General features: G+C 69.4%; 109 protein-coding genes, 3 tRNA genes and 1 other RNA gene (2 of these 113 running past the window's edge). 48 read left to right on the plus strand and 65 right to left on the minus strand.

Going from position 1 to position 112,922, the window contains the following annotated elements:
- The 5 genes from ftsH to dacB all read right to left on the minus strand — a co-directional run.
- Positions 1 to 1,755, minus strand: the 5' portion of a protein-coding gene (gene ftsH / locus H5398_RS04215) for an ATP-dependent zinc metalloprotease FtsH (RefSeq protein WP_182799274.1). It extends 276 nt beyond the left edge of the window; only the first 1,755 of its 2,031 coding nucleotides appear in the window; it begins with the start codon at positions 1,753 to 1,755; its stop codon lies beyond the left edge, outside the window.
- A gap of 122 nt (positions 1,756 to 1,877) precedes the next feature.
- On the minus strand, positions 1,878 to 2,429 hold the full coding sequence (gene hpt, locus H5398_RS04220) for a hypoxanthine phosphoribosyltransferase (protein ID WP_182782145.1): 552 nt from the start codon (positions 2,427 to 2,429) through the stop codon (positions 1,878 to 1,880).
- An 11-nt stretch (positions 2,430 to 2,440) separates the two neighbouring features.
- Positions 2,441 to 3,406: a tRNA lysidine(34) synthetase TilS gene (gene tilS, locus H5398_RS04225; protein WP_182799122.1), complete on the minus strand. Its 966-nt coding sequence runs from the start codon at positions 3,404 to 3,406 to the stop codon at positions 2,441 to 2,443.
- On the minus strand, positions 3,399 to 4,352 hold the full coding sequence (locus H5398_RS04230; RefSeq protein WP_182799123.1) for a zinc-dependent metalloprotease: 954 nt from the start codon (positions 4,350 to 4,352) through the stop codon (positions 3,399 to 3,401). The genes tilS and H5398_RS04230 overlap by 8 nt, the downstream gene beginning before the upstream one ends.
- A gap of 17 nt (positions 4,353 to 4,369) precedes the next feature.
- Entirely contained in the window at positions 4,370 to 5,800 is a 1,431-nt protein-coding gene (gene dacB, locus H5398_RS04235; protein ID WP_182799124.1) for a D-alanyl-D-alanine carboxypeptidase/D-alanyl-D-alanine-endopeptidase, read from the minus strand.
- A 108-nt stretch (positions 5,801 to 5,908) separates the two neighbouring features.
- Between dacB and H5398_RS04240 the strand changes: the two genes are divergently transcribed.
- The 5 genes from H5398_RS04240 to H5398_RS04260 all read left to right on the plus strand — a co-directional run bounded on the left by H5398_RS04240 (position 5,909) and on the right by H5398_RS04260 (position 9,845).
- Positions 5,909 to 6,445, plus strand: a complete 537-nt coding sequence (locus H5398_RS04240) for an inorganic diphosphatase (RefSeq protein WP_370585717.1) — start codon at positions 5,909 to 5,911, stop codon at positions 6,443 to 6,445.
- An 82-nt stretch (positions 6,446 to 6,527) separates the two neighbouring features.
- Positions 6,528 to 7,532, plus strand: a complete 1,005-nt coding sequence (locus H5398_RS04245) for a TRM11 family methyltransferase (protein ID WP_182799125.1) — start codon at positions 6,528 to 6,530, stop codon at positions 7,530 to 7,532.
- Positions 7,533 to 7,576: 44 nt separating this feature from the next.
- The gene (locus H5398_RS04250; protein WP_182799126.1) at positions 7,577 to 8,068 is read left to right on the plus strand and encodes a histidine phosphatase family protein; all 492 of its coding nucleotides are present in this window, start codon (positions 7,577 to 7,579) and stop codon (positions 8,066 to 8,068) included.
- Between the two features lie 110 nt (positions 8,069 to 8,178).
- Positions 8,179 to 9,510 (plus strand): ammonium transporter, encoded by a 1,332-nt coding sequence (locus H5398_RS04255; protein ID WP_182782139.1) that lies wholly within the window; start codon positions 8,179 to 8,181, stop codon positions 9,508 to 9,510.
- Positions 9,507 to 9,845 (plus strand): P-II family nitrogen regulator, encoded by a 339-nt coding sequence (locus H5398_RS04260; protein ID WP_182799127.1) that lies wholly within the window; start codon positions 9,507 to 9,509, stop codon positions 9,843 to 9,845. Before H5398_RS04255 ends, H5398_RS04260 begins: the two co-directional genes overlap by 4 nt.
- A gap of 64 nt (positions 9,846 to 9,909) precedes the next feature.
- Here the strand turns inward: H5398_RS04260 and H5398_RS04265 are convergent, their stop codons facing one another.
- From H5398_RS04265 to H5398_RS04325, 13 genes are all read right to left on the minus strand, one after another.
- Positions 9,910 to 11,007, minus strand: a complete 1,098-nt coding sequence (locus H5398_RS04265; RefSeq protein WP_220489121.1) for a winged helix DNA-binding domain-containing protein — start codon at positions 11,005 to 11,007, stop codon at positions 9,910 to 9,912.
- Positions 10,985 to 12,334, minus strand: a complete 1,350-nt coding sequence (locus tag H5398_RS04270; RefSeq protein ID WP_182799128.1) for an FAD-dependent oxidoreductase — start codon at positions 12,332 to 12,334, stop codon at positions 10,985 to 10,987. Before H5398_RS04270 ends, H5398_RS04265 begins: the two co-directional genes overlap by 23 nt.
- An 83-nt stretch (positions 12,335 to 12,417) precedes the next feature.
- On the minus strand, positions 12,418 to 14,655 hold the full coding sequence (locus tag H5398_RS17170; protein WP_255443532.1) for an AGE family epimerase/isomerase: 2,238 nt from the start codon (positions 14,653 to 14,655) through the stop codon (positions 12,418 to 12,420).
- Positions 14,656 to 14,756: 101 nt separating this feature from the next.
- Positions 14,757 to 14,832, minus strand: a tRNA-Thr gene (locus H5398_RS04280).
- Positions 14,833 to 14,891: 59 nt separating this feature from the next.
- On the minus strand, positions 14,892 to 16,547 hold the full coding sequence (locus H5398_RS04285; RefSeq protein WP_182799129.1) for an alpha/beta fold hydrolase: 1,656 nt from the start codon (positions 16,545 to 16,547) through the stop codon (positions 14,892 to 14,894).
- Positions 16,540 to 17,397 carry a regulatory iron-sulfur-containing complex subunit RicT gene (locus H5398_RS04290; RefSeq protein ID WP_182799130.1) on the minus strand — a complete coding sequence of 286 codons (858 nt, stop codon included), beginning with the start codon at positions 17,395 to 17,397 and terminating at the stop codon, positions 16,540 to 16,542. The genes H5398_RS04285 and H5398_RS04290 overlap by 8 nt, the downstream gene beginning before the upstream one ends.
- 62 nt (positions 17,398 to 17,459) lie before the next feature.
- Positions 17,460 to 18,881 (minus strand): DoxX family protein, encoded by a 1,422-nt coding sequence (locus H5398_RS04295; protein ID WP_182799131.1) that lies wholly within the window; start codon positions 18,879 to 18,881, stop codon positions 17,460 to 17,462.
- An 81-nt stretch (positions 18,882 to 18,962) separates the two neighbouring features.
- On the minus strand, positions 18,963 to 20,111 hold the full coding sequence (locus H5398_RS04300) for a DNA polymerase III subunit delta' (protein ID WP_182799132.1): 1,149 nt from the start codon (positions 20,109 to 20,111) through the stop codon (positions 18,963 to 18,965).
- A gap of 34 nt (positions 20,112 to 20,145) precedes the next feature.
- A complete protein-coding gene (gene tmk / locus H5398_RS04305; protein ID WP_370586048.1) occupies positions 20,146 to 20,763 on the minus strand; it encodes a dTMP kinase in 618 nt (205 codons plus the stop codon).
- Complete coding sequence (locus tag H5398_RS04310) at positions 20,760 to 22,145, minus strand: hypothetical protein (protein ID WP_182799133.1); 1,386 nt, start codon at positions 22,143 to 22,145, stop codon at positions 20,760 to 20,762. Before H5398_RS04310 ends, tmk begins: the two co-directional genes overlap by 4 nt.
- Positions 22,146 to 22,172: 27 nt before the next feature.
- Entirely contained in the window at positions 22,173 to 24,854 is a 2,682-nt protein-coding gene (gene topA, locus H5398_RS04315) for a type I DNA topoisomerase (protein WP_182799134.1), read from the minus strand.
- Between the two features lie 91 nt (positions 24,855 to 24,945).
- On the minus strand, positions 24,946 to 26,433 hold the full coding sequence (locus H5398_RS04320; RefSeq protein WP_182799135.1) for a methyltransferase: 1,488 nt from the start codon (positions 26,431 to 26,433) through the stop codon (positions 24,946 to 24,948).
- Positions 26,434 to 26,454: 21 nt separating this feature from the next.
- Positions 26,455 to 27,510 (minus strand): glycosyltransferase family 2 protein, encoded by a 1,056-nt coding sequence (locus H5398_RS04325; RefSeq protein ID WP_255443533.1) that lies wholly within the window; start codon positions 27,508 to 27,510, stop codon positions 26,455 to 26,457.
- Positions 27,511 to 27,871: 361 nt separating this feature from the next.
- On the opposite strand from H5398_RS04325, the gene H5398_RS04330 reads away from it, so the two are divergent.
- Positions 27,872 to 28,321: a hypothetical protein gene (locus H5398_RS04330; RefSeq protein WP_182799137.1), complete on the plus strand. Its 450-nt coding sequence runs from the start codon at positions 27,872 to 27,874 to the stop codon at positions 28,319 to 28,321.
- Positions 28,322 to 28,760: 439 nt separating this feature from the next.
- On the opposite strand, the gene mgrA is transcribed toward H5398_RS04330, so the two are convergent.
- From mgrA to H5398_RS04360, 6 genes are all read right to left on the minus strand, one after another.
- Positions 28,761 to 29,810, minus strand: coding sequence for an L-glyceraldehyde 3-phosphate reductase (gene mgrA / locus H5398_RS04335; RefSeq protein ID WP_182799138.1), 1,050 nt, complete (start codon positions 29,808 to 29,810; stop codon positions 28,761 to 28,763).
- 87 nt (positions 29,811 to 29,897) lie between these two features.
- Positions 29,898 to 30,257, minus strand: coding sequence for an Rv3654c family TadE-like protein (locus H5398_RS04340; protein ID WP_182782127.1), 360 nt, complete (start codon positions 30,255 to 30,257; stop codon positions 29,898 to 29,900).
- Positions 30,257 to 30,616 (minus strand): hypothetical protein, encoded by a 360-nt coding sequence (locus H5398_RS04345; RefSeq protein ID WP_182799139.1) that lies wholly within the window; start codon positions 30,614 to 30,616, stop codon positions 30,257 to 30,259. The genes H5398_RS04340 and H5398_RS04345 overlap by 1 nt, the downstream gene beginning before the upstream one ends.
- An 11-nt stretch (positions 30,617 to 30,627) precedes the next feature.
- A complete protein-coding gene (locus H5398_RS04350) occupies positions 30,628 to 30,828 on the minus strand; it encodes a DUF4244 domain-containing protein (protein WP_182782125.1) in 201 nt (66 codons plus the stop codon).
- A 147-nt stretch (positions 30,829 to 30,975) separates the two neighbouring features.
- On the minus strand, positions 30,976 to 33,225 hold the full coding sequence (locus H5398_RS04355) for a DEAD/DEAH box helicase (protein ID WP_182799140.1): 2,250 nt from the start codon (positions 33,223 to 33,225) through the stop codon (positions 30,976 to 30,978).
- Positions 33,226 to 33,258: 33 nt separating this feature from the next.
- On the minus strand, positions 33,259 to 33,762 hold the full coding sequence (locus tag H5398_RS04360) for a hypothetical protein (RefSeq protein ID WP_182799141.1): 504 nt from the start codon (positions 33,760 to 33,762) through the stop codon (positions 33,259 to 33,261).
- Here H5398_RS04360 and H5398_RS04365 point away from each other — a divergent pair.
- Positions 33,755 to 34,384: a polysaccharide deacetylase family protein gene (locus tag H5398_RS04365; protein ID WP_182799142.1), complete on the plus strand. Its 630-nt coding sequence runs from the start codon at positions 33,755 to 33,757 to the stop codon at positions 34,382 to 34,384. The two genes, H5398_RS04360 and H5398_RS04365, sit on opposite strands and share 8 nt — an antisense overlap.
- 2 nt (positions 34,385 to 34,386) lie before the next feature.
- Here the strand turns inward: H5398_RS04365 and H5398_RS17695 are convergent, their stop codons facing one another.
- Genes H5398_RS17695 through ssd form a run of 4 tightly spaced genes read right to left on the minus strand, consistent with a single transcriptional unit; the run spans position 34,387 to position 38,060 of the window.
- The gene (locus tag H5398_RS17695; protein ID WP_182799143.1) at positions 34,387 to 35,115 is read right to left on the minus strand and encodes a type II secretion system F family protein; all 729 of its coding nucleotides are present in this window, start codon (positions 35,113 to 35,115) and stop codon (positions 34,387 to 34,389) included.
- Complete coding sequence (locus tag H5398_RS04375) at positions 35,112 to 35,918, minus strand: type II secretion system F family protein (protein WP_182799144.1); 807 nt, start codon at positions 35,916 to 35,918, stop codon at positions 35,112 to 35,114. The genes H5398_RS17695 and H5398_RS04375 overlap by 4 nt, the downstream gene beginning before the upstream one ends.
- Complete coding sequence (locus H5398_RS04380) at positions 35,912 to 37,057, minus strand: TadA family conjugal transfer-associated ATPase (protein WP_182782117.1); 1,146 nt, start codon at positions 37,055 to 37,057, stop codon at positions 35,912 to 35,914. Before H5398_RS04380 ends, H5398_RS04375 begins: the two co-directional genes overlap by 7 nt.
- Positions 37,050 to 38,060 (minus strand): septum site-determining protein Ssd, encoded by a 1,011-nt coding sequence (ssd, locus tag H5398_RS04385; RefSeq protein ID WP_182799145.1) that lies wholly within the window; start codon positions 38,058 to 38,060, stop codon positions 37,050 to 37,052. Before ssd ends, H5398_RS04380 begins: the two co-directional genes overlap by 8 nt.
- A 125-nt stretch (positions 38,061 to 38,185) precedes the next feature.
- On the opposite strand from ssd, the gene H5398_RS04390 reads away from it, so the two are divergent.
- The 7 genes from H5398_RS04390 (at position 38,186) to H5398_RS04420 (ending at position 42,151) form a co-directional block, all read left to right on the plus strand.
- Complete coding sequence (locus H5398_RS04390) at positions 38,186 to 38,929, plus strand: class I SAM-dependent methyltransferase (protein ID WP_182799146.1); 744 nt, start codon at positions 38,186 to 38,188, stop codon at positions 38,927 to 38,929.
- An 83-nt stretch (positions 38,930 to 39,012) separates the two neighbouring features.
- Entirely contained in the window at positions 39,013 to 39,507 is a 495-nt protein-coding gene (locus H5398_RS04395; protein ID WP_182799147.1) for a phage holin family protein, read from the plus strand.
- A 126-nt stretch (positions 39,508 to 39,633) separates the two neighbouring features.
- Positions 39,634 to 39,789, plus strand: coding sequence for a hypothetical protein (locus tag H5398_RS04400; protein WP_182782113.1), 156 nt, complete (start codon positions 39,634 to 39,636; stop codon positions 39,787 to 39,789).
- A complete protein-coding gene (locus H5398_RS04405; protein ID WP_182782112.1) occupies positions 39,786 to 40,250 on the plus strand; it encodes a RidA family protein in 465 nt (154 codons plus the stop codon). Before H5398_RS04400 ends, H5398_RS04405 begins: the two co-directional genes overlap by 4 nt.
- On the plus strand, positions 40,250 to 40,921 hold the full coding sequence (gene nth / locus H5398_RS04410) for an endonuclease III (protein WP_182799148.1): 672 nt from the start codon (positions 40,250 to 40,252) through the stop codon (positions 40,919 to 40,921). Before H5398_RS04405 ends, nth begins: the two co-directional genes overlap by 1 nt.
- A 10-nt stretch (positions 40,922 to 40,931) precedes the next feature.
- The gene (locus tag H5398_RS04415; protein ID WP_182799149.1) at positions 40,932 to 41,519 is read left to right on the plus strand and encodes a TlpA disulfide reductase family protein; all 588 of its coding nucleotides are present in this window, start codon (positions 40,932 to 40,934) and stop codon (positions 41,517 to 41,519) included.
- Entirely contained in the window at positions 41,516 to 42,151 is a 636-nt protein-coding gene (locus H5398_RS04420; RefSeq protein WP_182782109.1) for a CoA pyrophosphatase, read from the plus strand. The genes H5398_RS04415 and H5398_RS04420 overlap by 4 nt, the downstream gene beginning before the upstream one ends.
- Positions 42,152 to 42,197: 46 nt before the next feature.
- Here the strand turns inward: H5398_RS04420 and H5398_RS04425 are convergent, their stop codons facing one another.
- Positions 42,198 to 42,509, minus strand: a complete 312-nt coding sequence (locus H5398_RS04425; RefSeq protein WP_182782108.1) for a WhiB family transcriptional regulator — start codon at positions 42,507 to 42,509, stop codon at positions 42,198 to 42,200.
- A gap of 146 nt (positions 42,510 to 42,655) precedes the next feature.
- Here H5398_RS04425 and H5398_RS04430 point away from each other — a divergent pair, with 146 nt between their 5' ends.
- The 7 genes from H5398_RS04430 (at position 42,656) to H5398_RS04460 (ending at position 52,407) form a co-directional block, all read left to right on the plus strand.
- A complete protein-coding gene (locus H5398_RS04430) occupies positions 42,656 to 45,052 on the plus strand; it encodes a transglycosylase domain-containing protein (RefSeq protein ID WP_255422082.1) in 2,397 nt (798 codons plus the stop codon).
- Positions 45,049 to 45,957 (plus strand): metallophosphoesterase, encoded by a 909-nt coding sequence (locus H5398_RS04435; protein ID WP_182782107.1) that lies wholly within the window; start codon positions 45,049 to 45,051, stop codon positions 45,955 to 45,957. Before H5398_RS04430 ends, H5398_RS04435 begins: the two co-directional genes overlap by 4 nt.
- A gap of 42 nt (positions 45,958 to 45,999) precedes the next feature.
- A tRNA-Pro gene (locus H5398_RS04440) sits at positions 46,000 to 46,073 on the plus strand.
- A 546-nt stretch (positions 46,074 to 46,619) separates the two neighbouring features.
- Positions 46,620 to 47,810 carry an AI-2E family transporter gene (locus H5398_RS04445; protein WP_182782106.1) on the plus strand — a complete coding sequence of 397 codons (1,191 nt, stop codon included), beginning with the start codon at positions 46,620 to 46,622 and terminating at the stop codon, positions 47,808 to 47,810.
- Positions 47,811 to 47,909: 99 nt separating this feature from the next.
- Positions 47,910 to 48,908, plus strand: coding sequence for a serine protease (locus H5398_RS04450; RefSeq protein WP_182799150.1), 999 nt, complete (start codon positions 47,910 to 47,912; stop codon positions 48,906 to 48,908).
- 86 nt (positions 48,909 to 48,994) lie between these two features.
- Positions 48,995 to 50,431 (plus strand): NAD-dependent succinate-semialdehyde dehydrogenase, encoded by a 1,437-nt coding sequence (locus H5398_RS04455; RefSeq protein WP_182799151.1) that lies wholly within the window; start codon positions 48,995 to 48,997, stop codon positions 50,429 to 50,431.
- Between the two features lie 89 nt (positions 50,432 to 50,520).
- Positions 50,521 to 52,407: a phosphoenolpyruvate carboxykinase (GTP) gene (locus H5398_RS04460; protein ID WP_182799152.1), complete on the plus strand. Its 1,887-nt coding sequence runs from the start codon at positions 50,521 to 50,523 to the stop codon at positions 52,405 to 52,407.
- 75 nt (positions 52,408 to 52,482) lie between these two features.
- Here H5398_RS04460 and H5398_RS04465 read toward each other — a convergent pair whose 3' ends face one another.
- Positions 52,483 to 53,760 (minus strand): thymidine phosphorylase, encoded by a 1,278-nt coding sequence (locus H5398_RS04465; protein WP_220489122.1) that lies wholly within the window; start codon positions 53,758 to 53,760, stop codon positions 52,483 to 52,485.
- Between the two features lie 188 nt (positions 53,761 to 53,948).
- Here H5398_RS04465 and H5398_RS04470 point away from each other — a divergent pair, with 188 nt between their 5' ends.
- From H5398_RS04470 to H5398_RS04485, 4 genes are read left to right on the plus strand one after another with little or no spacing between them, the layout of a single operon-like run.
- The gene (locus tag H5398_RS04470; protein WP_182782102.1) at positions 53,949 to 55,139 is read left to right on the plus strand and encodes an MFS transporter; all 1,191 of its coding nucleotides are present in this window, start codon (positions 53,949 to 53,951) and stop codon (positions 55,137 to 55,139) included.
- 19 nt (positions 55,140 to 55,158) lie between these two features.
- Positions 55,159 to 56,202, plus strand: a complete 1,044-nt coding sequence (locus H5398_RS04475; RefSeq protein ID WP_182799153.1) for a Gfo/Idh/MocA family protein — start codon at positions 55,159 to 55,161, stop codon at positions 56,200 to 56,202.
- Positions 56,203 to 56,236: 34 nt separating this feature from the next.
- Complete coding sequence (locus H5398_RS04480; protein WP_182782100.1) at positions 56,237 to 56,470, plus strand: DUF2191 domain-containing protein; 234 nt, start codon at positions 56,237 to 56,239, stop codon at positions 56,468 to 56,470.
- Positions 56,467 to 56,796, plus strand: a complete 330-nt coding sequence (locus H5398_RS04485; protein WP_182799154.1) for a type II toxin-antitoxin system PemK/MazF family toxin — start codon at positions 56,467 to 56,469, stop codon at positions 56,794 to 56,796. Before H5398_RS04480 ends, H5398_RS04485 begins: the two co-directional genes overlap by 4 nt.
- A gap of 28 nt (positions 56,797 to 56,824) precedes the next feature.
- Here H5398_RS04485 and ptsP read toward each other — a convergent pair whose 3' ends face one another.
- The 9 genes from ptsP to H5398_RS04530 all read right to left on the minus strand — a co-directional run bounded on the left by ptsP (position 56,825) and on the right by H5398_RS04530 (position 65,676).
- Complete coding sequence (gene ptsP / locus H5398_RS04490) at positions 56,825 to 58,495, minus strand: phosphoenolpyruvate--protein phosphotransferase (RefSeq protein ID WP_182782099.1); 1,671 nt, start codon at positions 58,493 to 58,495, stop codon at positions 56,825 to 56,827.
- Complete coding sequence (locus H5398_RS04495; protein WP_182782098.1) at positions 58,492 to 58,764, minus strand: HPr family phosphocarrier protein; 273 nt, start codon at positions 58,762 to 58,764, stop codon at positions 58,492 to 58,494. Before H5398_RS04495 ends, ptsP begins: the two co-directional genes overlap by 4 nt.
- Positions 58,751 to 60,106 (minus strand): sn-glycerol-1-phosphate dehydrogenase, encoded by a 1,356-nt coding sequence (locus tag H5398_RS04500; RefSeq protein WP_182799155.1) that lies wholly within the window; start codon positions 60,104 to 60,106, stop codon positions 58,751 to 58,753. The genes H5398_RS04495 and H5398_RS04500 overlap by 14 nt, the downstream gene beginning before the upstream one ends.
- On the minus strand, positions 60,103 to 60,459 hold the full coding sequence (locus H5398_RS04505; RefSeq protein WP_182799156.1) for a PTS glucitol/sorbitol transporter subunit IIA: 357 nt from the start codon (positions 60,457 to 60,459) through the stop codon (positions 60,103 to 60,105). Before H5398_RS04505 ends, H5398_RS04500 begins: the two co-directional genes overlap by 4 nt.
- Before the next feature lie 18 nt (positions 60,460 to 60,477).
- Entirely contained in the window at positions 60,478 to 61,530 is a 1,053-nt protein-coding gene (locus tag H5398_RS04510) for a PTS glucitol/sorbitol transporter subunit IIB (protein WP_182799157.1), read from the minus strand.
- A complete protein-coding gene (locus tag H5398_RS04515; RefSeq protein WP_182799158.1) occupies positions 61,523 to 62,086 on the minus strand; it encodes a PTS glucitol/sorbitol transporter subunit IIC in 564 nt (187 codons plus the stop codon). Before H5398_RS04515 ends, H5398_RS04510 begins: the two co-directional genes overlap by 8 nt.
- 112 nt (positions 62,087 to 62,198) lie before the next feature.
- Positions 62,199 to 62,663 (minus strand): transcriptional regulator GutM, encoded by a 465-nt coding sequence (locus tag H5398_RS04520; RefSeq protein ID WP_182799159.1) that lies wholly within the window; start codon positions 62,661 to 62,663, stop codon positions 62,199 to 62,201.
- Positions 62,663 to 64,558: an HTH domain-containing protein gene (locus tag H5398_RS04525; RefSeq protein ID WP_182799160.1), complete on the minus strand. Its 1,896-nt coding sequence runs from the start codon at positions 64,556 to 64,558 to the stop codon at positions 62,663 to 62,665. Before H5398_RS04525 ends, H5398_RS04520 begins: the two co-directional genes overlap by 1 nt.
- A gap of 44 nt (positions 64,559 to 64,602) precedes the next feature.
- On the minus strand, positions 64,603 to 65,676 hold the full coding sequence (locus H5398_RS04530; protein ID WP_182799161.1) for a 2-dehydropantoate 2-reductase N-terminal domain-containing protein: 1,074 nt from the start codon (positions 65,674 to 65,676) through the stop codon (positions 64,603 to 64,605).
- Positions 65,677 to 65,897: 221 nt separating this feature from the next.
- On the opposite strand from H5398_RS04530, the gene H5398_RS04535 reads away from it, so the two are divergent.
- On the plus strand, positions 65,898 to 66,704 hold the full coding sequence (locus H5398_RS04535; protein WP_182799162.1) for an HAD-IIA family hydrolase: 807 nt from the start codon (positions 65,898 to 65,900) through the stop codon (positions 66,702 to 66,704).
- A 1,085-nt stretch (positions 66,705 to 67,789) separates the two neighbouring features.
- Here H5398_RS04535 and H5398_RS04540 read toward each other — a convergent pair.
- The 8 genes from H5398_RS04540 to pdxS form a co-directional block, all read right to left on the minus strand.
- Positions 67,790 to 69,505, minus strand: coding sequence for an NAD-dependent malic enzyme (locus tag H5398_RS04540; protein ID WP_182799163.1), 1,716 nt, complete (start codon positions 69,503 to 69,505; stop codon positions 67,790 to 67,792).
- Positions 69,506 to 69,552: 47 nt separating this feature from the next.
- Positions 69,553 to 71,292, minus strand: a complete 1,740-nt coding sequence (locus H5398_RS04545) for a SulP family inorganic anion transporter (protein WP_220489124.1) — start codon at positions 71,290 to 71,292, stop codon at positions 69,553 to 69,555.
- A gap of 76 nt (positions 71,293 to 71,368) precedes the next feature.
- Entirely contained in the window at positions 71,369 to 72,190 is an 822-nt protein-coding gene (locus tag H5398_RS04550) for an ABC transporter permease (protein WP_182799164.1), read from the minus strand.
- Positions 72,187 to 73,029, minus strand: coding sequence for an ABC transporter permease (locus H5398_RS04555; protein WP_182799165.1), 843 nt, complete (start codon positions 73,027 to 73,029; stop codon positions 72,187 to 72,189). The genes H5398_RS04550 and H5398_RS04555 overlap by 4 nt, the downstream gene beginning before the upstream one ends.
- Entirely contained in the window at positions 73,026 to 73,961 is a 936-nt protein-coding gene (locus H5398_RS04560; RefSeq protein WP_370586049.1) for an ABC transporter ATP-binding protein, read from the minus strand. Before H5398_RS04560 ends, H5398_RS04555 begins: the two co-directional genes overlap by 4 nt.
- 379 nt (positions 73,962 to 74,340) lie before the next feature.
- The gene (locus H5398_RS04565; protein WP_182799167.1) at positions 74,341 to 76,383 is read right to left on the minus strand and encodes a PhoX family phosphatase; all 2,043 of its coding nucleotides are present in this window, start codon (positions 76,381 to 76,383) and stop codon (positions 74,341 to 74,343) included.
- Between the two features lie 200 nt (positions 76,384 to 76,583).
- Positions 76,584 to 77,237, minus strand: a complete 654-nt coding sequence (gene pdxT, locus H5398_RS04570) for a pyridoxal 5'-phosphate synthase glutaminase subunit PdxT (protein WP_370586050.1) — start codon at positions 77,235 to 77,237, stop codon at positions 76,584 to 76,586.
- Positions 77,234 to 78,133: a pyridoxal 5'-phosphate synthase lyase subunit PdxS gene (gene pdxS / locus H5398_RS04575; RefSeq protein ID WP_182799168.1), complete on the minus strand. Its 900-nt coding sequence runs from the start codon at positions 78,131 to 78,133 to the stop codon at positions 77,234 to 77,236. Before pdxS ends, pdxT begins: the two co-directional genes overlap by 4 nt.
- Positions 78,134 to 78,215: 82 nt before the next feature.
- Here pdxS and H5398_RS04580 point away from each other — a divergent pair, with 82 nt between their 5' ends.
- Positions 78,216 to 79,613, plus strand: coding sequence for a PLP-dependent aminotransferase family protein (locus H5398_RS04580; RefSeq protein ID WP_182799169.1), 1,398 nt, complete (start codon positions 78,216 to 78,218; stop codon positions 79,611 to 79,613).
- A 62-nt stretch (positions 79,614 to 79,675) separates the two neighbouring features.
- On the opposite strand, the gene recR is transcribed toward H5398_RS04580, so the two are convergent.
- The 4 genes from recR to ffs form a co-directional block, all read right to left on the minus strand.
- Positions 79,676 to 80,332, minus strand: coding sequence for a recombination mediator RecR (gene recR / locus H5398_RS04585; RefSeq protein WP_182782081.1), 657 nt, complete (start codon positions 80,330 to 80,332; stop codon positions 79,676 to 79,678).
- A 7-nt stretch (positions 80,333 to 80,339) separates the two neighbouring features.
- Entirely contained in the window at positions 80,340 to 80,663 is a 324-nt protein-coding gene (locus H5398_RS04590; protein WP_182799170.1) for a YbaB/EbfC family nucleoid-associated protein, read from the minus strand.
- 44 nt (positions 80,664 to 80,707) lie between these two features.
- Positions 80,708 to 82,864, minus strand: coding sequence for a DNA polymerase III subunit gamma and tau (locus H5398_RS04595; protein WP_370586051.1), 2,157 nt, complete (start codon positions 82,862 to 82,864; stop codon positions 80,708 to 80,710).
- A gap of 34 nt (positions 82,865 to 82,898) precedes the next feature.
- Positions 82,899 to 82,995, minus strand: an RNA gene (gene ffs, locus H5398_RS04600) — signal recognition particle sRNA small type.
- 84 nt (positions 82,996 to 83,079) lie between these two features.
- Between ffs and H5398_RS04605 the strand changes: the two genes are divergently transcribed.
- From H5398_RS04605 to H5398_RS04625, 5 genes are all read left to right on the plus strand, one after another.
- Entirely contained in the window at positions 83,080 to 84,060 is a 981-nt protein-coding gene (locus H5398_RS04605; RefSeq protein WP_182799171.1) for an asparaginase, read from the plus strand.
- Between the two features lie 75 nt (positions 84,061 to 84,135).
- Positions 84,136 to 85,485 carry a Na+/H+ antiporter family protein gene (locus tag H5398_RS04610; protein WP_182799172.1) on the plus strand — a complete coding sequence of 450 codons (1,350 nt, stop codon included), beginning with the start codon at positions 84,136 to 84,138 and terminating at the stop codon, positions 85,483 to 85,485.
- A 55-nt stretch (positions 85,486 to 85,540) separates the two neighbouring features.
- Positions 85,541 to 85,628 (plus strand) — tRNA-Ser (locus H5398_RS04615).
- Between the two features lie 513 nt (positions 85,629 to 86,141).
- Complete coding sequence (locus H5398_RS04620; RefSeq protein WP_182799173.1) at positions 86,142 to 86,381, plus strand: helix-turn-helix domain-containing protein; 240 nt, start codon at positions 86,142 to 86,144, stop codon at positions 86,379 to 86,381.
- Positions 86,382 to 86,465: 84 nt separating this feature from the next.
- Positions 86,466 to 86,621: a hypothetical protein gene (locus tag H5398_RS04625; RefSeq protein WP_182782077.1), complete on the plus strand. Its 156-nt coding sequence runs from the start codon at positions 86,466 to 86,468 to the stop codon at positions 86,619 to 86,621.
- 405 nt (positions 86,622 to 87,026) lie between these two features.
- Here the strand turns inward: H5398_RS04625 and H5398_RS04630 are convergent, their stop codons facing one another.
- The 7 genes from H5398_RS04630 to H5398_RS04660 form a co-directional block, all read right to left on the minus strand.
- The gene (locus tag H5398_RS04630) at positions 87,027 to 87,368 is read right to left on the minus strand and encodes a helix-turn-helix transcriptional regulator (RefSeq protein WP_182782076.1); all 342 of its coding nucleotides are present in this window, start codon (positions 87,366 to 87,368) and stop codon (positions 87,027 to 87,029) included.
- The gene (locus tag H5398_RS04635) at positions 87,365 to 87,838 is read right to left on the minus strand and encodes a hypothetical protein (RefSeq protein WP_220489125.1); all 474 of its coding nucleotides are present in this window, start codon (positions 87,836 to 87,838) and stop codon (positions 87,365 to 87,367) included. Before H5398_RS04635 ends, H5398_RS04630 begins: the two co-directional genes overlap by 4 nt.
- Before the next feature lie 355 nt (positions 87,839 to 88,193).
- Positions 88,194 to 88,565, minus strand: a complete 372-nt coding sequence (locus H5398_RS04640; RefSeq protein ID WP_182799174.1) for a YlbF family regulator — start codon at positions 88,563 to 88,565, stop codon at positions 88,194 to 88,196.
- Positions 88,566 to 88,580: 15 nt separating this feature from the next.
- Entirely contained in the window at positions 88,581 to 88,982 is a 402-nt protein-coding gene (locus H5398_RS04645; protein WP_182782073.1) for a YlbF family regulator, read from the minus strand.
- Between the two features lie 67 nt (positions 88,983 to 89,049).
- Positions 89,050 to 90,801, minus strand: a complete 1,752-nt coding sequence (gene arsA, locus H5398_RS04650) for an arsenical pump-driving ATPase (protein ID WP_182799175.1) — start codon at positions 90,799 to 90,801, stop codon at positions 89,050 to 89,052.
- Positions 90,802 to 90,811: 10 nt separating this feature from the next.
- Positions 90,812 to 91,210, minus strand: coding sequence for an arsenite efflux transporter metallochaperone ArsD (arsD, locus tag H5398_RS04655; protein ID WP_370586052.1), 399 nt, complete (start codon positions 91,208 to 91,210; stop codon positions 90,812 to 90,814).
- Positions 91,131 to 92,216, minus strand: a complete 1,086-nt coding sequence (locus tag H5398_RS04660) for a hypothetical protein (RefSeq protein WP_182799176.1) — start codon at positions 92,214 to 92,216, stop codon at positions 91,131 to 91,133. Before H5398_RS04660 ends, arsD begins: the two co-directional genes overlap by 80 nt.
- A 774-nt stretch (positions 92,217 to 92,990) precedes the next feature.
- On the opposite strand from H5398_RS04660, the gene H5398_RS04665 reads away from it, so the two are divergent.
- The 7 genes from H5398_RS04665 to H5398_RS04695 all read left to right on the plus strand — a co-directional run bounded on the left by H5398_RS04665 (position 92,991) and on the right by H5398_RS04695 (position 99,427).
- Positions 92,991 to 94,169 carry a beta-propeller fold lactonase family protein gene (locus H5398_RS04665; RefSeq protein ID WP_220489126.1) on the plus strand — a complete coding sequence of 393 codons (1,179 nt, stop codon included), beginning with the start codon at positions 92,991 to 92,993 and terminating at the stop codon, positions 94,167 to 94,169.
- Positions 94,170 to 94,525: 356 nt separating this feature from the next.
- Positions 94,526 to 95,797: an IS256 family transposase gene (locus H5398_RS04670; RefSeq protein WP_370586057.1), complete on the plus strand. Its 1,272-nt coding sequence runs from the start codon at positions 94,526 to 94,528 to the stop codon at positions 95,795 to 95,797.
- Positions 95,798 to 95,942: 145 nt separating this feature from the next.
- Positions 95,943 to 96,203, plus strand: a complete 261-nt coding sequence (locus tag H5398_RS04675) for an SHOCT domain-containing protein (protein WP_068752802.1) — start codon at positions 95,943 to 95,945, stop codon at positions 96,201 to 96,203.
- A 164-nt stretch (positions 96,204 to 96,367) separates the two neighbouring features.
- Positions 96,368 to 96,934: a hypothetical protein gene (locus H5398_RS04680; RefSeq protein ID WP_218058969.1), complete on the plus strand. Its 567-nt coding sequence runs from the start codon at positions 96,368 to 96,370 to the stop codon at positions 96,932 to 96,934.
- A gap of 2 nt (positions 96,935 to 96,936) precedes the next feature.
- Entirely contained in the window at positions 96,937 to 97,656 is a 720-nt protein-coding gene (locus H5398_RS04685; RefSeq protein WP_245787919.1) for a response regulator transcription factor, read from the plus strand.
- The gene (locus H5398_RS04690) at positions 97,653 to 98,786 is read left to right on the plus strand and encodes a HAMP domain-containing sensor histidine kinase (protein WP_068752803.1); all 1,134 of its coding nucleotides are present in this window, start codon (positions 97,653 to 97,655) and stop codon (positions 98,784 to 98,786) included. Before H5398_RS04685 ends, H5398_RS04690 begins: the two co-directional genes overlap by 4 nt.
- 425 nt (positions 98,787 to 99,211) lie before the next feature.
- On the plus strand, positions 99,212 to 99,427 hold the full coding sequence (locus H5398_RS04695) for a hypothetical protein (protein WP_182799177.1): 216 nt from the start codon (positions 99,212 to 99,214) through the stop codon (positions 99,425 to 99,427).
- A 184-nt stretch (positions 99,428 to 99,611) separates the two neighbouring features.
- Here H5398_RS04695 and H5398_RS04700 read toward each other — a convergent pair whose 3' ends face one another.
- Positions 99,612 to 100,226: a CueP family metal-binding protein gene (locus tag H5398_RS04700; RefSeq protein ID WP_182782063.1), complete on the minus strand. Its 615-nt coding sequence runs from the start codon at positions 100,224 to 100,226 to the stop codon at positions 99,612 to 99,614.
- A gap of 198 nt (positions 100,227 to 100,424) precedes the next feature.
- Between H5398_RS04700 and H5398_RS04705 the strand changes: the two genes are divergently transcribed.
- The 5 genes from H5398_RS04705 to H5398_RS04725 all read left to right on the plus strand — a co-directional run bounded on the left by H5398_RS04705 (position 100,425) and on the right by H5398_RS04725 (position 105,235).
- Positions 100,425 to 100,838, plus strand: coding sequence for a helix-turn-helix transcriptional regulator (locus H5398_RS04705; protein ID WP_182799178.1), 414 nt, complete (start codon positions 100,425 to 100,427; stop codon positions 100,836 to 100,838).
- On the plus strand, positions 100,835 to 102,835 hold the full coding sequence (locus H5398_RS04710) for a cation-translocating P-type ATPase (RefSeq protein WP_182799179.1): 2,001 nt from the start codon (positions 100,835 to 100,837) through the stop codon (positions 102,833 to 102,835). Before H5398_RS04705 ends, H5398_RS04710 begins: the two co-directional genes overlap by 4 nt.
- The gene (locus H5398_RS04715) at positions 102,832 to 103,752 is read left to right on the plus strand and encodes a cation diffusion facilitator family transporter (RefSeq protein ID WP_182782060.1); all 921 of its coding nucleotides are present in this window, start codon (positions 102,832 to 102,834) and stop codon (positions 103,750 to 103,752) included. Before H5398_RS04710 ends, H5398_RS04715 begins: the two co-directional genes overlap by 4 nt.
- 140 nt (positions 103,753 to 103,892) lie before the next feature.
- Positions 103,893 to 104,486 carry a TlpA disulfide reductase family protein gene (locus H5398_RS04720; protein WP_073186929.1) on the plus strand — a complete coding sequence of 198 codons (594 nt, stop codon included), beginning with the start codon at positions 103,893 to 103,895 and terminating at the stop codon, positions 104,484 to 104,486.
- 29 nt (positions 104,487 to 104,515) lie between these two features.
- Positions 104,516 to 105,235, plus strand: a complete 720-nt coding sequence (locus H5398_RS04725; protein WP_255443535.1) for a cytochrome c biogenesis CcdA family protein — start codon at positions 104,516 to 104,518, stop codon at positions 105,233 to 105,235.
- Positions 105,236 to 105,874: 639 nt separating this feature from the next.
- Here H5398_RS04725 and H5398_RS04730 read toward each other — a convergent pair.
- From H5398_RS04730 to H5398_RS04740, 3 genes are read right to left on the minus strand one after another with little or no spacing between them, the layout of a single operon-like run.
- Entirely contained in the window at positions 105,875 to 106,498 is a 624-nt protein-coding gene (locus tag H5398_RS04730) for a peroxiredoxin (RefSeq protein WP_182799180.1), read from the minus strand.
- Entirely contained in the window at positions 106,495 to 107,460 is a 966-nt protein-coding gene (locus H5398_RS04735; protein ID WP_182799181.1) for a cytochrome c biogenesis CcdA family protein, read from the minus strand. The genes H5398_RS04730 and H5398_RS04735 overlap by 4 nt, the downstream gene beginning before the upstream one ends.
- On the minus strand, positions 107,460 to 107,762 hold the full coding sequence (locus H5398_RS04740) for a glutaredoxin (RefSeq protein WP_220489127.1): 303 nt from the start codon (positions 107,760 to 107,762) through the stop codon (positions 107,460 to 107,462). Before H5398_RS04740 ends, H5398_RS04735 begins: the two co-directional genes overlap by 1 nt.
- A 123-nt stretch (positions 107,763 to 107,885) precedes the next feature.
- Between H5398_RS04740 and H5398_RS04745 the strand changes: the two genes are divergently transcribed.
- From H5398_RS04745 to H5398_RS04755, 3 genes are all read left to right on the plus strand, one after another.
- Positions 107,886 to 108,596, plus strand: coding sequence for a response regulator transcription factor (locus H5398_RS04745; protein ID WP_182799182.1), 711 nt, complete (start codon positions 107,886 to 107,888; stop codon positions 108,594 to 108,596).
- Positions 108,593 to 109,732 carry a cell wall metabolism sensor histidine kinase WalK gene (locus H5398_RS04750; RefSeq protein WP_220489128.1) on the plus strand — a complete coding sequence of 380 codons (1,140 nt, stop codon included), beginning with the start codon at positions 108,593 to 108,595 and terminating at the stop codon, positions 109,730 to 109,732. Before H5398_RS04745 ends, H5398_RS04750 begins: the two co-directional genes overlap by 4 nt.
- A gap of 88 nt (positions 109,733 to 109,820) precedes the next feature.
- On the plus strand, positions 109,821 to 110,474 hold the full coding sequence (locus tag H5398_RS04755) for a DUF305 domain-containing protein (protein WP_182799183.1): 654 nt from the start codon (positions 109,821 to 109,823) through the stop codon (positions 110,472 to 110,474).
- Between the two features lie 102 nt (positions 110,475 to 110,576).
- On the opposite strand, the gene H5398_RS04760 is transcribed toward H5398_RS04755, so the two are convergent.
- From H5398_RS04760 to H5398_RS04770, 3 genes are all read right to left on the minus strand, one after another.
- Positions 110,577 to 110,756: a hypothetical protein gene (locus tag H5398_RS04760; protein WP_068752814.1), complete on the minus strand. Its 180-nt coding sequence runs from the start codon at positions 110,754 to 110,756 to the stop codon at positions 110,577 to 110,579.
- Positions 110,757 to 110,902: 146 nt separating this feature from the next.
- Complete coding sequence (locus H5398_RS04765; protein WP_175558271.1) at positions 110,903 to 111,334, minus strand: hypothetical protein; 432 nt, start codon at positions 111,332 to 111,334, stop codon at positions 110,903 to 110,905.
- Between the two features lie 8 nt (positions 111,335 to 111,342).
- Entirely contained in the window at positions 111,343 to 112,140 is a 798-nt protein-coding gene (locus tag H5398_RS04770; RefSeq protein ID WP_182799184.1) for a prolipoprotein diacylglyceryl transferase, read from the minus strand.
- A 374-nt stretch (positions 112,141 to 112,514) separates the two neighbouring features.
- Between H5398_RS04770 and H5398_RS04775 the strand changes: the two genes are divergently transcribed.
- On the plus strand, positions 112,515 to 112,922 hold the 5' portion of the coding sequence (locus H5398_RS04775; RefSeq protein WP_073186968.1) for an ATP-binding cassette domain-containing protein. Its footprint extends 264 nt past the window's final position; 408 of the gene's 672 nt are visible here — the first part of the coding sequence; it begins with the start codon at positions 112,515 to 112,517; the stop codon falls past the right edge of the window.

Genomic DNA, 112,922 nt, shown 5'->3' on the forward strand with positions numbered 1-112,922 from the left:
CGTCTCGCGCGCGAACAGTTGACGGACCAACTCGTCGAGGACGTCGCGGTTCTCGTGGAGGACGTCGAACGCCTCCTGGTGAGCGGTGTGGATGAGCTTGGCCACCTCGTCGTCGACGACCGCGGCCATGGCCTGGGAGAACTCCTGGCTGGAGTCGGTGCCCCGCATGCCCATGAAGGGCTCCGAGTCCCCTCCTCCGAGCTTCACCGCGCCCACGCGCTCGCTCATGCCGAACTGCATGACCATGGCACGTGCCACCTTGGTGGCCTTCTCGATGTCGTTGGACGCGCCGGTGGTGGGGTCGTGGAACACGAGCTCCTCGGCGGCACGGCCGCCCATCATGTAGGCCATCTGGTCCAGCAGCTCGCCCCGCGTCTGCGAGTACTTGTCCGAATCCGGCATCACCATCGTGTAGCCCAGCGCACGGCCACGGGGCAGGATGGTGACCTTCTGCACCGGGTCGTTGCCCGGCAGGGCTGCGGCGACGAGAGCATGGCCGCCCTCGTGGTAGGCCGTGATGAGGCGCTCCCTGTCGTTCATGAGACGGGTGCGCTTCTGCGGCCCCGCGATCACGCGGTCGATGGCCTCGTCGAGCTGCGGCTGCCGGATCATCTCCATGTTCTGGCGCGCCGACAGCAGCGCCGCCTCGTTGAGCACGTTGGCGAGGTCTGCGCCCGAGAAGCCGGGCGTGCGCCTGGCGATGGAGGCGAGGTCCACGTCGCTGGCGAGCGGCTTGCCCTTGGCGTGCACCTGCAGGATCATGTGGCGGCCCTCGAAGTCCGGCGCCTCGACGCCGATCTGACGGTCGAACCGGCCGGGGCGCAGGAGCGCCGGATCCAGGACGTCAGGCCGGTTGGTGGCCGCGATGAGGATGACGCCGCCGCGAACGTCGAACCCGTCCATCTCGACCAGCAGCTGGTTGAGGGTCTGTTCGCGCTCGTCGTGCCCGCCGCCCATGCCGGCGCCACGATGCCGACCCACCGCGTCGATCTCGTCGATGAAGATGATGGCCGGGGCGTTCTCCTTGGCCTGGTTGAACAGGTCACGCACGCGTGAGGCGCCCACGCCGACGAACATCTCGACGAAGTCCGAGCCGGAGATGGAGAAGAAGGGGACGTTGGCCTCACCCGCGACAGCGCGCGCCAGCAGGGTTTTACCGGTGCCGGGCGGACCATAGAGCAGGACACCCTTGGGGATCTTGGCGCCCAGCTTCTGGAACTTCGCTGGCTCGGCGAGGAACTCCTTGATCTCCTCAAGCTCCTCCACCGCCTCAGTGGCGCCGGCCACGTCCTTGAAGGTGGTCTTGGGGGTGTCCTTGCTGACCAGCTTGGCCTTCGACTTCCCGAACGACAGCGGGCCTCCCTGACCGCCACCGGAGACCGAACGCATGATCCAGAAGAACACCAGCAGCAGGATGATGAAGGGCAACCCGGTGTACAGCAGCATCGACAGCAGACCAGGACTCGGGTTGCTGGCGGTCCACCGCTCCAGGGTGCCGGCCTCCTCGCGCGCCTTCAGGAGAGGGACCACGTCGTCGACCTGGTTGCCCACCCACGCCGACTGGGTCTTGATGCCGGTCTCGTCGATGATCTGGATCATCTGCTCGCCGTCGACCAGCACGACCTCCTGCAGCTGCTGGTCCCCCTCGAGCAGCGCGAGCGTCTCGGAGGTGGGCACCGTCTGATACCCGGTGACGCTGCTGAGGACCTGCATGCCGAGCAGGAGGAAGAGCAGACTGAGCACGATCCAGGCCATCGGGCTCTTGAAGAACTTCTGCACAGTCAAAGCCGATCTAGTAGGGCGACAGTGTGGCGCACCGAAACATTACCAGCGGCCCTCAACCGGCCCCTCGGGCGTTCAGTCGGGGCGATCGGGCGTCAGCTGTAGACGCGTGGGGCGAGCGTTCCCACATCGCGCAGGTTGCGGTACCGGCCTGAGTAGTCCAGTCCGTAGCCGACCACGAACTCATTGGGGATCTCGAAGCCGACGTACTTGACCGGCACCGTGATCTGGGCGGCGTCCGGCTTGCGGAACATGGCCATGATCTCCAGGGACGAGGGGCTGCGGGAGGCGAGGTTGCTCATCAGGTAGGACAGCGTGAGGCCGGTGTCGATGATGTCCTCCACGACGATGACGTCTCGGCCCTCCAGGTCCACGCTGAGATCCTTGAGGATGCGGACCACTCCGCTGGACTGGGTGCCGGAGCCGTAGGATGACACGGCCATCCAGTCCATCTCGACGTGGCTGTGCATGGCGCGCTGCAGGTCGCTCATCACCATGACGGCGCCGTTGAGGACGCCAACGAGCAGTACGTTGCGGCCCTGATAGTCGGCGTCGATCTGTCCGGCGATCTCGGCCACCCGGGCCTGGATCTGCTCGGAGGTGAAAAGCACCTTCTCCAGGTCATCTGCAACGTCAGCGGCATCCACGATTGGTCAGCCTATCGTCCCGGCGCGGAGTCCGCACCCGGTGTCGGAGCACCCGGCTGGAACGCAAGCCGTCCGGAGCGCCTGGCCACTGCGCCGCCCGGGACGGCCACCGGCCCCTGCCCGCGCCACCGGTCGACGAGTGCCGCCACCGCCAGCACGTGCACCATGCCCACCTCGGGCGACCACGCCGCGAGCCAGTGATGGATGGCGCGCCACCGCAGCGCGTCTGGCAGGCCGCCGAGATCCGTGACGTCCAACTCGTCGGCATCCGCGACGGCGTCCCTGGCGAGCTCATCGAGGAGATCCGCGTCCGCCCTGGCCAGGGTGGCCGTGCGCGCCAGCGCGGGAGCAAGGTCGCGGCCCCACGCCTCGGACAGGTCCCGGAGCACCCCGCGGGCGGCGACCCGGGCGAACCGCGCGTCGTCGTTCATGGGGTCCTCCCACACCTCGACACCCCACTGGGCGCAGGCCTGCTGGGTGTCGGTCCTGCGGAGCCCCAGGAGCGGGCGCAGGAACGGGCCACGCTCCTCGGCCATGCCGGCCAGAGACCGGGTGCCCGAGCCGCGCAGGAGCCCCAGGAGCACGGTCTCGGCCTGGTCGTCGAGGGTGTGCCCCAGCAGGACGGGCAGGCCGGGCGACGCCAGCGCCTGCAGCCGTGCCTCGCGGGCGGCCGCCTCCACACCACCGGTGTGCGGGCGGCCGAGGTGGAGGCGCTCGACGGTTGCCTCGAGGCCCCGCTCAGCCAATCGGCCCACCACCGCGTCGGCGACCTGACTCGAGCCGGGCTGCAGGCCGTGGTCCACCACCATGACACGAACGGAGGTGCCCGCCCGGCGTGCGGCCCAGTGCGCTCCGAGCGCGAGCGCCGTCGAGTCCGCGCCACCCGAGCAGCCGACGATCACCGGCGAGTCAGGGAGGGCATCGGCGACGGCGTGGGCCACCCGCAGCGCGGCCGGCCCGAGCTCGCGCCTAGCCATGGACCCGGCGCATCCACGCGCCCGGATCTGCGATCTCGGACGGGGTGGGCAGCGCCTCCGCGGACTCGAACGCCCGGGCCAGCGCCTGCTTTCCCCGCGACCGGTACACCGCGGTGCAGAACGCCAGGCCGTCGCGGTACTGGGCGTTCTTGCTGAGCGACCCGACGAGGCGGCTGAGGACGGTGGTGCTCTTCGGCCGGCGGAACGCCCGCCGCAGGGCCGCCACGGTCTTCACCTGGCCCCGGCCAGCCCGGTCCGAGACGTGATCGGCGTGGCCCTCCAGGAACGTCATCGCCGCCGTCAGGGCGGCCAGGTCCGCGCGACCCTTCGTCGACGTCAGCAGGGCTGCGGCCTCACCGGTCGAGCGCCACCCGGCAAGGGCCTCGAGCAGGTTCGCGTCGTCGGCGGCCAGCCGTGCCATCAACGACCTCAGGTGATCGCGCAGCCATGGCGCGGCCTGGAACTGGAGGGCGTGGGTCTGTTCGTGCAGGGCGATCCACAACCGGAAGTCACGGGGCACGAACGAATGGCTCCGCTCATGTGCCACGACGGTGGGGGCGACGAGATAGAGGGCCCGGGTGCCCGTGAAGGCGTCGTACTGGCCCAGCATGCGGCGGCTCACGGCGCCCAGCGCCAACCCGGCGGCCAGCCCGTTGCCCAGCCCCCTCAGCGCGTTGAGCGGATGCGGGGGCCGCGCAGGCAGACCGAGCTCTGTCACGGCGCCGTCGGTCATCGACCGGACGGCCCGAGCCCACCCGGCCCAGTCCACCACCGTGACCACCTCGGCGCCGACGCTGTCCAGCCCGAGATAGCGCGCGGCGAGCCGCCCCGCCCGGTGGGCGGTCACCCGGAGATCGGCCACCAGCTGCTCGGCCTCCGGACGGGTCACCCGCGGCAGCGTGCCCGCTGTCACCGTCGCGGCGCGCTGCGCCAGGGACCAGTTCACGATCGGGGCGTGCTCCATCAGCAGCCGCAGGCCGCAACGACGCCCGTCGCCTGGTCCGCCCACAGCTTGGCCGAAAAGCCGTCCGGGGGGCCGTTGATGAGGAAGGCGAAGGTGACCTGGCGGCCGTCCGAGGTCAGTGTGGTGCCGGCGAGGGCGGACACGAAGGAGAGGGTGCCGGTCTTCGCCCGGGCCACCCCACGCGCTGGGCGCGAGACCTCGTCGGTGAAGCGGTCAGCAAGGGTGCCGGTGACGCCGGCCGTCGGGAGCCCGTCGAGGATCACCGACAGCCTGGCGTCAGTGCTCATCGCGCGGAGGGCCGCGGCCAGCATGTGGGCCGTGACCAGGTTGCTCCGCGACAGCCCTGAGGCGTCACGCAGGACGGACCCGTCGTCCCACAGCCCCAGTGCGGTGAGCTGTTCCTCGATGGCCGCCACCGACCCGGCGAAGGTGGACGGGTGGCCGGTGGCGAGCGCGAGCTGGAAGCCGAGCACCTCGGTGAAGGAGTTGTTGGAGCGGTTCATCGCGGTCTCGACGAGGACGTGGACGGGAAGCGATTCCACCCTTGCCAGCTCAGTGCCGGTGGCCGTGGCCTGGGTGGGCGTGCCGGTGACGGTGACGCCGGCGGCTGTGAGCTGCGCGGCGAACAGTGTCGCGGCGTCGACGGCGGGGGTTCGGCTGCGCGGTCCGCCGGTTCGCCCCTCGTCCACCCAGAGGGCCGAGAGCTGCGTGACCTGGTCGCGGTAGCCTGCCGGCCAGGTTTCGTTCCAGCCGGAGTCCTCGAAGAGCGAGGCGTCGAAGCCGAGGGTGACGCTGGTCTGGCCTGCCGCCTTGAGCGCGGCGGCGGTGTCGGCTGCCAGCTGCTGCGTGGTGGGCGGCTGGGGGTAGCTGCCCGGATCGGCCGGCTCGCTCAGCAGCATCGGATCCCCACCTCCGACGAGCACGATCTGCCCCGGCGCAGGCTGGACGACGGTGGTGGCGAAGCGCTCGTCGCCTGCGAAGGCGTTCATCACGGCCAGGGTGGTGAGCGTCTTGGTGTTGGACGCGGGGATCAGGGGTGTGGTCTCGGTGGCGGCGCCCACCACCTCGCCGGTAGCCACGTCGACCACCTCCCAGGCGATCTGGACGGCTCCCCCGTCGACCCCGACGAGTCGTGAACGATCCAGCCCCGCGAGGCGGGCGTCGAGGGTGGCGCGGTCCGGCAGCACCCCCACCGGTGGAAGGTCGGCCGCGTCGGCCAGCCCCGTGCCCGCGGCGTCCACCTCCGGGCTGGGAGTCGGCGACGGGGAGAACAGGGTGGGGGGGACGGAGCTGGGGGCGCCACTGCGCAGTACGCCGATGGCCGTCAGCAACGGCTGATGCACCACCGCGACCGAGAACCCCCCGGCCAGCAACAGGCCGACGAGAAGCCAGGCGAGCACCGCCTGAACCGTCCTCGTGCGTGTCCGCAAGGTGTCCTCCGAGCCTGTATCCTGCAGGGGTAGCTGCCCCAGTGACCTGCGGGCATCACCTTCAACTATAGGAGTGCCCCAGTGAGCGAAGACGCACCCGTCGGCCTCATCCCGGTGGACCCTGGACGCCGGATCCTGTTTGACGTGACTGTGGAGATCCCCAAGGGCACCAAGAACAAGTACGAGATGGACCACAACACGGGCCGGATCCGCTTGGACCGGACCCTCTTCACCTCCACCCAGTACCCCTACGACTACGGCTTCGTCGAGGCCACCCTCGGCCAGGACGGGGATCCGCTGGACGCCATGGTGATCGGCGCGGAGCCTACGTTCCCGGGTTGTCTCATCGAGTGCTACGCCGTGGCGATGTTCCGCATGACCGACGAGATGGGCGGCGACGACAAGGTCCTGTGCGTGGCCACGGCAGACACCCGCAGCAAGCACATCACTGACCTGTCCTCCGTCCCCGAGCACATGCTGCTGGAGATCGAGCACTTCTTCTCGGTCTACAAGGACCTGGAGCCGGGCAAGTCGGTCGAGGGCGCCACGTGGACCAACCGCGAGGACGCGGAGGCCGAGGTCGCGGCGTCGTTCGAGCGCGCCAAGGGCACTCCGTACGAGCATCACCACGTGAACCTGGCCTGACCAGAACCTCGAGAAGCCCCGCCACGGCGGGGCTTTTCTGCGCGGTGGCGGCGACCCCTGGTGGGCGTGGGAGAATGTGCCAATGCCTCGTTACCTCATGTTGCGCATGCCCTCGGCCAATCGTGTCTACGGCGGCGAGTCCGGGCCGCTGACGGCGGCCGAGCTCGAGCTGACGGCCCCGTTCGCTGAGGACATCGCAGACACCGAGGTGGCGGGGGTCGGCTACCTGTCTTTCGAGGCCCCGGACCTCGGCGAGGCCCAACTGGAGACCGTCGCCAGGCAGTCGGCGTGCTTCGCCCTGTTCGAGTCCTCGGGTGATCTGCTGCGGCCCATCGCGCTCCCCCGGACCTTCGCCCTCGACGACGACCTGGTCACCATCCCGAAGTATCAGGGCAAGACCAACGAGCAGTTCACGCACCTCCTGCTGGGGGTCACCCTTGCAGCGGTCACCCGCCAGCCCACCGGGCCCCGCCAGATCCTTGATCCCCTCGCCGGGCGCGGCACCACGCTGTCCACGGCGCTGCTGTTCGGCCACGACGCCTACGGCGTCGAAGGTGATGCCAAGGCGTTTGAGCAGATGGCCTCCTTCTACACCACCTACCTTCGCCGGAAGCGCCTCAAGCACACCACTGAGACCACCCCCGTGCGCCGCGATGGCAAGGCTGTCAGCAGGCGCTTCGACGCCGAGATCAGGACCGACGGGGCAACGCTGCATGTCACCTCGTTCGTCGGCGACACCCGCGAGTCCGCCACCCTCTTCGGCAGGAAGAAGTTCGACGCCATCGTCACCGACGCCCCCTACGGCATCGCCCATGGCTCCACGACGGACGTCCGCGGCGTCTCCGGCAAGCGGGACCGCTCCCCCGCCGGCCTGCTCCGCGAGGCCCTCCCGGTCTGGGCAGGGCAGCTGATGCACGGCGGCGCGCTGGGGCTCAGCTGGAACACCTTCGGTCTGTCCCGCGACGACCTCGCTGCGATGCTGTCAGAGGCCGGCCTCGTGGTGCGCACCGGCGGCGCCTGGGAGCGGTTCGGCCATCGCGTCGACTCGTCCATCAAGCGCGACCTGATTGTCGCGGTGAAACCCTGACGGAGGGGCGCGCCCGCCGTTGCGCGGCGGCGTAGGCTCGGCGCATGCGACGACTCGTGCTGATGCGCCACGCGAAGACGGAATCCAACAATGCTGGCGGCGACAAGGCCCGCCGCCTCATGCCGCGCGGGGTTCAGGACGCCCAGGAGGCGGGCCGGGAGCTGCGGGAGCTCGGCCTGCAGTACGCCCTCGTGTCGACCTCACAGCGCACGCGTGAGACGTTCGCGGCCCTCGGGCTGGACGTCCCCGCCGAGTTCCAGGACGCCCTGTACTACCAGGGGACCGAGACGATGCTGCAGCGGATCGGCGAAACGGACCCCGACGTCACCGGTCTGCTCGTCGTGGGGCACGCACCCACCATCCCCAGCCTCGTCGCTGAGCTGGCCTTCGCCAGCAACCGGGCTGAGGCGGACCAGGCGCAGTGCTGGTTCCCCACCTCGGCCTTCAGCACCTTCACCCTCGACGGCGAGTGGGCAGATCTGGCCGAAGGTGACTTCTCATCAGTCCACCTGGACAACGTGCGACGACGGCCTTAACGCGACGGTAACTCGCCGACACCCGATCGATACGTCGGCCGGGATTTCCCTAACTCAACCGTTACGCTGCGACGAACCCGCCGAAATAGGCGCCCTGCAAGCTTTGCGGCATGACAGTTCTCGAAATCAGTGCAGGCGACACCGCTTGGGTCCTGGTGAGCGCCGCCATGGTGCTCCTCATGACCCCCGGTCTCGCGTTCTTCTACGGCGGCATGGTCCGCGCCAAGAGCGTGCTCAACATGCTCATGATGTCGGTCACGACGATGGGCATCGTCGGCGTCCTCTGGGTGATCGTCGGCTACTCCATGGCCTTCGGCAATTCCATCGGCGGCTTCATCGGCAACCCGTTGGAGTTCCTCTTCCTCCAAGGGATGATGGATCCCGAGCTCGCCACCTTCACGGTGCCGGCCATGGTCTTCGCCGGCTTCCAGGCGGCCTTCGCCATCATCGCGGTGGCCCTCATCTCCGGCGCGGTCGCGGACCGCATGAAGTTCTCCGCTTGGGCGGTCTTCGCCGCCGTGTGGGCGCTGCTGGTGTACTTCCCCGCAGCCCACTGGGTGTTCAGCTTCGACGGCGGAACCGCTGAGAAGGGCGGCTTCATCGCCAACAGCATCCAGGCCATCGACTTCGCCGGCGGTACCGCCATCCACATCAACGCGGGCGCCGCGGCGCTGGCCCTGGCCATCGCGATCGGCCCGCGGATGGGCTTCGGACGCACCCCCATGCGCCCCCACAACCTGACCCTCGTCATGCTCGGCGCCGGCCTGCTGTGGTTCGGCTGGTTCGGGTTCAACGCGGGCTCGGCGCTGGGCGCCAACGCGATGGCCGGTGTGGCCTGGATCAACACCCTGGCAGGCGCCGCCGCGGCGATGCTCGCCTGGCTCCTGGTGGAGCGCCTGCGTGACGGACACGCCACCAGCCTCGGCGCCGCATCCGGCATCGTGGCGGGCCTCGTCGGTGTCACCCCCGCCGCCCACTCCGTCAGCCCCCTGGGCGCCCTCGTCATCGGTCTGCTTGCCGGCGCGGCCTGCGCCTACGCCATCGGCCTGAAGAGCAAGTTCGGCTACGACGACTCGCTCGACGTCGTGGGCGTCCACCTCGTGGGTGGCCTGGTCGGCACTCTGGCCATCGGCTTCCTGGCCGACCCGGACTCCCCCGCCGGTGTGGCCGGCCTCCTGTACGGCGGTGGGGTCGACCAGCTGTGGCGCCAGGCGCTCGGTGCGGTGGTCGTCATGATCTACTCCTTCGTGGTCACCTTCGCCATCGCCAAGGTGATGGACAAGACCATGGGCCTGCGGGTGCCCGAGGCAGCCGAGACCCAGGGCATCGACACCGTCGAGCACGCTGAAACCGGCTACGACCTCAGCGCTGTCGGCTACTCCACCTACGGCGTTCGGCAGACGCTGATCGTTCCCATCCCCCGAGAGGACGTGCAGGCATGAGGCTCGTCACGGCAATCGTTCAGCCCACCATGTTGACCCAGGTTCAGATCGCCCTCGCGCAGCACGGCGTGGCCGGCATGACCGTCACCGAATGCTCCGGCTACGCCCGCCAGCGCGGCCACAAGGAGTTCTACCGCGGAGCCGAGTTCACCATCGACTTCATCACGAAGGCCAAGATCGAGGTCGTCGTGGAGGATGACGAGGCGCAGGAGGTCATCGACGTGATCTCCAAGGCCGCCCGCACCGGAGCCGTCGGCGATGGCAAGGTCTGGTCCACCCCGGTGGACGAGATCGTCCGGATCCGCACCGGCGAGAAGGGGTCGGCCGCCATCTGATCGAGCGGCACTGTCAGCGGGAGGGCGACGCATCACGCGTCGCCCTCCCGCTGTGTCCGGGGGGTCAGGGGGCGACGAAGGGGAAGGCCGCGAAGCGGACCGCCAGCTGCCTGCGCACCGTGGGGCTGAGAGCGGTGAACTCCACCGTCTCGAGCCTGCGAGCCCCAGGCCGGCCTGCGCGGGTCCAGATGCCGCGGACCAGACCGCTGGCCACGATCGACTTCTTGAACACCCCGTTGTTGCCCGGCACCAGTTGGTGGTGCTCCTCAGCGGTCAGCGCGAACAGGCGGTCCTGATACCCGAGCACAAACTCGTCGAAGCCCGGCAGCAGGAGCGGCGCCGACGCCCGGCGCCCCAGCTCCGCGGCCTCCTCCACCAGGCCTGGGCGCCAGTGGCTGGCCTCCTGCCCCCCTGCCTCGCCCTCCAGGTCACCCAGCACCAGCGGCAGTGCCGAGCGGATCTCCCCCAGCCCCAACTTCGTCCACCACGCGAAGTCCCGGATGGTGGCGGGACCATGGCTGGTCAGGTACCGGCGCAGCAGCTCGGCGACTGCGGCGACCCGATCCCCGTTGAACCGCGACTCCAGCGACGACCCCGCGGGCAGCCAGCGGGCGGCAAGAACGACATCCTGATCCGCGCCGTTCCACGGCCCGTAGCAGAGCGTCCCGCCGGCAATGAGGTGGAACAGCAGGTGGTAGCCGCGGCCGCCCTTGGGCCTCAGCCCGTGGGCCTCCCAGTGGTCGAAGAGCGCGGCCCTTGGCATCGGGCCGGCGTCCAGCGCCTCGGTCGCGCGGTCGCGGGCGTGGAGTATCTGCGCCTCGTCGAGTTCCAACTGGTGGCTGCGGGCGGAGGCCGCGCGCATCGCTGGACGGGCGCAGAGCTCGGTGATCCAGGCAGCGTCGGCAGCGGGGAGGAGGAAGACGGTGCCCCGCATGGGGTATCCCCGCACCAGCCGTCCCTCAGCGACGTCCGACAGCACGGCCTCGATGCCCAGCGGCGTCCGCAGAGCGGCCGAGGCCAGCACCCCGGGCAGGTCCTGGCCCTGCATGGCACCGAGCGCGGCCACCGCGTCGGCGGGCGTGCCGAACGGCCGCGTGATCAGGCCCTGCGCCACCAGGCGCAGCCGGCCGAGCCGTGCGTCAGGCGAGGTTCCGGGCGACAACGGCTGCCACCTCGCGGCCCGAGCGCACCGCACCCTCCAGGTACCCGTTGAAGCGGGTGGCGTATTCGGCCCCCGCCCAGTGCAGAACCCCTTCGGGTTCGGCGAGGACGGGTCCGTTGGTGGTCCAGACGCCGGGCGCGAAGTGCGCGCCGTGGCAGCCGCCGGTGAACCTCTCCGCGGACCAGTCACGCTCGATGTAGGACAGTGGGAACGCGGCCACGTCACCGAACGTGCGCACGACAGAATCCACGAAGGCCCGCTCACGCAACGTGACTGAGCGGCGCGACAGGCTGTCGGCGTCGGCGCCCTCGAAGAAGCCCATCAGGTGCCCGCGCTCGGAGTTGTCCGACGTGGTGTCGAAGGTGACCCGCACCGCGCCCTCGTCGGCACTGGACTGACCGGAGTAGCCCAACTCGCGCCAGAAGGGGCGCGAGTAGATGAGGAAGGCCTTGATCACATTGCCGGGAGCCACCTTGTCCGCGGCCTCCGCGCGCCACGCCGCCAGCGCCGGCTGGTGCGGCAGCGCGACGGCGAGCCTCGGCGGCAGGGTGGAGATCACCTGCCGGGCCTCTACCTGCTGACCGTTGGCGAGCCTGAGCCTGGCAGAACGCTCAGCGTGCTCCACCATGGTCACCTCGGCATCGAGCCGCACCACATCGCCCAGCCGGGCGGCCAGCGCCTCTGCCACGGCGGCCATGCCCCCCTGCACGCGCTGCTGATGGAGCCCGCCATTGCTGGCCAGCATGGATTCCAGATCCGGCCCGGAGTTGACCTGATGCAGACCCTCAACGAGCGTGGCGTCCTTCGGCATGGGCCCGAACGCCGCGGCGTACACCTCTCCGAAGCGCCGCTGCGCGCCATGGGTCCGCAGGTTGGTGGTGACCCACCGGCGGAGATCCTGCTTGAGCCAGACGTCGTTGGCCTTGCGCCAGGCCGGGTCGTCGCGGAGCCGCTCGGCCAGGCGACGCAGCCGCAGCAGGCCCTGCCCAAGATCAGAGACCTCGAACGGGGTCAGCGCCGGGGTGTCCTCCTTCGACGGCACCTGCAGGGCCTGTCCGCGCAGGCGGACCACCAGGTTGCCTCGGGCGGGGAGGCCGATGGTCTCGAGGCCCAGCGAGTCGATGATCTCGACGAGCTCGTCGAAGCCGGGGCCGATCCACTGGCCGCCAAGCTCCACGTAGGAGCCGTCACTCAGCACCTTGTTCTCGACGCGGCCGCCCACGCGGTTTCGCCCCTCGAGGACGGTGACGTTCAGCCCGCGGTCCGTGAGGTATTGCGCGGCGACCAGCCCTGCCAGGCCGGCCCCGATGATGGCGCAGTCGAACACGGTGTTCCTCCTTGACGTACCCCGGATCGGGGAAGCGATGACCAGCCTACAAGGCCCCCTCCAGCGGTGATGCCGGGAGTCTCCTAAGCCAGGGCGGTCGATTCGGCTGAAGTGAGCCACGCGGCGAAGCCCTGATCTGCCGGCAGTGAAGCGTACAGGGTGGCCTGGTAGACGTGGTAGAGGTCCGGCTTGCCTTCCCAGGTGTGGGTCACCGGCACGAGGCTGCGGTCGAGCTCCGAGTGCCAGCTGCCCAGCTCATGGTCCACGAAGTGCCGGTCGGCGAAGCGCCAGAACCGCTCGTACCATTCCTGGTACGAGACGTCCCCGGTGGCGAGCCACAGGTAACGCGCCGCGCCCATCGCCTCGGCCACCTCCCAGAAGAACCGCTCCTCCACCACGGTGGAGCCGTCCCAGTCCACCGTGTAGACGAAGCCTTCGCTCCACGCGTCCCGCACCGCCCCGTCGAACAAGGCGGCCGCGGCGGGCAGCAACCACGACTCGTCCACGCCGAGGCCCCTGAGCTGGAGCAGCAGCTTGGTCCACTCCAGCCAGTGTCCGGGCTGGGAGCCGTAGGGCCTGAAGGCGTGCCGCGGATCCTCTGCGTTGTACTGGTTGTCGGGTTCCCAGTCTGCGGTGAAGTGCTCGGGCAGCCGCCACGCGCCCTCCTCCTGGCCGGCCGCCTGGGCGGCGATGCGCCGCGCGATGGACGTCGCCCGGGTGAGGTAGGTGGCCTCCCCTGTGGCCTCGTAGGCGGCCAGATATGCCTCGGTGAGATGCATGTTGGCGTTCTGGCCCCGGTACTCGTCGAGCTGGGTGAACGTGCGGTCGTAGCCCTCCACGCAGATCCCGTCCTCCTCGCGCCAGAAGTGGCGGTCGATGACGGCCGAGACAGCGTCCAGCAGAGCACGCCCTCTGCTGAAGCCGGCGGCGGTGGCCGTACTGGCGGCGAGCAGCAACTGGGCGGTGCCGTAGAGCTCCTTGCGGTCCTGCGGCTGGTCACCGCCCACGACGGGAACCCATCCGTCGAACTCAGGATCGCGGCCCGGGCCGTCGAGGTAGAAGTCCAGCCCGTGCTCGACTACCTCGCGGGCGCCCTGGCGACCCTCCAGGGCGGCCAGCGAGAAGACGTGCATCATCCGGGCACCGATGAACAGCTGCGCCCCCATCTCCGGCATCGCGCGTCCGTCGCTGCCGATCCAGGCGAATCCACCGGAGGGCAGGCAGACCTCCGGCTGGTAGAAGTCGAGCAGGGCCCGGCGGTGGTCGACGAGGAAGCGACGGTGCGTCGGGTCCGCGAAGCGGTCCGGATGGTCGCCGAAGAGATCGGGCACGCCGGCCTCTCTCAGGCTCTCGCGCAGCCAGCCGAGCTGGCGCCACACCTGGACGTCCTGGCCACCCTCGTGGCCGCTGTGCGGATACACGACCATCTCGCGCGGCCCCCCGTAGGCGTTGTGCGCCGCGAAGACCGTCGACGGGGGGCAGATGGTGTCTGCCAGCGCCACCGAGAACAGCGCCGGGCATTCGGCCCGCCGCGCGAACGACACCCCGTCGAAGTGGCCAAGCGTCTCCCACACCGCGTCCTCCAGGTGCGGGGCCGCCCTGATGAAGCGGGCGATGTCGGAGAACGGGGCGTCGTCGGTGAGCCCCACCGCCCTGCGGATGTGACACATGAACGCCACGTCCGGCATGGCGCCGGCCAGGCTGATCCCCACCGACGGCGCCAACCCCGCGGCGGCGAGCGTCAGGTAGCCGCCCTGCGATCCTCCGGCGACGAACAGCCGGGACGCGTCCACGAGCCGGTGGCCGGCGGCCAGCTGAAGCATCCGCACCGCGTCGGTGATGAGCCGGCGGTAGTAGTACGTCTCCGGAGATGAGATGCCCTTCGTCATGGGGCCGGCCGGGCCGAACTCCCCCGCCGCCACGTCCGGATCCGGGGTCCGCTCGAACACGCTCGCGGAGTGCCAGCCCTGCCCCCGATTGTCGAGGTCGAACTGCGCGTACCCGGCGGCGGCGAACACCGGGGCCAGCGGCATGCCGCGCGAGACCGAGTACCCGTGGTAGCGCACGACGGTGGGCAGCGGGCCGCTGGCGCCGGCGGGAACGTGCAGCCACGCCCTGACGGGTGCGCCCCCGAAGCCGGTGAACGTCAGGTCGTAGGTGTCGATCAGCGCCTGCCGGTTGTCGATCAGCGCCTCCTCGAGCAGCGCCACGGGCTCGTCGTGAGCGAGCGTGGATGACCAGAACTCGTCGAAGCGCGGCGATTCGGGCACGTCGGGCTGGTAGGTGCGCAGGGAGTCGAGGGGGAGATCGAACTGGGCCATGGGCGGAACTCTAGCGATTCCCACCGCCGTGCTGCCCTCAGACCCGGGGAGCCCGCGTCAGGAAGCACGAAGGCCCCGATCCGGGGATCAGGGCCTGGCGCTGGAGCCGCCCACGGGAATCGAACCCGTGACCTACGCTTTACGAGAGCGTCGCTCTACCAACTGAGCTAGGGCGGCGGCAAGCTGGAACTATACCGGCGACGCTTCCCCGCGGCAAAGCGTGCAGACCCTCCCGTTCAGGAGCAGGTTGTGCCCTCCTCGGGGGCCACACCGTCATACAGGTAGGCGTCGACGGCTTCGGCGATGCATCCGTTGTCTCCAGTGACGGCCCCGTGGCCGGCCCCGTCGAGGGTCAGCAGCGTGCCGGATTCCAGCTGCCCCGCCATGGACTGGGCCTGCTCGTAGGGAGTGGCCGAGTCCCCTGTGGTGCCCACCACGAGGATGGGCGGCGCTCCTGGGGCGGTGATCCTGATCTGTGGCGCCGGCTCGGCCGTCCACAGCTGGCAGGTGTAGCCCATCCCCATGTGGGGCGCCATGAGGGGCGCCTCGTCGAAGGTGTCGCGCCACTCCTGCGGCACGGGGGCGACGCCCTCGTCCGCGGCGTCCGCGCACACCATGGCGGGGAACGCGTAGGCGATCGTGTCGTAGCCGGCGGGCCCACGCCCGTTGAGGAGGTCCGCGGAGTACAGCAGAGCCTCCCCGTCTCCCGCCATGGCATTGGCGATCACCTGGTCCAGGCTTCGGTACGCCTCCTCGTCCTCGTAGAGGTACAAGGCGATGCCGGTGGCCGCCATCGTCTGGGTGAGGAGGCGCCCTTCCACCTGCAGGGGCGCCGAGTCCAGGCCCGTGAGGAAGTCGTCGATGCCGTCGGTGATCTCGGCCTGGTCGTCCCCGAGGCTGCAGAGCTCCGATCCGGCACACCACTGCGTGAAGTTGCCCATCGCCCGCTCAAAGCCCTGCGTCTGAGGAATGTCCCCCTCGCCGGTGATGTCCACAGCCGCGTCCAACACGAGCCGGCCGACCGACCCCGGGAACAACTGCGCGTACATCGCGCCCACATACGTGCCGTAGGAGACCCCGACGTAGTTGAGCTTCTCGGCGCCCAGGAGGTGACGCAGGAGGTCCAGATCCCGCACGACGTCGATGGTGGTGATGTGGTCCAGCAACTCCCCCGAGCTGTCCCTGCACTGCTGGGCGAAGTCCACGGCGCCCTGCTGCAGCGCGAGATCCTCGGCCTCGTCGTCGGGGCTCGCGTCGAGTTCCATGATCTCGTCGGTCTGCTCCAGGGTGCCGCAGACCACGGAGGTCGACTCCCCCGTGCCGCGGGGATCCCATCCGATGGCGTCGAAGTTGGTCCACCTCCCGGCGAGGCGCTGCGCAAAGTCCTGTCCGCCGAAGCCGGGGCCGCCGGGGTTGACGAAGAGGGGGCCCCGGGAGGAGTCACCGTCGACCACCCGGCGCACCGCGATCTCGATGGCCTTCCCGGCCGGGTTCTCCCAGTCCAGGGGCACCTTCACGGTGGCGCACTGCCCGCCGGAGCCGTCGTCGCACAAGGCCCAGTCCACCACCTGGCTGGCGTATGCCTCGAGGTCCCCGGCCGAGGGGAGGAGATCCACCGCCGGTTCTGCCGACGGCTGGTAGTCCAGGAGCCTGTCCTCGTTCTGCCCGGGCTTGGGCGGGAATGTCTCATGCTCCGCGATGGGCCGCTCCGGCACACCCGGCATCCGTGCACCGGGATCCATCGCCGACGGCGTGGCGGGCCCTGGCGTGTTGGGCGAGGCAGGCTCGTCCCTGTTGGTGCCCCCCACGAAGCCGCCCATGAACAGGGTGGCCACCAGGGCCAGGGCGATCATCCCGAGCACCGCCTGGACGAGGTTGACTCTCCTACTCATCCGCACCCTTCCCGGCCGACCCCTGAGCGAAGGCGCTGCGCCCACGCGCCGTCGAACAGACCGACTCCAGCGGGCAACGCACGATCTCACCGCCGCCGTGGCGCACCGTGACCATCTGCTCGGTCACGCTGTGACCTGTGACAACTCCGGGGTTCCCGTCGACGCTCACCTGCTCCCCGACGGCAGGTGCGCGCTGGATGAAGTCCACATACAGCGGGTGTTCGTATTTCAGGCAGCACATCAGCCGCCCGCACGCGCCCGAGATCTGCAGGGGGTTGGGCGGCAGGCCCTGCACGCGGGCAAGACGCATCGACACCGGCTCGAAGTCCGTGAGAAAGGTGGTGCAGCAGAATTCACGACCACAACTGCCCACTCCACCGATCAGCCGGGCGGCATCGCGGGCACCCACCTGCCGCAGATCGATCCGCGCATCCAGGGCCCGCGCCAGATCCCCCAGAAGGTTGCGGAAATCCACCCGGTGGGGTGCCGTGTAGTACACCGCGACAATGCGGTCGAAATCCGCCGAACGGTCCAGGAAGTCGACACCCACCACCTTCATCGGCAGCCGGTGCTTCGCGATCAGCGACTTGGCGATGCCTGCCGCCTCTGTGCGGATCCGCCGGTTCGCCCGGTCACGATCAAGGTCCGACGCGGTGGCGGGACCGGGGCAGACGGGGAGCCCTTCGAAGCCTTCGGCCACGGATTCCGGCGCCCAGACGCACTGGGCCACCTCCTCGCCGTCGGGCGTGGGGAACCGGACCCAGTCTCCCACCGCGTAGTGAAGGTCCCCTGGGTCGAGGTAGTGCAGTTGGCCGTACCGCTCGAAGGCGACGGCCATCACCCGTGCCATGCCCACAGCCTAGTGACCGGCCCAAGCGCTCGGGCGGTGGCCTCCGGCTCCGTGCCCGGCGGTCAGTGCTTCGCCTCCCGGGCGGTCTCCCTCGCCTTGACGAAGGCACCGTCGATACCCCAACGCCCGCCCCCCAGGGAGAAGAAGAGGATGCCGACGGCGGCCAGGAGGAGGTCGTGGTCCCCCAGGAACCCTTCCATGCCGGCGACGAAGGGGCTGAACTGGCCCCAACGGATGAAGACCAGCGACCCGACGGCCACCACGGCCAACAGGAGGCCCGCCACCCGCACGGCGAGCCCGATGACAAGGAGCACAGCGAGCACGGCAAGCCCGAATCCGACGATCCACGCCACCAGCCGCGGCTCTGGGAGGAGGGTTGCGCCGAGGAACTCGGCGGTGGCATCGATGTCGCTGAGCACCTGATAACCCACCACACCGATGATCACGGCGGTGACGAGCCGAAGCACGAAGAGACCGAAGCTGCCGAAGTGCCCGACGCCGCGGCGGCGGACCGGGCTCGGGTCACGGACAGCATTGGCGTCCGAGGTCTGGACCAGCCCCAGGCGTTGGTTGCGGGCCTCCTTGTCCGCCCTCAACTGGTGAGCCTGGCGCTCCTCCTCCGCGAGCTCATCGTCATAGGTCTGACGCTGCGCGCCGTCGATCACGCGAGTCTCCTCGGCACGATCGCGGTCTGCGCGATACAGCCCTGCGAGCGTGGCGGCGCCCGCCACGGCTGCAGCTCCAGGAGCGGCGCTGGCCGTCCCGGCGGCTCCGGCAGCCCCGCCGGCGAGCATGGGCATGGCCCTCGTCGACTCGGCATCGTCCTCGCTCAGAGGTTCGCGATCCGCCGGGCGCCCGAACGCCCCCACAGGTGCGGGCGCCTCCTCGATGACGGGCGCCTCCTCGATGACGGGCGCCTCCTCGACGGTCGGCTCCTCGACAACGGGCTCATCCTCGACAACGGGCCCATCTGCGAAGGCTTCCTCAGCTACGGGTTCCTCGGCTGCGGCCTCGTCCTCGACAACCGGCTCATCCTCGACCACGGACTCCTCTGCAACACCCTCCTCGACAACCGGCTCCTCGTCGGCCCCCCTGTCATCGACCACCTGATGCCCCTGGGAGTCCGCGACGGCTTCGTCGGCCGCCCACTCGTCGTCGACACGCTGGTCTGCACCCTCACCCGCGGAAATATCCTGCGACGCCGGCACCTCCGCCTGCCATTCCTCGTCCGGCTGCTGGTTCGCCTCGGCCGCAGGGGGCTCCTCCTGGGCGGGCTCAACGGCCTCGCCGTCCCCGTCCTCACCGGTCACCGGCGGCTCGCCCTGCTCGACCGGCTGGACCGGGGCGGGGGGGACGGGCACGGTCTGCTCCGAGGCGTAGTCATCCCACTCGGCTGGTTCCACCGGCACGCCGTATTCGTCCTGCTCGGCCGTCCATTCCTCGTCGCGAGGCGTGCCTTCCTGGACCCAATCGTTGTTGGACATGAGTTCCCCTATCCGTGGGCAGTCGTGCTGTTCATCTTGGCACCACTACCGCGGCCCAGTCCGGGTGACACGCCCGCGACGTCAGGTCCGGGCAGCGAGCGAGAGGCTGATCAGGAGCGCCTCCAGCGCGAGCAGGGGCGCCACGTTACCCTCCAATGCCGTGCGCGCCTGCAGGATGGCGTCCAGGGCTCGGACCGTCTGTTCCGGGGTGGAGCAGCGCGCCACCGGTTCGATCTCGTCCGCCAGGTCCGCGTTGACCAGTGGCACCTCAGGGGCCGTCTGACTCACCAGGACGTCTCGGTAGTAGCCGGTCAGCTCGGTGAGCACACGATCCAGGGCGTCACGCTGCAGCCGCTTCCCGCGCGCCTTCTGCTGGTCCTCAAGGTCCCGCACCGCGGCCTGCGCGTTGCGCGGCTTGGCGCCGCGTCCGCCGAGGCCCAGCATCTCCTGCAGGGAGGCCAACTCCTTCGCGTCCAGCTCACCGGTGACCGCGGCCGCCTCTTCCGCGCTGGAGGAGACCAGGTTTTCGGCCGCGGTGAGGCACGCGGTGACGGAGTTGAGCTTGCCGGGGAGGGAGAGGATCTCGCGGCGCCTGATCCGCGCCGATTCCGAACGCGCCAGCACTCGCGCGCGGCCGACGTGCCCCTGCGCGGCCCGGGCCGCGTGCGCCGCCAGCGCCGGGGAGATAGCGTCGCGGGACACAAGGAGCTCCGCCACCGCGTCGTCGCTTGGGGTCACCAACTTGATGCCTCTGCACCGCGACCGAATGGTGATGATGACGTCGTCCGCGCTGGGCGCGCACAAGAGCCACACCGTCCTGGGTGCCGGCTCCTCCAGCCCCTTGAGGAGGGCGTCCGCGCCTCGCTCGGTGATCCGGTCCGCGTCCTCCACCACGACGATCTGGTATCGGTTCTTCACCGGGGCCATGCTGGAGCGGCCCACGAGTGCGCGCACCTCGTCGACCCCGATGGAGAGTTGCTCGGTCCGCAACAGGGTGACGTCCGGGTGCGCTCCCGCCAGCGTGGTGCGGCACTCCTGGCAGTGCCCGCAGCCGCCGTCGGGGCACTGCAGGGCCGCTGCGAACGCCTTCGCGGCGTTGGATCTGCCGGAACCGGGGGGCCCCACGAAGAGCCACGCGTGGCTCATGGCGTGGCTACGCCCTTCGACGGCGCGACGGAGGGTGGCGACGGCGCGCTCCTGCCCGATCAGCTCGGAGAACACATCGCCCATGGCGCCATCCTGCCATGGCCCGCAGACGGTTCGCTCAGGCGAACCCGAGCAGCGCCCCGACGCGTGCCGCGATGGCGCCGGCCAGCTCGTCGCGCGTGGCCCTGGCGTCGAGCACGAGGTAGCGCTCCGGATCCTGAGCGGCCAGATCGAGGAAGAAGTGGCGGGCGCGGCGGTGGAGGGCGATCCCCGCCCCCTCGAGGCGGTCCTTCTCGGAGAGCCCTTCCACGGCATCCGAGGGATCCGCGTCCAGCAGGACGGTCAGATGCGGCCTCAGCCCGTCGACGGCCCACCATGCGATCCGCGCCACATCCTCGATGTCCAGGGCCCGACCAGCCCCCTGGTAGGCGATCATCGAGTCCACGTAGCGGTCGCAGACCACCGTCTCTCCCCGCTCCAGCGCGGGTGCGATCAGCTCGTGCACGTGTTGGGCCTTGTCCGCCGCGTACATCAGTGCCTCCGCGCGGGCGTCCACATGGCCCATCGCCGGGTCCAGCACCAGTCGGCGGAGCTCGTTGCCCACCTGGGTCCCGCCGGGTTGGCGGGTCGTCAGGTGCGGCGCCTCCCGCTGTGTCAGCCAGGCCGACAGGCGTTCCACCTGGGTGGTCTTGCCCACCGCGTCGCCGCCCTCGAAGACGATGAACGCGCCCGTCACCGCTTCTTCGCCTGCTTCTTCTTGGCTCGCAGCATCAGCTTCCGGGCCTCTACGACGCGCGCCGGCCAGCGCTCGATGAACGCCTCGCGTCGCGCCTTGACCAGGGCGCGTTTGCGTTCGGCGTCCCGGCCGAGGGCGAACGCCTGAGCCGCGCTCAGCCCGTCGAGGGCGGGATCTCCAGCGAACGTGCCCAGCGCGCACCCGCGCAGCTCCTGCGTCACGTCCGCGAGCCGGCGCAGAATGCGGGTCACGACCTTCGGGAACAGGGGGGCAGCCACCCCCACCACCACCTCGAGCTGCTCGGCGGCGCGCAGCGCTCCCTGCCACTGGTCATCCGGAGAGTCCGCTGTGAGGGAGCGGCACCGGTTGGCCAGGATGAGGGTGGCCTGCTCGGCGCGATGGTACAGCTGCTCACCCGCCTGCTTGTGCGCCAGGTCTCCCAGCCTGGGTGCCCGGGCGGCCCCCACCAGGGCGTCGATGACATCCAGCAGCGGACTCTCCGCCTCCGCCGGCGATGAGTACGGCAGTCCGGCGAGCGAGCGCTCCGTGGCCTCGCGCCACGAGGGCTCGAGCACCGGCGCCAGCCCGCGGAGGTCGCGTCCGAACGCCCAGAGGCGGGCGTTGACATCGCCCAGGTCTTCCAACGAGGTGGCTCTGCGCGCCAGATCCGCCCGCACGATCCCCTGAAGATGCTCGGCGAAGAGCGAGCTGACGTACTCCTCCAGGGACGGATCCGGGCGCGTCTCCCGCGGCCGCGGGAAGCTCGTCAGTCCCGTTGCGGGCGCGCCCAGCCGCTGCGCGACGGTGGGGTACTGGTCCACGACGGTGGCGTTGACCGCCATCGCCGCGCTGATGAGGAACTCGCGCTGCTGACCGGTCAGATGCTCAGTCGGGGTGATGGTGATCTCGCGGTAGCGGGCGGTGGTGATGCCACTGCGCCGGATTCTCACCCGCTCGTCCCGGACGACGGCGGCGACCTGACCCTCGCTGGTACGCAGCGCCCACTCGTCGCGCTCGCAGTGCAGCGCGGCCAACGGGCCCAGCACCCCCCGCCGCGTGAGCGGCCGGATCAGGCGGGCGTAGTGCTCCGGCAGGTCCCCGGAGGCCCCGAGCGGCTCCACCTGTTCGGCGGGGAGGTGTGGCGCCCAGCCCTGCGCCGCGAGGTACCACTCCCCGGTGCCCTCGATCACCCGGTGCGCCACGATCACCCCCGCCCGCAGCAGACGGGCGTCGTCGACGTCGAGGATGGTGACGTCCATGGTGTAGGACGCGGCCGGCCGGCGCAGGATCCTCGGCAGGCCCACCGCCTCTGAGGTCAGCCGCGGCGGATCCGAACTGAAGGGGGCCTCCAGCCTGAGCACGGAGCGACGCTTCTTAGCCATGCGCCAACCCTAGTGGCGGCGAAGCGGTCACGCCTTCTTCGTGGTGCGGGCGGCGGGCTTCCTGGCCGCGGTCTTCGCGGCGGGCTTCTTGGCCGCCGGGGCCCGCTTCGGGGCGGGCTTCTTCGCGGGTCCCTTCGCACGCTTCTCGGCGATCATCTCGAACGCGCGCTCGGGCGTGATCGCCTCCGGGTCGTCATCGCGGCGCAGGGTGGCGTTGGTCTCCCCGTCGGTGACGTAGGGGCCGAACCGGCCGGACTTCAGCACCACTGGCTTGCCGGAGACCGGATCCGCCCCGAACTCCTTCAGGGGCGCCGCCGCCGCGGCACGTCCGCGGGTCTTGGGCTGCGCGTAGATGGCGAGGGCCTCCTCCAGCGTGATGCCGAAGATCTGATCCTCGGTGGCCAGCGAGCGGGAGTCCGTGCCGCGCTTCAGGTAGGGGCCGTAACGGCCGTTCTGGGCGGTGATCTCCACCCCGTCGGCGTCCGCACCCACCACGCGGGGCAGGCTCATCAGCTTCAAGGCCGTGGGGAGGTCCATGGAGTCCAGCGACATGGACTGGAACAGCGAACCCGTGCGCGGCTTGGCGGACTTGGGGGCGTCCTCCGGGAGGACCTCGGTGACGTACGGGCCGTAGCGCCCGTTCTTGGCCACGATCAGGTTTCCGGAGGCCTCGTCCACGCCCAGCTCGCGCTCCTCGTCGAGTGGCTTACTCAGCAGCTCCTCCGCCACCTCGACGGTCAGACCGTCCGGGGCCAGGTCGTCGGGGACGTTGGCCCGGCGACCGTCCGACGACTCGACGTAGGTCCCGTAGCGGCCCACCCGCACGTCGATACCCGAGTCACGCAACGGGAACGTGGAGAGCGCACGGGCGTCGATCTCCCCCAGCTCGGTCACCAGCGTCTCCAGGCCGTGGTGCGCGCTGCCCTCAGGCCCGCGGTAGAACTCCGAGAGCACCGTGAGCCGCTTGGCCTTCCCAGAGGCGATCTCGTCGAGCTGATCCTCCAGCTGCGCGGTGAAGGCGTAGTCCACCAGCTCGGAGAAATGCTCCTCCAGAAGCCTGGTGACGGCGAACGCCAGCCACGTCGGCACCAGGGCGGAGCCCTTCTTGAAGACGTAATCGCGGGCCGTGATGGTGCGGATGATGGAGGCGTAGGTGGAGGGGCGGCCGATCTCCAGCTCCTCCAGCTTCGCCACGAGCGACGGCTCGGTGTAGCGCGCCGGCGGACGGGTCTCGTGGCCCGCCGCCTCCACCCTGGCGACCTCCAGCCCCTGGCCCTGCGTCAGGATCGGGAGGCGCGTCTGCTGATCATCGGAGGCGGACTCGTCGTCGACCCCCTGCACGTAGGCCTTGAGGAAGCCCGGGAAGGTGATGGTGCGCCCCGACGCGACCAGACCACCGGTGGTCACCTCCGAGCCCCCCACGACGGTGGGGGCGAAGGACGCGTCGATGCGGATGGTGAGCGACTCGCCCTTGGCATCGGCCATCTGGGAGGCCAGGGTGCGGCGCCAGATGAGCTGATAGAGGCGGAAGGTGTCCCCGACGAGGCCGGTCTGGTCCGGGTGGCGGAACGTGTCGCCCGCGGGACGGATAGCCTCGTGGGCCTCCTGGGCGTTCTTGACCTTCGAGGTGTAGACCCGGGGCTGCGCGGGGAGGTACCTCTCGCCGAAGAGCTCCTTGACCTGCGCGCGCGCGGCAGCGATGGCCTGCCCTGCCAGCGTCACGGAGTCCGTTCGCATGTAGGTGATAAAGCCCTTCTCGTAGAGCTCCTGGGCCACCGACATGGCGCGCTGGGCCGTGAACCCGAGCTTGCGGCCGGCCTCCTGCTGCAGCGTGGTGGTGCGGAACGGCTCGTAAGGCTTGCGCGTGTAGGGCTTCGCCTCGACCGCCCCCACCGTGACGGCTGAGGCGCGGAGAGCGTCCGCGAGGGCCCGGGCGGACGCCTCGTCGAGGACGAGGACGTCCTGGGCCGTCAGCCGGCCCTCTGCGTCGAAGTCGCGGCCCTGTGCCACCCGCACTCCCCCGACGGTGGCGAGCCGGGCCGGAAAGTTGCGGGGGTCCGCGTCCGGTCCGGCGTCGAGGTGGGTGTCGAGATCCCAGTAGGACGCGGGAACAAAGGCGATGCGCTCACGCTCCCGATCGACGACGAGCCTCGTGGCCACAGACTGCACGCGGCCCGCCGAGAGCCTCGGCATGACCTTCTTCCACAGCACGGGAGAGACCTCGTAGCCGTAGAGCCGGTCCAGGATGCGTCGGGTTTCCTGCGCGTCGACCAGGTCGACGTCGAGCTCCCGGGGATTGGTGACCGCCTCCTCGATGGCGGACCTGGTGATCTCGTGGAACACCATCCGCTTGACCGGCACCTTCGGCTTCAGCTCGTCCATGAGGTGCCACGCGATGGCCTCGCCCTCGCGGTCACCGTCGGTAGCCAGCAGGAGTTCATCGACTCCGGCGAGCTTGGCCTTCAGGTCCTTCATGGTGGAGCGTTTGTCCGGCGAGACCACGTAGATGGCACGGAAGTCGTTGTCCACGTCCACGCCGGTGCGCGCCCACTTCTCGCCCTTGTACTTGGCGGGCACCTCGGCGGCCGACGTGGGGAGGTCGCGGACGTGGCCTCGGCTGGACTCGACGATGTAGTCGGAGCCGAGGAAACCGGCGATCTTTGTCGCCTTCGTCGGCGACTCGACGATCACGAGACGCTTGGCAGCCATGGGTGATTCAGCCCTCCGGTCGGGAAACTCTCCGAACAATAGCCTGTGCTGTCAACGTGGCCCGAGCCTCGGGTGTCGCGGCGGGGGCCCGTCAGCCGCGCAGGGACTGCCCGCCGTCGGGACGCAGCAGCTGGTCCAGCAGCGCGACGCGCACCTCGGGCACGACGGCCGCGGCCAGTTCGGCGGCGTCCAGATCCAGCACCTGCGCCACGGCGCTGATCACCTGACCCAGCGTCAGGTCGCCGTCGAGGGATCCCAGGACGGCGGACAGAGCCGTGTCCGCCTTGATCGCCCTGCGGAGCCCCCCACGCTGCCGGAAGACGATGTGCTCGGGATGCTCCGCCCCCGGGGAACCGATGGTCTCCTGGTCGACGCCCACCAGCCGGGGAGAGGTCTCGAGGAGCTCGCCGAGCGGGAGTGTCGCGGCCGTGACCGCCTCGGCGTGCCGGGCGAACACGTCCCCGACCGGCTGGGCGACGGCGTGGGGCCAGCTCTCGCACCGGACGTGCGGCTCGGCACGCTCCGCGCGGGTCACCAGGATCCAGCCCATGCCGACGGCCCTGATGCCGAGCCTCTCGAAGTAGTCCAGCCACTCGTTGTAGGCCGCGCGCCACCGGGGCGAGCCGGACAGCCCTGCGTCGGTCAGCCACATCTCGATGTAGGAGAAGATGTCGAGGCGCTCGCGCTCGATCACCCAGGCGTCGCACCCCTCCGGCACCCACCCGGCCAGCCGTTCCTCCCAGGAGTCCCCCAGGATGGCCCAGTTGGTGAGCAGCTGGAGGCTGCCTCCAGGGTTGAGGTGGGCAGCAGCCCCACGGACCAGCTGCTCCACCAGCGAGTCACCCTCGAAGTTGGTCTCCCGGTAGGCCAGGGTGCTGGCCTCCTCGCTGGGTGGGCTCATCACGAACGGCGGATTGGACACGATCAGGTCGAAGCGCTCGCCGGACACCGGCTCGTAGAGCGACCCCTCACGGATGTCCACCACAACCTCGTTGAGAGCGGCGGTGAGGCGGGCCAGCTCAAGGGCCCGGGGGTTCACGTCGGTGGCCACCACGCGCGAGGCGTGCCGGGCGAGATGGAGGGACTGGACCGCGCACCCCGTCCCCAGGTCAAGGACGGAGCCGACGGTGCGGCGCATCGTGAGCTGGGCCAGCGTGGTCGACGCCGGCGAGACGCCGAGCACATAGTCCGGCCGGGTGGGCTCGGTCCGCCCGTCCATTCCGGGCGTCGGATCGGCCACAATCCACCCCGTCGCACCGTCGTCGGGAGAACCGTAGGGCCGGATGTCGACCCCCGCCCTGATGCCGTCCGCATCGCGCGCCAGGTACCCGGCGTCGAGGAGCGGTGTCAGGTCCAACGCGGCGCGCACCTGCCGCTCCGGGAGCACCTGCTGGAGTATGAACAGCCTGATCAGCGTCGCCAGCGGATCCGTGGCCTCGCCCAGGGCCACGTCGGCCGGAACCGTGCAGTTGCGGCCGAGGCCGGCCTGCCCCTCCTCGCCGATCCTGTCCAGGACGGCGTCGACGGTGAATCGGGCCGCCCGCAGGCTGGAACGGAGCGCGGTGGCGTCGAGAGGCATGCCGCCATCCTAGGGAACCGCTTACGCCATCGGCTGGAGCCGGCGTCGAGGCCCGCTGGCCCGGGGCCGCAGCCCCGGCCTCATCCGGCTGATGTCCTCACCCCCCTCCCGGAGGCCGATGAAGGCCACCGCCGCGTACGCGAGTGCCGCCCCGGTGACAGCCGCCCCGGTGGCGTTGATCCACCGGCCGGTGGCCACAGCCACCCCGACCGAGACGACGCACCAGAGCGTCATCACCCAGATGGAGAGGACCGCCCAGGCCGGGGCCGCCGTGCGGCCGCTCACCTTGGGGGTTCGGCCGAAGGGGATCCGCTTGCCGGTGAGACCCTGGTGGATGGACTTGAACACCCCGGCCAGGTGCACCGGGACCAGCATCAGGTTCAGCGCGAACACCCGTCCCATGTCGGTGGTCCGGTACCCGCTCAGCACGAGGTCGCGTGCGTAGAGGACGAAGTACGGTGCAGAGATCAGCGGAAGCCAGAGGCTGCGCAGCTCGTCGCCGCCCAGCGGGAGGAACAGGAGGGCCAGGAGCCCAAGGCTTCCCGTGGCGATGGAGGTGAGGTAGTGCATCCTGATCAGGAACGCGGGCACCGCCAGCCGGTCGAGGGGTCTCGCGAGCAGCCGCCGGAGCGCCTTGGGGGCGATGAGCAGCCCCCCGTTCGCCCATCGGCTGCGCTGGATGGCCAATGAGCCGAAGTCCGGTGGGGTGGCGCTCCAGGCGAGCCTCTGGGGGACGTTGTGCAGGTCCCATCCACGCTCGGCGAGGTCCAAGGTGGACTCCGTGTCCTCGATCACGGTCCGGTCCTGGATGTAGCGCGCGATGGTATGGCCGCGCTCGGTGTCCTCGGCCCGGGTGTCCATCAGCGCCTCCTTGCGCAGCAGCGCGTTTGGCCCCCACCCAGAACGTCGCCCCGCACCACGTGAATCCCTGGTGCACGATGTATTGGATGTCGGTGGTGGCGCCGGCGATCCGCTCCAGCAGTCCGGTTGCCCCGGGGATGGCGGTGTAGGGGGTCTGGACCACGGCCAGACGCTCGTTGCCGGGCGCGGCGAACGTGGCCGATAGGCGCAGCGCATACTCCGGGTCGAGCAGACTGTCCGCGTCCAGCGTGAGGACGAAGGAAGCGTCCGGGACCGGCAGGCCACGACCTGCCTCGACGCGTTCCAGCCACAGGCCCTGTGCCCCCTCGACCTCCCTGACGTTGGAGCCGAGGAGGTCGATGTAGGCGTTGAGGTTGGCCGCCTTGTTGGGCTCGTGGGTGAGGTTGGCGTAGCGCTTTCGCTGGAAGGCGGACACCTCGCACGTGTAGGCCGCCAGAAGCCGGCCGAACTCGCGCAGGATCCCGGCCCTGGACCAGCCGCGGGGATCCCGGTCGGCCAGCATCCTCAGGCGCTCCTCCAGGAGCTGGGCCTGCCGCCGCCAGGTCACCTCCACGAAGTGGGCGTCGGTGTGGTCCGCGATCACCTCGAGCGCGGCCCGGTGGCGCGCCCAGCTGGCGAGCGAGTCCAGGGTGCGCAGCAGGGCCCCGGGCCCGTGCGGCTCCTCCCCCTCCGAGGCGAGGAAGCCGGTGTACCCGACCTCAACTATCCCTCTCGCCTCTGCCAGAGTGGCAGTGACCTCCTCCGGGACGCGCAGCCCGGCGGCGAGCAGCTCTCTGCTCTCGTCGTCGGCCGGCTGGGGCGGGTCATCGAGGAGCAGCGCCACCCGGAGTTTGGGGTGATGCTGGAACACGGCCGAGGTGAGGGTCTGACGGATGGTCCGCTGATCCTCCTTGAACGAGGGGACCAGCACGACGATGGGCTCCGCGTCCTCCCAGCTCTCCTCGATGAGCGCACCGAACGACGGGGCCTCGTGTGCCTGCGTCCGCAGCAGGTAGCCGAGTCGTGAGACCTGGTAGACCACATTGCCGGACACCAGCACGGTCAGGACCACCACCAGTGCGCCGAGCCTCAGAACCGTGAGTACCCGCCAATCGTCGGCGCGCGACCACGAGCAGGTCGAGGCTGAGCATGACCGCGGCCACCGCGGTGAGGACCATCATGGCCACGGTGAGGAGGACCTCGCCGCGTGCATCCGGGCGCGGCGAATCGGGTTGGGCAGCCAATGTTGACCTCCGTGGGGGTAGGGGCCAGCGGGGGTCGATTCACCCCAACGCAGGATCCCCGCCTACCCGTACTCCCCACAGCCCTCCAAAGTCTGGCCAACGACGTCGGGGCGCCACTCTCACCCGGCCGACCAGCCACCCGTACGGTCAGCCGCGGCCACCCCGTCGGCCAGTTCCAGCCCTCCGACCGTCCAGTTGACCTGGACCCGGAGGCCCGGAAGGTCACGAGACCGAGTCGGTGGCCCCCTGCCAGAGGTTGACGCCCTCGACGCCTGCGTGCCGGTCGATGGCCGCGAGCTCCTCGGCGGTGAAGTCCATCTTCGCCAGGGCCGAGAGATTGTCGTCCAGTTGCCGTACCGACGATGCGCCGAGGACTACGGAGGTGACCGACGCGTCACCCTGGTCTCGCAGCGCCCAGGCGATGGCCATCTGCGCCAGGCTCTGCCCGCGGCCCTGAGCAATGTGATTGAGCGACCGGAGATGGGCGATGTTGTCCTCGGTGAGCAGGTCTGAGCCCAGCGACTTGCCTTGCGCGGCCCGCGAGTCTGCGGGGATGCCGTCGAGGTAGCGGTCGGTCAGCATGCCCTGCGCCAGCGGCGAGAAGGCGATGACGCCCATGCCCGCGTCGCGACAGGCCTTCAACAGGGAAGGCTCACCCTCCTCGACCCACCGGTTGAGCACGGAGTACGACGGCTGATGGATCACCAGCGGTGTGCCGAGGGCGCGGGCGATCTCCTGGGCCTTCGCAGTGAGCGCCGCCGAGTAGGACGAGATCCCCGCATACAGCGCCTTGCCGGAGCGCACGGCCTGGTCCAGCGCGGCCATCGTCTCCTCCAGCGGCGTCTCCGGATCCGGGCGGTGGTGATAGAAGATGTCCACGTACTCCAGGCGCATGCGCCGCAGCGAGTCGTCCAGCGAGCTCAGCAGGTACTTCCGGGACCCCCCGAAGCCGTAGGGGCCGGGCCACATGTCCCATCCGGCCTTGGACGAGATCACGAGCTCGTGCCGGTACGGGGTGAAGTCCTCCGTCATGATTCGACCGAAGTTGGTCTCTGAAGCGCCGTAGGGAGGACCGTAGTTGTTGGCGAGATCGAAGTGCGTCACCCCGCGGTCGAAGGCCCGGCGCAGAATGTCGCGTTGAGTCTGGACCGGTTTGTCGTCGCCGAAGTTGTGCCAGAGCCCCAACGAAATGGCCGGGAGCTTGAGCCCCGAAGTCCCGAGGCGGCGGTACGGCATGGACGTGTAGCGGTCATCCGCGGCGATGTAGGTCATGCCTCGCACTGTATCGCCGCGCGGGTGGGCCCGAGGGTGTCGCGGATCTGCTCCTGCTACGCCTCGCCTCAGCCGCACCCACCGCCCTCAGGTGCCCGCGGTGGCGGACCTCACCAGCTCGCCGGGAAGCCCCGGCAGCGGCGGCTCCAGGCGGGCCCGGATCCCCACTTCCACCACGATGGAGCGGCCCCCGCCTCGCACGTGGCACTCGGCGAGGTCCGCCTCGTTGCGCGCGGCCGCCTCCTCCGCCGCAGGGCACGGCAGCCGGCCTGAGACCGCCGCGCTGACGGCCGCGAGCGCAGCCAGCTCAGCCGACTGCTCCGCTCTCCGTGCGATGAAGAACCACTGGATGAGGACCGCCGCGGCCATGAAGGCGCTGACCAGGACGAGGCAGAGGCCGGCCACCAGCACCGACCCGGCAGCCCCCCGATCGTCGCGGCGGCGCATCACGGACCCGACCCGGGTTCGTAGGCCGCCCAGGAGGTGGCGGCGACCTCGACAGGCCCGATACCGGGCACCGCCACGGCCATCGTGACGGTGGCGGTCACGCCGTCGCCTCCCCGCCGCACGTCGATCACCGCTCCCTCGGGTGCCCGTGCGCGTGCCTCCCGGAGGGCCACCTCGTCTGCTCTTGCCGCCTGGCGGGCAAGCTGCGCACTCGACTCGGAGACCGTGGCCTGCGCCACGCCCAGCAGCGAGAGCCCGGCGAGGCAGGTGGCCAGGACGGCGACCGTGAGGAAGCCGATGGCGAGCTCGACGGTGACCATGGCGCGCTCACCCCGCCGGGATCCTCGCATGCTGGTCATGGGAGCCGGACTCAGCCCTTGGCCATGTGGGTGAACACGTTGACCACCCAGTCGAACAGCGTCTTGTAGAACTGGTTGTCGCCGAAGATACGCAGCAGCACCAGCGCGACGGTGGCCGCGGCCAGCAGACCGAGCGCGTATTCGACGGTGGTGAGTCCGCGCTGTGCCAGGGTTCGGGCCCGGGCCGAGCGCGTGGGAACAAGGTGAGCCATGGGAGGCGTCCTTTCGGTGCGCCGGCTGCCTGTCAGCCGGTCACCCCCTTGTTCGCAAGCAGCCTCCGGCGTTTCCCGGGCACGGGCAAGGGGTGTGGACGACGGCAACGGACAACACCAATGCCTGTGCACAACGGAAGGCGGGCCTCAGCCGAGGATGAGACGAAGGAGCTCGGCGGCGTCGGACTTGTTGAGGTCCTGGTTGGCGTTTCCGCACTTGGGGGAAACGACGCAGGCGGGGCAGCCGGACTCGCAGGTGCACCGCTCCAGCCGGTCCAGGGTGGCGCGCAGCCAGTCCTCCGCGACGTCGAACCCCCGATGCGCGAAACCGGCCCCACCGGCCATCCCGTCGTGCACGAACACCGTGGCCAGGCCCGTGTCCGGGTGGAGGGCCGTGCTGACCCCTCCGATGTCCCACCGGTCGCAGGGCGCGAAGGCGGGCAGGAGCCCGATGGCCGTGTGTTCCATGGCATGCACGGCGGCGCCCGTCTGCAGCTCCGCCCAGCCGAGCCGTCTGGCCAGGGACTGCGGCACGGTCCACCACACGGCCTGGGTGGTCATTCTGTGCCGGGGAAGGTCCAGCGGTGTCGAGTCCCACACCTCGTGGGTGATCTCGTCGCGCCGAAGGTAGCCGATCACCTGGGAATCCAACCGCACGTCTCCGCGGGACACCTGGGTGGCGCCCAGGGCGCGGCGCTCCACTTCGGCGACGATCTGGATGTCGAACGACGCCTGGGCCTGGGTGTAATAGGTGGGTCTGGCCTGGACGACCAGCGCCTGATGCTCCTCCAGGTCCAGTTCCTCGACGGTGAACGCCTCACCCTGGTGCAGGTACACGGCCCCCGGATGCACCGTGCGATCGGCGGCCGCCACGTCGATGACGCCCAGTACCCGGCCGGTGTGACGTTCGATGATGTCCACTGGACGCTGTGCCGTGGCGCGCAGGTTGATGAAATCCACGGCCCTGTCAGGGCGGGTCCAGTAGAAGCGGTCCCTCCTGTGCCGCAGCACGCCCTGGTCCGCGAGGGCGCGGGCAAGCGCCGGGACGGTGGGCCCGAACCACTGCTCGTCTGCGTCCGAGAGGGGGAGCTCCTGTGCTGCCGCCGCCAGGTGGGGTCCCAGCACCCGAGGGTTCTCCGGGTGAAGCACAGCCCGCTCCACCGGGGCGTCGAACACGAGCTCCGGGTGCTCCACGAGGTAGGCGTCGAGCGGATCCTCGCGGGCCAGAAGCACGACGAGGGCATCCTGACCGCGCCTGCCCGCCCGACCCGCCTGTTGCCAGAACGACGACAGTTTCCCTGGGTAGCCCGACACCAGCACCGCGTCCATGCCCGCGACATCGACCCCGAGTTCCAGGGCGTTGGTGCTGGCGAGGCCTCGCAGCTCGCCCGATTGAAGGTCCGCCTCCAAGGTGCGGCGATCCGCTGCGAGGTAGCCGCCCCGGTAGGACGCGATCCTGGCGGGCTCCCGCGATAGCTCCTGGGCGGCCAGCGACACCAGCTCCGCCCCCTGCCGGGAGGCGACGAACGCGATGGTCTGCGCCTCGTGGTCCGTCAGCTGGGCCAGGAGCTCCGCGGTGTCCGCTCGCAGCGACGACCCTGGACGCCACAACACTGCGGTCCTGCGGCCGCTCGGGGAGGAGTCCTGCCCGATGACCTCAACGCATCCGGCGCCGATGAGAGTCTCCGCGAACGCGCCCGCGTTGGGGGCGGTGGCTGAGGACAGCGCCACCACCGGGTCAGCGCCGTACTGGGCCGCCAACCGCCGGAGCCGCCTGATCACCTGCGCGACGTGGGCACCGAAGACACCCTGATAGCGGTGCGCCTCGTCCACGACGATGTAGCGCAGCGACCCGAGGAACGAGGCCCACCGCTGATGGTTGGGCAGCACGGAGAAGTGCAGCATGTCAGGGTTGGTCAGGACGAAATCAGCGTGGTCACGGGCGAACCGGCGCTCGGCTACGTCAGAGTCCCCGTCCAGGGTGCTGATCCGCCAGCGGGCCGGCCCCAGCGCCGTTGCCGCCCGGGACTGATCGTGTGCCAGCGCTTTGGTGGGTGCCAGATAGAGGGCAGTGTGTCGCGCTCCGGTGAGCCGCGCCCGGGTGGAGTCCACCGCGACGCCGAGCCTGCCTTCCGCGGTGGCGGCGACGATGGGCAGAAGGTACCCGAGCGTCTTGCCTGACCCTGTCGGGGTACACACGATGGCGTGCCTGCCGGCGAACAGCGCCTCGGCGAACTGGCTCTGGTGGCGCCATGGAGCCGAAATGCCGGCCTCCTCGATCCGCGAGACGGCCGCCGCCGAGACCCACTCGGGCCAGGGCGCCGTGCAGCCAGGCATGGGATCTCGGTGCCGGACCGCCACCGCCTCGTCCCTGCCGAGCACCCAGTCGTACTTCACACCCCCACTGTGCCAGCGCCCCCCGACAATCCCTCATTTCCGCAAGACCGCATCATGGCTCCTGCCCACCGGGCGGGAGTACAGTGGAAGCAGCAAGGAGGCGGGGACGATGCGCCGGTCACTGGACCTGTGCGGGCCCGTCCACCACCGGGCACGGCCCGGGGTGGCCGGGATGCTGATCGTCGCCCTTGCGCTCGTCGGCTGCGGGGTCCCGCCTGGCACCCCTGCCGATCCAACCCCCACCCCCTCCAGCCGGATCAGCACGGCCTCACCCGCGTCACGCACCCCAACCATGAAGCCGTCAGCGCCGGTTGAGTCTCCGACCGCACCCCCGGCCGAGAGCCTGCCGACGACGCCCGACCCACCGGACACCAGCGCGCCTGTGAGCACCTCGACACCGACACCGGCGGCGTCCACGATCCCCCCAGCGCCGAGGACCTCCACCCCCGCTCCGGCCACGGCGCCGCCACCGACAACGACCAGTAGCACCACCGCACCCGCCGCTGGGCTCGTCCAGCTGTGGGCAGGGATGGACATCGAGGCGTTCCCCACTGAGCGGAAGGTGGTGGCACTGACCTTCGACGGGGGCGCCTCGGCCCAGGGGGTCGCGTCCATCCTGGACACGCTCGCCGCCCGCGACGTGGCCGCCACGTTCTTCGTCACCGGCGCCTTCGCCCGCGCCTACCCGCAGCAGGTGACCGCGATGGACCGTGCCGGGCATCCTGTGGGAAACCACAGCAACACCCACCCCTACTTCACGCAGATCACCAACGAGGCCATCCGGGCGGAGTTGGCAGCCGCGGAGCGGGACATCTCCGCGCTGACCGGCACCACGACGAAGCCCCTGTTCCGGTTCCCGTTCGGCGACGTGGCGCCCCTTGACATCCGTGTGGTCAACGAGGCGGGCTACATCCCGATTCGCTGGACGGTGGACACCCTCGGCTGGAAGGGAACCAGCGAAGGGATCACCACGGCCATCATCCGCCAGCGGATCCTGGATCGCCTGCGCCCCGGGCAGATCGTTCTGATGCACGTGGGGGCAAACCCGTACGACAGCTCGACCCTGGACGCGGACGCGCTGCCCGGGATCATCGACGACCTCCGGGCCCGTGGCTACAGCTTCACCACGGTGCCGGACCTGCTGGACGACGGCCGCTGAACTCACCCGAAGAAGCTCTGCATCAGGCTGGCGATGATCGGCACCACACCCACAGCCATGAACGCCGGGAGGAAGCAGGCCATGAGCGGCACCACCGACCTCACGCCGACGGTCCGGGCGCGCCGTGCAGCGGCGTCCCTGTGCTCTTGTCGGGCGTCCTCCGCATGGTCTCGGAGGACGCCTGCCAGTGCGGTGCCTGCGTGCTCTGCCCTGATCACGTCCACAGCCACGCGTCCCCACACCGGGTGAGATCTCAGGCTCTCCCACGCGGCGGGGCCGGCTCGTCCCAGGGCGAGCTGAGCGGCGACCTCCTGCAGCAGGTGTTGGGTGGCCGACGGCGACACCCTGGCCACCTCGCCGACCGCGTGAGCGGTGGGGAGACCGGCGTCCATGCACACCGCCAGGAAGTCGAGCGCGTCCGGCAGCTCACGGGCGAGCATGGACCAGTCCGGCCGCGGCGCGGCGAACCCAAGGCCGAGCGTTGCCACAAGAGCCACGCCGCCACCGAGGACCACCCCACCCCATCCCTCCACCACCACCGCAGCCAGGAGCCCCGCCGCCGCCCCGACGGCGACACGCTGCCCCCCGGGTGGCGCCCCAACCCGCCCCGGGAGAACGAGGAGCCGCTCGGCACGGCCGCCCCGCAGGCTGACCAGGCGGCCCGCAGGGAAGGGCACCACCACCCACGCGGCGATTGCGGCCATGGCTGCGGCCAGCGCGATGCTGCTCACCGACGCCCCCGCCCATGCCGGGCGCCCGTCCTGGCCAGGCTCTCCACCCAGATCACGCCGGCGGAAGTGAGCGCCACACCTGCCAGGACCAGCCACTGCCCGAGTGGCTCGGTCAACAGGTAGTCCAGCGTGTTGACGCCTGAGACCAGCCCCAAGCCCATCGCCAGGAACGGCAGCGTGGCCATGATGTGGCCACTGGTGCGTGCGGCGGACAACTCCGTCGCCACCACCGCGTCGAGCTGACGCTGCCGCCGCAAGGTCTTCGCGACCCGCCCCAACACCTCCGCGATGGGGGCTCCCGTGCGCTCGCTCAGCTGCCAGGCTGCGGCCACGGCACGTAATCCGGCCCGCCCAGGACCATCGGCCGCCCGATCCAGCTCGCGCCCCACATCTGAGCCCAGGCGGGCTGCGGCAGCGGCCGAAGCCAGGACGGAGAAGTCTCTGGCGGCTTCCGCCAGGGCAACGCGGGGAATGTTGCCCGAACGCATCATCGACGACAGGGCCCGAGCCGCCTGGGCACACTCATCGGCAGCCCTGACCTCCTCGCGTCGTGCCTGGCGACCGTACTCCAGCCACCCGAGCGTGGATACCGCCACAGCCACGGCCACCATCCACACCACAGGTCTGGTGCCGAGCACCAGCCATCCGGCTCCCAGAGCCGCCGCACCCCCCAGTGCACCGACGGCGAGATGTCCGTTGCCGCGCGCCACCCTGGGCGGCCGGAGCCTGCCGGCCACCGCGGTGGGCGGCGGTCCGACAACAAGGGCGGCCGCCAGCCCGGCCATGAGGGCCGCTATTAGCACGGACCCACCGCCAACCGCAGGAGATGGGCACCCTCGCCGTGGCTCACACCGGAGGAGGACAGGGTAGCGGCGGGCAGCACGTCCACCCGCCCGTCCTCCCTGCGCCGGAAGACCCCGATCTGCGCCACCCGTCGCCGCCCGCCCGGGTCCCTGACGACGTGGATGACCAACTTCAACGCCGCCGCCACCTGAGCGTGGCAGGCCTCCCGCCCCATGCCACCGAGGGCCGCCAAGGCCTCAAGCCGCGCCGGGACATCCTGGATCGAGTTCGCGTGGATGGTGCCACAGCCGCCCTCGTGCCCCGTGTTGAGAGCCGTGAGCAGGTCCGTCAGCTCAGCCCCGCGCACCTCGCCGAGCACCACCCTGTCCGGCCTCATGCGCAACGCCTGCCGGACCAACGTGGTCAATGTGATGGCGCCGGTCCCCTCAGCGTTGGCGGGCCTGGCCTCCAGGCGCACGCAGTGGGGGTGGTCTGGGACGAGCTCGCGCGCGTCCTCCACCAGGACCACGCGCTCGGTGTGTGGGATCAGCCCCACCATGGCGGCCAGCAGCGTGGTCTTGCCGGAACCTGTTCCTCCTGAGACCAGAAACGGGACGCGTCGATCCACCACAGCCCGGAGCAGCGTGGCCCCGGCATCCGGGAGCGATCCCGCCTGCACCAGATCCTGGAGCGAGAAGCTGCGGGCTGCCGGGACACGCAACGAGATGCAGGTGCCGGGAGCTGCCACGGGCGCCAGCACGGCGTGCAGCCGCACCCCGCTGGGGAGGCGTCCGTCCACGAAGGGGGTGGCGTCGTCCAGCCGACGGCCGGCCGCGGCCGCAAGCCGGATGGCGAGGCGGCGCACCTGCTCGTCGTCGACGAACGTGACCGGGGCGCGTTCCAGCCCTTGACCCGTATCCACGAACACGTCCCGGGGGCCGTTGACCACCACGTCCGAGACCCCCGGCCTGCCCAGGAGATCCTCCAGCGGGCCCGCCCCCACGCTGTGGCGTCTGAGGTCTGCGAGGACGTCATGGACCCCCGCGTCCGTCACAGCCACCCCCATGGCTCGGAGCGACACCACCACATCCAGCGGCGTGAAGGGCCGCCCCAGCGACGCCAACGACGCCTGAAGGCGGTCCAGTTCGATGTCAGGCATCGGGGAGGCCCTCGAGGATGGCGCCCACCTGCCGGGCGTACCGCCGGGCCGGCCCGGACACGGGCAGCAGTCCGAGTTCAGCCAGCCGAGGCAGCGCTCGGTGGTGGTCCATCCGGCCCAGGCTGGGCGCGCCGAGCGCCCGCGCCACCACCTGCTCGGGGAGGGAGCGCCCGGGGCCACGGCGCACGACGATAGACGTGGGGCGAAGCGCCTTCACCTCCGCCAGCATGCGCGCTGCTGCCACCGACCTGACATCCGCCCCCACCACCAACACCGTGTGATCTGCCGGAGTTGGCGACGGGTCGCGCCCGCAGTCCACCACGACCATCCGGTGGGACCGCGCCAGGGCGCCCATCACCGCTGCGACCGTCTCTCCCGACGGGACGGACGGCGCCTCCCTCGAGTGCGCCAGCAGCACCACTCCGCCCAGCGAGGGCAGGCTGCCCGCGAGGTCACCCAACTCGCCGCGGGCCTGGCCCAGGTCCGACCACCTCATCCCTTCCACCGTCTCGCCTCCAGCGGCCAGATCCAGCCCCCCGCTGCAGGAGGCCAGATCCACCACGGCCGACGGCGTGCCACGGCGCCCCGCTGTGATGGCCAGCGACACCGCCAGGGTGCTGACCCCCAGGCCCCCCGCGGCGCCCACCAGCGCCACCGTCGTACCGCGGTGGAGCGCCTCGCCCGAGTTGCGCTTCAATGCATCCACGAGGCGACCCCCGACGTCTGGCAGGGGGATCACCGGCAGTTCCAGCTGGGCGGAGCAGCGGGTCAGCTCAGCAGGAGAGGTGCCCACCAGGAACGCCCGCCCCGGCGGCGCCGACGTCCAGCGGGCCGCCACCTCGGTGGAGAGGAACCGGAGCGTGGCGGCCGGCCACAGCGCTCTGGCCTCCTGGGCGTCCCGCGCCACACGGAGCCCGACATCCATGGCCGCGGCGGCCACTTCAACCGCCTCGATGACGGCAGGGTCCCGGGAGCACAGCAACGTCGACGCAGTGGTGTCCATAGCCCCTTGTTCGCAAACTCCGGCCCCCGTGTCCCGCCCCATCCCGGGGCTGTGGACAACTGGTGCGGCGCGGCCTCCATCTCCCTCCCGTTACCCTTGGTGCGATCGCTGTACGAGAGGAACCCATGACCCGCGCCACCCTTCCCACCGAAGCCCTCGACTGGCTGGCGGTGTGGCACGGTGTGCGGGCCCTGGCTGTGGACCCCGAGCCACACCTGGCCAGGCGGCTGACCGACGCGGGGCATTCGCTGTTCGCCACGTCGGAGGACGCGCAGTGCATCGAGCGGCTGCGCCGGGTGCGTTCGGTCACGCCCATCATGGCTCGGCCCGAAGCGATCCCGACGGACCCGTTCACGTTCGAGGTGGTGCTGATTCACCAGGGGCTCCACCGCTACGACCTCACGCAGGCGCTCCCGCAGCTCGCCCGGGTGCTCCGCCCGGGTGGGTGTCTGAGCGCCTCGTACCTGGTGCGCGACGACTCGGTGCCCTGGGTCCGCCGCCTCGCCGCACTCCTGCGACGATTCGACCCGATGGCGATGAAGGGCGACTACGGCCACCACAGCCTCGACTTCCTGAGCTCCAGCAAGTACTTCCCCGAGGTTGAGCAGCGGGCATTCCGGGTCTGGCAGAGCGTCAGCCGCGACGACCTCGTGGGCCTGGTGAGGGCCCAACCCCTCGCGGCCAACCTGGATGCCGCGCAGCTCGGCCACCTTCTCGACCAGGTCTCTGAGCTCTACGACGGTGCGGTTCGCCCGGGCGAGAGCCTGCGGCTGCCCTTCCAGCTTCTGTGCTGGCGCGCCTGGGTGGATCACGAGGAGCTGACCGCCCCTGTTGTGCTTCCCGACCACGCCCTGGCCATTCAGCTGTGACCCGACGACGCGCCTGAACCGGCCCTCCCCCCGACGCACCGACGGTGACAACCACTAGGCTGGCCACTGCCGGAAGGAGCAACATGCCTATTGAGCCCAGCCACCACCTGGTGGACATCAAGGATGCCGTCTCAGACTTCGTCGCCCGTGAATCCGAGTTGGCGGCAGCCGAGCTCAAGCCCGCCGCCAAGGCCGCCGGGATCGGCGCCGGGCTCTTCGCCGGGGCCGCTGTATTCGCGTTCCACGCCGTCTGGATGCTGGTGATCCTGATCGCGCTCGCGCTCGGCCTCCTGCTGCACGCGGTGACGCCGCTGGGACCGTGGTCGTCCTTCACCCTGGGGTTCCTGGCCAGCGTGCTCTTCTCGCTGGTCGTCGCCCTGGTGCTGGTGATCCTCGGCCGCAACAAGTTCCGCCAGGTGAAGAAGCCGGACGCCACCATCGCCGAGGCCAAGGCCACACTCGACGCGGTGGTTGCGGCCATCGCGTCGCGCACGAAGAGCGCTGACGTGGTGATCAAGCCCGACGATCTCCCGCGCTTCCGCGACGCGGATCTCGACAGCACGTTCGGGCGTCCCTAGGAGCCTGCTGAACAATCGTGGCTCGGCTGCGGCGCACCGGATCGGGCGATCCGGCACCCCTCCATCTGGATATGGACGCCTAGCGCCGAGTGTCGCCCAGCCTGCAGACATGGCAGGCTGGGCCTCATGACCAAGTGGGAATACTTCGTGGCGCCAATCCTCTCGCACGTGGCGCAGCAGCTGCTCAACAACTTCGGGGCGGACGGCTGGGAGCTCATCCAGCTCGCCCCCGGGCCCAACCCGGACACGCTCGTCGGATACTTCAAGCGCCCCCAGCAGTGAGCGGGACCTCTGCAACGCAGCGGCTGACCGAGCTGGGCATCGACCTCCCGCCGGTTGCAGCACCCGTGGCCGCCTACGTGCCTGCCACGCTGGTGGGCAACCAGGTGTGGACCTCTGGCCAGCTGCCCAGCGTCGACGGGCGGCTGATCGCCACCGGCAAGCTCGGAGGCGAGGTGGACCAGGAGACAGGCGTGCAGGCCGCCCGGCTGGCCGCGCTCAACGCCCTGGCAGCCGCAGCCGAGGTGGCCGGCGGGGTGGACCACATCCGCCGCGTGCTCAAGGTGGTGGTGTTCGTCTCCAGCGAGCCGGGCTTCACCGCCCAACCGGCGGTGGCCAACGGCGCCTCGGCCCTGTTCGGTGAGGTGTTCGGCGAGGCGGGCGCCCACGTCCGATCGGCGGTCGGTGTCTCGGTGCTGCCGTTGGACGCCCCCGTCGAGGTCGAGCTGATCGTCGAGGTCTGATGGACCGGGCCTCGGCCGTCCACAGCGCGCTGGCGCAGGCCTACCCGGAGGCCCGGTGCGAGCTGGACTACACCACACCGTTCGAGCTCCTCGTCGCCACCGTGCTCTCCGCGCAGTCCACGGACAGACGCGTCAACACCGTCACCCCGCGCCTCTTCGCCCGCTTCCCCACCCCGCTCGCACTGGCCGAGGCGGACGCCGCTGATGTCGAGGAGATCATCCTCAGCGTAGGCTTCTTCCGCGCGAAGAGCGCGGCCATCATCGGACTCGCGCGCCGCATCGTCGACGACTTCGACGGCCGCGTCCCGAACACTCTTGCCGAGCTGATCACGCTGCCCGGCGTCGGCAGGAAGACCGCGAACGTGGTGCTGGGCAACGCCTTCGGGATCCCCGGGGTCACTCCGGACACCCACCTGATCCGCGTTGCGGGCCGCCTGGGGTGGACCGGGAGCACCAAGCCGGACGCGGTGGAGCGCGATGTCGCCGCCCTGTTCCCGCCTGAGGACTGGGTGATGCTGTGCCACCGGGTGATCTGGCACGGGCGGCGCTGCTGCCACGCTCGAAGGCCCGCATGCGGCGCGTGCCCCGTCCGCGATCTGTGCCCGAGCAGCGGAATCGGCGAGCAGGATCCCGCCATCGCCGCCCAGCTGATCCGCGAGCCGCGCGGGTAATCTCGGCATTGTGATCCCACGCCTCCTTGCCCTCGCCGCGGCGCTCGCGCTGGCTGCGTGCTCTCCGACGGCCGTGACCTCGCAGCCGCCCAGCTCGGCGCCGGTGGATCTCGCGTCGCTCAGGGTGGAGTACGGCCTCCCAGACTGCCCGGTCACCGACCCCGCGACACTCCAGGTGGCCGGCGGACTACCGCAGACCCAGCTGACCTGCCTGGGCAGCGACGCCGTCGTCAATCTGGCCGGACTTGAGCGGAAGCCCACCGTCGTGAACCTGTGGGCCCAGTGGTGCGGGCCCTGCCGCGAGGAATCGCCCTACCTGAGGGCGGGCCTCGCCGAGCTCGACGGGGTGGCCTTCGTCGGCGTCAACTACAACGACCCCAGGCCGGAGTGGGCCATCGAGTTCGCTGGGCTTGTCGGGTGGAGATATCCGCATGTGATCGACGCCGACAAGTCCCTTCAGGTGCCCCTGCGGGTGCCGGGCCTGCCCACCACGTACTTTGTCGACGCCGACGGCAGGATCGTCGGCGTCCACGCGGGGCCCTTCGAATCCACCGAGCAACTTCTCACGATGGCCGACGACTACCTGGGGGTGCGGTGAGGCATCCAGAGACGTTCGAGGCCCTCTGCCACGCCCTGGTCCGGGGGCCTGCTGCGCGTGAGATAGACGTGCACCGCACCCCACGAGGCGAGCGCGCTGCCGCGGTGCTGATGCTGTTCACCGATGAGCAGGACCCGTCGCTCACCTTCGTGACCCGGGCCGAGACGATGCGCCGTCACGCCGGCCAGATCGCCCTGCCAGGGGGCGCCGTCGACGCGACGGACCGGGACCGGCGCCACACGGCGTTGAGGGAGGCCAACGAGGAGATCGGCCTGGCCGCAGAACACGTCACCGTGCTGGGCGAATTGCCACCGCTGTGGGTCCCTGCCTCCGGCTATGACGTGACGACGGTGGTGGCGGTATGGCCCGGCGGGCACCGGTTGGCGCCCCGCGACCCGGCCGAGACCGGCGCCGTGCACGCCTTCGGCGTCTCCGCCCTGTCATCGGCGGAGGTCCGGTTGACGGGTCATCACCCGAGCGGCTTCGAGGGGCCGGCGTTCGTGCTCGGCGATCAGTTCATCTGGGGCCTGACCGCGCACCTGGTGGACTGGGTGCTTGAGTTGGGCGGCTGGGCCAAACCCTGGAACCGTGGCCGGGTCGCCGACATCCCGGCCCGCTACATGCGCGATTGAGAGACGCCGACGGCGCACGGCAGGGCCGTGCGCCGTCGCCAGAACTTCAGATCTGGCGGGTGGGTAACACTGAGATGTGTGCCCCCGGGGTGTCATGGTGCTCGACGAGCACGTCGTGCCACGAGTCGATATCCGGGCGCGAGCGGAGGAGAGCGCGTCGCTCCCGCTCCGTCATGCCGCCCCAGACGCCCCACTCGATGCGGTTGTCCAAGGCCTCTGCAAGGCACTCGGAGCGGACCGGGCACCCGACGCATACCGATCTCGCGCGCTTCTGGTCCTTGCCTTCCGGAAATAGTGCGTCAGCCATTTCGCGGCACTTGGCATGGAGCGTCCATTCGCTCACTTCAGCCAGGGACATCAGCTGCCCTCCCTTGCGCAGTCACTGTCAGATGACATGCACGCTAGCGCATCAGCGGTACTCCGCAACAGGGGTATCCGGCCAGCAAAAACGCAAGCCAAGCCGCGGACCATGGCCTCCTGGGACCCGTCACGTAAACTGGGGCAATGAAGTCTGCCTCCCTCAGCCAGAAGGCGTACTCCGTCCTCATGTTTCTCGCGGTGAGCGTGCTCGCCGGCCTCCTCCTGTCGGGCCTCGCGGTGCCCTTCGCCGCGCTCGCGGGCGGAAGCGCCAAGCTGGCCGCCGAGTCGCTGGAGTACCTCCCCGCGGACCTCGAGACGCCTCCCCAGTCCGAGCGCTCCCGGATCCTGATGGCCGATGGGCAGGTGCTGGCCACGTTCTTCAACGAGAACCGCATCTACGTGCCGCTCTCCGAGATCGCCCCGGCCATGCAGGACGCTCAGATCGCGATTGAGGACCACCGCTTCTACGAGCACGGCGCCATCGACTTCCAGGGCTTCGGCCGCGCGTTCGTCAAGACGATGACGGGAGACACGCAGGGCGCCTCGACGCTGACGCAGCAGTACGTCAAGCTCGTGCGGGTTGAATCGGCCGTGGCCGCAGGCGACAAGGATGCCGCACGCAAGGCCACCGAGGTGACCATCGACCGGAAGATCATCGAGGCCCGCTACGCGATGGCCTTGGAGGAGCGGCTCACCAAGGACGAGATCCTGGAGCGCTACCTCAACATCGCCTACTACGGCGAGGGCGCCTACGGCGTCGAAGCGGCCGCCCAGCACTACTGGGGCACCACCGCCAAGGATCTGACACTGGAGCAGGCGGCGATGCTGGCCGGGCTCGTGCAGAACCCGGTGGCGCTGAACCCGGTGAAGAACCCGGTGAAGGCCATCGAGCGCCGTAACTTCGTGCTCAGCCGGATGGCCGAGCTGGGCATCATCAGCGAGGAGCGCGCCACCGAGGCCAAGGCCGTCGCGTTCGATCCCGCCACCGTCAGGCGCACCCCCAACGGCTGCACCGCCTCGCCCTACCCCTTCCTGTGCGACTACGTGCGGCGAACCCTGCTCAGCGATCAGATGCCCTCCATGGGCGAGACCACCGAGGAGCGCGAGAACCTGCTCAACCGGGGCGGGCTCACCATCCAGACCCTGATCAACCCCACCGCCCAGGCCGCTGCCGAGGCCGCCGTCGCAGACCTGATCGCCCCCACTGATCCGGTGCTGGCCGGTGCGGCGCTGATCCAGCCGAGCACCGGGCTCATCGTGGCCATGGCGCAGTCGCGGCCGGACATGGGCACCGACGCGGGCGAGACCTACTACAACTACAACGTCGAAGAGTCGATGGGCGGTGCGGAGGGCTACCAGGCCGGGTCCACCTTCAAGACGTTCACGATCGCCGCGGCACTGGATCTAGGCATGACGCCGCAGCGCCAGTACAACGCCCCCGAGGCGCTGCCGCTTGAGGGCATGACGTTCAAGAACTGCACCGGGCCCTTCGTGTTCAAGCAGGACCACACCGTCCGCAACTACAACCGCGGCTACGGGCTGATCAACATGATCCGGGGCGCCGAGGACTCGGTGAACACGTACTTCATGCAGTTGGAGGCGGACGCCGGCATCTGCGCCTCGATCGACATGGCCAAGGCCGCCGGCGTCAAGATGTCCACAGGGCAGGACCTGCGCGTCAACCAGAACTACCCCACCTTCGTGCTGGGCACCTCAGAGGTCACGCCGCTGTCCATGGCCGAGGCCTACGCAACCTTCGCCAACCGCGGCATCCACTGCACCCCGATCATCCTGGAGACGGTCACCACCAAGGACGGCAGCTCCCTGGCTGTTCCGCCGGCCGACTGCAAGCAGGTGATCCGGCCCGAGATCGCCGACGGCGTCAACTTCATCCTCAAGAGCGTCATCGACAACGGCACCGGGCGTCCTGCCCGCCTGAGCGACGGCCGCCCCCAGGCCGGCAAGACCGGCACGATCAGCGAGAACCAGGCCGTCTGGTTCGCGGGCTACACCCCGGAGATGGCCGGGGCCGCCTGGATCGCCATCGACAAGACCAACCCCTGGTACGAATCCAAGCGGAAGACGCTCAAGAACGTGAGGCTCCCCAGCGGCACGTATCTGCGCGGCTCCGGCGGTGGGGACGCCGGCCTGATCTGGAAGGCCGCCATGGCCTCCGCGCTGGCGGACAAGCCTAAGACTGCCTTCAACGCCCCCACCACGGAGGTGCTGGAGGGCGTCAAGGTGCCGCTTCCCGACGTGTCAGGTATGGGCTACAACGAGGCCAAGCGCACCCTCGAGGCCGCCGGCTTCCAGACCCAGCGATGGAGCGTCTACAGCAACCGCTCGGCGGGCACCTTCCTGGGCATCTCGCCGACGGGCTCGGCCGTCAAGTTCTCGACGGTGTCGCTGAAGGTCTCTCAGGGCCCGAAGCCCGCCCCCAGGCCTGAGCCTGTTGCGCCCGCGCCCGCTGCTCCCGCCGAGCCGGCTCCTCCCGCCGAGGAGGCGCCCGGCAACGCCGAGCCGGGCAACCCCAACGAATGACGCGGCCGGTTCTCCGCGCCGTCGGCGCCACTGCAGCCGTCGGCGCGGCCTGCTTCGGCTGGGGGCTGATAGAGGCGGCGCAGTTCACTGTCCGGCGGGTGGAGCTGCCGATTCTCCCTGCCGGCGGGCGGTCGATCCGGATTCTCCACATGTCCGACATCCACCTCACCACCAGCCAGCACTTCAAGCTGGACTTCATCCGCTCGATGGCGGCCTTGGAGCCCGATCTGGTGATCAATACGGGTGACAACATCGCGCAGGCCGAGGCCGTCTTCCCGCTGCTGGCGGCGTGGAACAAGCTGCGGTTCGTGCCCGGGGTGTTCGTGTTCGGCTCCAACGACTACTTCAAGCCGCACTTCCGCAATCCGCTGCTGTACCTCGCGCACGGCAAGTCGGAGGCGAAGGGACCTTCGGCCCCCGACCTTCCCTGGGAGAAGCTCCGCGACGGCATGTCCAAGCACGGCTGGGTAGACCTGACCCACCGTCGGGCTGCTCTGGAGGTCAACGGGTACCGCTTGGCGTTCCGCGGAGTCGACGACGCGCACCTGGGCCGCGACCGCTACGCGATGGTGGAGGGCCCGGCCGATGCCTCCGCGGACCTCAACATCGGCGTGACCCACGCCCCCTATCTGCGGCTGCTGGATGCCATGACCGCGGATGGGATGGACCTGATCTTCGCCGGCCACACCCATGGCGGGCAGGTCTGCGTCCCTGGCTACGGCGCACTCATCACCAACTGCGATCTGGACCCCGCCCGGGTCAAGGGCCTCTCCACACACACCGCTGGCGGACACACCGCCCACCTGCACGTCTCGGCGGGCGTGGGCACCTCCCCCTTCGCCCCGTACCGGTTCGCCTGCCGTCCCGAGGTCACGCTGCTGACCCTTCGTCCGGTTTCGCGCTGACGGGGCCGATGGGCTAGTATCTCGGTTGGTCCTTGGGCCAATCGGGGTGTGGCGCAGCTTGGTAGCGCGCGTCGTTCGGGACGACGAGGCCGCAGGTTCAAATCCTGTCACCCCGACGCAGGTCGAGAGAAATGGGCTAGCGCCCATACCTCTCGACTTTATTGCTTTTCAGGGACTCGGCGCTTGTCCATTTCCGAGGCCAAGGAAGGGGTTGGAGGGACGTAGTCCCGGAACACCCCGACGAAGTCCGAGAGAAGTGAGCAAGCTCCCTTCCTCGGACCCGTTGCGTTTCTGGGACTCGGAGCTTGTTCACTTCCGAGGACGAGGAAGGGGTTGGAGGGACGTAGTCCCGGAACACCCCGACGCAGGTCGAGAGAAATGGGCTAGCGCCCATACCTCTCGACTTTATTGCTTTTCAGGGACTCGGCGCTTGTCCATTTCCGAGGCCGAGGCAGGGGTTGGAGGGACGTAGTCCCGGAACACCCCGACGAAGGTCGAGAGAAATGGGCAGGCGCCCGTACCTCTCGACTTTTTGCTTTCCAGGGACTCGGCGCTTGTCCATTTCCGAGGCCGAGGAAGGGGTTGGAGGGACGTAGTCCCGGAACACCAACCCGACGCGCCGCGTGTCGCGCGGGACCCGGGCGGGACCGTACGCTGCTCGCATGTCCGAGACGGAACCCAGTGTCCCCGCCACGCCACCCGCTACACCACCTGCCGCCACAGCTGTATCCGAGCTGGAGCCGACGCCGCCGGTAGCGAGGCGAGACACGCGTCGCCGGTCCCGGTTCGCCGTCGACCTGGGCCACCCCTTCATGTGGGGCTTCACCGCGACCGCGGGCGCCCTCGTGGCGATCTCGCTGGGAGGGTCGTTGTCCGCCCTGTCGACGGTGCTCGTCTCCATCGGAGCGGCGCTGTTCATCGCCATGGCGCTGGAACCCGTCGTGCTGTGGCTGGGCAACCATCGAATGTCGCGTGGGCTGGCCATCGCCGTCGTGTTCGCCGGATTCGCACTCATCCTCGGCGGGGTGATCGCCCTCATCGCGCCGGCAGCGGTGGGGCAGGTGACGCAGCTGGCGGCAGCGGTGCCCGGGTACCTTTCCAACGTCCAGAACACCGACTGGTTCAAGGCGCTGACCGCCGCGACCGGGCAGAGCGACCTCTACGAGGCGCTGTTCGCCCGGGCGCAGGCCTGGCTGTCGAACCCGGAGAACCTCCTCGCGATCGGTGGAGGCGCGCTGGCCGTGAGCACGGGGTTGGTGGACTTCGTCTCCACGAGCCTGATCGTGCTGGTCCTCACCCTCTATTTCCTGGCCTCGCTTGACCCCATGAAGAGGGCCCTCCAGCAGCTCGCACCGGCGCACGCCCGCCCCCGGTTGGGCACGATGACCGACCGGATCGTCGAATCGGTGGGCGGTTACGTGTCAGGCATGGCCATCCTGGCCGCCGCCAACGCCGCCTTCACCTTCGTCCTCATGACCATCCTCGGCGCCCCCTTCGCGGCCCTGCTGTCCTTCCTGGCCCTGTTCATCACCTTCATTCCGATGATCGGCCCGGTCCTGTCCTGGATCCTGATCACCACCGTCACGCTCTTCGCCTCCCCCGTGACGGCGCTGATCTTCGCCGTCGTGATGTTCGCCTACATGCAGATCGAGGCCTACGTGCTCACCCCGCGCGTGATGACCAAGGCCGTCGATATTCCGGGATCGCTGGTGCTGATCGGCGCCATGGTGGGCGCCACCCTGCTCGGACTGCTCGGCGCCCTGGTTGCGGTGCCCGTCACGGCGTCGCTGCTGATGATCATCAAGGAGATCTACATCCCGCGACAGGACGCGAAGGTCCGCCCCGAATCCTGATCCAATGCCCTCGCGTGGACCGGGCGCGGGCATGCGATCGGTCGCATCGTCGGCCGGGGTGAACCTGTCGACGCACTCAGGACACAAGGAGCGAGCACGATGATCGCGAAAATCCTCCGACCGGTCGCGCTGATGGCGAGCCTGCTGCTCGCCTTCGGTCTGATCCCCGCCGCGCAGGCCTCGGCCGACAGTGGCGCCCGCGCTGAGCATCAGCGCATCGTCGACTTCTGGACCAAGGACAAGGTTGCCCAGGCCAAGCCCCGCGACTTCGTGCGCGATCCGGCCACCGGCACCTTCTCGGAGGCTGCGCTGGCCGCCACCGCCACGCTCGGCGAACCCTGGCCTGGTGGTGGTCTCGTCCAGAAGACCACCGGCAAGGTGCTGTTCGCGATGGGCAGGTCCTACTACGTGTGCTCCGCTTCCGTGATCGAGGACGGCGACAGCACCAGGTCGATCATCGTGACCGCGGCCCACTGCGTCTTCGACAACCAGAAGTCCAAGTTCGCGACGAACTGGGTGTTCATCCCGGACTACGACTCGAACGCCGTCGCGCTCACCACCAGCGGGTCGTTCTGCGCCGAGACCACCTACGGCTGCTGGACGGCCACGGCCCTCGTGGCTCACGAGGGCTTCACCTCGCAGCGCAAGTTCAACACCCAGGCCACCCTGCACGACTTCGCGTTCGCCGTCGTCGGCCTCGGCGGCAACGGAAAGACCTTGGCGCAACTGGACAAGACCGTCGGGGCCCAGGAGATCGCCTTCGACGAGGTTTCCGTTGGCGCGGATACGTTCCTGTTCGGCTACCCCGCCGGAACACCCTACGCCGGCAAGGAGCTCATCTACTCGCAGGGCCCGTTGGACACCGATCCGCTCAACAACGATCGGACCTACCGGGTGGTCAGTGACATGACCGGCGGCTCCTCCGGCGGCCCCTGGTACGCCCCCTTCAACGAGGGCCGAGGCAGTGGAATCACGATGTCGGTGAACTCCTACGGCTACTCGGGGATCGAGGCGATGCACGGGCCGATGTTCAACGACAAGACCGCAGCCCTGTTCAGCGCCGCCACCACCGCGACGAGGAACACGATCGTCAGCTGAGCCGCATCGGCCGCCTGGTACCCCCGCTCACCCGTGGCCCGTCACCCCGCTCTAAGCTGGGTGACGGGCTACGGAGGGACTCGGAGATGACCTGGACAGCGCTACGCACCACCCACTACATCAACGGCCGGTTCACCGACGACGAGGCCACGCTGAGCGTCGAGAACCCCGCCACCGGCGAGGAGCTCACCAAGGTGGCCGACGCGGATGCCGCGACCGCGATGGCATGCCTGGACGCCGCCGCCGACGCCGCCGCCGGGTGGGCGGCCACCGAGCCCCGGTTCCGGGGCGAGCTGCTGCGGGCCGCCTGGGCACGGATCATTGAGCGGGCAGACGAGTTCGCCGAGACGATGACCCGGGAGATGGGCAAGCCTCTGGCTGAGGCGCGCGGCGAGGTGACCTACGGGGCCGAGTTCCTCCGGTGGTTCGCCGAGGAGACCCCGCGCATCCACGGGCGCTACACCGTCGCCCCCGTCGGCGGGCAGCGCCTGCTGACCACCAAGCAGCCGGTGGGCCCGGTCCTGGCGATCACGCCCTGGAACTTCCCGCTGGCGATGGCCACCCGCAAGCTCGGGCCGGCGCTGGCGGCCGGCTGCACCGCGGTGCTGAAGCCCGCCCAGTTGACACCCCTGACGTCGCTGCTGCTCATGGACGTGTTCGATGAGGTGGGAGTGCCGGCCGGGGTGGTGAACTGCTTCGTGTCGTCGTCGGCCTCGGCCACCACCGGCCCCATGATCGCCGACCGACGGCTGCGGAAGCTGACCTTCACCGGGTCCACCAGCGTGGGCGTAAAGCTGCTGGAGCAGGCGTCGGCGAACGTCCTGAAGACGTCCATGGAGCTCGGAGGCAACGCGCCGTTCCTGGTGCTGCCGAGCGCGGACGTGGACCGCGCCGTCGAGGGTGCGCTGGTGGCGAAGATGCGCAACATCGGCCAGGCCTGCACGGCGGCCAACCGGATGATCGTGCACCGCGGCCTGGTGGAGGAGTTCACGGTCAAGCTCGCCGCCCGGGTGGGCGCCATGCGCGTGGGTGACGGATTGGCCGACGGGGTCGAGGTGGGGCCGCTGGTCTCCGCGTCTGCGTTGGACGACGTGGAGGCGATGGTCCGGGAGGCCGTCGAGGACGGCGCCCGGGTGGTCGTGGGCGGGGCGCGCGTCGACGGGCCGGGCCACTTCATGCAGCCGACGGTGCTGGCCGACGTGGCCCCCTCGTCGCGGTGCTTCCGGGAGGAGATCTTCGGCCCGGTGGCGCCGATCGTCGCGGTGGACTCCGTCGACGAGGCGGTTGCCCTGGCCAACGACACCGACTTCGGCCTGATGAGCTACGTCTTCGCCGAGGACCTCACGGAGGCGATCACGACGGCCGAGCGCCTCGAGTCCGGCATGGTGGGGCTGAACTCCGGCCTCGTCTCGAACCCGGCGGCCCCCTTCGGCGGCGTCAAGAGCTCGGGACTGGGGCGCGAAGGCGGCCCTGAAGGCATCGAGGAGTTCCTGGAGATCAAGTACATCGGGATGGCCCTCTGACAGCACGTCCGCACGGTCCCAGGGCTACGGTTGGGGTGGAAGCGCTCAACGACGAGCGCTTCCGACGCAGTGCCGCAACGAGGAGACCCATGTCAACCGCCACCGAAACCCGCCAGAGGACCCGGACCGATCTTCCCGCCACCGGCGTGGCACCCACCCACCCCAAGCTCCTGGCCTGGCTCGACCAGGTCGTTCGGCTCTGCAAGCCGGAGGCGATCCACTACTGCGACGGCTCGGACGCCGAGTACGACGCGCTGGTGGGTCAACTGGAGGCCAAGGGCACCGTCGTCCGGCTCAACGAGACGCTGAAGCCCAACTCCGTCCTGGCGCGCACGGACCCCGACGACGTCGCCCGCGTGGAAGATCAGACGTTCATCTGCTCGAAGGACGAGCGCAACGCCGGACCCACCAACAACTGGATGGACCCGGACCAGATGAAGCGGATCATGACGCCGCTGTTCGACGGCTGCATGGCCGGGCGCATCATGTACGTGATGCCGTTCTGCATGGGCTCCATGGACGCCGAGGACCCGAAGTACGGCGTGGAGATCTCAGATTCGGCCTACGTGGCCATCTCGATGAAGATCATGACGCGGATGGGCGCCGAGACGCTCGCCCGCATGGAGGAGACGAACGCGGACTTCGTGCCCGCCCTGCACTCCGTCGGAATGCCGCTGGTTGACGGGCAGGAGGACGTGCCGTGGCCGTGCAACGAGATCAAGTACATCGTCCACTTCACCGACGAACGCCTCATCTGGTCCTACGGCTCCGGCTACGGCGGCAACTCCCTTCTGGGCAAGAAGTGCTACGCGCTGCGCATCGCCTCCGCCATGGCGCGCGACGAGGGCTGGCTCGCCGAGCACATGCTGATCCTCAAGCTGATCTCGCCGGAGGGCCGGGCCTACCACATCGCGGCGGCCTTCCCGTCGGCGTGCGGGAAGACCAACCTCGCGATGCTGGACCCCACCATCCCCGGCTGGACCGTCGAGACCCTCGGCGACGACATCGCGTGGCTGCGCTTCGGGGCAGACGGCCGCCTCTACGCCACCAACCCCGAGACGGGCTTCTTCGGGGTGGCGCCGGGCACCAGCCATGACACCAACCCCAACGCGATGCTCTCCCTGGAGGGCGGCAACACCATCTTCACCAACGTGGCGCTGACGCCCGAGGGCGACGTGTGGTGGGAGGGCATGACAAAGGAGCCGCCCGCGGTGTTGACGGACTGGAAGGGCCGCGAGTGGCGCGCGGGCACGGGCCCCGTCGGCGGGCGACCCAACGAGAAGGCGGCCCATCCCAACAGCCGTTTCTGCACACCGATCGACCAGTGCCCGATCCTGTCGGAGGACTACCACTCCCCCCAGGGGGTGCCGCTCGACGCCATCGTCTTCGGCGGCCGACGCGAGAACACCATCCCGCTGGTGATGCAGTCACGGTCCTGGCAGCACGGCGTCTTCATGGGAGCCACCTGCTCCTCGGAGACCACCGCCGCCTCCTCGGGCGCGGTGGGGGTGCTGCGCCGCGATCCGATGGCGATGCTGCCCTTCATCGGCTATCACGTCGCCGACTACGTGCAGCACTGGATCAGCATCGGACGCCACGCAGACGAGGCCTTGCTGCCCAAGGTCTTCTACGTCAACTGGTTCCGCCGCGACACCGACGGCCGGTTCATGTGGCCGGGCTTCGGCGAGAACTCCCGGGTGCTGAAGTGGATCGCGCAGCGCGTCGACGGCCTGACCGAGGCGGTGGAGACCCCCATCGGCTTCCTCCCCGCGGACGGCAGCCTCGACGTCGATGGCCTGGCGATCGACGAGAACGACCTGCGCGAGGTGGTGTCCTACAAGGAGAGCGAGTGGCGCGACGAGGTGCCGCGCATCGGACGCTGGTTCGACACCTTCGGTTGGCGCCTGCCGCGCGAGCTCGTCGACGAGCTGCGGACGTTGGAGACGGCCTTCGGGAGGACGCCGACGGAGGTCTGACCTGGCTCAAACGGTGAGAATCCGGGGAGATGGCCCGCTATGGGCGCCATGTCCCCGGATTCTCACTGTCTGGGATCAGTCCAGCCGCCCGAGGATGAGGCCCGGCAGCTCGGGCGCGGCTTCCGCATAGCCGACGGCGCCGTCGAGGGCCTCGAGCGCCCGGCCGAAGCGCTCCGGGGTGGCGGTGTGCAGCGTGAACAGCGGCTGACCTGGGGCGACGGCGTCTCCGGGCTTGGCGTGCATCTCGATGCCGGCCACGGCCTGGACGTCGTCCTCCTTCCGTGCGCGACCCGCGCCGAGGCGCCACGCAGCGACGCCGACAGCATAGGCGTCCATCCTGGTGAGGTAGCCGCCGCGCCCGGCGGTCACCGTGTGCTGGTGTTCGGCCACGGGCAGCGGGGCGTCGGGGTCGCCTCCCTGGGCTGCGATCATGCGGCGCCACACGTCCATCGCCCTGCCGTCGCGCAGCGCGGGCGCCGGGTCGATGTCGGTTCTGCCCGCGGCCGCGAGCATCTCGCGGGCCAGGGCGAGCGTCAGCTCGACGACGTCCGCGGGCCCGCCGCCGGCCAGGACCTCGACCGATTCGCGCACCTCGAGCGCGTTGCCCGCGGTGAGTCCCAATGGCGTGTCCATGCCGGTGAGCAGTGCGACGGTGTTGACTCCGGCGTCCTTGCCGAGGTCCACCATGGTGCGGGCCAACTCCTGGGCCTGGTCCAACGACTTCATGAACGCGCCGGAGCCCACCTTCACGTCAAGCACCAGCGCGCCGGTGCCCTCGGCGATCTTCTTGCTCATGATGGAGCTGGCGATCAGCGGGATGGCCTCGACGGTGCCCGTGGTGTCGCGGAGGGCGTAGAGCTTCTTGTCCGCAGGCGCCAGGCCGGAGCCGGCCGCGCAGATCACCGCGCCCACGCTCTCCAGCTGGGCGAAGATCTCGTCGTTGGTCAGCTGGGCGCGCCACCCGGGGATGGCCTCGAGCTTGTCCAGCGTGCCGCCGGTGTGGCCCAGCCCGCGACCCGAGAGCTGCGGGACCGCCACGTCGAACACCGCGACCAACGGCGCGAGCGGGAGCGTGATCTTGTCCCCGACCCCGCCGGTGGAGTGCTTGTCCGCGGTGGGGCGGCTGAGGCTGGAGAAGTCCATCCGCTCGCCGGAGGCGATCATCGCGGCGGTCCAGCGGGCGATCTCGTCGCGGTCCATGCCGCGGATGAGGATGGCCATCGCCAGCGCCGACATCTGGTAGTCCGCGACGGCGCCCGTGGTGTAGGCGTCGATCACCCAGTCGATCTCGTCCGGGGTGAGCGTGCCGCCGTCGCGCTTGGTGCGGATGAGGTCAACGACGTCCATGATCATGGGCTCAGGCTATCGACGCCGTGCACGACACGCCGTCGGGACCGCCCCTCGTGGCCGGCAGCTACCCTGGGTCGGGCCCCGACCGGACTTTGGTGCACGGGCCGGGGATCTGGCAGGATCGAAGCGCTCCCACCCCTCCCCCGCGCGTCCAGCGCGAGACGGGTCCCTCCTGTTCCCCGGAAGTCACCATGTCCAAGGAAGTCCTGCGCGCCCGTTGGGGCGTCATCCTGCTGTTCTGGCTCAACGGGGTGGCGTGGTCCTCAATCCTGCCGAGGTACCCGGAGATCAAAGTGGCGCTGGAGGCGTCGAACACGGCGTTCGGTGTCGCCGTCGGCCTGGGGCCCGTGGGCGGCCTGATCGCGGGGCTGTTCACCGCCCGGCTGGTCCGCCGATTCTCGTCGGCCTCAGTGGCCGGGGTGACGCTGATCGCCGGCATCGCCATGCTCAACGCAGTGGCCAACGCGCCGACACTGCTGCTGTTCTCCGTAGCGCTCGCCACCATGGCGGCGATGGACGCCATCACCGACATCTCGATGAATGGGCACGGTCTGCGTGTGCAGAAGTTGTACGGCCGCACCATCCTCAACTCGTTCCACGGCTGGTGGTCGATCGGCGCCGTGTGCGGCGGCATCCTGGGCTCCATCGCAGCCCAGATCGGGATGGCGTTGTGGCTGCAGGCCCTCATCGCGACGGTGGTCTTCGGCGCGATGGCGGTCTTCGCCCGCACGCTGCTGCTGCCCGGCAAGGATCAGGCCCCCGTCGACGAGGAGGCCGCCGCCGAGGTGCGTCCCCAGCGCCGCCTCCCGGCGAGCCTGTGGGTGCGCCTCATCGCGCTCGGCCTGCTGGGGGCATCCGTGGGGCTGGTGGAGGAGAGCGCAGCGTCGTGGGGCGCCATCTACATGGACGGCATGTTCTCGGTGATCCCCTTCGTGGCCGGCCTCGCCTTCGTGGCGCTGCAGGGCGCGCAGATGATCGGCCGGTTCACGGGCGACGCACTGGTCAACCGCATCGGCGCCCGCCCGGCCGTGACCCTCGGGGTGAGCATCGCCGCCGTCGGCATGGGTGTCGCGGTGGCGTTCCCGCACCCGGTCACCACCATCCTGGGCTTCGCCTGCGCGGGCTGGGGCATCGCCACCGCGATCCCCTCGGCGATGCACGCCGCCGACGAGCTCCCGGGCATGGCGCACGGCTCCGGGCTCACCTTCGTCACCTGGCTGATGCGGCTCGGCTTTTTCGCCGGCCCACCGTTGATCGGCATCGTCGGCGACACCGTCAGCCTCCGCTGGGCCCTGATCGTGGTGCCCATCGCCGCGCTGCTGGCGCTGCTGCTCACCCCGGCCCTCACCCCGCCCCGGGACGCGCGCCCCACCGTCCTCTGAAGGTGGTTGACTGGGGCGCATGACCTTCACGCTGCCCTCCCCCCGCACACCAGATCCGATGGACGCGCCGCCGATGCGGTGGGGCGTGCTCGGCACCGGCTGGATCGCCGAGCGTTTCGTCGAGGCGCTGCACGCCCACACCCGGCAGCGGGTGGTGGTGGTGGGCTCCCGCACCGCCGGGAAGGGCGCGGATTTCGCCTCCAGGCACGGCATCGAGCGGAGCCTGGTGGGCTACGAGGCGGTGGTGGCCGACGGGCAGGTGGACATCGTCTACGTGGCCACACCCCACAGCGAGCACCGCGACAACGCACTCCTGGCGATCGCAGCCGGCAAGCACGTGCTCGTCGAGAAGGCCTTCACCCGTAACCTCGCCGAGGCCACCGAGGTGGTCGACGCGGCCCGCGCGGCCGGCGTCGTCGCGATGGAGGCCATGTGGACGCGTTTCCTCCCCCACATGGACGTGGTGCGCCAGGTGCTGGCCGACGGGGTCCTGGGAGAGATCGAGACGGCGTTCGCCGATCACGGGCAGTGGTTCCCACGAGACCCGGACTTCCGCCTCTTCGACCCGAACAAGGCCGGCGGTGCCATGCTGGACCTCGGCGTGTACCCCGTCAGCTTCGCCCACTTCGCCCTGGGCACCCCCGGCGCCGCTCTGGCGACCGGCACCAAGGCCTTCACCGGGGTGGACCGCCAGATCTCCGCGGTGCTGACCGGCTTCGCCGGGCATCCGATGGCCCACGGGATCATCACCACGACGCTCGCGGCGCTGACCCCCACGAGCGCGTTCATCGCCGGCGACGACGCGCGCCTCGAGATCCCCGGCCCCTTCTACGGCCCGCAGGTGGTCACCGTCCGCCGGCGTGACGGCGGGATCGCCGCCTCCGAGGAGCCGGCGATCCATGAGCACGCGGGGCTGAGTTACCAGGCCGCGCACCTCGCCACGGTGATCGCCGAGGGCCGGCCCGAGTCTCACCTGCTGCCGCTGGAGGAGACGCTCGCCGTGATGGCGACCATGGACGAGCTGCGCCGCCAGGTGGGCGTCAGCCTGCCCGGCGAATCGTGAGCGATCTCTCTGCCCTGCGTGGCATGATGGTGGCATGAGTCGCACACGACTGAGCACGACCGTGGACGCCGGCCTTCTCGAGCGCGCCCGCAGGGCATCAGGAAAGCCGGACTCGGCGCTGGTCGACGAGGCCCTCGCTGCGTTGCTGGCCAGCCGTCGCACTGCAGAGGTGGACGCCAGCTATGCCGCCTACGACGCGCACCCGCTCGATGAACCAGACGAGTGGGGGGACCTGGCCTCCTTTCGACGGGCGGTTGCGGCCTCATGACGCAGTTCCCCGCACGCGGGGACGTGTGGTGGTGTGAGATGCCGGAGATCGGGCGCAGGCCGGTCGTCATCCTGTCTCGCGACGCCGTGATCCCACGCCATCGCCGGGCACTCATCGCGCCATGCACCACCACCATCAGGAATCTACCGAGCGAAGTCCTCCTCGAGCCGGGAGACGACCCGGTGCCGCTGCGCTCGGCGGTCAACCTGGACTCTATCGAGAGCGCCTCGCTAGCGATCCTCGTCCAACGTCTAGGTCGCGTCTCCGATGCCCGCATGCGCGAGATTTGCGCCGCCCTTGCCACCGCGGTCGCCTGCTCAGACTGAGCTTCGCCATCGCCGTGGAGCGGATCACCTACCGCAGACCGGCCAGGACGTCGGCCACCTCCGGATCGAGCAGCTCGACGACGGCGGCGCGGGCCGCCTCCGGGCTGGCGCTGGCGAGCACCGCGTCGAGCATCGCCCGGCAGGTGTCCAGGTCGTGGCGGGCCAGCGAGGCCTTCACCGAACCCACCTTGCCGACGGCCATGGACAGCGACGAGATTCCTGCGCCGGCCGCCACCAGGGCGAGCAGCGGGTCTCCGCCCACCTCGCCGCAGATGCCAACCGGCTTGCCGTCGGCGCCGCGGACGGTGGCGACGATGAGGTCCCACAAAGCCGGCTGCCAGCCGCTGAGCAGGTGCGCCAGGGCCCCGTTCATGCGGTCGGCGGCGAACAGGTACTGGGACAGGTCGTTGGTGCCGATGGAGGCGAAGTCGCACGCGTCCAGGACCTGCGCGGACCTGATGGCGGCGGCCGGGACCTCCACCATGGTGCCCGCCGTCGGGAGTCCGGCGTCACGACAGCGGGCCGCGAACCAGCCGGCCTCCTCAGCCGTGGCCACCATCGGAGCCATCACCCAGACCTCGGCGCCGGTGGCCTCCCGCGCCCTCGCGAGGGCGGTCAGCTGGTCCGTGAGCAGGTCGTCGCGCTCGCGCTGCAGGCGGAGCCCGCGGACTCCGAGCGCCGGGTTCTCCTCGGCCCCCAGGTCAGCGAAGGCCAGTGGCTTGTCGGCGCCCGCGTCGAGGGTACGGACCACCACCTTGCGACCGGTGAACGCCTCGAACACGGCCGTATAGGTGGCCGTCTGCTCGTCGACAGTCGGCGCGTCGGAGCGGTCGAGGAACAGGAACTCGGTGCGGAACAGCCCGGAGCCCTCCACGTCGGCCTTCGCCGCGCGCTGCGCATCGTCGGCGGTGCCGATGTTGGCCAGGATCTGCACGCGGTGCCCGTCGCGCGTGGCGCCCGGCCCCTGTGACAAGGCCTGCAGCGCGAGTCGGTGCTCGTTGCGCGCGACGAGAACCTCGGCCATCCCCGCGTCGGGGTTGACGATGACCTCGCCTGTGGCCCCGTCAAGACCCAGCGTGTCCGGGGAGGCCGTCAACACGCCGGCGGCCTGGACGACGGCGGGGATGCCGAGCTGCGCCGCCAGGATCGCGGTGTGGGAGGTGACGCCTCCGGCCTCGGTCACGATGCCGAGCACGCGGGCGGGATCGAGGGTCGCGGTGTCCGCGGGCGCCAGGTCCAGCGCCACGATGATGCTCGGCTCGTCGAACTCCGGCACCCCCGGGGCCGGGCGGCCCAGCAGCCGGGCGGCCGCACGCTGGAAGACGTCGCGGAGGTCGCTCTGCCTCTCGGCCATGTAGGCGTCGAGCCCCGCAAGGAGCTCGCAGTACTGCTCGACGGCCAGGTACAGCGCGTCGACGGGGCCGTGGCCCTCGCCGGTGAACGAGGCCACCGCGAACTGGAGACCCGGGTCGCGGGCCATCATCGCCGTGGCCTCGAGGACCGGCCGGGCGTGGTCGTCGGCGCGTTGGGCACGGGCTTCCATGTCCGCCGCGACCGCCTCGAGCGCCTCCGCGACGGCTGCCTCGGCCGCGGCCGGATCGTCGGTGCGCTCACCCGGGGGCGTGATGAGGACGGTGGAGACGACGACGGCCGGGCCGCTGACCGATCCGGGGCTCACCCCGATGCCGTGGATCCTCATGCCGGCGCGTCGTGGTCGACTTCGAGGAACGCGACGAGACGGTCCAGCGCCGCCTCCGCCCCGTCGCCGTCGGCGGTGAGGGTGACCACCTCGCCGTGCTTGACGCCCATCGTCATCACGCCGAGCATGCTGCGGGCGTCGACGGCGCGGCCGCCCTGCTTGGCGATGGTGACTGGGATACCGAGGGAGGAGACCTCGGTGACGAACAGGTTGGCTGGGCGGGCGTGCAGGCCTACCGCCGAGGCGATGGCGACGTCACGGCTGGGCATGGGTGTTCTCCTTCGGGATCCAGATGTGGTCGAAGACCTCGGCGACGAGATCATCGAAGATGCCGAGCTCCCACGCGACGTCGAGCGCCGTGTAGCGGGAGCGGTAGTACATGGCGCGCGGGAAGGTGGCCCGCACGTCCTCGGGCGTGAGTCCGATGTCCTGCGGGCGCGAGGGCGCCCCTGCCTGGCGGAGCTTGTCGCTCAGCTCGGCGGTGGTGACCAGCTGGGCCCGCAGGCGGTCCGCGACGGCGGGCCACTGGTCGACGAGCGGCTTGAGCCGGTCGTACAGCTCGTCGCCCGAGGCGTACTTGGCCTTGGTCTCGCGGACCGCGTGGTCCGCCAGCGCGCCGTCGAAGGTGGACCGGATGTCGGCCTCGATCTCGTCCCACGGCTGCCGCGCGTCGACGGCGGCGCGCAGGTCGAGATTGGTGAGGTCGCGGGCCAACAGGGCCTCGTAGAAGGCGCACATGGCCAGCGACCCGATGGCCACCTTGTCGCCGTGCGACAGCGGCGGGTCCAGGTCCGCGCCCAGGTGGGCCAGCTCCCACAGGTGGGAGAAGTAGTGCTCGGCGCCGGAGGCCGGGCGGGTGCCGCCGTAGGCCTGCATGGCCAGGCCGGAGAGGCACAGGCCCTCGACCAGGCCCTCGAAGGCGTCGGCGTCGCCGGCGGCCAGGGCGGCCGGCCGCGACAGTGCCGTCGCAACGCCGGACTGCACCATCGCCCAGACGTCCTCGTCGATCGGCTCGATGCCGGTGACGTCGGCGAGGATCCAGTCAGCGCCGCCGGGGATCTTCGCGGCGAGGTCGCCGTACCCGGAGGCGGTGAGGAAGCCGGGGGCCGCGGCCACCACGTCGAGGTCCATGATGACCACGACCGGGGCCTTGCAGTTGCGGGTGACCTTGACGCCGTTCTCGCTCATGGGGGCGCCGGCGCCGGTGTAGCCGTCCATGGAGGCTGCGGTGCCGACGACGGCGTAGTCGCGGCCCATCTCGAACGCGGCCAGCTTGACCAGGTCGTTGAGGGTCCCCGCCCCCAGCGCGATGGGGGTAGCCTCCCCCATCCCGGCCTTGATGGTCTCGCAGTTCTCGTACGAGGCATACAGGGTGGGGGTGCCGGGGAAGATCAGCGGCGCCACCGTGGCGCAGCCGGCCTCCTCCAGCGAGGAGGTGAGCTGCTCCCCGGCGACCGCCCAGGTGTTCTCGTCGGCCACGACGATGTAGGGGCCGGTGCCCAGGTGGGCGGCGAGGTGCGGGCCGGATTCGGCCAGCACCCCGCGCCCCACCGCGGCGCCACGGGTGTCGACGGCCCGCGCGAGGGCGTCGGTGAGCGTCTGGCTGGTCACTCGAACACCAGCTGCGCGCCCTGCACCAGGGCGGGAACCTCGTCGACGCCGGTGAGGTGGACGGCGCCCGGCATGCGGGGCTCGGCCTCCCCGTCGAAGACGAGGGTGACGTGCCCGAGGTTGGCGAGATTCTTCTCAGCAACCTCGCCCAGCGCGGTGATGGTCCAGACCTGGGGGCCGATGCGCACCGTCTGTCCGACGGCCAGCGTCCCCGTGAGCTCGGCCTTCTCGATGATGAAGCAGTAGGAGCGCAACGACTCGGGGGCATCGCCCGCGAAGGTGATGGCCATCTTCTCGGCCAGGAACTCGGGTGCGTCCGGGCCGACTTCGACGACGGTGGTGGTGTACGACATGGTCTGATCCTTTTCTTGTCAGGAGGCCGAGTAGAGGCCGATGCTGGCCAGCCAGGCGACGGCGACGCGGGGGACGCCGTTGATGAAGCGCGAGTACAGCACCGACGGTACGCCGACGGAGATGGTCTCGGGCTCGGCCTCTTCGAGGCCCAGGCCGACGGGGATGAAGTCGGCGGCGTTCTGGGTGTTGATGGCGAAGAGGGCCGGCAGCGCGAGGTGCGGCGGGACGTTGCCCTTGCCGATCTCGACGCCGATGAGGGTGCCGATGAGCTGTCCGATGACGGCGCCGGGGCCGAGCAGCGGGGACAGGAACGGCACGGAGCAGATGAAGCCGAGGACCAGCAGGCCCCAGCCGGAGCCGGCGAGCGGGGTCATCAGTTGCGAGAGCCACGCACCGAGGCCGGAGGCCTGGATGATGCCGATCATCATGGCCACGAAACCCATGAAGGGGATGATGGTGGTGAGCATCGTCTGCACGGCCTCGCGGGCGGCCTGGTAGAACACCGAGATGACGCGTCCGGCGCCGAGGCCGATGATCTCCAGCAGGCTCTTCTTCTGCTTCGCCGCCATCTGCTCGGTGAGCTTCATGTTGCGGCCGTCCTCGCGCTTCGGCGGCGCGGCCACCTTCGGGGCGCCCGAGGCGGAGGCGTCAGCGGCGACGGCTCCGGCCCCCGCCATGGCGGCCACAGCTGCCTCATCTGCAAGCGATACCTGGGAGGAGCCGACGGCGGAGACGTAGATGCCCTCGTTGATGAACTGCGCGAGGGGGCCGGTCTTCCCGGTGGGCACGATGTTGACGGTGGGGATCATCTTCTTCGGGTACAGCCCGCACCGCAGCGAGCCGCCGCAGTCGATGACCACGAGGAAGGTCTCGTCGTCGGGGACGGAGCCGGTGAAGCCGTTGACGGGCTCGGCGCCGCTGAGCTCAGCGATCCGGTCCACGACGTCGGGCTTCATGCCGCCGCCGACGATGTAGACGATCTTGTTCTTCTTCTCGGTGGGGGTGAGGGTGAGGGGGCCGCCGTAGCCGCCCGGGCCCTTGCTGACGGTGATGGTGCGGTACTCAGACATGGAGAGCCTTTACCTGATCGGACAGGACGATGCCCTGTTGCTTGCTGACGTACTTGGTGGTGTAGTCGGTGACCCATCCGCCGACGAAGTTCATGACCATGCCGACCAGGAGGTAGCGGATGGCGAGTTCGCCGGTGCCGAGTCCGAGGGCGGTGATGCCCTGGGCGATGCCGAGCCAGATGAAGAGCTCAGCGGGGTTGATGTGCGGGAACACCCCGTTGCTGGTGTGGCAGAACTGCGCGAAGCTCGCGTAGTAGCTGGGCTTGTAGCGCTCCGGGAGGAAGCGGCCCAGCGTGAAGCCGGCCGGGTTCGTCAGGAAGAACGAGCCGATGAACGGGAGGAAGAGGTAGCGGCTGACCGGGTTGTTGCCGGCCTTGGCCGCGACCTTGTTGATGCGGTCCTCGCCGATGAGGGCGATGAGGGCGTTCATCGCGATGAGGAGCACCAGGACGAGCGGAACGATCCCGGACATCCAGGACAGGAACACATCTGCGCCTGTCTGGAAGAGTCCGATGAACCATTCAGCTCCCGCAACGAGATAGTCGAGAATGTTCATTCTCAACTCCTTTCAGGGGGGTGTGGACGAGGCGGCGGACGCCGCCTCGAGGGCGCGCTGACCCACGGGTGGGCCTGCGGATGAAGAAGTGGTGGGTGGCGAGCGGGCCGGATCAGCCGGCGATGGGCGCGGGGCGCCTCCGTCGGAACTTCGCCGAAATGGCGTCGATCGTGCGGGCGAGAGCGGTGGGGGGCTCAGGTGCCTTCTCGCCGCTCAGGATGATGCGGTAGTTGTCCTTCGCGTTGGCGACGGCCTTGACCACCGACTTCCCGAAGCGTGCGGCCACGGCGGGGTCCACGTCGGAGATGTGCTGACCGGTGAAGTCCTCGAAGGGGCGGAACCGGGCGACCACGCTGACGCCGTGGAGGCGCTGGCCCTCGAGGATGACGCCGTCGTCGTCGAGGCCGAACATCACGATGGCGCCCTGCACGATGCCGCCGCGGAACTTTCCCATGGCCACGCGGCCGCGGCGGCGCATGTCCACGAACAGCGTGGAGAACGCCTTGGCCTGCTTGAACGAGAGGGCGGACTGGGCCACCCACGACAATCCGATGGCGATGATGAAGATCCAGAACATCAGTGGAGCCTTTCCCCGAGGGTGTGGGTGTGCATGGAGTAGTAGAAGTCTTCGAAGCTGGTGGCCCGCGACAGTTCGGTGAGCAGGTCGCGGCGGGCGCCGAGGCGGAGCACCTCGTCGTAGACCTGGACGAGGATCCCGTGGCTCTGGCCGGCGTCGGCGGGGACGCCCAGCAGGATCACGAGGCGGACCCCCTCCTCGCCGGGTTCCCTGGCCACGACGCCGACGGCGAGCATGACGTCGGTCTGCGTCTCGAGGGTGGCGTGGGGGAAGCCGAGCCACGGGTCGAGCTGCATCCTCGCCACCTCCTCACGGGCCCTGATCCGGTCCCCGAAGCCGGGCTCGACGTTGCCGCGGGCCTCCAGGTGGCCGGTCATGAAGTCGACGGCGTCGGCGTAGTCGGTGCCGCTGGGCAGCGCGAAGAAGTGCTGGTCGTCGAGCGAGGCGGCGATCACGGAGCCAGGCCTGCCCGCGGCGGCCACCGGGAGCCTCAGCTTCAGCCGCTCGAGTTGGCGCTCGAGGGCCGAGCTGTCCAGTATCCGGGTGATGTGCAGGACGGGTGCCGTGCAGGCGAGTTCGTCGTCTCCTGTGACGACGACGAGGTCCGCGCCCTCGAACCGGTCGGGCGTGGCGTCGGCCAGTGCCACGATGACGAAGTGCGCCGAGGTGGGCAGCAGCTTGCTCAGCTGGAGGCGGACGAGCTCTGCGGTCACGCGTCCGGTGCTGGCCACGATCACGATGCTCAGCGGCGATGCGCCGGAGCGCTTGCGGCTCTCGAGGAACACCTGGAAGTAGGCGGCCAGGAAGCTGACCTCGGCCTCGTCGACGGGCATGCCCACCTGCTCGGCCACCACCTCGGCGGCCACGGTCGCCATCCGATAGGACACGGGGAACTCGTGGCGGATGTTCGCCACGCCGGCGTCGTCAACCCAGATCCGGTAGCGCATCCGGTTGATCATGTAGGCGAGGTGCCGGCCGAACTCGGACAGGAATCCGCTGTCGGTCAGGTCGATCTCCATCTCGGCCTGCACCGCCGCCAGCACGTCGTTGACGAGGACCGCCGTGTCGCTGACCGCGAACCGCTCCGCGGCCTCATGGTTCTCCGGAGCTCGCATCCCCGCCACAGGGAGGGCGAGGAACACGCGGTCGCCGCCGTCGAGGCGGACGTTGAGGCTTGCGGAGATGCGCTCGGAGAGGGTTGTGGCTAGCTCGTGCGCGGGTGTCGCGGCGAGGCCGGCGTAGCGCTCGGAGAGGTCGTCGATGCGGCGCTCGGTGCGGGCGCGGTCAACAGCCACGATGGCCCAGCGCGACAGCTCCGGCACCACCGAGCTGTCCAGGCGGACCTCGGAGGCGAGCTGATGGACCATGAGCTCGACCCGCGCCGACGCGGAGTCGGCCGGGTAGGCCATCGGGAAGTGCCACCGCAGGACGTGGAGGCGCTGCTGGAGCTCGGGGCCGCTCAGGGTCAGGCCGGCGTTGGGGCGTCCGTCGATGGTGAGCTCGGATTCGGCCACCAGGTCCCGGACCCGGGCGATGTCGCCCACGACGGTGGTGCGGCTGACCGACATGCCGGCAGCCAGGTCGTCGATGCGGACCGGCACCAGCGCGTGGAAGAGCTTGGCCACGATGTAGGACGCCCGGACCACCGGGTCGTTGAACGACGGCTCCCCCGCGACGCTCGCCCGCACCGCCCGGTAGCGGGGCGGGTCGGCGATGAGCAGTCGGTAGCGGCCGTCGGTGAGGGTAATCGATGCGGCGGTGCCCATCAGGTACTGCAGGGTGGCGATCTCGTTGGCGATCGTGCGGCGGCTGACGACGATGCTGTCGGCCAGGTCGTCGGCGGAGACGGATCGCTCGGACTCCAGCTCCGCGAGGATTCGGGCGGCTCTGCTCATGGTGGTCACCTCACTTCGTGGTGTCGGTTGGGACTGGGGGATGGTCAGGAGCCGCCGGCGCCGTCGGCGCCGAAGAACGAGTCCCAGGGAACGTCCACGGGGCGGTCCAAGGCGACCACGTCGTGCAGATGTCGGAGCAGCGGAAAGCGCTCGGGCGAGACCAGCCCGCGTTGCGTGAGGAGGACGAGCGCCGAGCCGATGACGACGATGGCCGCGGCCCCCTCCAGCGTCACCCCGGGCATCTGGGCGCGGGCCTCGCTGAACGTGAGCCCGGCACCGACGAGCCGGCCGCACTTGACGTTGCGGCCCCCCATCGAGGTGACGAAGCAGTCGCCGATGCCGGCCAGGCCCAGGGGCGTGTTCCGGCGTCCACCGAGCAGGTCCATGAAGTCGACCATCTCGATCGAGGCCTGGCCGAAGATCGCGGCGCCGTAGTTGAAGTTGACGTAGCGGCTGCCCGCCTCCTCCCCCATCGCGTCGAGGATGCCGGACATGAACCCCGCGCCGAAGGCGTAGCAGTTCTTGGTGGCGGCGCAGACCTCGACGCCGACGAAGTCCGTGCTGGTCCACACGTGGTAGTGGTCTGTGGCGAACAGGTCCCGCCACATGGCGACGGCGGCCTCGTCGTCGCCGGTGAACACCACGGAGGTGTGGCGGCGGATGGCCACCTCGCCGGCGATGGACGGGCCGGCGATGGCCGAGAAGGTGAGCTGGCCGCGCAGGTCGGCGGGGATCTCGTCGGCCAGGACGCGCGGAAGGATGGTGAGGTTGCCCTCGGCGTCGGCCTCCATCCCCTTGGCCAGTGCGATCACGTGCATGCCCGGCCTCAGCAGAGAGGCCAGCTGGCGGCCGGCCCAGCGCACGCCGAAGGAGTTGACTCCACTCATGACGAGGTCGACCCCGTCGAAGGCCTCGGCGGCGTCTTCGAGCTGGTAGGCGGTGGTGCCGGAGGGCAGCTGGAGCCCGAGGTTGGGGTGGATGCCGGTGGTCTGGATGGCGTCGACGATGTCGCGGTCGAGGTGGGTGCCGACCAGACGCACCCGATGCCCGTTGTCGGCCAGGGGCGTGGCCAGCGAGCTGGCCATGATGCCGGCTCCCAGGACTGCGATGATCGCCATGGTGTGTTGTTCCCTACCTCTGCGTTGAGTGTGTCGCCGAGCCTCGTGTTCGGTAGGACTGACGCTACGCCGCGGCGGCATGCCGGCGCGATAGTCAACGGTGCGGAGCATTTCCTCCGTCGATGCAGAGCCGCGACCTAATCCGCGACCGCCGGGGGCGACGGCTGGGGCACGCTTGACTCATCCGCGCGCACCGTCGACGCTGACCCCAGGAGAAGCCAATGATCAACAGCCCCAGCCAGTGGTACGACGCCTACGTCTTCGACCTCGACGGCACCATCTACCTCGGCAACGAGCTGCTGCCGGGCGCCAAGCGGCTGATCGAGGGGCTGCGCGCGGAGGGCAAGGTGGTGAAGTTCCTGTCGAACAACCCCACCAAGGACCCCCAGCAGTACCAGGACAAGCTGGAGGCGCTGGGGCTGCCGACGCCGCTGGAGGACATCGCCAACACAGTCGTCACCACCACCCGCTGGCTGCTCGACCACCACCCCGAGGCGGCGCTGTTCGTCGTGGGTGAGGAGCCGCTGAAGCGTGCCCTGACCGAGGCCGGGTTCCGCCTGACGGAGGATCCGGCCGAGATCGACGTCGTCGTCGCGTCCTACGACCGCACCTTCGACTACCGCAAGCTGCAGATCGCCTTCGACGCGCTGTGGTTCCACAAGCGGGCGATCCTCATCCAGACCAACCCGGACCGGTTCTGCCCGTTCCCCGGCGGTCGCGGTGAACCCGACTGCGCCGCGATCACCGCCGCGATCGAGGCGTGCACGGGCGTGACATGCAGCGTCAGCCTGGGCAAGCCGTCGCCGGTGATGCTGGAGGCTGCACTGGGGGGACTCGGGCTGGAAGTGTCGCGGTGTCTGATGGTGGGCGACCGGCTGCATACCGACATTCAGATGGCCATCGACACCGGGATGGCATCCGCGCTGGTTCTGACTGGGGAATCGACGCTGGAGGATGTCGCGGCGCTGCCGGAGGACCACCGCCCCACCTACATCGTGGACCGGATCGACCACCTCCTGCCCTCCTGAGGGACCTGTCCCGACGCGCCGCCCTCTCTTCCCGAGCGAGGTGTTTCGCGTCGACGTGGACCCGGATCAGTTCCTGGCATTCCACCAGCTGGGCGCCGGTCAACCGCGACGGGAGCTTCCGCAGTCCCGCGACGATCGCCTCCGCCTGAGCCAGCGACACCACCCATCCTTGAGGGCCGCTGTGGACGATAAGAAGGAACAGCTCCCCCGACCCAGCCCGAGCCACAGCGCCGCGCTCGCTTCCATCACGCGTCCGCCGCGCTCAGCTTGGCTTCATTGAGCAGGGTGGATCCCAAGTCCGCGGAGGCGGGGCGCCAGTGCGAGGTTCCACGCTCAGGGGGCCGACCAGAGGGTGCCACTACGGGCACGATTCCGCGCCCCAACCTTCCTGGGGCCCAAGACAGCCGGACCTGCGGGCCGTAGCTCCCTGATCCGCTGAGGGTGGGGTGCTCGCCTCCACGGAAACGTGCCCGTAGTGCCGGTCACCCTGCCCTCGACTGAGCGTGAAGGGCGACACTGGCGTCCCGCCTCCGCGGCGGAGCGTCGGTCGAGACACCGGACCGGATGCCAGCCAGGGGCTTCGCCGCGGTCTGCGCCGCTTGGCGGGCAGTTCGATCACTGAGGGTCCCGCTCCCCGAGAGTAGGGGTGGGGGACGGCAGGGCGGCACTGCGCAGCGGTGCCCAACCCGACGATCACCCAACCGGCATCCCGCCTCAGCAGACCCAGCCCCCACGCCGCCCTGCCGGCCCGCACCCGGGACAGGACCACGCCACAGACAGGGCGAGTGCGGGGAGACGGGAGACGATGCCCGGGCGGCCTCAACAACCCGACCACCGACCACACCGGTAGATACCTTCAGACCAAGGACATCGGCCGCCCGGGCATCGACTCACGCCTCCCCGCACCCGACCACAAGATCGGCGTGGAGGTGGTAGTCACGACCCTTCGAGACAAGCCTCGCCGCTTCGCGGGCGGCCCTCCTCAGGGAGCGGGAGCAGACCGGCCACGCCGCTACGCGGGCAGCCCTCCCAGGGAGCGGGGAGGACGGCCACGCCACCCGTCGGCCGGCTCACCCAGCCGGCGGTCAGTCGAGGATGAGGTCCGGGTAGTTCGGCTGCCACATGCGGTCGAACACGTCCTGGACGGGGTTCTCCAGCTCGATGCTGGCGACCCCATCCTCCGCAGCCGCCTTCGCCACGGCGATCGCGACAGTGGCCGACACGCGGCGCAGGTCTTTGATCCTCGGCAGCAGCGGGGCGCCCGCGCTGCGGATCCCCACCATCGAGGCGACGGCCTGGGCTGCCGCCGCGATCATCCGGTCGGTGACCCGGGTGGCGCCGCAGACGGCCACGCCCAGGCCCAACCCCGGGAAGACCAGGGCGTTGTTGGCCTGGGCGATGCTGTACTCGACGTCGTCGCGCAGCACCGGGTCGAACGGGGAACCCGTGGCGAGCAGGGCCTTGCCGTCGGTCCACTCGAGCAGATCCGCCGGGGTGGCCTCCGCCAGCGCCGTGGGGTTGGACAGCGGCATGATGATGGGCTGGGGCACGTGGGCGGCCATGTCGCGCACCATGTGCTCGGTGAACGAGCCCGGCTGGCCGGAAGTGCCGATGAGGAGGGTGGGGTGCACGTTGCGCACCACGTCGGTCAGCGACACCGCACCTCGCCGATCCAGGTCCCAGTCCGCCACCTCCGCCGCGGCCCGTGCGTAGGGGCGCTGGAAGTCACGCACGCCCGCCGACGAGTCCGTGATGAGGCCGCGGCTGTTCAGACACCAGAAGCGTTGGTGGGCCGCGTCGTCGTCGAGGCCCTCGCCCGCCATCATGTCGCGCATGAGGTCCGCGATCCCCACGCCGGCGGTGCCCGCCCCGTGGATGACGATGCGCTGATCGCTCAGCCGCTCCCCCTTGGCCCGGACGGCCGCCAGCGCGGCGGCCCCCACGACGGCGGCGGTGCCCTGCACGTCGTCGTTGAAGGTGCACACCTCGTCGCGGTACCGGGTGAGGATGCGGTGGGCGTTGGCCGCGCCGAAGTCCTCCCAGTGGATCATCGCCCGCGGGAACACGCGCTGGGCTGCGGCGACGAAGGCCTCCACGAACTCGTCGTAGCGCTCGCCGCGCACCCGGGCGTGCCGCAGCCCCGGGTACAGGTCGTCGTTGAGGAGGCCCATGTTGTCGGTGCCCACATCCAGCCCGACGGCGATCATCCGGTCCGGGTCCACGCCGGCCGCCGCCGTGTAGAGGCTCATCTTGCCGTGGCAGATGAGGATCCCGCCCACGCCCTGGTCGCCGATGCCCAGGATCCCCTCCGAGTCGGTCACCACCACGATGTCGATGTCGTCGGCGGTGCGGCCGCTGGCGCGCAGCGATTCCTCAATGTCCTCAGGTGAGTCGATGGACAGGAACACCCCGTCGAGGCGGGTGAACTGCCGGCTGAACTGCTCGATGGCGTCGCCGATGGTGGGGGTGTAGACGATGGGCATCATCTCGTCGAGGTGTTCGCTGAGCAGCCGGTAGAACAGCACCGTGTTGCGGTCCTTGAGAGCGGCGAGGCGACGGAATTTCGCCATCGGCAGCCGCGCCTCCAGGAACTGCTCGTAAGCGCGGTGGACCTGTGCATCGATGGGTGTGACACCGGTCGGCAGGAGGCCGACCAGGCCGAGGTTCCGGCGCTCCTCCGGGGTGAACGCGGTGCCCCGGTTGAGGCGGGGCGTTCTCAGGATGGCTCTGCCTCGGACATTCACCTTGACTCGTGAGCCGTGGTTGCCGGGGAGGACCTCGTAACGACGTTGTTCAGGCACGCCTCCAAACCTACCGCGAGCGGGCAGCCCGCCGTAGGTCGCAGGGATCAGCGGCCGGTCCCGGCCAGGCTCCGTACGGCCCACTCCACGGCCTCCGACAGCTCGCGCACGTGCTGATCGTCGTCGAACACGTTCATCAGGCGACACGTCCGTTGCTGGGACTCGGTCATCCCCTGCACCACGAAAGACACCCCGCGTCCCTTGAACTGCCGCCCCACGGCCTTGATCGCGTCGGCGCCGGAGGCATCGAGGATGGTCATCCGGTGGCATCGCAGGATCACGGCGCTGACCTCGTCCTCGACGGCCGTGACCTCGTCGACGAAACGGCGCGCGTTGCCGTAGAACAGGGCCCCGTCCACGCGGAACACCGCGACCTTCGGGCGCAGGTGCTCGTGCTCGGGGCTCAGGTCCACGTCGCCCTCGCGGGTGTTGGTGGGCAGTCGCTGGCGGGCGACAACGGAGTAGGAGGCCATGTGGCGCAGGCTCATCAGCGCCGCCATTCCGATGCCCAGGAGGACAGCTGCGACGAGGTCGAGGAAGATGGTGGCGCCCAGAGTGAGCCAGAACGTGTTGCGGTCCGCCCGGGTGACGGCGGTGAGGGTCCGGACGAGGCCCAGGTTGATCATGCGACCGGCGGTGACCAGCAGCACGCCGCCCAGCGCCGCCATGGGGATCAGCGAGACAAGCGGCGCCAGCAGCAGCATGACCAGTAGCAGCACCACCGCGTGCGAGACGGACGCCAGCCGCGTCCTCGCTCCGGAGCGCACGCTCACCGCGGTGCGGGCGATGGCGCCGGTGGCGGGAAGCCCGCCGAAGAAGCCGGAGGCGACGTTGGCGAGCCCCTGACCCATGAGCTCGCGGTCCGGGCTGGTCGGAGTGAGATCGGGGCGCATCCCATCGGCGACGCGCGCTGACAGCAGTGACTCGAGTGCCGCCAGGGCCGCCACTGCAAATGCGGGCGCGATCAGATCCTGGAGAAGTGCCGCGTTGAAAGGCGGCAGCGCCGGCATCGGCAGGCCTGTGGGGAGGGCGCCGATTCGATGGACGTCGGCCCCGGTCAGCTCCACCGCGATCGTCGCGACGACGATTGCGATCAGGGAGAGGGGCAACCGCCGGAAGAAGCGGTGCCCGAGCAGATGAACCGCAATCACACCCACCGTCACCAGCAGCGGCTGCCAGGCGAGCAACCAGTCTGTAGCGGCGAGCGTCAGCCACGAGGACACCAGCGTGGATTCCGCCTCCGCACGCTCCGTCCCCAGGACGAGCGGGAGTTGTTGCAGCGCGATGATGACGCCGATGCCGATGGTGAAGCCCTCCACCACAGAGAGGGGGATGAACTCGACAGAGCGCCCCACCGCCGTCAATGCCATGGCCACGACGATGATGCCCGCGAAGACGGCGAGCAGCGGCACCGTCTCGACGCCATGCTTCGCGATGACCGGCAGCAGCACCACCGTCATGGCGCCGGTGGGACCTGAGACCTGCAGGTGACTGCCCCCGAAGATCGCCGCGACAAGGCCCGCGATGATCGCGGTGACGAGGCCGGCGGCCGCCCCTGCCCCGGAGGCGACTCCGAACCCGAGCGCGAGGGGAAGAGCGACGATCCCGACGGTGACGCCCGCGAGCAGGTCCTTGCCCCAGGAGGAACGCAGCCCGGCGTAGTCCTTCGGGGTCGGCCACAGTCCGGCAAAGCTCACCAGGTGGCTGCCGACGAGGGTTCGGTAGCGTTCGAGCTTCTCCCGGGGTGTCAGCCGTTTCGCTTCGATCCTGAAATCCCTGTTGCCCACGCTCACCCTCTCCGAGAGGTCAGGGTACGCCCGATCCACGAGGCGCCGCTCATCGGGGTCAGGCGCCGCCCCCGGCTCAGCGCAGGAAGAGCGCCTTCAGCCGCAGCGTGGCCGCCGTCGTGCCCAGGACGATCATCACCGCGAAGTACGCCAGGTGCCCCCAGATCGACGGCTGGATCAGGCCGGTGGTGAGCTGGCGCACCATGTCCACGGCGTGCCACAACGGCATCGCCATGATCACCCACTGCACGGACTGCGGGTACACGTCGATGGGGAAGAAGGTGGCCGACAGCAGGAACATCGGCAACATGACGAAGTAGACGATGTCCAGGTGCTGGAACGACTTCATGAAGCTGGTGGCCGCGAGCCCGATGGCCGCGAACCCGAACGCCACCATCAGGGCGGCGGGGATGGCGAGCACAGCCGTCCAGGACAGGTTCAGCCCGAGCGCGGTGGTCACCACCATGAACCCGCACGCGTAGAGCAGCCCGCGGAACAGCGCCATGATGATCTCGCCCAGCGCCACGTCCATGGGGCCGAGGGACGTTGACAGCATCTGGTCGTAGATCTTGCCGTAGCGCATCCGGAAGAAGACGTTCATCGTCGAGTCGTAGAGGGCGCCGTTCATGGCCGAGACCGCCATCAGCGCGGGCGCGATGTAGGCGGCGTAGGGCACGTTCTGTCCGTAGAACTCGACGCTGCCGATCAGCGCGCCGAGGCCGAGCCCCATCGAGAGCAGGTAGAACACGGGCTCGAAGAAGCCGGTCAGGATGATCAGCCAGTTGTTGCGGGCGACCACCCTCATCCCGCGGGCGACGACCGAGCGGGTGTTGCCGCCGTAGAGGCCGGCGAGGAACGCCGGCACACGGGGAGCGGGAGCCTGAACGGGGGACGTCATTCGTCGAGCCTCCGCCTGAACGTCCGGATTGACAGCCATGCGCAGACCACCGCGAGCAGGGCGAGGAATCCGAAGTGCACGGCCACCATGAGGACAGTCAAAGGCTGCCCGTACATCGCCCAGCGCCCCAGCTCTGCCGCGTGCCACAGCGGGGAGACCCACCCGATGGGCTGGAGGTAGCCGGGCAGCGTCTCGAGAGGGAAGTAGGTGCCGGAGAACAGGGTGAGCGGCACGACGACGAACCGCTCGATGAAGGACAGCTGGCCACGATCATCCTTCTGCGTGGCCACCCATGCCATGACCGCGAACCCCACGGCCACCGACAGGAGCAGTCCGACGGGGAGCAGCGCCAGGGCCCGCAGCGGCCCCGCGATCCCGAACAGCACCAGCGCGGCGAGGTAGAACACCAGCACAGGCAGCACCCGCAGCAGCGCCGCCACCTGCACGCCCACCGCCATCTGGGCCGGACTGATCGGTGTCAACCGCATGGCGGGGAAGGTGTTGAACCACTTGAATCCGCCGAACACCCCGTAGGTGTTCTCCTGCGATGACGTGAGCATCGCCGTCGACATCACCAGTGCAGGGGCGATGAAGGTGAGGTACGGCACGCCCTCGATGCCCTCGCCCCCGTCGACGAGCACGCCGAGGCCGGCGCCGAGCCCGAGCAGGTACACGATCGGCGAGCCGATGCCGGTGACCAGCAGCGTCCCCAGATAGCGGCGCATCCGGTGGAGGTGGTGCTCGACGACGGCCCACCACCCCCATTGGGCAACGACGCGGTGGTCCGCGGCCATGCCGCGGTCGATGACGGAAGCGCGGGGGGTGACGTCTGCGCTCATTCGATGAGGCTCCGTCCCGTGAGGCGGAGGAACACGTCCTCCAGGGAGGATCGCCGCACCAGCGACGTGACCGGCTCCATCCCGCGCTCGATCACCGCCTGAAGGGCGTGCTCGCCGTTGTCCGCGTAAATGAGGACGCGGTCCGGCAGCACCTCCTGCCGCTCGCCGATGCCTGCCAGCACGCGGGCGGCCTCCTCGTTGCGCGCGGACCCGAAGCGCACCTCCAGCACCTCGCGGGTGGAGTACTGGCGGATCAGCGACGGCGGGCTCCCCTCCGCGACGATCCGGCCCTTGTCGATCACCACGAGCCTGTCGCAGAGCTGCTCGGCCTCGTCCATGAAGTGGGTGGTGACCACCAGCGTCACGCCCTCCTCCTTGAGCCGGAACAGCCGGTCCCACAGGACGTGACGTGCCTGAGGGTCCAGGCCCGTCGTCGGCTCGTCGAGCAGCATGATCTTCGGGTTGTTGATCAGGCCGCGCGCGATGGTGAGGCGGCGCTTCATGCCGCCCGAGAGACCGTCGACGCGTGCCAGGCGCTTGTCCTTCAGCTGGGCGAAGTCCAGCAGCTCCTCGGCCCGCTGCTTGACGTAGGCGCGGGGAAGGCCGAAGTACCGGCCGTAGACGGTGAGGTTGTCGATCACCCTGAGCTCCTCGTCGAGGAGGTCGCCTTGGGGGACGATGCCGAGCTGGGCCCGGATCTGCGGGCCGTGATGGTTGGTGTCGAGGCCGAGCACGGTGAGTTCGCCGTCGCTGCGGGTGGAGGTGGCGGCGATCATCCGCATGGTGGTGGACTTGCCGGCGCCGTTGGGGCCGAGGAAGCCGAACGACTCCCCCGGCGCGATCTCGAAATCGATCCCGTCGACGGCGGTGAGGGTGCCGTAGCGCTTGGTCAGCGCGCGGGCGGTGATCACTGGCTCAGTCACCCGCGACACACTACGACACCCCACCGACGATTCACACGGCCGCTGCGCCGGGCCACCCCGCTGGCTGAGGAGCCGCGAAGCGGCCTCGAAGCGGACGTGAGCCCTGTCGCCCGATCCGGCCACAGGTTCCAGCACCGTGCGCCGGAGGCTTCGACGCGGTCGGCGGCGCTCCGCGCCTAACCCTCGATCCCCGAGGAGGCCCACCGCCGAAGGCGCGCTGGGCGCCTCACCTCGATCCCTGAGGAGGCCCACCGCCGAAGGCGCGTGGGCCGTCTCGAAGGGTCGTGACGCAACCTCCACGCCAGACCGGGATGAGCCAGACCCGCGACCCTTCGAGACAGCCGACGGTCGCTACGCGACGCCGGCCTCCTCAGGGATCGGCAAGATGTCACTTGCGCGAGCGGTTGCCCGACGTGCGGGTCACCTGGACGATGGTCGGACGGGGCACCGCGACCTTGTCGCCCACCTGGATGGGGCCGCCGGCGGGCAGCTGGTCCGGGAAGTACGACGTGTGGTCGCCCCAGCTGCCGTCCTCCCCCGGGTGCTGCACGGCTACGAACACGGACTGGTCCTTGTCGTGGATGACCGGGCCGCAGGTCTCGGCGTCCACCGGGACGCCCAGGAACTGCTGCACCCGGCCGCGCTCCGGGCCCGTGAGGGTCACCTTGTGCAGGGCGTCTGAGAGCTCAAGCGTGCCCGGCTGGCCGTCGGTGGAGATCCAGAGGTTGCCCTCCGAGTCGAACGCCAGGTTGTCCGGGCAGCTGATGGGCGAGACCTTGTCGGCCGGGAAGCCGGCGAAGTAGGCCGACCTCGAGGAGGCCGGATCGCCGCAGAGGAGAAGGATGCTCCACCTGAAGGTCTCCGCTGCGGCGTCGCCGTAGGCCTCGGTCATCTCGATGACGTGGCCGTCACGGTTGGGTGCGACGGGGTTGGCCTCGTCGGCGGTGCTCGTGGTGCCACGCCTGCTGTTGTTGGTGAGCGCCAAGTACACCTTGCCGGTGAGCGGGTTGGGCTCCATGTCCTCGGGACGGTCCATCTTGGTGGCGCGCATCTTGTCCGCCGCGAGGCGGGTCCAGACCAGCACCTCGTCGACGCTCATGCCCGGCACCAGCGACTGCGTGCCTCGGACCAGCGCGATCCATTCGCCGGTGCCGTCGAAGGCACCGTCGGAGGGCAGCGCGCCGTTACCCGTGATCTCGGACTGCGGGGAGTTGCCCGAGTACCTGGCCACGTACAGCGTGCCGTCCTCGAGGAGGCGCATGTTGTGCGCCTTGTCGCCCTTGCGGTACTTCGCGGAGGAGACGAACTTGTAGACGTAGTCGTTGACTTCGTCGTCGCCCATGTACACGACGGCGTGGCCGGACTTCGAGATCGCGACGGTGCCGGCCTCATGCTTGAAGCGTCCCAGCGCCGTGTGCTTGACGGGCGTCGACGTCGGGTCCTCGGGGTCCACCTCGACGATCCAGCCGAATCTGTTGGCCTCGTTGGCGTAGCCGGGCTTGGTGAGGTCGAACCGGTCGTAGTGATCCTCCCAACGGCGGAAGGTGCGCCCCGTACCGATGCCGTAGCGGCGCTCTTCGGTGGAGCCGGTGCCGACGAAGTACTGGTTGAAGTTCTCCTCGCCGGAGAGCACGGTGCCCCAGGGCGTGGTGCCGCCGGCGCAGTTGTTGAGGGTGCCGATCACCTTCGTGCCGGAGGGGTCGTCGTCGGTCTTCAAGAGCTTCGAGCCCGCGGCCGGGCCGCTGACGGTGAACTCGGTGAACCCCGTGATGCGGCGGTTGCGGCGGCCGCCGCGCACGTAGGTCCACACGTCGCCCTGCTTGGCTCGGGTCAGCTCGACGACCGACAGACCGTGGGCGGCCAGGGCGGCGTCGACGATGTCGCGCTTGTCGGTCCCGGGCGGGAACATGATGTTCTCGTTGGTGTACTCGTGGCTGGTCACGAGGTAGCCGGAGCGGTCGTTACGGCCGTCGGAGACGATGTTGAGGTAGTCGCAGTTGTAGCCGAACTGCTTCGCCTGGGAGTCTCCGGTCTGGTTGGCGATGTCGAAGTCGGGCGAGTCAACGAACAGCGGGTCGCCCCACCGGATGATCGGATCCCACCGGTAGCCCTCAGGCACGGTGATGGTGTCGACGGTGCGCGCCGTCGGCTCGATCGCGGTGAAGGGGAGCTTGCCGCCGCCGTTGGGCGGGTTGCCGAAGTCGGCCGCAGCGGGCTGGGCCCACCCGCCCACCACCAGTGCGCCGGTCACTCCGGCGCCCGCGCCGAGCGCGGCGCGGCGGGAGAACACACCGCTGACGATGTCGCGGAAGGACTCGTTGGCTGAGGTGTTCGGGGCGGGGTGCGCGCAGGCGCTGCCGCACTTGAGCTCGCAGGTGACGGGCGAGCGGTTACCGCGGGTGTGGCCGAGCATGGGAAGCAGGCGCTTCATGGAGGGTCTCCTCTTGGTGGTCGGTGGGTCCCGACCATCCAACGCGACAGTGGCGACGACTTCCCCCACCCTCAGGTGACCGTTCGGTGAACACTCGGTGACCCCGCCCCTGCCGCGCTGGGAGTTGAGCAAATGGAACGGGTCAACCCCCGCAGCGGCCCATTTGATCGATCACATTCACCGCGACCCGTTCCATTTGCTCAAACTCCACCCAGCCACAGGCGATGCAGAGTGGGGTCGGGGACCAGTTCGGGGTGGAAGGTACAGGCCACGACGGCGCCCTGACGGACCGCGACCGGCTCGTCCCCCCTGGTGGCCATCACCTCGACGCCTGCACCCACCCGCTCGATCCTGGGTGCCCGGATGAACACGCCCCTCATCCGGTGGGGCGCTCTTTCGCGTGCGGGCAGGCCCGACGGCGGGTCGGGCCGGGCATGCCCCATCGCGGCGCTCGACCGTGCTCGCGCAGCTGCCGGGGTCAGCTCAACGTCGGCCTCGCCCGACGCGAGCTGGGCCCCGAACGCGTTGCGCCGCACCGTCACGTTCAACCCGCCGATGGTGGGCAGCCCCGCGAGCGCGGCCGGGTCCGCGACATCGTCGGCGAGCAGAATCAGCCCCGCACACGTGCCGAACACGGGCAGTCCGCCGTCGATCCGGTTCCGGATCTCCGTGAGCAGCCCCGACGGGCGGGCCAGCCTCGCGATCGCCGTCGACTCTCCCCCTGGCAGCACGAGGCCGTCCACCCCGGCGAGATCGGCGGGGATTCGAACCAGGCTCACGTTGTGACCCAGCAGCCGCAGCACGGCCGCGTGCTCCCGGACAGCGCCCTGGAGCGCCAGGATGCCGACAATCACCAGCCGCGCTCGGACAGCCGGTGCGGGGCAGGCACGTCGGCCACGTTGATGCCCACCATGGCCTCGCCCAGACCCCGCGACGCCTCCGCGATCGCCGACGGATCGGCGAAGTGGGCGGTCGCGGCCACGATGGCCTTGGCCCGCCGCTCGGGGTTGCCGGACTTGAAAATGCCGGAGCCCACGAACACGCCGTCGGCGCCGAGCTGCATCATCATCGCGGCGTCGGCCGGGGTGGCGATTCCGCCGGCCACGAACAGCACGACGGGGAGCGCGCCGTCGCGGGCCACGCGCCGCACCAGCTCGTAGGGGGCGGCGAGCTCCTTGGCCGCAACGAACAGCTCGTCCTCAGATTTCGCAGCGAGGGCGCGGATCTCGCCCTTGATGGTGCGCAGGTGCTTCATCGCCTCGGACACGTCGCCGGTGCCGGCCTCGCCCTTGCTGCGGATCATCGACGCGCCCTCGGTGATCCGACGCAGCGCCTCACCCAGATTGGTGGCGCCGCACACGAACGGAACGTCGAAGCGGGTCTTGTCGATGTGGTTGACGAAGTCCGCGGGCGAGAGCACCTCGGACTCGTCGATGTAGTCCACACCGAGCGCCTGCAGGACCTGAGCCTCGACGAAGTGGCCGATTCGGGCCTTGGCCATCACCGGGATCGACACCGTCTCGATGATGCGGTCGATGAGATCGGGGTCGCTCATCCGGGCCACGCCGCCTTGCGCGCGGATGTCTGCCGGCACCCGCTCCAGCGCCATCACCGCGACCGCGCCCGCCTCCTCCGCGATCCGGGCCTGCTCGGGAGTGACGACGTCCATGATCACTCCGCCCTTCAGCATCTCGGCGAGGCCGGTGTTGACGAGGGCGCGAGGGGACACAGGTGCATCGGTAGCAGTCATGGGCACGATCTTCGCCGCCGTTTCTGGACCAGACAAGAGCCAGACCCTTTCCAGTTTGTTGGGCCAGTTGTAGGGTGGGGCCATGGAGTCGGACGCGCTCTCCACGCTTGCACTGGATCGCACTCCGGGCGCCGCCCCGCTCCCGACGCAGATCGCGGCCGGGGTACGCGGACTGATCGCCTCGGGAGCTCTCGCGAGCGGCGACGTGCTGGCCTCCAGCCGGTCCGCCGCCGAGACCCTCGGGGTGGCCCGCGGTACGGTGAGCGCGGCCTACGACCAGCTGGCAGCCGAGGGATACCTGGTCACCCGGGACCGCTCAGGAGTGCGTGTGGCCCCCAACCTGTCCTCGGCCGCCCCTCGCACCCCGGCTCCAGCCCGGCGCACCCCCTCGTCGCCGCACCGCCCCCCGCTCGACTTATCGTCCGGGCACGAATCCTCCCGCCCCCTGGATGACGCCCTCTGGCGCTCCGCCCTGCGGGCCGCGGTCTCGCCGGGCGGACCACAGCTGACCGACGCCATCGCTCAGCACCTGCGCCTCATGCGTGCCATGGCGGTGGACCCCTCGGCCGTCATCGTCACCGCGGGCGCCCGCTCCGGACTCGCCCTCCTCCTGGGGGCGGTGGCCCGGCGCACGGGCGTGCGGCCCCGTGTTGCCGTAGAGAGCCCCGGCTTCCCCGGCCTGCGCCGGGTGCTGGAGGTGCTGGGCGTGGAGGTCATCCCGGTACCCGTCGGCGCCGACGGCGTGGATCTGGGTGCGCTGGACCGGGCGCTGCCCCTGGACCTGGTCCTGGTCACGCCCAACCATCAGTTCCCGGCCGGCACCGCGCTGCACGCCACCGGCAGGCAGGCGCTGATCGGCTGGTCGATGAGCACCGGCGTCCTGCTGGTGGAGGACGACTACGACTCCGAGTACCGGCACCTTGGGCCGCCCCTGCCCCCGCTCTGGAGCCTGGCGCCCGACGTGGTGGCCCACCTCGGCACCTTCGCCGCGGTTCTCGGCCGCGACGTCGGGACGGGCTACCTGGTGGCCCCGCCGTCGTGGCAGGACGAGCTTCTGGAGGCGCGGGCCGCACTCGGCGGCGGAGTGGCGCCCATCGTGCAGCGGGCCTTGGCGCGCTACCTGCAGACCGGCGGCCTGCGCAGGCGCCTGGCCAGGGCCCGCCGCCGGGCGGACGCCGCCCAGGCTGAGGTGACGCGCCGCGTCGACGACCTCCGTCTCGGCCCCGTCGTCGATTCCGTGACCGACACCGGACACCTACTGGTCCTTCACATGTCCGCCGAGGCAGCCACCGCGGTGCGCGTGGACTGCAGCCGGCGCGGGCTCCTCATCGCGGACCTCGCCGACGGGTGGGCCGGGAACCCAGGGCTCACCGGGCTCCTGCTCAGCTACGGGGGCCACGAGCCGGGCGACGTCCGCCGGGCCGTGGCCGTCCTGGCCGACGCGGTGGGCGCGCCGGGCGCAGACCTCACGTCTGGATGATCTGGAACCGCACCCCCTGGTCACCGGCCATCGTGGCCAAGCGACAGGGGTAGCCGGCGAACCTAAGCGGGAGCCTCACCCGACGCCGTCACGACGGCGGGCTGCGCCGGATAGTCCTCCGGTCCGAACATCGAGCGCCGACCCTCGAAGGCCCGCCCGAGCGTCACCTGGTCCGCGTACTCGAGGTCACCGCCGACCGGCAGACCGCTGGCCGGCCTGGTGACGCGCACACCGAAGTCTCGGAGCATGCGGCTCAGGTAGGACGCGGTGGCCTCCCCCTGCGTGTCCGGGTCCGTGGCGATGATCACCTCGCTGACCACGCCGTCGGCGAGGCGCTGGAACAGCTCGCGGGTGTGCAGATCCGCCGGGCCGCGACCGTCGATGGGCGAGATCGAGCCCCCGAGGACGTGGTAGAGGCCGCGGAACTCGTTGGTGCGTTCGATGGCCACGACGTCCTTGGACTCCTCGACGACGCACAGCTGGCTACGGTCGCGGCGGGGATCCCGGCAGACGCGGCAGCGCTCCTCCTGCGAGATGTTGAAGCAGACCTCGCAGAACCGGGAGGACTCCTTCACGCGACGCAGGGTGTCCGCGAGCAGGTAGACCTCCTCCTCCGGTGCGTCGAGGAGGTAGAAGGCGATGCGCTGCGCCCCCCGCGGGCCGATGCCCGGCAATCGGCTCAGCTCGTCGATGAGGTCCTGGATGGGCCCTTCGTACACGGCGTGGTCAGCCCCCGAGGCCGGGCATGGGCGGCATCGACGGCAGGTCCGGCATGGCCGCCGCGGTGGCTGCGTCCGCTTCGGACTTGGCGGCACGGAACGCGGCGATGATGAGGGCCGACAGCGTCTCCGGGTCCTCCGGGTCCCAGGCCTCGGGCGTGATGTCGAGCCTCTCGATGTCTCCGGCGCCGGTGAGGGCGATGGTCACCACGCCCCCGCCCGCCGAGGCGGTGAAGGTCTTCTCGGCGAGCTCGGCCTGGGCGCGCGCGAGATCCTCCTGCAGCTGCTGGGCCTGCTGCATGAGGGCATTGATGTCGAAGTCACCAAACATGGTTCGTCTACTCCTCGGTGGGTTGGGGCAAGCTTAGGTGGGCGTCACGGCTCGTTGAGATCGCGCACCGAGATGACCTCGGCGCCGAAGGCGTTGCTCAGCAACTCCTCCGCGTTGTGGGCCGAGTCCAGCACCTCGTCGTCGGTGGAGACCTCCGGCTCCGGGCTCGGATCCGGCGGGGCGACGACGGCCGCCGGCTCGGGCGGGGCTGGAGGCGCCACCGGCGCGCCGGAGGGGCGTTGGACGGGCTGCGACGGCGCGTCCTCGCCGGAGACCATGACGGCCTGGATCCGCAGCTCCACGCCGATCACCTGGATGAGCGCGTCCGCCAGCACGTCCTGGCTTCCGCCACTGCCGAAGTTGTCCTTGGGTCCGCTCTGGGTGAACCCGAGGTGCAACACGCCGTCGGTCACGTCCAGCACCTGGGCGTGCTGGCTGAGCAGCATGAACGTGAAGCGGCGGCGACGCTTGACCTCCTCCAGCACGTTGGGCCAGACCCGGCGCAGCTCAGCAGCGTTCAGGCCGGCCCGCTGGGCCGGGGTGGCCGACGGCGCCTGCGGCCGGGTGGGCTCTGGCGTCCGCGCAGGGGCCTCTCCGGGGTTGGCTGCCGAGGCCTGGGCGGGCGGCGACCCGGCGGAACGCTGACGCGGCGGCTCGCCTGCGGGCCTGCGCTCAGCCGGCGCCGACGGCGGCGCAGGTTCGGGCGCGGCCTCGGGAGTGGGGCTAGGGGTGGGCCGAGGCGACCTGGCCGCGGCGCGGGGCGTCTCGATACGTTGGGTGGGTTCCCCGACGTCCTCCCAATCCGCGACCTTCGCGGCCGACTCGCCGTCGCCCATCATGCCGACCCGCCGCTCGAGCCGGTCCATCCGGGCGTGCAGCCCGCGCTCGTCCGCGTCAGCTCCGGGCAGCAGTACCCGGGCGCACATCAGCTCCAGGTGGAGGCGCGGCGCGGTGGTGCCTCTCATGTCCGTGAGGCCGGTGGCGATCACTTCGGCGGCCCGGGTGAGCTCTCCGGCCCCGAGGCCGGCCACCTGGGTCTGGAGGCGCTGCGCCTGATCCGCGGCCACGTCGAGCAGCCCGTTGGTGGCGGCCTCCGGCACGGCGGCGAGGATGATCAGGTCACGGAGGCGGCGCAACAGGTCTTCGGCGAACCGGCGCGGATCCTGCCCCACCTCGATCACCTTGTCCACCGTCCGGAAAACGCCGGCCGAATCCCCCGCCGCGAAGGCGTCCATGATCTCGTCCAGCAGCGCGTCCGGGGTGTAGCCGAGGAGGGCGGCGGCCTGCGTGTAGCTGACGCCCTCGTCGCCCGAGCCGCCGAGCAGCTGATCCAGCACAGAGAGGGAATCGCGCACCGATCCGCCGCCGGCGCGCACCACCAGCGGGATGGCGGCCTGATCCACCGCGACACCCTCGCTCTGGCAGATGTCCGCCAGGTAGTCCACCAGCATCCGCGGAGGCACCAGCCGGAAGGGGTAGTGGTGCGTGCGCGAACGGATGGTGCCGATGACCTTCTCCGGCTCCGTGGTGGCGAAGATGAACTTGGTGTGCGGGGGCGGCTCCTCGACGAGCTTGAGCAGGGCGTTGAAGCCCTGCGTGGTGACCATGTGGGCCTCGTCGATGATGTAGATCTTGTAGCGGCTGGCGACGGGGGCGAAGTAGGCGCGCTCCCTCAGGTCTCTGGCGTCGTCCACGCCACCGTGGGAGGCGGCGTCGATCTCGATCACGTCGATGGAGCCCGGCCCGCCTCGCGCCAGGTCCTTGCATGAGTCACACGTGCCGCACGGCGTGTCCGTGGGGCCCTGCTCACAGTTGAGGCAGCGCGCCAGGATGCGGGCCGAGGTGGTCTTGCCGCAGCCGCGCGGCCCGGAGAACAGGTAGGCGTGGTTGACCCGGTTGCTGGCCAGCGCCCGCTGCAGGGGCACGGTCACGTGGTCCTGACCGATCACCTCCGAGAAGGCGTCCGGCCGGTAGCGACGGTAGAGGGCCAGGGGTGACGCGGGAGACTCGCGGCGGGGGCCGGCGCTCAGCTTCGACGGCGGCACGTGCAGCGCGGGCGCATCGACGGTGGCCTCAGGCTCCAGGTCATCGAACAGGCCGGGGCCGTCCATCGGCTCGAAGCCGGGCAGATCAGCTGCCGCGACCCCCTCGTCGGCGATGGGGGCGTACTCGTCCTCGTCGTAGTCGTCCACGCGACCCACCCTATTCCAGAGGCCCGACAATTCCAGCGGCAAAGAAAGGGGTCCCTCGCGCACCCAGCAGAGCTCACTTACCCTTGCTGCCTTCCGACCCTGGGGGGGTTGGGCGAGATACCGCCGCGCGAGGAACCTCCGTCAACTCTACCCCATCCCCTGAGGCTCCCGGGAGCCGATGAGGCCTCACGCTGGAGGCGGGGTGCTGCCCTAGTCTGGCGGCCATGGTGAGCAGTCAGGATCCGGTGATCGCGCAGGTGTGGAGGGGTGGGTACGTCGAGTGCCTGCATCACGGATCGGTCGTCATCACCTCACCTGGCGGCGCGCTCCGCTTCGCGGCCGGCGACGCGTCAATCCCCCTCCTGCCCCGCTCCTCCCTCAAGCCGCTCCAGGCCGTCGCGATGCTCCGCCACGGGCTCGACGTCGAAGGCGCGGAGCTCGCCCTCGTCGGCGCCTCGCACTCGGGCGAGCCGTTCCACCTCGACGGAGTCCGCCGCATCCTCGACGGCGCGGGCCTCTCGCCGGCGGACCTGCAGACCACACCCGGGGTACCGTCGGACGCCGTCGCGCAGGCCGACTGGCTGGCGGGCGGGAACGGGAGGGAGCCGCTGGCGCACAACTGCTCCGGGAAGCACGCCGGCATGCTGCGGACCTGCGTGCGGGCCGGCTGGAGCATCGAGTCCTACCTTGAGGCCGACCATCCTCTGCAGCGCGCCTGCCGCGACACCATCTCCGAGCTGGCCGACGACCCCGTCGGGGTTCCGGTGGTCGACGGCTGCGGCACGCCGGCGTTCCCCCTCAGCCTGGCTGGACTGTCGCGGGCGTTCGGGCGACTCGCGAGTGCGCGCTCAGGGCCTGAGCTGCGGGTGGCCGAGGCCTTCCGCGCCCACCCCGAGTACGCGTCGGGGACGCGGCGCGACGAGCTGGTCCTCCACCGCGAGGTGCCGGGCCTGGTGACGAAAGTGGGCGCGGAGGGCTGCTTCGCGGCGGGTCTGGCGGACGGCACGGGTGTCGCGGTGAAGGCGGGCGACGGGGACCACAGGGCAGCCGTCGCAGCACTCGTGGCCGTGCTGGCAGCGCTGGGCCACGACACGGCAGCGCTGCGGGAGCTGCAGCCGGAGCCCGTGCTCGGCCACGGCCGGCCCGTGGGCCGGGTAACCGTCGATCCGGGCCTCGACGCCGCGTTGCGCGCCGGTCTCGGCTGACGGGTCCCGCCGTCGAATGTCGCGGGGCGGTCCGATAGTCTGCGCCCGCCCCGCCGTCTCCCCCAGAGGTCTGTCATGAACGCCGTCGTGCTGTCCGTTGTCGTGATGCTGGTGCTGTCGGTGGCACGCGTGCACGTGGTCCTCGCGCTGTTTCTCGGCGCCCTGATCGGCGGCCTCGCCGCAGGCCTCGGCCTGGAGGCAACCATGGTGGCGTTCCAGGACGGCCTGGCCGGCGGCGCGAAGATCGCGCTGAGCTACGCGCTGCTCGGTGCTTTCGCGATGGCGGTGGCCCACTCGGGGCTGCCGCAACTGCTCGCCAACTGGCTGATCCGCAAGCTCGATTCGGACGACCTCACGACGTCCCAGAAGGTCACCCGCTGGACCACCGCGGGCCTTCTGACCGGAACCCTGGCCATGGCGATCATGAGCCAGAACCTCATCCCGGTCCACATCGCGTTCATCCCGCTGCTCATCCCGCCGCTGCTGATCGTGATGAACCGCCTGCAACTGGACCGCCGCGCCGTGGCGAGCGTGCTGACGTTCGGCCTCGTCACCACCTACATGTTCCTGCCGATCGGCTTCGGGAAGATCTTCCTCAGCGACATCCTCTACGGCAACATCATCTCCTCCGGACTGGACGTGAGCGACGTCAACGTCATGTCCGCGATGGGCATCCCCGCCCTCGGCATGGTGATCGGCCTCCTGGTGGCCGTGTTCGTCACCTACCGGCGCCCCCGCGACTACGACCGGGACGCCGTCGTCGACCACGACGCGCCCACCGAGATCAAGCCGTTCCGCATCGTCATCGCCCTGGCTGCCATCGTCGTCTCGTTCGGGATCCAGACCTGGCTGACGCTCGCGGGATCCGCTGCCGATCCGCTGCTGGTGGGCGCGCTGCTCGGCCTGTGCCTGTTCATCATCACCGGCGCTGTGAAGTGGCAGGACGCCGACGAGGTCTTCACCGGCGGCATGCGCATGATGGCGCTCATCGGGCTCATCATGATCGCGGCCCAGGGATTCGCGTCCGTGATGCGCGCGACCGAGCAGATCGCCCCGCTGGTCGAGGGGTCAGCAGCGATCTTCGGGGACAACCGGGGCATGGCGACCTTCGTCATGCTGCTGGTGGGCCTGCTCGTGACGATGGGCATCGGCAGCTCGTTCTCGACGCTGCCGATCATCGCGGCGATCTACGTGCCGCTGTGCGTCTCGCTCGGATTCTCGCCCGTGGCGACCGTGGCCATCATCGGCACCGCAGGCGCCCTGGGCGACGCCGGTTCGCCCGCCTCGGACTCGACGCTCGGACCCACGGCGGGCCTGAATGCCGACGGGCAGCACGACCACATCCGAGACACCGTCATCCCCACTTTCCTGCACTTCAACCTGCCGCTGCTGGCCGCTGGGTGGGTCGCGGCGATGGTGCTCTGACCCTTCACCCGGTCCGACTTGAGTCGCCGTCGTCGCCTCCGGTAGGGTCTCGCGTGGAGGATTCGCCTAGAGGCCTATGGCGCTCGCTTGGAAAGCGGGTTGGGTTAACGCCCTCACGAGTTCGAATCTCGTATCCTCCGCCACCACGATTCCCGCTCTGACTAGGGCGGGAATCGCTATTTCTGGGGCACAGCGGGGTGCCAGACGCGATTCGTGCCCCGAATGTGCCCCGAGTTTTTTGGGAGTGCGTGCGCTTCGTGGGGGCACTCGTATCATTTTCCTGGGTGCGATGGACAGGGGAGTCCCGCATTCAGGCGCCAGGACCCTGCGGCCGCACAGCGCTACATGCCTGGGCGCGCCGGGCATCGTTGACAGGTCGGTGGTCAGGATGGTGCTTGCGTGGACGGACGTCTCCGGTCAGGCAGCTCCCACGGGAGGCGGGGTCAGCTGTCGACACATGTCCGGTTGGTGCCTGGTGATGGTCCTCCGCCTCGCGCCTCGGTGGCCTGCTTGGGCACCGAGTGGGCACCAAGGCCCGGAGTAGGGCGCCGTTGCTCACGCTGTGTCCAGCTCCGGGCCGGGTTCTTACTAGCAAGAGAACACGGCGAGGGGGGCACCACCGAATCTCGCGCCCTGCCATCAAAGGAGTTGTCGTAATGGCCGTCGCTACGCATCCCGAAGCCAGCAAGTATCCCAGCGCCGAGTGGCTATCCCTTCAACAGGCTGCTCTCTACTACGGAGTAAGTGTTGACACTCTACGTCGTCGTATCTCCGCTGGCCGTCTGCCAGCAGCCCGGTTTGGAGTGCGGCTGATCAGGGTGCGTGTTGAAGACCTCGATCGCTTGTTCCGGCCCATCCCCGTCGGAGATGCCCTCGTCAGGGCCCACGCATCCTGAGAGCCCCCCGACAACTGCGAGGGTCTGACCCGCGCATCCTGATAGCCATCACCGTCTTCCTGTTCGTCCTCAGGAGTCGGGGCCGTGTCGCCCGTTCCTCTGTCGGGCCCAGGCACGGGGACGCTCAAGCGCCAACAACCGACCGAATCGGTGCTGGCTGACAGTCTCGCCGATGGCTACATCCCGCGCGAGGGGTATCTCGAGAGGCTCAGCCTGCTTCAGGAGAAGCAGGACCAGTGATCCTGCCCCGGCTGCCGAGGCATGAACCCTGGCTGCCGCAGGCGGGGGCTCTCGCGTCGCTGCGGGGGCGACAGTCATCAGATGTGCGGATGCCATGAACACGCTCGCGACGGACAGGATGAGGCCGCGCGGGGAGTCCGCGCAGAGGATCAGCAGCCGTGGGGCTCATGAAACATCTAACTCCCCGTGCCCGAGCATGCGAACAGGTCGGCAGTATCCGGACCCGACCGGCTGGCCGGCCCGAGCCGCCGCCGAGTCCTCGCCCATCAGGAGGGACGCCTCCCGAAATTGCCGGGCCGATGGTTTGCGTCAGCTTCCCTGCCGCTGATCAGCCCTTCCTGATCGATCAAGCCACCCGTCGGCTCCCATTCGGGCCAAGAAGGTGACTGGAGACGGCGGGCTTGCTCATTGCTCGCAGCTCGACACGAACTCCGCTACAGGCCCGAGCGCTCCTGCGCGGAGTTGGTAGTGCACCCAGCGGCCACGCTGGTCTCGTTCGAGAAGTCCGGATTCGACCAGCTTCTTGAGGTGGTGGGACAGGGTTGGCTGAGAGATGCCGAGTGCGTCGGGCAGGTGGCAGGCGCAGGCCGTGGTATCTGGGGAGTCTGCAACCAATCGGAGCAACCTGAGCCTGACTGGATCTGCGAGCACTTTGAGCACGGCGGCCAGCCGCTCCGCGTCGGTAGCCGACATGAGTGCGTCATTGCTGGCGGGAGCGCACTCGAGGAGGGGCAGGGTACGGATCATGTCGAGAGCTTTCTCGTACTGCGTGCTGGTTCGTTGCGGCTGGAGGAGTTCGCCACCTGGCCCTGGAGCGGGTTCCCTCCGGTCATGCCCATCTCATCAAGGAGGTCGTGGACCCGCTCCGCGATGTCGTCTCGCATCAGCCGGACGCGATCTAGCCCCTCGATACCCTGATCTGCGGGGTCCGGGATGACCCAGGTGTCGATCGTTGCGCGCATGCCCTCGACGGCCTCCACACGGGCCTCGCTTCCAAGCACGATGATGCGGTCTGCGTCGGTCAGCATCTCTGGTTCGAGCCGGGTCGGAACCTGGTCGGACATGTCCGCGCCGAGTTCCGCGACCGCAGACGCGGACAGGTCGTGCACCTGCGCGTCCGGTGCAGTTCCTGCTGATCTGACGTTGACGCGCTCACCTGCGCCCTGCCGCATGATTGCGGCGGCGATCTGCGATTTGCCGGCGTTGTGGACGCACACGAAGAGGACGGTAGGCCTAGCCCGCTCAATGGGGGAAGGCTTCACCGAGGTGTCAGCGGCCGCGAGATCCATCAGGTCCTCCCCTTGCACATCGACGGCTATCGATACGAACCATACCCCCATTCGCAACCGACCAAAGAATGCCCGCAGCCCTGGGACAGCCTTCTAGGCCGGCTTCAGTGTCACGCTGGTGTCGTAGAAGCTGACGCTTCCCCCCACAGGGGCCGATCAGGCAGGTGTTCTTCAGGGTCGGGTCCGTCCACATCGCCGCGTTGGCGTGGACACCCTTGCGGCGCCGCTCCTCGCCCTCGACGACATGGCCGTTCGTGAACCACGAGGGCAGCGGTTGGCGAGTTCAGCAGCCGGAGGCTGGTGCGATCAGGCTCGGGTAGTCCGCGCCGAGTGCACCACTCACCTCACGAGCCACCGTGGGCAGGTAGGCCTTGACGGCGTTGGTGGCCCGCAGGTGGTTCATGATGACCTCGTTGGCCCGGACCTTCTCCTGGCTGCGGCGCAGCTGGTTGACCTGTTCCTGGCTCGGTGGCAGTCCGGCCTGTTGCGTCCGTACGAGACTGGCCTGCGGGCCACGGAGGGCCATCATGGTCTGTTGCGCCTCAAGGTCGTCGGCCAAGGCGTCGGTTGCGGCCCGGTAGGCGGCTACGGCGGGGGCTTGGCGGAGTGCGCGGCCGAACGTCAGGGCAGCGTCGTGGAGATCGGGGGTCAGCATGATTGTCTTCTCCTGTCAGCCGCAGCAGCCGCCGGAGCGGCTGTTGGCGGCAAAGTCGATGCCGACCTCAGCGGTCACGACGGATGCCGTGTCGCGACACACATCCTGGAACGCTGACATGGCCGCCGCGTAGGCGGCAACCGTCGGGACGCTGAGCATCGCTTCCTGGCTGCGCTCCAGGTCCGCGCGGTGGGCGTCGGTCAGGACTCCCACCGTGATCTCCGCCCGAAACTCCTGCTGGAGTTGTTCGAACGCGGCAATTGCGGCGTTCGCCTCGGCGTCGGTGGAGACGGCCTCGTCGGCGGCCAGCAGGGCGGTGAACTCGTTGCTGGACTTCAGCGCCGCACCGAACGCTCTAGCGGCGGCGTGCACCTCGGCTTCGGCGTCAGCCGGCGCCTGGAGGGTTGGATTCAGCATGTGGTCAGGGCTCCTCGTGGTGGGTAGGTGTGATGCGGTCGAAGACTGGGCCGTGCGCCGTGGTTTCCTAGGAGGCCAGGCGGGCGAGCCGCTTGGGTCCGATGGGTTCCTCGTGCAGCAGGGGGACGATGGCGAGCCGCTTGGCGCGGGCCCGTACGGAGTCGACAGGTCCTTGTTCCTGGATTGCCCGGTGACGGAGCAGGGGTGATGTGGTGGTGGCGGCGGCAAGCGACTGGTTGATCACCCAGGCCCAGGGCTGGACGCCGGCCCGCTTCAGGTCGTCCTCGAGGATGCCCGCCTCGAGGACGGGCGTGGTCTCCGGCAGCGTGACGAGCAGGATCCTGGTGTAGTCGGGGTCCTGGAGTCGCATCATGGGGGTGGCGTAGTGGGCGCCTTCGGGCATGTTGCGGGCGATCTCGCGGTGATAGGAGCCGGCGGCGTCCATGAGCAGCAGGGTGTGGCCGGTGGGCGCGGTGTCCATCACGACGAACGTGCGACGCGCTTGGTTGACTAGTCGGGAGAACTGCTTGAAGACCGCGACCTCCTCGGTGCAGGGGGACAGCAGGTCCTCGGCCAAGAGGGCCCGGCCAGCCTCATCAAGGTCTTTGCCCTTGGTGGCCATGACGTGATCGCGGTACTCCTGGACTGCCTGAGCGGGATTGACCTGCGACATGGTGAGGGTGGGTAGCGCGTCACCTTCCCCCATGGTGTGTGCCAGGTGCCCGGCAGGATCGGTGGTGGTGAGGTGGACCTCGTGGCCCAACTCGGCGAGGCGGGTGGCGACCGCCGCGGCGATGGTGGTCTTCCCGACGCCGCCCTTGCCCATGCACATGATGAGCCCATGCCCGGGGGCGGCAAGGTCGTCGACCATGTCGTTCAACGAGGGGGCGATGTCCTCACGCAAGTAGCTGACTGAGTCCATCGGAAGCGTCGTTGAGCCGTCGAACAATGACCGGAGCGCGGCGAGGCCGACCATGTTGTCGGGCTTGAGTTCGATGACATCGCGAGGGACCCCCGCCAACGAGGCCGGCATGTCGGCGACGGCGGCCTGCTCCCGTTCCCGGATGGCGACGACCAGGCTGTCGTCGGCTCCAGCGGTATCGGGGAGCACCCCGTTGATCACCACGTTGCTGGGCTTGATGCCGGTCTCGCTCAGTTCCTCGGCGGTCCGGGCGAGCTCGGCAAGGCTGGAGGCCTGCGCCCTGGCGACCAGCACCAGGCGGGTGACCGAAGGATCGGCCAGTGCCGTCACCGCTCCGCCGTAGAGGGTGCGTTGCTTCTCCAGTCCGGACAGGGGGCCCAGGCAGGAGGCGTCACCCTTGCCTGTGTCGAGGAAGCCGGTCCAGTCGCCGGGCAGCTTCAGGAGCCGGATGGTGTGACCGGTGGGGGCGGTGTCGAACAGGACGTGGTCGTAGTCGGCGACCAGCGTCGGGTCGGCCAGCAGTCCGGTGAACTCGTTGAACGATGCGATCTCGGTGGTGCATGATCCGGACAGCTGTTCGGTCATCTCGGCGATCTCACGTGCGGGCAGGAAGGCTCGAACGGGGCCGATGATTCGCTCACGGTAGTCGGCGGCGGCCTGTTCGGGGTCGATCTCCAGGGCGTCCAGGCCGGGGACCGACGTCACTGCCGTGATGGTGTTGCCGATCGTCTGGCCGAAAACCTGACCGACGTTGGACGCCGGGTCGGTGCTCACCAGAAGCACGCGACGTCCGGCTTCGGCGAGCTGCACCGCCGAGGCGCACGCGATCGAGGTCTTGCCCACGCCGCCCTTGCCGGTGAAGAAGAGGAAGCGCGTGGGACTGCTGAGGAATTTCATGTCCACAGCCTCAGCAACCGCCGCCGCCGCAGCAGGAGCCGCCACCCACGGTGGCCAAGCTGAAACGCGGACGAAGAGTGGGTGTGCCAAGGCCCGCGTAGCGGGCGAGCATCTCACGCGTGGGGTAACTGCCGGTCAGCACGGTCACGTCGTCAACCAGGACCAGGGGAAGCCCCTCCGATCCGGCCGCCTGAAGGAAGCTCATCACCGCTGGGCTCTCCACGAACGCCGTCGGGTCGTTGGCCAGGTTGTGCCGGGTGATGTCGACGCCCTGTTGCTTCACGTAGTCCAGGTCGGCGGAGAAGTTCACCAACGCCTGGTCCACGTCCTCACCACACACCCCGGTGTTGCAGCACAACGCTGGCTCGAAAACTCGGATATTGACCATGATTTCCTCTCGAAGACACATCGAAGACCGTCGATGTGAACTCTAGCCTAGTCGAATCGATGGAAGTCAATCTGGCGGGGGTGCCATGCCGGTGGGCGGCTACTGCCAGGTTCCGCCGTACATGACCCTGGTGACGTTCGCGTCGTCGTCGAGGGCGACCAGGTCGGCTCTGGCTCCTGCTGCGACTCTTCCGACGTTGTGGAGGTTGAGGGTACTCGGCGGGAAGGATGGTGGCGCTGCGGACCGCTTGGGCAAGCGGGATTCCGTAGGCGACGGCGTTGCGTACCGCCCTGTCGAGGGTGAGGGTGCTGCCGGCGATGGTGTCGAGTCCGGTCAGTCGAGCCACCCGATCGCTGACCTCGACCGGCAGAGCGCCCAGCTGGTAATCGCCGTCCGGGGCCCCGGCGGCCGCCATGGCATCGGTGATCAGGACGACCCGGTTCGGCAGCAGGCGCATCGGGTAGGCCGCCAGTGCGGGACTCACGTGGATGCCATCGAAGATCAACTCGACCGTGGTCCGCGAGTCGTCCAGGAACGCCAGGATCGGCCCAGGGTCGCGGTGGCCCAGCGGTGACATCGCGCTGAAGATGTGGGTGACCCCTGTAGCGCCCACCTCGATGGCGGCCTTGGTGATGTTGTAGCTGGCGGCGGTATGACCGATGGCCGGAAGGCAACCGTTGGCGAGCAACACCTGAATCGCATCCATGGCGCCCGGGAGTTCCGGTGCGATGGTCGCCATACTGATGGTGCCGCCGGCGGCGGCGAGTAAGGCGGCGACGGCGTCGGGGATCGGATCGGCCAGCAACTCTCCTCTCCCGAACACGTCCGCCGGGGTCACCGCAACCACCGGCTTCCCCACGACGCCGAAGAAGACCTTCAGGTCATACCAGGCAGCAAGCACAGAGTTCGGGCGCACCCGAGCCACCAGGAACTCCAGATAGGCATCCAGCAACGGGTCACCGAAGCTGCCCGGCGGCGCCCCCGTCACCCGATCAGCAGCAGGGAGCAAACACGGCAACAGCGACATTGAGGGCACCTCCACCCGATCCTGACACCCCCACCACAGAGGCGCCGGTCAATCAGAAGATCACCCACATATCAAGCATGAGAGTGAGGTCGGCGAGTGTCCGTGGCCGAGCCTCGGAGCCCGACCCGGGTTGACATTCGACGGCTTGAGCACCGCAGGGCACGACCTTGCACATCAGGGAGTTGGGTGGCGGTGTGTTCCTCCCAGGCGTCCTCGGGTGTTGATGCCGATGGAACCCAGGCGGGTCTGGCGGCGATCTTGCGGTGAGGTGGCGTCACGTTTCCCGGCCTACGTGACGAATGCCGCCCGCAGGGAGTGGGGCGCGAACCCCGACGCGCCAACCGGCCTGGGTGTGACTGTGACCGTCCTGGGGTCCAGCGACCTGCGTGGCCACACTGGGCCATCAGCTGCAGATCGTGGTTTCAGAGGTCGGCAGGTTCACACCACGCGCGGAACTCAGGCCGCAGCGGTCGTGACTCCACTCGCGCGGCGGCAGCGGCACGTCGTCGCAGGAGACGAGCTGCTGTCGCCGTCGGCAGCCGACGCTCACCGGATTCTCTGGGTGATCCGATGTAATACGCGGGTCGATCTGCGGCGTCAGAGGTGGAGCGGCTTGCCACCGCCCAGCGCGAGAACCAATGCTTCGCGGGACTTCCCCGACTTCCCCGGGTAGGCGATGTGTCCTTGACGGAACCTTGACCGGATGAGCATCGAAGGCAGACGACTGGGGCGTCATAGTGGTCCTACATTTCTACATGTTCTTAGGAGAAATCCGTGTTCGTTCGCCATGGCGGTCTGCGCCGCCCCCTGTTCCTCACCGTTCTTGTGATGGCCGCCTTGACGCTGACTGCCTGTGGGCAGGATGCACCGGCTGCTGGTTCGGCTGCGCCGTTGAGCAGTGCCGCCGCTACGCAGAGCGATGAGGGCGCTGCCGGTGAGGGAGGCGCCGGATCCCAAGAACCGATGGCGATCCGGGGCACGGTGTGGGTTGCCAGCGAGGACGGTGATTCCTTGTCGGCTATCGACGCGGACACAGGTGTCGTGGTGACCACGGTGAGCGGGATCGAGAGTCCTCACAATGTTCAGGTGAGCCCTGATGGGGGCACGGTCTGGGCTGTGAGTGGTCACGCCAACGCTGTGGTGGCGCTGGATGCCGCGACGTATGAGCTGTTGGGGACCGCTCCGACCGGTGTGAACCCTGCGCATGTGGTCGTTAGTCCTGATGGTGAGCAGGTCCTTGTCACGAACTCGGGGGATGACACGCTGAGCGTCTACGACGCCGAGTCGCTGGAGCTCCGGGCCACCGTTGACCTCAGTGCCGGGCCGCACGGCCTGCGTCCCACCCCGGACGGTGCGGCGGTGGTCGTGGCCAACACCACAGCGGGCACTGTCGACGTGGTCGACACTGACACCTATGAAGTCACCGCGACGATCCCGGTCGGGGACTCCCCTCCGCAGGTCGCTGTCGCACCGGACGGGCGGTACGCCTACGTGAGCCTGGTCGGGTCCAGTTCTGTGGTGAAGGTCGACCTGGTGGAGCAGAAGGTCACGGGATCGGTGTCGGTTCCGTCGCCGCCGGTCCAGCTGTACCTGACCGCGGACGGGACCCGCCTGCTGTCGGCCGACCAGGGAACCGAGGGCGCCCCTGGCAGTACCGTGTCCGTGATCGACCCGGCCTCCATGACCATCGAGGACACCATCGCCGCGGGGGCTGGCCCGCACGGGGTGGTTATCGAACCGACCGGGCAGCGGGCCTGGGTGACCAACCTCTATGACGACACCGTCTCCGTGATCGACCTGTCGACCAACCAGACCGTCTCGACTGTGTCTGTGGGCGACAAGCCAAACGGCATCAGCTACAGCCCGCAACCGCCTACGCCCGGACCCGCCACTACCAGCGTCACCGTCCCCGACTACGCCACCGGAGCCGAGGGCGGCCACGCGGAGCACTGACCCGGCTGGGCGACCCTCCATCCTGATCGACGGTGCGGTCCTCGAAATAGCAGCCGCTTCTCGGCCCGCAGTTCCACATCCGACATTGGGGGTGGAACTGCGGGCGCTGCGGGTGCGTGTCTGCCCGCGCGCAACCATGAGCTTCTATCTCCGGGACATCTGCGCGGGATGGGTGTGGAGGGAGGGCCGAATCGCTACTTTTGGCGGGGGCGGGATCCCGGGCGATAGGCACGGATGGTCCTGCTCCATCGCGGCCATCCTGGGTCTGGACTGGGACTGTACGTTTTCCGGTGTAACTCCGATCTAGGAGGTACCCGATGAGGATGCAGGTTGAGCCGGTCGCTGAGGCGGTCGTGATGGAGGTCGAGGACCAGGTGACGGCGACGGGAACGGCCCCGCTGGTGGACAGAGATTTGGTGGCGCAGCTCGTGGGCGACGCGCAGCGGCTGGGGCTGTCGGTGGAGGGCGAGGGCGGGCTGTTAGCGCAGCTGACCAAGCTGGTCCTGGAGTCGGCGCTGGAGGGCGAGATGACCGCGCATCTGGGCTATGACAAGCACGAGCGGGTCGAGGGCAGCGACAACGCCCGTAACGGGACCCGGTCGAAGACGGTGCTGACGAAGGCCGGCCCGGTTGAGATCGCTGTGCCGAGGGATCGGGCGGGCTCGTTTGAGCCGGTCGTGGTGGCGAAGCGGCAGCGGCGTCTGGGGGCGATCGAGGATGTGGTGTTGTCGCTGTCGGCGCGTGGGCTGACCCATGGCGATATCGCGGCGCATCTGGCCGATGTGTATGGCTCTGAGGTGTCGAAGACCACGATCTCGACGATCACCGACAAGGTCCTGGACTCGATGGGCGAGTGGCAGAACCGGCCGCTGGACCCGGTGTATCCGGTGGTGTTCATCGACGCGATCCATGTCAAAGTCCGTGACGGTCAGGTCGCGAACCGGCCGATCTACGTCGCGTTGGCGGTCACTGTCGACGGGAACCGCGACATCCTCGGGCTGTGGGCCGGTGACGGCGGCGAGGGCGCGAAGTACTGGCAGCAGGTGCTCACCGAGATCAAGAACCGCGGCGTCACCGACGTGTTGATGCTGGTGTGCGACGGACTGAAAGGTCTACCGGATTCGGTGGGGAACGTGTGGCCGCAAACGATCGTGCAGACCTGCGTGGTCCACCTGATCCGCGGCTCGTTCCGTTACGCGGCAAGGCAGGACTGGGACAAGCTGGCCCGCGCGCTGCGGCCCATCTACACCGCCGACACCGTGTCCGCGGCCGAGGACCGGTTCCTGGAGTTCACCGAGCAGTGGGGTGCTAAGTATCCGGCGATCGTGCGCTTGTGGGAGAACGCGTGGCCGGAGGTTCGTCTCGTTCCTGCAGTTGACAAAGAGATCCGCCGGATCGTATGCACCACCAACGCGATCGAGTCGGTCAACGCCAGGATCCGAAAAGCAGTCAAAGCCCGCGGGCACTTCCCCAACGAGCAGGCCGCACTCAAGTGCGTCTACCTCGCCGTGATGGCACTGGACCCCACCGGCAAGGGAAGAGCCCGTTGGACACAGCGCTGGAAGGGAGCCCTCAACGCGTTCGAGATCACCTTCGACGGTCGGCTCTCCGCCGGCCGCCGATACTGAGAGTCAAACAACCATGAGATACACCGAAAACTTGACAGACCCGAGGGAATCTTTACTCCGCAGGCGCGAGGATCCTTACGTGTGACGGTCAAGCTTGTTCCATCGGGTGGTCACGGGACCACCCACTCGGTCCAAGAGGATAGACATGATGGGTTACGGCGGTTTTGGCGGGATGGGGTGGGGCGGCATGGTCGGTATGGTGCTGCTGTGGGCGGTGCTAATCGGTCTGGTGGTGTGGGCGGTGACCAGGCTCTTGCCAACGCGCCCCTACGGTGGCGGCATGCAGCCCGGGCCGGAGACGCCGGAGGAGATCCTGGATCGTCGGTTCGCCCGCGGCGAGATTGACGTCGAGACGTATCAGGTGCAGCGGGCTGCGCTGGCCTCGGCCCGGGGTGAACGCCGATGACTGGGCGGGGCCTGACTCAGGCCGGCCCACGCTGGCTGGCGTGGCTGGTGTTGGTGGTCGCGAGCGTGCTGTTCGTAGGCTCGGTGGTCTTGGCCGCTTGGGGAGGTGCTCGCCCTTACCCTGGCGCTGCCGGTGTCGCGCCGAACTGGGACGGGCATGGTCCGATGATGGGAGCCAACGGTCGCGGGTGGGTCGGACCGTCGGGCGGAATGATGGGCGCCGGGGGCGGCTCCATGATGAGCGGCTCCATGATGGGCGGCGGGGTGTGGCTGGCCGGCGACGGCGTCCGGGTCGACACCATCACCCAGGCAAGAGCTCGCGCGACGCAGGCTGCGGCGGTCAGTGGGCTCATACCGGGCGAGGTGATGCAGTTCACCAACAACTTCTACGTCGAGTTGAGGGACGCCTCCGGTGAGGCCACCACCGAGGTGCTCGTGGACCCGGCAACCGGCGCGGTGTCCACCGAGTACGGGCCGGCCATGATGTGGAACACCGGCAGCCGGACCGCGGCCATGTCCGCTGATGAGGCCGACACGATCGCCAACCGATGGCTGCAGGCAAATGCCGCCGGTGAGACGGCGGCAGGGACGGCCATGGAGTATCCGGGGTACTACACCCTCGACACCGCCTCGGGCGGTACAACAGTGGGCATGCTGTCGGTCAACGCCACCACCGGGGCGGTCTGGTACCACACGTGGCACGGCGAGTTCGTCGCTGAGGAGGACGCTTGAGCGTGGGTTCTGACAAGCAGCCGAGCGTCCTGGTGGTCGACGACGAACCCAGCCTGGTCAGGGTGGTGGAGGGCTACCTGACCACGGATGGGTTCACCGTGCGCACCGCCGGCGACGGCGAGACGGCGCTCGCACTCGCGCGGGAATCAGAGCCTGACGTGGTTGTGCTCGACCTGGGGCTGCCCGGCATGGACGGCGTCGAGGTGTGCCGGCAGCTGCGGACGTTCAGCAGCTGCTACGTCCTGATGTTGACCGCGCGCGCCGACGAGGTGGACATGCTCATCGGGCTCGCGGTGGGAGCCGACGACTACGTCACCAAACCCTTCTCCGCCCGAGCACTGGTCGCGCGGGTCAGGACGCTGCTACGGCGACCGCGGACCCCAGCCGGCGCCACGGCACAGGAAGCCCCGGAGGCACGCGTCTTCGGGGACCTGACGGTGGACGTTCCGGCGCGCGAAGTGCGGGTTGCCGGCTCACTGGTGGCGTTGACGCGCACCGAGTACGACCTGCTGGAGGCGTTGAGCGGGAGTCCCCGCATCGTGTTCACCCGCCAACAGTTGCTCGACCGCGTCTGGAAGGACACGACGGGCTCGGCCGCGAGCGACGAGCACCTTGTCGACATCCACGTCGGCCACCTGCGTCGCAAGCTCGGTGACGACCCCCGCGACGCCCGCTACGTGCTCACCGTCCGTGGGGTCGGCTATCGGATGGGCCCGGGATGACCGCCCACCGAAAGGAGCCGCGACTGGCACGACTCGCCCTGGCCCCCCGACTCCTCCTCAACAACGTGCTCGTCATCCTGGCCGGCGCCGGCACAGTGCTCGTAGTGGTGCTCCTGGTCACCCCGTCGGTGTTCCAGCTCCACCTGGACAGGGCGGGCGTCGCGACCGACTCAGACGCCCTCCAACACATTCTCATGGCGGTTCAGGACGCCGTCCTCGTGGCCGTGGGGATCGGCATCGCTGCCGCGGCGTTCACGGCCGCAACAATCAGCTGGGTGGTGGCCCGCCGGCTCGCCGCTCCTGTGTGGGACGCGGCTGACACCAGCCGTCGACTGGCGGACGGAGACCTGGACGCCCGCGTGCTCGATCCCGGTATGGGCCCCGAGTTCGCCACCCTGGCCGCGTCGGTTAACGAGCTGGCCGAGCGACTCCAGGCCACCGAGGACACCCGCCGCGCACTCACCGCCGACCTGGCCCACCAGCTCCGCACGCCCATCGCCTCCATCGAAGCCACCATCGAGGCCGTCCGCGACGACGTGCTGCCCGCCGACCACCAAACCTGGGACACCCTCGCCGCCCAGAGCACCCGGCTCCGCCGCCTCGTCGCCGACCTCGAGGTCGTCTCCCGCGCCGAGGAACGTCAACTGCTCCTCAGCGCCGAACCCGTTCCTGTCCCCAGCTTGATCGACGCGGCCGTTGGGGCGCATTCGGAGTGCTACCGGTCCGCCGGCGTCCGGCTTGACGCCTCCGTCGCTGACAGCACTCCTCGCGTGCTGGTCGACCCCGAACGAATCCAGGAAGTCCTCGGCAGCCTGCTCGACAACGCGCTCCGCTGCACCCCGGCCGGCGGCACCGTCACCATGGCCGGTCGGCCCAGCCCGTCCGGGGACGCGGCGGTCATCACAGTGACCGACACCGGCATCGGCCTCACCCCGGCCGAAGCGGGGCAGATCTTTCGCCGCTTCGCGAAGGCTGCGGACAGCCCTGGCTCCGGCCTTGGGCTGACCATCGCCCGCGCCATCGTCGAGGCCCACCACGGGACCCTCACCGCGGACAGTGCCGGCCCCGGCACCGGCGCCCGATTCACGATCACCCTCCCTGCCAGCGGTTCCCGGCGAACCCGCCACTGAAGGCAGGCGGAACTAGCAACACCAACTCCCTGAGCCTTGATCCACCCGTGGAGTGGCTCAGCATGGTGGAGGGACAGGAGGCGCCTGCTTCTGGCTTGGGATACAGGTGGCTACGACCAGAAAGCTCAGGCCAGGCCCGTCCGGGAGTTGGCCCTGGCGAAGAGTAGGCTCACCCGAGTCCACGCACCTACCCCGCACGCGGCGAGCACTTCCTCACCCAGATGCAACAAGACACCGACGAGCGTTGAGCCAAGCACCAGGATGTCGCCGCCGATCGCCTGCCCAAGCCCCACTCTGAATCGTGGGACCCAGGCCCTCAGACTTCTTGATCAAAAGCGGAGGGGATAGTTGAACGGATCTATACATTGTCGCGGGACAGTGGTCTTATCGGCCGGATCGACCGGCACCGACATGAAGGAGACCACATGATCACCACGCGCAAGATCGCTGCCCTCGTTACCGCCGCCGCGGCGGTGGTCGCGATGACCGCCGCCACCGCCGGAGCGGCCGAGCCCACCACCGGACGCGAGTTCGCCAGCCACGTCCGCATGATGGCCCAGCCAGACATGGGCTTCGACGGCACGCGCAACCCCGGCATGCATCAGGGATTCTCCGGCATGGAGGCTCACCACTCCTCCTGACCAGATCGGTCGGCTCGTCACGCGATCCCCGCCAGGCACCCAGCCCGGGCGGGGATCCCGCTGACTCGAGGCCCGCAACGCCGCATCAGGACGCGACGAGCGATGAAACCAACCCTCACTGTCACCACCTCACCAACGGTCAGGGATGGCCCCAGGCGCGTCCACGGCGGGCTCACCCCCAGGACTATAGAAGCTGCAAGGTGGTCAGGCAGGTGGGGCCCTCAGCGTCGGAGGAGAAGCGGCTCTCGGCGCGCTTCCCGTCCTTGGTGACGACGACGACGCCCGCGAGGTCCTTGGGGATCCAGAAACCGACGAAGCCGTTGGCGTAGGTGGTCGCGTCCTCGTCGACGAGCACCTCACCTGAATCGGTGGTGATCGTCACCTTCACGTCCGCCTCAGCCAATTCCCCTCGGCAGGTGCCGAGGTTGTGGAAGTAGCACTCATGAGTGGTGGTCTCGTACGGCGCGATCGACAGGTAGAACTCATCACCGTCGAGGGGCATCGAGGCCTCGATGGTGCCGTCGCTGAGCAGTACCTCGTCGTAGCGCACCGACGCGGCCAGCGGCAGCGGGCGCTGAGCGTCGAGCCGGTCGAGCGCCTCCACGACCTCGGCGCCGCTCTTCCCCACCAACCCGTGCGCCGCAAGCAACGCCCCCGCGTCCCCCGCCGCGACGCTCGGCGCCGCCGTCGACACGGAATCTCGCGGGGTCTCGGCAACCTCCGGGGTTGAGCAAGCCGACAGCGCCAAGACGGCGGCGAGCGGCACAGCGATACGAATGGTCAGATGATGGCGGCGCATGGGTGTCTCCAGGAGCTATGTGTCTTCAAGGAAGTCGAGGTGTCCGCGATGTACCGCGGCACCGTTTCGGACATGTCGTCCAACCAGAATGCCGCAATCGCTGAGTGCGCTAGTCACACGCTTAGTCAAGATTAGATCAAGAAGATCCCGAGGTGGCGGGGCGAAAGTGACACGATCCTCGTCTGTTAGCATCGTCACATGACGATAACAAAGACGATCGAGGATGTGTCTGAAGTCGGGGATCTGTCGGTGGCGGCTGCCTTCTTCCACGGCTTGTCCGATCCTTCGCGGCTGGCGATTCTTCAACACTTGACGTTGGGCGAGCATCGGGTGCGTGATCTGACTGCACATCTCGGGTTGGCGCAGTCGACGGTGAGCGCCCACCTGGCGTGTCTGCGAGAGTGCGGCCTCGTGTCGTCGCGGCCGGAGGGACGCGCGTCGGTGTTCTCGCTGGTGGCGGCCCAGGAACTGCTGGCCATGTTGTCGGCCGCGGAGCGCCTGCTTGAGTCGAGCGGGCAGGCTGTGGCGCTGTGTCCGAACTATGGGGTCGGCACCACCACGAACCCCTCCCCCGATCTGTTGAAGGCCCACGGGGCGGAGGCCCAGCGATGAACAGGCCAGCGATCAGCGGACGCGAACACGGGAACACCGCAAACAGCGAGAGCGCCTGCGGGTGCGAGGCACCCGCAGGCGCCAGCAGTGATGATGACGACGCGGTGGAGCATCTGTGGCAGGTCCGCGACATCCAGTTCGGGCTGGCCTCTGGGGTGCTGCTGCTGGCCGGCTTCGTCTCCGGGCTGCTGGGCTGGGAGGTTGCCGAGCTGGTGTTGAGCGTCGCGGCGCTTCTGGTGGGGGCGTCGACGTTCGTGCCCGGAGCGTTGAAGAGGCTGGCGCGCGGCAAGGTCGGGGTCGGGCTCCTGATGACCATCGGCGCAGTCGGCGCAACTGCTCTGGGGCAGATCGAGGAGGCGGCGATGCTGGCCTTCCTGTTCTCCCTGGCCGAAGGTTTGGAGGACTACTCGCTGGCCAAGACCAGACGCGGGTTGCGGGCGCTGCTGGGTCTGGTTCCGCGTGAGGCGACGATCAGGCGCAACGGTCGGGATGTGGTGCTGAGCCCTGACGATCTGGTGGTCGGGGATCTGATGATCGTGAAGCCGGGCGAGCGGGTGGCCACCGACGGTGACATCCGGGCCGGCAGGACGGCGGTGGACACCTCCGCCATCACCGGCGAATCGATGCCCGTCGAGGTGGGCCCAGGGGACCCCGTGTTCGCCGGTTCCGTCAACGGCTCCGGCGTCCTCGAGGTCGAGGTCACGGCCGCGGCCAGGGACAACTCTCTTGCCCGGATCGTGCACATCGTGGAGGCCGAGCAGTCCCGGAAGGGCGACACGCAGCGGCTGGCCGACCGGATCGCCACGCCCCTGGTGCCGGGCATCCTGATCGCCGCCACCCTGACCGTCATGGCGGGCTTCCTGCTCGGGGAACCGGCGGTGTGGCTGCAGCGGGCCCTGGTGATGGTGGTGGCCGCCTCCCCGTGTGCGCTGGCGATCTCCGTTCCCGTGACCGCGGTGGCGTCCATCGGCGCGGCCAGCCGTCGCGGGATCCTGATCAAGGGGGGCGCCGCACTGGAGAGCCTCGGCAAGGTCCGCACGCTCGCCTTGGACAAGACCGGCACCCTGACCCGCAACCAGCCGGCCGTCGCCGACGTCGCACCCGCCGACGGCTACTGCCCAGCCGAAGTACTCGGCCTGGCCGCCGCGCTCGAGGCGCGAAGCGAACACCCGCTCGCCCGCGCAATCCTGGCAGCCGCCGACGACGTGCGCGCAGCCGATGAGGTGACCGCCGAGGTCGGATCCGGGCTCACCGGCCGCATGGACGGGCGCAGCCTCCGGCTGGGACGCCCCGGTTGGATCGACCCCGGCCCACTGACCGCGCACGTGACCCGCATGCAGGACGCCGGCGCCACCGCAGTCATCGTGGAAGTCGACGGCATCCCCGTAGGAGCGATCGCCGTCCGCGACGAACTACGCCCAGAAGCCCCCGAAGTCATCGCGCAACTCCGCGCGGACGGCTACACCATCGTCATGCTCACCGGCGACAACGGCGCAACCGCGCGCGCCATCGCACGGGAGGCCGGGATCAGCGAGGTGTACGCCGACCTGCGCCCCGAGGACAAGTCCGCGATCATCGAGCGGCTCCGCCGGGAAGGCCACTCGACAGCGATGGTCGGCGACGGCGTCAACGACGCCCCCGCGCTCGCCACCGCCGACGTCGGCATCGCGATGGGGGCGATGGGCAGTGACGTGGCCATCGAGACCGCCGACGTGGCGCTGATGGGCGACGACCTACGGCTGCTCCCCCACGCGCTGGACCACGCCCGACGTACCCGTCGCATCATGCTCCAGAACGTGATCCTCTCGATCGCACTCATCACGATCCTCATCCCAGTCGGGCTCTTCGGAGTACTCGGGTTGGCAGCCGTCGTCCTCGTCCACGAAGTCGCGGAGGTATTCGTGATCGGCAACGGCATCCGGGCAGGACGCAGCACCGCCCTGTCCCCGATCACCGCACCTATCCGTCGGTCAGAACCCGCGATGGTCCCAGCATGAGCGACACCCACGACCACACCCACGCGAATCCGGGGACCAACCGGACCAGGCTGGCGATCGCGTTCGGGATCACCGCCACCATCCTGATCGCCGAGGTCATCGGCGCATGGTGGACCAACAGCCTCGCCCTCCTCGTCGACGCCGGGCATATGCTCACTGACGCCTCCGGCCTGCTGATGGCACTGATCGCCGCCTCCCTGGCCCTGCGGCCGCCCACACCGGAGCGGACCTGGGGATACCGTCGCGCGGAGGTGCTGGCCGCCGGCGCCCAGTCCGCGATCCTCCTCGCCGTCGGGATCTACGCTTTCATCGAAGGGGTCCGTCGGCTCTTCGACCCGGCAGAGGTCACCGCTGGCGGGCTGCTGGTGTTCGGGATCGTCGGACTCGTCGGCAACATCGTCGCCATGCTTGTCCTGGGCGCGGGCCGCGCCGCGAACCTCAACATGCGTGCCGCGTTCCTCGAAGTGGTCAACGACGCCCTCGGATCCGTGGCGGTCATCATCAGCGCGATCGTCATCTCGCTCACCGGATGGACCCGGATCGACGCCATCGCCGGGATGCTGATCGCCGCCCTGATCGTCCCCCGCGCGATCACGATCCTCAAGGAAGCCGGGGGGATCCTGCTCGAATCCACCCCCAGAGGCCTGAAGCTCGACGACGTCCGCCGGCACATCCTTCAGGTCCCGCACGTGATCGGGGTGCACGACCTGCACGCCTCCACCATCGCCACCGGGCTACCGGTCCTCACCGCCCATGTCGTCGTCGACGAATCCTGCTTCACGCAGGGGCACGTCTCCCAGAAGCTTCGGGACCTCCAAACCTGCGTCGCCGAACACTTCGACGTCAGCGTCGAACACTCCACCTTCCAGATCGAAGCCCCCTCCCATAGCGCACTGGAACGCCACTCACACCACTGAAACAACGCTCATGGGAATCCGGTTGGCCCCGACGAAGGCTGGCAGTCGACGCCGTGAACACGGCGGAAGGACGTAGGATCGGGCATCGCACACCTCCCCGAGGGCGCCCATCCACCGCCGAGAATCAAGGAAGGTCAGACATGAGACAGTCAGGGCGCCACCCCTCAGCCCGGTGGGTGAGTCACCTCGCCTTGGTCCTCACCGTGATGATCCTGACCGGTTGCTCAAGTGGATCGGGCCAGGCGGGAGTGTTTGACTCAGCAGGTTTTCAAGGAGGTGACGGTTCAGTGACCATTGTCCCTGCCGAGCAGCGGCGATCGGCCCCAGAGCTGGCCGGGGAAACCTTGGACGGTGCACCGCTGACCACTGCAGACTTCCCGGGCCAACTCCTGGTGCTCAACGTTTGGGGATCATGGTGCGCCCCCTGCCGGTCTGAAGCACCCGCCCTCGTCGAAGCGGCCGCCCAACTGCCGGGGGTGCAGTTCATCGGCATAAACACCCGCGACCTCAACCCGGCCCCGGCGCAGGCGTTCGTTCGGGCCTTCGACATCCCCTACCCCAACATCTACGACCCCGACGGTGCGCTCCTGCTCGAGTTCGGGCAGCTTCCACCCAAGGCTATCCCCAGTACTTTGGTCATCGATTCTGAAGGGCGGGTCGCTGCACGGATACTCGGTGAGACCACCGCCTCGACGTTGGTCGGCATCATCGAAGACGTCACGGCGGCGGAATGATCCCTCTCGAGTCCTGGGTAAGCCAAGCGATGTCATCGTCACTGCTCCTGGGGATCCCTGTCGCCATGCTCGCCGGTGTCATCTCTTTCGCCTCGCCCTGCGTCTTGCCCCTGCTCCCAGGCTACCTGTCGTTTGCCTCTGGTCTTGGGGCCCACGAGATCACTCAAGGAACCGGCAACCGACGACTCCTGCTCCTGGGAACCCTGGGATTCGTGCTCGGGTTCGCCGTCGTTTTCGTCCTCACAGGGGCCCTCCTGGGTGGCCTCGGAGCCGTCCTACTCACCTACGAGCGCATCATCACGATCACTGCCGGAATCCTGATCATCCTGATGGGGCTGGGCTTCCTCGGCTGGATCCCCCTGCCCGCGCAGCGACGCCCGCAAACCGCCCGCGCCGGAGCCCTCGCCTCCCCCCTACTCGGGATAGCCTTCGGCCTCGGCTGGACCCCTTGCATCGGCCCCACCCTGTCTGTGGTTCTCACCCTCGCCCTCAACGAGGGCTCGGCCGCCCGTGGCGGGCTGCTGGCCTTCTGCTACGCAATCGGCCTTGGCCTGCCCTTCCTCGCCTTCGCGGCTTCGTTCACCACATTCGCTCCCCATTTCGAGTGGCTCAAGCGCCACCAACGCGCCCTGCAGCGTGCCGGTGGTGGGCTGCTCATTGTGGTTGGGATATCCATGGTCACCGGCCTGTGGGCCATCCTCGTTGCCTACCTGCGACAGTGGGCCTCAACATTCGGGACCATCCTGTGAACATGGGGCACCCGAAGGAAACCCTCATCACGTTGGCCAGCACCTCCGATCCCATGCTTCGGGCGCCGGCTCACCTCCGGAGCCACGGGCTGGTGATACCCCAACCCACATGGCCAGGACGGTGCTCACCGTGGTCAGGGGGCGACCGTGGCGATGCGAAGACGGCGCCCCAGCCACCAGGCCACCACACCGAAGACCGCGAATCCAGCGATGTTCCAGCTTGCTGCCTCGGCCCAGGGATCGATTTTACCCCGCGTAGCTCCGCCAGGAGGAGGTGAACATCGCGTCTGCACGGACCTCATCGAAGCGCTGGAAAAGGAATCGCCCAAATGAAAGAGTTCCTCAAGTGCTACCAGTGCGCTGACGCGTCCGACGACCGCTGGGCCCTGCTACTAGGAACTCGCAGCCCTGACGGCAGGAAGGGGACCGACTTACCCGTCAACCCAGCTAGACACCTACAGGCACTTGCGCCGCCACACAGGGCTGGGACTGCCAGGCTGATGCCGGCCAGGCATAGAGCCCTGATCGGGACACCAACGGCTGCCTCTCGATCAGCCAGCGGGCGAACTCACGTAGAGGTGCTCGCGAAAACTGGAGCGCACCACGCCCGCAGGGCTGATCCGGTGGACCCCCAAGGCATCACTGGAGGCGCGTGGTGACCTCGTCGAGGAGTTCCTTCGGGTCGAGCCACATGGAGGGGTAGTTGCCATTCCAGCGTTGGACGCCGTCGCCGTCGATGAGGACGAAGCCGTGGCCGGGCATCCCGGGGTGCATGCCCTTGTCGAGGACGTCGTACGCCTTCGACACGGTCCCGTCGTCGAGGAGATAGGGGGTGGTGACGCCGAACTGCTGCATGTCGGGCAGGATCTGCTCGGCGCTGTTCATGACGATGGGCAGCACCTCGATGCCCGCCTCGGCGAATCCGGGGTTCTTCTCGATCTCGGCCATCTGCATGGTGCAGGAGGCGCAGCCGGCGCCTTCGTTGAAATAGATCAGCACCGGGTTGGGTCGCAGGTCGCTGAGAGTGACGCTGGTGCCGGCTGTGGTGGTGAGGGTGAAGTCGGGTGCGAGGCGCTGGGTGTCGCCCTGCTCGGGGATGGCGGTCCACAGCCCGTAGCCGACGACGGCCACGACGATCACAGTGACCAGTGCGCCGATGATCCGGGTCCATGTGCGGCGCGTCTTGTCGCGCTGAGTCTCGGCCTGTTGGCGGGCTTTGAGTTGCTCGCGGCGGGAGGGTGCCGGTGTGGTGGTGGGGGTCATCGGGGCTCCTGGGAGGGGATGGTCGGTGCGCCGGTCTCCTCAGGCGCAGGGGTCTGTGAGGGTTCGGTGTCGCAGCATTCGTGGGCCGAGGCCACTGGTTGGGCGTGTCGGCGGTCGCGGAGGGTGGCGACGACGAACACGGCCACCAGGGCGAGCAGCGCGAGGCCGAGGACGGTTTCGGGGATGGGGGCGGTGATCGCGATCAGCCAGGCGAAGACCTCGGAGAGCCAGGCGCCCATGCCCACGAGAGGGGCGTCGGCACCGGTCATCTCGGTGGCGCCGGCTTGGCCGATCACGAGGATGCCCATGATCACGAACCCGACGGCGACCAGCAGGTTGACGGTGTTGGTAGCCAGCATGAAGCGCCCCAGGCTGATCCGGATGGGCTTGGCGCGGAGGCTGCGCATCCTTTCGGGCCGTTTGTCCCACAGCAGCGCCATCACGAATAGGGGGATCACCATCCCGAACACGTAGGCCAGACCGAGCACCAGGCCGCCCACGGGTGAGCCGGACAGCGCGGACAGGGTCATCACCCCGGCGAGGACGGGTGCGCAGCAGCTGGAGGCGATGCCGGAGAACACGCCGAGGCTGAAGAAGGTGGCGGTGTCGCCGCGGGCGGTATCGGGGGCGCGGAGGAACGACGGCATGGACCACATCGCCCCCGACAACGCGAGCAGGCCGAGTCCGATCATCAACAGGCCGCCGGTCCAGTAGAGAACGACGTGGTACTTGGCGATGGCGCCGGCGATCAGGCTGACGCCCATCGTGATGGGGACCAGAACGAGCGCGAGGCCGGCGGCGAACACGAAGGTCAGCGGGATCAGTCTCCAGCGGCGGTTCTTCGCGGCCGCGGCCAGGTAGCTGGGGGCGAGGAACACGATGCAGCACGGGGCGAACAGCGCCACCCCGCCGGCGAGGAATGCCGCCAGGATCCCGCCGGCGCTGAGCAGGTCGGCGCCCATCAGCGGGCACCCAGGTGGTCGACGAGCCGAGCGAGTTTGCCGCGCGGAATGCGGCCGGCGTGGAAATAGCTGCCCGCCACCAGCGTCAGCGGGAAGCTCCCAGGCCGGTGCTCGGCGATCAGTGCCTGACCTCGCGGGGACTCCGCCTCCACCGTCGTGAGCCGCAGCAGGCCTGCGCGGTCCAGGGAGTGGAGGCGCTGGTGGGCGTCGTCGCAGAAGTGGCAGGCCGGGGTGGTGACCAGGGTGACGTCCACCACATCGGTGGGGGCGGCCGCCAAGGCAGGTGCCGGGATCTCGTTCACCCTTCCAGCCTCAACCCTGTAGATCAGGGAACGGTTCAGGCGGGGTCAAGGTTCGGCCAAGAACACTCCCGGAGAGGTCGATCGAGGCGGGTTGGCGGGTGGGCGTGTGGCAATAATGGCTGTATGGCTGAGCCCGGCAGGTCGAGTGTGTTGGTGGTCGATGACGAGCGCCCGCTGGCGGGGATCGTCGCGTCCTACCTGAACAAGGCGGGGTTTGACACGTCCCTGGCCTACACCGGCCCGGACGGGGTCCGTTCGGCGCAGGAGCTGGATCCCGACGTGATCATTCTTGATCTTGGTCTGCCTGGCATTGACGGGATCGAGGTGTGCCGCCAGATCCGGTTGTTCTCCGACTGCTACATCCTGATGCTGACCGCCCGGGCCGACGAGGTCGACAAGCTGATCGGTTTGTCGGTGGGCCCCGACGACTACCTGACCAAACCGTTCAGCCCCCGCGAACTGGTCGCCCGCGTCAACACCGTCCTGCGCCGGCCCCGCCGGCCAGCAGGCCGGCCACAGGTGGCCCTCCCCCCGAGGGAGTTCGGGCGGTTGCGGGTGGACGCGGAGGGCCGCGACGTGTGGGTCGACGACCAGCAGGTGGGGCTGACCCGCACCGAGTTCGACATCCTCGACGCACTGTCAGCTCGACCCAACGTGGCGCTCAGTCGTCGCCAGATCATCGACGCGGTGTGGGGCGCCGGCTGGGTCGGCGACGATCACGTCGTCGACGTCCATGTGGCGAACCTGCGCAAGAAGCTCGACGATCCCCCCACGGAACCGCGCTACATCCTCACCGTCCGCGGCGTCGGATACCGGATGGGAGCAGGAGGATGATGCGGCTCAGAGGCTACGTCGGCCGGATGCGGTGGGGCACCCGCACCTTCCTCACCCAGGCGCTGGTGGTGGCGGTCGGTGTGATCACCGCCGCCCTGGTCGCGATGGTGGTCGGGCCTCCGCTGTTCCACGAACATCTGCAGCAACTCGGGCACTCTGACGGCACCGCCGAGATGGGACACGTGGAACAGGCGTTCCTCGACGCCGGCGTCAGGTCGCTGGGCATCGGCCTGGTGGTCGCCCTGGCACTCGCCATCGGCCTGGCCTGGCTGGAGACCAAACGGCTGCGCCGCCCCCTCGAACAACTGACCGCCGCCGCCGCCCAGCTGGAGGCCGGCGACTACACCGCCCGCGTCCCGGCGACGGCGACAAGTCCCGAGTTCAACGCCGTCGCCGACGCATTCAACGACATGGCCAGCCGGCTGGACTCCACCGAAACCAGCCGACGGCGGCTTCTCTCCGACGTGGCACACGAGCTCCGCACGCCCCTGGCCACCCTGACCGCTGAGCTGGAGGCCGTCATCGACGACGTGGTCCCCTGGGACCACGACAGCCAACAGCTGCTCACCCTCCAGGCCGCCCGGCTCAAGAAGATCGCCGCCGACCTCGACGACGTATCCCGCGCCGAGGAAGGCCGATTCACCCTCGACACCCAGACCCAGCCGATCCGGGACCTCATCGAGCCCGCCGTCGCCTCCGTCGCCACCCGATACGAGAACAAGGGAGTCACGTTGTCTGCGGACTCGGACCCGGGCTCCGTCGCAGCGGATCCGCAGCGGGTGGGTCAGATACTCGGCAACCTCCTCGACAACGCGCTGCGGCACACCTCCGCCGGCGGGATCGTGCACATCAGTGCACGCGAGTCCAGGGACGAGGTGGTGATCACGGTCACCGACACCGGCGATGGCCTGACCCCCGACCAGATCGCCAAGGTGTTCGACCGGTTCTACCGCGCTGACACGGCACGGGCCCGCGATGCGGGCGGTTCCGGGATCGGGCTGACCATCGCCCGCAGCCTCGCCCTGGCTCACGGCGGCTCACTGACAGCCGCCAGCCCCGGCCCCGGACACGGCTCGATCTTCACCCTGCACCTGCCCACCGCGCCAGCACCTGAGCGGGTCTTGATCGATTCTTGACCTTACACGGGTTGGCTCTTGAGCTGATCGTTCATAGCCTCGACGTTAGGACCGGCGGCCCCCGTCGGCCAGGAATGGAGCATCTTTCATGACACGCACTAAGCGGATCACTGCCACTTTGGCGGGGCTGGTCCTGACGGCCACCCTGGCGGCCTGCGCGGACCAGGGCGCCACTCCCCCCGCGGCGACCACCTCCCCGACAGGCAGCACCTCCGCCACGGCCACTGAGTCCGAGTCGGCGTCGGCGAGCGCCTCATCTGAGGTGGCCGCCGACCACAACGACCAGGACACCACGTTCGCGCAGATGATGATCATCCATCACGAGGGCGCCATCGAGATGTCTCAGCTGGCGATCGAACGCGCCGAATCCCCCGAGGTCGTGGCCCTCGCGGAGCGCATCGCCGAGGCCCAGGGCCCGGAGATCGAGGAGATGACCGCCTGGCTCAGCGCCTGGGGTGAAGATGTCTCCCCCGGTGGGCATGGCGGCATGGACATGGGCGGCATGGACATGAACGGAATGAGCCAGGAGGAGATGATGACCCAACTCGACGGCATGTCCGGCGCCGACTTTGATCAGGCGTTCCTCGAGGCCATGATCGCCCACCACGAGGGTGCGATCGGGATGTCCGAGCAGCAGTTGGCCGAGGGGCAGAACCCGGATGCTCTCATGTTGGCGGAGAAGATCATCGCCGACCAGCAGACTGAGATCACCGAGATGCAGGAGATGCTCACCAGCCTCTGACCAACCCAGGCGTGCAAGCGATGAGGCGCCCGTCCAGCCGTTGTGGCTGGGCGGGCGCTTCGTCGGTTGCCCTGGTTGGCGCGAACGCCGTACCTGGCGGGGTTAGGCGGCTGGGTTGCTGGCGAGATGCTCGGCGTCGAAGAGGTCCTGGCAACGTCGGCAGCAGAAGTAGAACCGCTGGCCTTCGACGTCGCGGAACAGTCCCGCCGCCTCCGCGGTGGACTTCAGCGTGCTGGTCCCGCGGACCGTGCAGGTGACCAGCTCGTCGCCTGGGCCCGCCACCACGTCATGTTGACAGTGATGGCCCCCACCCTGACCGCCGCCGGCGTGACCGCCGCAGCAGCCTGCCTCCTGCTGGTTCCCGTGCTGGTGTCCATGCTCGTGATTGCACATGTGCTTGGTTTCCTTTCATTTCATTGTGGTGTTGATCATGGGGTGGGCGAGGCGCTGTGGTGCCCCTCGTGGTCCTCGGTGCCGGACGCGCTGGCGGAGGCCGCCGGTGACGGCGTGTCTGGTTGGTTGGGGGTGGCGGGGTTGAACAGTGGCCCGATCACGAACGCGGACAGGGCGAACAGGGCGGTGAACACCGCGACCCCGATCGCGGGGGCCTTCCGGGTGCCGAATCGGCGACGCAGCCGTCGCAGCAGCGGGATGCTCAGCAGCAACCCGACCACATAGAGGAGCGAGTTGCCGAGGAACCCGGTCAGGAACGCGGCCCCGGCCAGGAAGCCGATGTGATGCATCACGTGCGGCGCCAGTCCCATCAGGGCGCCGACGGTGGCCCTGGTCCCGGCCCACAGCGCACCCCAGAACCCGCGACCACCCCTCACGGCTGTGGCCGGCTCGGTGATCGTGTCCATGGCGCCGCTCACCTCCCGACCGGGTGAGAGCTAAGGACGGCCGATTCGGAGCCGACAGGAGCATCTGAGGGCGCAACTGCGGGGTGGAAGGCGTCTCGCAGGATCAGGGCGACGCCCAGAATGATACTGACGATGCCGATCAGCTGCGCCTCGGTGAGGCCCAACAGGACGTGCGGGTTGATCCGGACGACCTCGGCGAGCAGGCGTGCCGCGCCGCTGAGCAGCAGGTAGGACCCGAACACGGCCAGCGGTCGCAGCCTGCGACCCAGCGCCCACAGGATGCCGGCGATCAGGAAGGCGCCGGCGGCCTCATACAGCTGGACGGGATGCACCGGCACGTCCACCGGCACCACCCCGTTGGGGAACGCCATCCCCCAGGGCAGGTCGGTGGGTGTGCCGTACGTGCCGTCACCGGCGAGGAAGCAGCCGATCCGGCCGATGCCGTAGGCCACCGAGAGCGGGGCCGCCATCGCGCCCGCCACCCGTCCAAGGGGGAGGTCGTGGCGTCGGGTCATCACGATCACCGCGATCGCCCCCGCGATCAGGCCGCCGTACCAGACGAACCCCGAGCCGCCGAACAGGTGCCAACTGAGGTTGTCCCAGTTCGCGATCAGGTAGTACACCTTGGCGCCGACGAATCCCCACACTGTCGCCCACAACGCGATCGAGTGCGCCAAGTCCTTGTCGTAGCCGATCCGCGTGAACGCTCGACCCAGCAGATACGCGCCGACCAGCAGCGCCAGCGCCTTACTCAGCCCATAGGACTGGATCCCTACACCAAATATCGAGAACACCTCAGGCCACACAGCCCACTCCCATCGTCAAAGAAGTTCCAGGCGCACGACGTGACCGCGCGGCCTCAGTGCCCAGTCTGAACCGGTCACGTCAAGCAACGAGCAGGACCCGGACAAGGTTTGGTCAAGATCCCCGTCCCCAGCCCGGACGAGGTGTCGCGGCCGTAAGGCCCGGAAACTTGACCGAAGCCTGACCCCCTGACGGTGATCTCCGCACTAGAGCGTGCCTACCCTGATGACATACCCCTTGGGGGTGTCGTGGCGCCGCCACGGGTCACCCGACACACCACGGCTCGGGTCGTTGAGGAATGGGCCCTTGTGGCGGTCTGGCGAAGCCCACTGGCGGGTGCGTGAAAGTCACATGGGATTCGAAGGCGGTGATCGACATGGGTTCAAGCGGCGCCTCTTCTGATGGCGTTCGAGCGGACGTGGTCCTCGCGGGGACCGCGATCTCCAAGACCTATCGTCAGGGGCTGTGGCCGTTCGTGCGGCGCAACCATGTGCTCGACGGTGTGTCACTGTCGCTGAGCCGCGGCGAGGTCGTCGGGCTGGTCGGGGAGAACGGATCGGGCAAATCGACGCTGATGCAGATCCTGGTCGGGGGGTTGGCAGCCGACGCCGGCGCCGTGGAGCTGCAGGGGGCCTTGGGGTACTGTCCGCAGCGTCCGGTGGTGTTCGAGCGCCTGACGCGCGATGAACATTTCGAGCTATTCGCGGTGGCCTACGGGATGAGCCGGGATGAGCGGCTCCGGGCGCAGGGAACCTTGTACGAGGAACTTGACTTTGGGCGATAC

Origin of the sequence: Tessaracoccus sp. MC1679 (genome assembly GCF_014164775.1) — a bacterium.
Taxonomy (GTDB): Bacteria; Actinomycetota; Actinomycetes; order Propionibacteriales; family Propionibacteriaceae; genus Arachnia.

Bases quoted from the DNA above. Each gene is read 5' to 3' on its own strand.
- H5398_RS04455 (WP_182799151.1), top strand. From the start codon at position 48,995: ATGACCTGGACAGCGCTACGCACCACCCACTACATCAACGGCCGGTTC.
- H5398_RS04430 (WP_255422082.1), top strand. From the start codon at position 42,656: ATGAAGTCTGCCTCCCTCAGCCAGAAGGCGTACTCCGTCCTCATGTTT.
- H5398_RS04640 (WP_182799174.1), bottom strand. From the start codon at position 88,565: ATGCTGACCCCCGATCTCCACGACGCTGCCCTGACGTTCGGCCGCGCA.
- ptsP (WP_182782099.1), bottom strand. From the start codon at position 58,495: ATGAGGATCCACGGCATCGGGGTGAGCCCCGGATCGGTCAGCGGCCCG.
- H5398_RS04515 (WP_182799158.1), bottom strand. From the start codon at position 62,086: ATGAACATTCTCGACTATCTCGTTGCGGGAGCTGAATGGTTCATCGGA.
- H5398_RS04735 (WP_182799181.1), bottom strand. From the start codon at position 107,460: ATGGGCGCCGACCTGCTCAGCGCCGGCGGGATCCTGGCGGCATTCCTC.
- H5398_RS04340 (WP_182782127.1), bottom strand. From the start codon at position 30,257: ATGCGCCGCCGCGACGATCGGGGGGCTGCCGGGTCGGTGCTGGTGGCC.
- H5398_RS04450 (WP_182799150.1), top strand. From the start codon at position 47,910: ATGATCGCGAAAATCCTCCGACCGGTCGCGCTGATGGCGAGCCTGCTG.
- mgrA (WP_182799138.1), bottom strand. From the start codon at position 29,810: ATGACCTACATCGCCGCGGATGACCGCTACACGTCCATGCCGTACCGC.
- H5398_RS17170 (WP_255443532.1), bottom strand. From the start codon at position 14,655: ATGGCCCAGTTCGATCTCCCCCTCGACTCCCTGCGCACCTACCAGCCC.
- H5398_RS04725 (WP_255443535.1), top strand. From the start codon at position 104,516: ATGTCATCGTCACTGCTCCTGGGGATCCCTGTCGCCATGCTCGCCGGT.
- H5398_RS04360 (WP_182799141.1), bottom strand. From the start codon at position 33,762: ATGTCCATCCCTGCCCACAGCTGGACGAGCCCAGCGGCGGGTGCGGTG.
- H5398_RS04660 (WP_182799176.1), bottom strand. From the start codon at position 92,216: ATGTCGCTGTTGCCGTGTTTGCTCCCTGCTGCTGATCGGGTGACGGGG.
- H5398_RS04445 (WP_182782106.1), top strand. From the start codon at position 46,620: ATGTCCGAGACGGAACCCAGTGTCCCCGCCACGCCACCCGCTACACCA.
- H5398_RS04755 (WP_182799183.1), top strand. From the start codon at position 109,821: ATGACACGCACTAAGCGGATCACTGCCACTTTGGCGGGGCTGGTCCTG.
- H5398_RS04620 (WP_182799173.1), top strand. From the start codon at position 86,142: ATGGCCGTCGCTACGCATCCCGAAGCCAGCAAGTATCCCAGCGCCGAG.
- H5398_RS04730 (WP_182799180.1), bottom strand. From the start codon at position 106,498: ATGACCCCCACCACCACACCGGCACCCTCCCGCCGCGAGCAACTCAAA.
- H5398_RS04520 (WP_182799159.1), bottom strand. From the start codon at position 62,663: ATGTTCTGGATCTTCATCATCGCCATCGGATTGTCGTGGGTGGCCCAG.
- H5398_RS04390 (WP_182799146.1), top strand. From the start codon at position 38,186: ATGACCCGCGCCACCCTTCCCACCGAAGCCCTCGACTGGCTGGCGGTG.
- H5398_RS04395 (WP_182799147.1), top strand. From the start codon at position 39,013: ATGCCTATTGAGCCCAGCCACCACCTGGTGGACATCAAGGATGCCGTC.
- H5398_RS04670 (WP_370586057.1), top strand. From the start codon at position 94,526: ATGGAGGTCGAGGACCAGGTGACGGCGACGGGAACGGCCCCGCTGGTG.
- H5398_RS04715 (WP_182782060.1), top strand. From the start codon at position 102,832: ATGAGCGACACCCACGACCACACCCACGCGAATCCGGGGACCAACCGG.
- H5398_RS04320 (WP_182799135.1), bottom strand. From the start codon at position 26,433: ATGCCTCTCGACGCCACCGCGCTCCGTTCCAGCCTGCGGGCGGCCCGA.
- H5398_RS04250 (WP_182799126.1), top strand. From the start codon at position 7,577: ATGCGACGACTCGTGCTGATGCGCCACGCGAAGACGGAATCCAACAAT.
- H5398_RS04765 (WP_175558271.1), bottom strand. From the start codon at position 111,334: ATGGACACGATCACCGAGCCGGCCACAGCCGTGAGGGGTGGTCGCGGG.
- H5398_RS04675 (WP_068752802.1), top strand. From the start codon at position 95,943: ATGATGGGTTACGGCGGTTTTGGCGGGATGGGGTGGGGCGGCATGGTC.
- H5398_RS04435 (WP_182782107.1), top strand. From the start codon at position 45,049: ATGACGCGGCCGGTTCTCCGCGCCGTCGGCGCCACTGCAGCCGTCGGC.
- H5398_RS04345 (WP_182799139.1), bottom strand. From the start codon at position 30,616: ATGACCAGCATGCGAGGATCCCGGCGGGGTGAGCGCGCCATGGTCACC.
- H5398_RS04475 (WP_182799153.1), top strand. From the start codon at position 55,159: ATGACCTTCACGCTGCCCTCCCCCCGCACACCAGATCCGATGGACGCG.
- H5398_RS04555 (WP_182799165.1), bottom strand. From the start codon at position 73,029: ATGAGCGCAGACGTCACCCCCCGCGCTTCCGTCATCGACCGCGGCATG.
- H5398_RS04745 (WP_182799182.1), top strand. From the start codon at position 107,886: ATGGCTGAGCCCGGCAGGTCGAGTGTGTTGGTGGTCGATGACGAGCGC.
- H5398_RS04690 (WP_068752803.1), top strand. From the start codon at position 97,653: ATGACCGCCCACCGAAAGGAGCCGCGACTGGCACGACTCGCCCTGGCC.
- H5398_RS04380 (WP_182782117.1), bottom strand. From the start codon at position 37,057: ATGCCTGACATCGAACTGGACCGCCTTCAGGCGTCGTTGGCGTCGCTG.
- H5398_RS04365 (WP_182799142.1), top strand. From the start codon at position 33,755: ATGGACATCGAGGCGTTCCCCACTGAGCGGAAGGTGGTGGCACTGACC.
- H5398_RS04295 (WP_182799131.1), bottom strand. From the start codon at position 18,881: ATGTCCAACAACGATTGGGTCCAGGAAGGCACGCCTCGCGACGAGGAA.
- H5398_RS04465 (WP_220489122.1), bottom strand. From the start codon at position 53,760: ATGATCATGGACGTCGTTGACCTCATCCGCACCAAGCGCGACGGCGGC.
- nth (WP_182799148.1), top strand. From the start codon at position 40,250: ATGGACCGGGCCTCGGCCGTCCACAGCGCGCTGGCGCAGGCCTACCCG.
- H5398_RS04700 (WP_182782063.1), bottom strand. From the start codon at position 100,226: ATGCGCCGCCATCATCTGACCATTCGTATCGCTGTGCCGCTCGCCGCC.
- H5398_RS04480 (WP_182782100.1), top strand. From the start codon at position 56,237: ATGAGTCGCACACGACTGAGCACGACCGTGGACGCCGGCCTTCTCGAG.
- H5398_RS04580 (WP_182799169.1), top strand. From the start codon at position 78,216: ATGGAGTCGGACGCGCTCTCCACGCTTGCACTGGATCGCACTCCGGGC.
- H5398_RS04470 (WP_182782102.1), top strand. From the start codon at position 53,949: ATGTCCAAGGAAGTCCTGCGCGCCCGTTGGGGCGTCATCCTGCTGTTC.
- H5398_RS04605 (WP_182799171.1), top strand. From the start codon at position 83,080: ATGGTGAGCAGTCAGGATCCGGTGATCGCGCAGGTGTGGAGGGGTGGG.
- H5398_RS04535 (WP_182799162.1), top strand. From the start codon at position 65,898: ATGATCAACAGCCCCAGCCAGTGGTACGACGCCTACGTCTTCGACCTC.
- H5398_RS04645 (WP_182782073.1), bottom strand. From the start codon at position 88,982: ATGCTGAATCCAACCCTCCAGGCGCCGGCTGACGCCGAAGCCGAGGTG.
- H5398_RS04285 (WP_182799129.1), bottom strand. From the start codon at position 16,547: ATGAGTAGGAGAGTCAACCTCGTCCAGGCGGTGCTCGGGATGATCGCC.
- H5398_RS04290 (WP_182799130.1), bottom strand. From the start codon at position 17,397: ATGGCACGGGTGATGGCCGTCGCCTTCGAGCGGTACGGCCAACTGCAC.
- H5398_RS04485 (WP_182799154.1), top strand. From the start codon at position 56,467: ATGACGCAGTTCCCCGCACGCGGGGACGTGTGGTGGTGTGAGATGCCG.
- H5398_RS04525 (WP_182799160.1), bottom strand. From the start codon at position 64,558: ATGAGCAGAGCCGCCCGAATCCTCGCGGAGCTGGAGTCCGAGCGATCC.
- tilS (WP_182799122.1), bottom strand. From the start codon at position 3,406: ATGGCTAGGCGCGAGCTCGGGCCGGCCGCGCTGCGGGTGGCCCACGCC.
- H5398_RS04505 (WP_182799156.1), bottom strand. From the start codon at position 60,459: ATGTCGTACACCACCACCGTCGTCGAAGTCGGCCCGGACGCACCCGAG.
- topA (WP_182799134.1), bottom strand. From the start codon at position 24,854: ATGGCTGCCAAGCGTCTCGTGATCGTCGAGTCGCCGACGAAGGCGACA.
- H5398_RS04510 (WP_182799157.1), bottom strand. From the start codon at position 61,530: ATGTCTGAGTACCGCACCATCACCGTCAGCAAGGGCCCGGGCGGCTAC.
- H5398_RS04710 (WP_182799179.1), top strand. From the start codon at position 100,835: ATGAACAGGCCAGCGATCAGCGGACGCGAACACGGGAACACCGCAAAC.
- H5398_RS04495 (WP_182782098.1), bottom strand. From the start codon at position 58,764: ATGCCCAGCCGTGACGTCGCCATCGCCTCGGCGGTAGGCCTGCACGCC.
- H5398_RS04705 (WP_182799178.1), top strand. From the start codon at position 100,425: ATGACGATAACAAAGACGATCGAGGATGTGTCTGAAGTCGGGGATCTG.
- H5398_RS04325 (WP_255443533.1), bottom strand. From the start codon at position 27,510: ATGCGCTGCGCCTATCGGCCACGTTCGCCGCGCCCGGCAACGAGCGTC.
- ssd (WP_182799145.1), bottom strand. From the start codon at position 38,060: ATGGACACCACTGCGTCGACGTTGCTGTGCTCCCGGGACCCTGCCGTC.
- H5398_RS04350 (WP_182782125.1), bottom strand. From the start codon at position 30,828: ATGGCTCACCTTGTTCCCACGCGCTCGGCCCGGGCCCGAACCCTGGCA.
- H5398_RS04590 (WP_182799170.1), bottom strand. From the start codon at position 80,663: ATGTTTGGTGACTTCGACATCAATGCCCTCATGCAGCAGGCCCAGCAG.
- H5398_RS04720 (WP_073186929.1), top strand. From the start codon at position 103,893: ATGAGACAGTCAGGGCGCCACCCCTCAGCCCGGTGGGTGAGTCACCTC.
- H5398_RS04255 (WP_182782139.1), top strand. From the start codon at position 8,179: ATGACAGTTCTCGAAATCAGTGCAGGCGACACCGCTTGGGTCCTGGTG.
- pdxS (WP_182799168.1), bottom strand. From the start codon at position 78,133: ATGACTGCTACCGATGCACCTGTGTCCCCTCGCGCCCTCGTCAACACC.
- H5398_RS04695 (WP_182799177.1), top strand. From the start codon at position 99,212: ATGATCACCACGCGCAAGATCGCTGCCCTCGTTACCGCCGCCGCGGCG.
- H5398_RS04750 (WP_220489128.1), top strand. From the start codon at position 108,593: ATGATGCGGCTCAGAGGCTACGTCGGCCGGATGCGGTGGGGCACCCGC.
- H5398_RS04300 (WP_182799132.1), bottom strand. From the start codon at position 20,111: ATGGGCGATGTGTTCTCCGAGCTGATCGGGCAGGAGCGCGCCGTCGCC.
- H5398_RS04400 (WP_182782113.1), top strand. From the start codon at position 39,634: ATGACCAAGTGGGAATACTTCGTGGCGCCAATCCTCTCGCACGTGGCG.
- H5398_RS04245 (WP_182799125.1), top strand. From the start codon at position 6,528: ATGCCTCGTTACCTCATGTTGCGCATGCCCTCGGCCAATCGTGTCTAC.
- H5398_RS04630 (WP_182782076.1), bottom strand. From the start codon at position 87,368: ATGATCCGTACCCTGCCCCTCCTCGAGTGCGCTCCCGCCAGCAATGAC.
- H5398_RS04680 (WP_218058969.1), top strand. From the start codon at position 96,368: ATGATGGGAGCCAACGGTCGCGGGTGGGTCGGACCGTCGGGCGGAATG.
- H5398_RS04550 (WP_182799164.1), bottom strand. From the start codon at position 72,190: ATGACGTCCCCCGTTCAGGCTCCCGCTCCCCGTGTGCCGGCGTTCCTC.
- H5398_RS04530 (WP_182799161.1), bottom strand. From the start codon at position 65,676: ATGGCGATCATCGCAGTCCTGGGAGCCGGCATCATGGCCAGCTCGCTG.
- arsD (WP_370586052.1), bottom strand. From the start codon at position 91,210: ATGTGTCTTCGAGAGGAAATCATGGTCAATATCCGAGTTTTCGAGCCA.
- H5398_RS04310 (WP_182799133.1), bottom strand. From the start codon at position 22,145: ATGGCTAAGAAGCGTCGCTCCGTGCTCAGGCTGGAGGCCCCCTTCAGT.
- H5398_RS04565 (WP_182799167.1), bottom strand. From the start codon at position 76,383: ATGAAGCGCCTGCTTCCCATGCTCGGCCACACCCGCGGTAACCGCTCG.
- H5398_RS04260 (WP_182799127.1), top strand. From the start codon at position 9,507: ATGAGGCTCGTCACGGCAATCGTTCAGCCCACCATGTTGACCCAGGTT.
- H5398_RS04460 (WP_182799152.1), top strand. From the start codon at position 50,521: ATGTCAACCGCCACCGAAACCCGCCAGAGGACCCGGACCGATCTTCCC.
- H5398_RS04425 (WP_182782108.1), bottom strand. From the start codon at position 42,509: ATGTCCCTGGCTGAAGTGAGCGAATGGACGCTCCATGCCAAGTGCCGC.
- arsA (WP_182799175.1), bottom strand. From the start codon at position 90,801: ATGAAATTCCTCAGCAGTCCCACGCGCTTCCTCTTCTTCACCGGCAAG.
- H5398_RS04610 (WP_182799172.1), top strand. From the start codon at position 84,136: ATGAACGCCGTCGTGCTGTCCGTTGTCGTGATGCTGGTGCTGTCGGTG.